This window comes from Rossellomorea oryzaecorticis (genome assembly GCF_045897515.1).
Classification (GTDB): domain Bacteria; phylum Bacillota; class Bacilli; order Bacillales; family Bacillaceae_B; genus Rossellomorea; species Rossellomorea enclensis.
Genome location: NZ_JBJOSA010000004.1, coordinates 115,344 through 230,686 on the forward strand (window position 1 = coordinate 115,344; position 115,343 = coordinate 230,686).

Below are 115,343 nucleotides of genomic sequence, written 5' to 3' on the forward strand. Positions count from 1 at the left end.
TTCTTCCTGTTTATCAGTTCTTGAATTGCATATCCCATTCATCGAGCGGCCAGTATCTGAGGTCGACTTTCCCGACTACCTGCTCTTGATCGACGAACCCGAAGTATCTGCTGTCCATGCTGCCTCTGCGGTTGTCGCCGAGAACGAACACTTCCCCCTCAGGCACTGTCTTTTCACCGGTGATTTCTTCAATCGTGAAGTCCCCGGTCAATTTATTCCCTGCATATTCTTCCTTGAATTTATCAAGGTAAGGTTCCGGATAATATTCTCCGTTGACATATAATTTATCATCTTTATAGACTACTTTATCACCAGGCAGGCCGATGATTCTCTTTACGTAATCTTCTTTTTCGTTTGCATGGAAGACAACGACGTCGAACCGCTTCAGCTCACCAAGCTGATAGCCGATTTTGTTGACGACAAGCTTGTTTCCATCTTCCAATGTGGGCATCATCGATTCGCCTTCCACCACATAATTTGAGAAAAGAAAAGTTCGAATGACGATAAAAATAATTAATCCTATTCCCAGGGCTTTGATCCATTCAAGACCTTCTCTTTTTACCTCTTCTCTCAATTTGATTCCTCCTGCTTTTTCCGTTCAATCTTTTGATCGATATCGAGCTTTTTATTTAAACGAATTTCAATTTGTTTTCCAACCAGCCACAACACAAAGATGATGACGCCTACAATCACTGTGCGAACAGGCTGTTTCACTAAAGATATGATATCATATCCGATGAAACTTATGGTAAAAATCATCACCATTTTTCCCGTCAGGACAGCAAGCATATACTGTGCGATGCTGATGCTGGATAATCCAGCAACGACGTTTACAAGCGCTGAAGGGGTAAACGGGAAACATAAGAGCAGGAACAATGGTCCAAAACCATGTTTGTCCACCCAGCGGGTCAGCCTCTTCACTTGACGGTTGTTCCGCAGAAATTGAAACACCCGTGCCTCCCCATACCTCCTGACGAGCACAAACACTAGCAGGGCTCCCCCGGCTGCACCGGTCCAGGAGAAAAGGAATCCGAACCACAGGCCGAAAGCGTTGGCATTCGCCATCACAAACACAAACAGCGGCAGGAATGGGAGAAAGGCCTCCAGCATAGGCAGGAGAATTCCCGCGAATGGCCCCAGTGCTTTATACTGCTGAATCAATTCCATTATATTTTCGAGGGTAAACCACTCTTTTATTGCATTAATATCCATAGTATATGTTTCCCCTTATACGACGATGAACGATTCTCATTCGTTATCACATTGGCTTGCTCACTTTATCATATCATATCACTTTGAGATTTCCATACTCCGTACTTAAACCTTTGCCAAAATAAAGGAAATTTAAACAGGACCGCATTCTTTCTGGTGCCAGTGAATCCCATGCTGTTTCCTATCAAAAATAAACCGCCATTCCATAAAGAAATGGCGGTACGTACTTAATTACAGATACCTGTCAAACCAATCGATGATTTCCTGAAGCCTTGCTTCCCGCAAAGACGGTCTTCCGGTCCGGGACAGATTATGGTTCGATTCGGGGAATCGTACAAACCTTGACTGTTTCCCGTCCCTCTTTAAGGCTATGTACAATTGTTCAGCCTGTTCAATCGGGCAGCGGTAATCTTTTTCACTGTGGAGGATCAAGAGCGGAGTATGGATGTTCTTCACATAGGCAAGCGGAGAGTGCTTCCATAACGTCTCGATATCATGCAGTTCACACTTCATCTGCCATTCCGAGAAGTAATATCCGATATCGCTCACACCATAAAAACTGATCCAATTACTGATCGACCTCTGGGTAACGGCTGCTTTGAACCTGTCGGAATGAGAGATGATCCAATTGGTCATGAACCCGCCATAACTCCCTCCGGTAACCCCGAGCCTGGAATCGTCAATCCACTTATGTTCCTCAAGGACATAGTCCATTGCCGCCATGATATCGCGGTAGTCCCCTCCGCCATAGTCCCCCCTTACTGCATCAACAAAGGCCTGTCCATATCCATGGCTCCCACGCGGGTTTATGTATAAGACGCCATAGCCGCTGCCGGCGAGAAGCTGCAGTTCATGAAAGAAAGTATTGCCATACATGGTGTGGGGGCCGCCATGAATTTCTACGATCAAAGGATATTTATTTCCTTCACTGAAGTTTACAGGCTTCATGATCCACCCTTGAAGGGGCAGGCCATCCCCGCCGTCGATCATGAACATCTCCGGGGACGACAGCTGTCTGCCATTCAACCATCCTGCATTCACATCGGTCATTTTTTCTATCTTCCCTGTCGGAACGTGCAGCGTATAAAGCTCACCCGGTTGTTCCGGTTTACTCATGGCGAGGACCGCTTTCTGTCCTTCCGAGTGAAAGTCGAAACCATAAATATGCTGCTCTTCTTCAAACAGGGCAGGATAAACCGCACCCTCTATGTGAGCATAATAGAGGATTGTATTGCCGCGGTCGGATGCGATGAAATAAAAGCTTTCATTATCCTTCGACCAGACGATACCCGACTGCGAAGACCCTTGTATGCTGTCACTATTAAGATAGTCCCCCACCGGGAGATCCATCGCTTCGATAAGCGGCAGGGAGATACCCGATTCCATATTGTATAAATGAATCTTGTTCTGTGTGGCATTTTCATATTCCCGGTTATGACCTATGTAGGCAAGGTATCTTCCGTCAGGGGAAAAACTGGCCCCTCCATAATACCCCTCTTCTTCCGATACTCTTCTCGATGTCTTCGATTTTAAATCAAATAAGTAAAGGGCCGAAGTAAATGAAAAATCCTTATTCTCTTCAAAGTCAGCTGAATAGGCGATATTGCTGCCATGCCATGTATGAAGTGCATAATCATGTTCGTCATCCGTCAGCCTTTTCATCTCATTTTGTGCGAGATCGATCAACACAATCTGGGCATAACGATCATCATGAAATCCGCGGTCATCGGATTTATATTTCATGGAGGAAGCAACAAAAGGCTTAATCTTATCTTCTTTTTCCTCATTGTCCCCTTGAAGAGATTCGCCTTTTTCCAAACGGATCACACATGCGATTTTTGTTCCGCACGGCGACCAGACAGGATTGGAAATTCCCCTTCCTGCAGTTGTCACCTGCTCCGCTTCCCCGCCATTCCTGTTCATCACATAAAGCTCCGGGTTCCCGGTGCGGTTGGATATAAAGGCAATGCGTCCTCCATCCGGCGACCATCTTGGCGAAGACACTTTCTCCTTCCCGAAAGTCCATTGAGCCGTTTTGCCAGTGCCCGGCTCAAGACAGAATAAGCAAGAAAGATAATCATCCTTTTCTTCATCCATGACAGTCTGCACAAAAACCACCGCTTTTCCATCCGGCGATAACCGTGGATCTGAAAGAGCCTTTATCTGATATAAATCTTTTATGTTGATTGCATTGGAATTCATATTTACTAACTCCTTTTTTATTACGTCCTGAATATTTAGTTCGACAGTGAAAGTTTATTTCCTTTAGCAGCTGGGCAGTTCCTCCCAGAGGCCCACCAGCCCCCCGCGGAAAGTGTAGACTTCACAAAAATCAGGCAGCAGTATTAAACGGATAGGAAAGGCTCTTCTCCTTCATACTAACAACAAATCCCCGATTCTCCATTTTTCGCTATTGAAAGTAAATCCATTTCAATTTAAAATAGAAACACGAACATAAGTTCGATAACAGAGAATGAAAAGAGGTCTTTTCATATGACACGAATCCCGGAGAATGACCGTAACATTTTAGAACAGGCCATTTACCTGCCCATGGTGCTGACAATTTTAAATCGAGACTTGCAAATTGTAGATAAAAGCCCGTTTAAACTCAAGCGCCCTTATCTTGAACTGATTGAAGAAACCATGAAAGTCATCCAGGGCGAGCTTGCATATGTGAAAAAGTATATGAGGGTAAATAAGATGAAGGTGGAAAGGCTCCAATCGGACGATGCATTCACTATGTATATGTTTTTATACAAAGGATACGAGGAGCATCACAATTACTTTAACCCGCGGCTCCGAAACAGAGTGGAAGAGTTATTGCGTCATTATTTATTCCGCCGGTTCCTGGAAACAAAAGCCCCTTCGGAAAAACCGGAGAGCCCCCGCCAGGCCTGACTTCCACTCAAATAAAAAAAGCGTGATCAAAGGCTTCTCACGCATTTGTTTTATTTTTCAGGTAGAATGATTTCATCGTGTATTTACTTTCCATCTCTGAAACCCGCTGGGAATAGGCGATTCGAAGGCTGGAAGTACGAAGCATTTGATTTTCAAATGAGCTGTATGAAATGGGGATCAGGTGGGATTCCCGATTTTGAAAGGTCACGGAGGTTTGACCGTTCTCGGCAGCAGCATAACTCATTACGTGGGAATGGGATATCCACATACAATCACTCTTCACAGGAGAAACCGTCGGAAAGAAAAACATCGACATATGAGGATTTAACATGATTGGAGCCTTATATGAAATACCAATCAGCTCTTTCGTGCCGTCCTTCCTTCCCTGGTACGAAGAACCGAAGAATTCACAGCTTTTCTTCAAAATGTCCATCGGCTTAAACGGAGAAAGTATGACCTCCTCCATTTCAATGATTTCAGTAAATGTCTTGGCACCATATTCTACAGGCTTTAACATCAAAGTATGAGGATTCACTTCATATTCTTCCAAAATTCGCGATTTACCCTTCATATTTTCTCCTCCTTTTACATATTTCTCCAAAATAATACCACAAATACCAACAGGTGTCTCCATTATTTTTAAAAAATTCAGATATTATTTCATTGAGCCTGGCCCCCTCGATAAAAATTATCAGAATATTTAATATTTTAGTTGAATTTTTGTCTCTCCTTCCATATACTAATAAAAAGAATTCAGAGGTGGTCGTATTGGAAAATAAAAAGTCCTATACAGAAATGATGAAAGCTTCTGCGATGACCCGGAAACGAAATGGCGAAAAAAATGTCATGGAAATCTACGTTGATATGCTGCTTAACGAAATCGTTCTCACGTCCCAAAAGACTAAGTTGTTAGAAGACATCGATGCAGCCCTGGATCATAGAGATGAATCGTTATTTTTAAAACTCACCGAAGAATTAAAGGAAATCAATATTCGATACGGATCATAAAAGAAAGGCCGGCTCTCACGAACGAGCCGGCCTTCCTTTTTGCCTGAAGAATGACTTTGACCATAAAAGTAAAAGCTAAACGCAAAACCTTTACATGGAGCGATCGCCATGATTTTCATCAAGATACTTATCCTTTATTTAGTCACCATCGCGGCCATGAGGCTCATGGGGAAATCGACCATCGTCCAGATGACGCCCTATGATCTCGTCGCCATCATCATTGTAGGGACAATCGCTTCAGAGCCGTTAATCAGTACAGAGTTCTGGCCGACCTTCACCGCACTGGTCATATTGGTGGCCCTTCATGTCCTTTTTTCACATCTTACGTTATGGCAATGGGGAAACAAATTCTTCTTGGGTGAGCCGACACTCCTGATTAAAAACGGAGAAATTCTTGAAGACAATCTGGAAAAATCAAAGATTTCCCTAATCCAGCTTGCTTCCATCCTGAGGGCAAACGGCTATCCGAAAATCTCCGACGTGGATTATGCCATGCTGGAGCCGATCGGGGAAGTCAGCGTCATCCCCAAGGTAGAAAACACACCTGTCACGGTTCAGCACCTGAATTTAAAGATTGATGACGAAGGCCTCCCCATCTCGGTCATTGTCGATGGGAAAATCCAAAAACGCAACTTGCACCTGCTCGGGAAAAACAGGGATTGGCTGATGGCTCAATTAACTGAGGAAGGTCTCCACCCTAAAGACGTCATTTATGCGTATATGACAGAGAAGAAGAAAAATCTCGTCATCAGTAAAAGGGAAAAAGCCTAGTCAATCGACCAGGCTTTTTTACTTTATTCCTTCTCTTCTTGTTCATATTGCTCAAGCATGATTAAACGCTCCATCATCGTCGGGTGCCCGTATCTGAAAATTTTCACCAGGATCGGAGGGTTCACCTGCGAGAGGCCGACCTTGGAAAGCTTCTGAAACGAAGTAATGGCTGCCTGTTTATCATCTGTCATCTCGATTGCATACCGGTCCGCACGTGTTTCCTGATATCGGGAAATCCAGTTCGAAAACGGACTGACCGCAAACATCAGCATGCTTGTGAGCAGGAGGAATAAAGGCAGGGAGCTGAGACTCGAGACACTCGAAACCTTGATATCGTCCTTATAATTGGCCACGATCCCCCTCATCAGCTTCGAAGCCAGGAACAAACCGAAGAATGAAAGCACCAGATAAATCGCAATTCCGATATAGATATGTTTTTCTACATAGTGAGCCATTTCATGAGCCATGACAAACAGAATTTCTTTGTCTGTCAGTTGCTCCAGTGTCGTATCCCAAAGAACGATCCGGGAATTCGACCCCACCCCATTCACATAGGCATTGAGCGAATTTGTCTTTTCGGACATATCCACCTCGAACACATGATCAGCAGGGATTTCCGCTTTATCCGCCAGCGTCAGGATCTTTTGTTCAAGGGCTTTATCCTTAAGAGGATAGAAATCATTATACAAAGGATCGATCACAACCGGCTGGATGAACATCATGAAAATCGTAAACGGAACGGACAATGCCCATGCCGCCAGCCACCATCGGTTCTTAAACTTCTTCATAAGACCATACAGGACAGAAACAATGATGAACATAATCAAATAGTTCACCCAGAAATCCGTCAATTCATCCTTCATCCACATCGAAAAATTCTGTGTGGAAATATTATACGTCCTTGAAATTTTATAAGAGATGAACTGCAAAGGGAAAATGGCAATGAATGAAGCAAGCGACAACCAGAACAAGTAAACCGCCGTCTGGATGAATCGGTTTTTCGCCGTGCCCCTCGCCCATTTTTCAAACCCTCTTGATACACCTAAAATCAGGATCAGGAAATAAAACAACCACTCATAAGGAGTCGACAGGAAAAACAGCAGATTCTTGATTTTCGAAAATTCCTCACTCAGCATGATCTCCCTGGCATTCATGAATGTGGCAGGATCTGCACTGCTCCCTTTAAAGCTGTCAGGCAGCGAGGAATCCGCCAGAATAAATAAATACACATATAAAAATAATCCCAGCAGCAAATAACCAAGCACCGCCCGGAAAGCCCACTTTCTTACCAAATTACCTTCCTCCCTTCCTACCTCTCTTACTATATGTAATATCTTGTCCTTTTAAATAGAACAAGAAAAGTGGAGGCGGCTCGTTTAGAGGCGACAAGCATAAGGCAGGGCAGCCATAAAGGCGCTCTTTGTCTTTTTGGATGGCATGACTTATGTCTCGAGCCTCTAGCCGCCGGAACTGGACAACATAAAAGCGAAAGGGCTTTGGTCAGAGACGGGGGGCATAAGACGAATAGAACATGAAGGCGATTTTTGATTTTTGCCTTCTTGGCCGGTTTGGCTTATGACAAGGGCCTCTAAGCCCTGCAGCTGGACAAAAGAAAAGTGGAGGCGGCCCGTTTATAGGCGACAAGCATAATATCCAGCCGGTCCCCGGAATGTCCAAACAAAAAAGCCACGGGAACACGTGACTTTTTTCCTTACATTAAGAATACCGAATAAAGAGATAAAATGGAAATTGCACCGATGACGACCACAATCACATTCGCTCCGAGGAAAGCAAGGAGGAAGGCAGCGGCTGTCCCGACAAGGCCGAATAAAAGATTGCCCTCTTGAATCAATAAAATGCTGGGGAATATCAATGCACCCAAAACCGCAAACGGTACATTTTTCAAGACACCCTGCAAAAAAGGAGGAAGCTCTTTTCCTTTAAAAACGATAAAAGGGAGCATCCTCGGAATATAGGTGACCACTGCCATCCCGATGATCATCCAGATCACAGCATTATTCATCCCCGACTCCTCCCCCTTTCCGTTTCAATACGACAACCGCCTCCACAAGGATGGCTGAAACAATCGTTGCCAGTACAATAGACCAGCCGTTCGATAAATTCGTGGTAAATAGGAGTACACTGTTCATAGCCCCCGCGGTCAATGCCAGAAAAGTCACCTTGACGCTTTTTTTCATTGACGGGACAAGGAGGCCGACGAACATGGCATAAAGGGCGATGGTCATACTTGCCTGCAGGAACCCGGGAAGGATCTCGCCTATAAAGTATCCGATCCCTGAGTTGACCACCCAGCTGCCATACGAAATCAAAATGACACCGAAGGCGAAACCCGTCTTTACTCTTCCCTCTTTCACACTGATGACTGTGAATGTCTCATCAGTGATCCCGAATGCGTAGCCCAGTTTTTTATACAGCACATCATCATCCAGCTTCTCACTCAGCGATGCAGACATCAAGAAGTGCCGGATATTCACGATGAACGTCGTAAGGATGATTTCAAGGATTCCCGTCCCGACTGCAATCAAACTCAGCGATATGTATTGAGCGGCCCCTGCAAATACAAGCATACTCATCAAAACGGTCTCGGTGACAGTCAGGCCGGTAGTCTTTGCCAGTAACCCAAATGTAAGTGCGACAGGCATATATCCGATGGCTATGCTGACCCCGCCCTGAAGTCCCTGACGAAAATCACTTGCTTTTTTTGTAGAAAGCAGTGCCTCCATCTCTTCACTTCCTTTATAATAAAGATAATAAACTATTTTAATAATTTGATAATTTATTATATTATACATACAGACGTTATAGTATACAAGAGAGGTTTTTGATTATGGAAAATTTCCCGATTCAAATTGGTGAGAATATACGAAAGATCCGCAGGGAGCGCGGATTTAGCCTGGAGCAGATGGCAGAGGCGACCGGTGTGAGTAAAGCCATGATCGGCCAGATCGAACGCGGTGATTCGAATCCGACTGTGGCCATCCTGTGGAAAATCGCGAATGGATTAAAAGTCTCATTTTCATCACTTATAGAAAAACCCCGGCACCAGGTGTCCATCACTCATTACAAGGATGTACAGCCCGTTCTCGAAGATGATGGGAATTACATTGTTTATCCGATATTCCCTTTTGACCCTTTTAAAAAATGGGAAAGCTACCGTGTCGAGATGAAGCCGGGCTGCTCCTATAAAAATGACGGTCATCCCCCGGGTGTGGAGGAATATATCTCTGTAATCTCAGGGAAGATCGCCCTGCAGATCGCAGACGAAACCTATGAATTACAAGAAGGCAGTTCCATCCGCTTTGCCGCGGATTCGGGGCACCAATATGTAAATTCATCTGACGGACAGGCCGTCTGCCATATGGTGATTTACTATGGAAATGAATAAAAAAACTCCTGCCGTTTTAGGGCAGGAGTTTTTATGTGATCTAACAGAATGTGTCCTTAGGCTTTGGTACGGACAAACCAAACATCGGTCTGAGGAAAAGAGCCAGGAATGTACCCGCCAATGCAAGAATCCCCCAGAGGTAGCCATGAAGGCTGAATGAAGCGATGCCTCCGAAGTAAGCACCGATATTACATCCGAATGCCAGCCGCGCACCATACCCCATCAGCAGACCGCCGATGACCGATGCCGCTGCGTTTTTGCCGGTGACCTTGTTAAAACGGAACAGTCCGCCCGCTGCTGAAGCAAGGAACGCCCCAAGTATGACGCCAAAGTTCAGGATCGTTGTGGAATCTGCAAAAATGGAAGCCTGCAGAGCTTCAGCATTCGCTCCTGACCAGTATCCCCAGCTTGCCACATCCACACCGAAGACTGCCGCGGTTTTTGAACCCCACAGCGCAAAAGCGGAAGTGATTCCCCAAGGATTTCCCCTCGTCATCAGAGTCAGTGCATTCAAAACCGCAAGGACAACCGCAGCTGCCAGCATCGGCCAGGAGCCTCGCAAAATCCTTTTCCACCCTTTTGTTGACGGAAGCGGCGCCATTCTTGGCGGGTTTTTCTTTTTCTCAATTCTTAGCGTGAGCCACGCAATGAAGCCAAAGAATGCAATGGAAACAGCCCACGCCCCGAAATAACCGAGACCGGTAGAAGTTGCAAGTGAAATCGGTTCAAATGATGGCAATTCTTCTGTCCAGAATGGAAGATGAGCCGCGCCGATTGTCGCTCCAACGATGAAGAACAACAGGGTGATGAACATAACTGAGCGTCCGCCGCCGATTGCGTACAGCGTACCGGAAGCACATCCGCCGCCAAGCTGCATACCGACTCCGAACATAAAGGCACCAACAATCAAGCTCACACCGACCGGTGACACATAACCTGCTGCCTCACCGCCAAAAAAGGTATAACCGGTTGCCAAGATCGGTGCAAACAGCGTGACAGCAACAGCCAGCATGAGCATATGCGCTCTAAGCGCCTGGCCATTCCCCACTGACATCACCCTGCGGAACGCCGAAGTGAAGCCGAAACGTGCGTGAAATAATGTATATCCCAAAAGCAAACCAAGCACAAGAAGTACCGTTTGCGAAATGTCCTGCGTAAATAATAAATAGATACCGAGAATCGCCGCAACCACCGAGCCCCCGGCCACCAATGATGTCTGGGGCGGGTTCAAATCAGTGCTGCCCTTCTTGGGACCTTTTGTTTCATCTATAGGTTGAACATAGCTTCCCATGCCAAACCCTCCTTAATCTGATTGATTTAGTTGGAATTCATTTTCATATAGTAATTGATTTGGAGGTGGATGTCAAAGGAATGGTTTGGCAGTGTGGGTTTGTGTTTTTTGGTAGGGATTGGGCCGGGGTTGGGGCAGGCGGTTGGATCATTGGATTGGGACGGTTGCGGTTGCAGTTGCGGTTGGGTTCGGGATGAGGGTATGCTGGGCGGAGGATTATTAGGGGCTGAATGTTGGTTAGTGGAATTCTTTGTGGTAGATGGTGCCTTTGGTGGAGCCTGTGGTTTTTAGGTTGAGAGAGGCTAATATTTTTTCTGCTGTTTTTCGTGAGTCTATGTCAAGAAATCCCCTCAATTCTTTGTTAGTTATAAAAGGTTTTATCAATAAAAAGTAATCTTCAATTTTTTGCTCATGTGCCGTCTTTGAGTAAAACTTACAGTAATTGCAGTACCAACTTCCGAACACCCGCTCCATTTTCCCCGCACAGATCTCACAGTAAATACCTTTTAATATCTCATCCTCACTGATTTTATAATTGGTTAAAATACTCTTAAATATATTTGAATGCTTATTGAGTAGAACTCTCTTAATTTTTCTCATCTCATTTTTACTAACTTTCTCTTCTTTGTATATACTGTTCAATTTACTGACTTCGCTAAGTAGATTTTGTGAGTGAATAATCTTATCGTAAGGGGGCTTTCTATCCTGACCGTTGGCCATTCTAAGAATTGTACCGGGATTACTTATCACAACGAGGTATTCAATAGGAGGAATAGTAAGTTTGTGGTCAAGGAAGAATTGCTGAAGGAAAAGTATTAGACGCTTCACTTGCATGACAGGGTCCTGAAATCCGCTTTCAATCCCGTTGTAACTCCTAATCAGCTGATTAAAATCGGAATCGATTGTCAGAGTGCCTAGTATGTTCTTTATCTCAAGAATTAGTGTGTAGTAAGGGGTGAAAAGCAAGGAATCTATTTGGAAGTGGTCAGGGGCTAATGGGAGTTTTAAATCATTAAATACCATATATTTTTTATCTTTTAAAAAACTCAATTGATAATCTACTGCCTTTTCTCCATTATATCCGGCTTTTCTTTTCTTAAGATCTGGCTCGATGAGAGGAATCTTTGAATGGTTTTTGTTCAATCCCCTCAAAAGGGCTTCTAACTGGTCAATTTTTATTGGTTTGCCTCTTTCTTTTGCTAACAAATGATCACTCCTTTTAATTTGGTAATAACTGTTTCGGTAAAACACATAAAAAATCCTGCTTCCACCCCTGAATATTAATATATTAATATTCTTAGAACTTCATCAATTATTATTGCGCCAGTTTAAGAATTATTGCGCATCTTTTCGAATATTTGCGCCACTTTTTTAATAATTGCGCAAAAATCCAAATTATTGCGCCACTTGTCTAATTTCCTTCATCGCTCCCCACCCCCCAGTCCCTAATTTGTCAAAACCAATTCTTCAAACTAAACCCCTCACCTCCCACAAAACCTCCCCACAAAAAAGAACCCGCCCTCCCCAAGCGGGTCCTCCTCAACAAAATAAAAACCTATCTCCCCTTAAACTCCGGCTTCCGCTTCTCACTGAATGCCAGCAGTGCTTCGACGCGGTCCTCGGTCGGGATGGTGATTTCGTATGCTTTTCGTTCGATTTGCAGGCCGGTTTGGAGGTCGACGTTCATGCCGTTCTTCACGGCGAATTTTGCCTGCTGCAGGGCGACCGGTCCGTTTGAAAGCATAGGCTCAACAAAGGCATGCACTTCTTCAAGGAAGTTGTCTTTACTCACGACCTTTGTCACCATGCCGATTTCATGGGCTTCCTCCGAAGTCAGCCGTTTGGCTGTAAGGATCAGTTCAAGGGCCTTGGATTCCCCAACCAGACGCGGCAGGCGCTGGGTGCCTCCTGCTCCCGGGATGATGGCAAGGCTCGTTTCGGTGAGGCCCATGGATGTGCCTGCTGCCGCCAGTCTGAAATCGCAGGCAAGGGCAAGCTCCATCCCGCCGCCGAATGCGTAGCCGTTCATCGCAGCAATCGTCGGCTGCGGAAGTGTGGCAACTGATTGAAAGACTTCGCCGATTTTATACACATTGCGGAGCACCTGGGCTTCAGTCAATGTTTTGCGCTCCTTCAAGTCAGCCCCGACGCTGAAGGCTTTTTCGCCGCTCCCTGTGAATATCACGACACGGATGTCAGGGTTCAGGCGGAGTGAATCCACTACCTGCTGCAATTCGTTCAGCGTATCATAATTAAAGGCGTTCATTGCCTCAGGCCGGTTGATCGTGACCAGGGCAGCGTGTCCTTTTTGTTCTAAAAGAATCGATTCCAAGATGGTTCCCCCTTTGTTTGTGTATAGTTTCTCAATAAGTATCATTCGACAAATACCGTGAAAACCCTTCCAACAATTAAAAAAGATGCCCAGTGAACCCCACTGGACACCAGAAAATCAAGACTGCAGGACTTGCTCTTTCAATGCGCGTCTCAGTATTTTCCCTGTTGTATTCTTTGGCAGCTCCTCCAGGAATTCGATATGAGAAGGAAGCTTATATTTGGCCAGGTGTTTTTTACAATACTCTTTTACTGCATCCTCCGTGAGTGCTGGATCATTTTTGACCACATAACAGCTCACCGCTTCGCCCATTTCGGGGTCAGGCACGCCGATGACGGCAGCTTCAATGATTTGAGGGTGATTATAGAGCACTTCTTCCACTTCACGCGGATACACATTGTAGCCGCCGACGATAATCAATTCTTTTTTGCGGTCTACGATAAAAAAGTAGCCCTCTTCATCCATTCTTGCAAGATCCCCTGTATACAGCCAGCCGTCACGGATGGCTGCCGCTGTTTCTTCTTCCATTTTGTAATAGCCCTTCATGACATTCGGTCCCCTGACGATGAGTTCCCCTACCTGTCCGACAGGAACCTCATCTCCAAGCTCATCGACTACTTTATTCTCGATATTCATGATGGAAGTTCCGATCGAACCGGGTTTTCTTGGACGGTCAAGCGGGTTGAAACACGTGACAGGTGATGCTTCGGATAAACCGTATCCTTCTGAAATCATGACGTTGAACTTCTTTTCGAAGTTTTTCAAGAGGGCAACCGGTAAGGAGGCACCACCTGAGATACAAAGGCGCAGTGAAGATAAATCTTCCGGATTTCCTTCCGGATACTGATAGAGAAAATTGTACATCGTCGGCACGCCCGCAAACACAGTCGGCTGAAATTCTTTTGACAAGGTAAAAATCTCCTTCGGACTGAAGCGCGGGACGATCAAGAGCGTCGCACCGGTTAGCAATGGCGCATTCAGTACGACGGTCAGGCAGAAAACATGGAACATCGGAAGCGCGGTGATGACCCTGTCCTCTTCGTTCATCTTTAAGTAGCTGCCGACATCATGTGCGTTCGAGTAAATATTCTTATGGGTCAGCATCGCTCCTTTCGGTTTTCCGGTGGTCCCTGATGTGTAAAGGATGATGGCGACTTCTTCTTCATCGATTTCCGGACCGCTGAAGTTCACCTCCCCTTTCGTCAAAACCCCTGTAAACGATTTCAATTTTGGGTTTGCCTCAGCGAGTTTTTCTACATTTACCCCTTTTGCCCGCTCGTCACCTGATTCACAAAGAATGAAATGCTGCACATCAGGCAGTAAGTGGTGCATCTTTTCAATCAACGGAAGAAGCAGGTCCAGTGTAACAATTGCCTTTACATCCCCGTTCCGCAGGATGTAGCCGATTTCGTCTGGTGTATAAATCGGATTCACCGGGATGACCTTCAATCCAAGGCGCATTGCCCCGTATAATCCAATGATGAAATGCGGTGAATTTCCCAGAACGAGTGCGATATGATCCCCTTTTTTCAATCCAAGCTGTTCTAATCCACTGGCAAATTTAGAGACGGCACCATTCAACTCTCCATATGTACTCGATTGATCCAGGAAATGATAGGCTGTCTTACCTGCTTTTTCAGAAGCGATTTGCTCCAGCCGCTTTGAAATATTCATTGAAATCCCTCCCCTTTGTAAAATGAATGAATGGTCATTCATCTAACTATTAAAAGTATTCAAAATATATTTTATATAAAGAATAGTATTAATACAAGTCCCCCGCTTCAGAAAAACGTTTGATAGAATAAGAGAAAGACTGCCCTTATCGAGGGCAGTCTTTCTTTTTATCGTAATCATTTTGATCCGGCAAAAATGGCGTTTGAGATCAGTCTGAACAGATAATCCGTGTGATCCCGGAAGGTGGGTTCCAATCCAATGAACAAGATATTCCCGTCCTTCACCATGACCGGTTTCCCCTGTGCCTGTCCCCTATCTTTCCAGTGACCGGCCATAAAGAAATCTTCACTATTTTTATAGCTTGATAATACTTCCTTGTTTTCGGTATTGAAGTACCAGGCCGGCTGGTAGACAAATCCGATATCCGCGGCGTCATAACCGGCTGTATAAGGGGAATCACCGTGTGCCACCTGGACGATTCCGTTGCTGTTTGAGCCGCCCGTTTTCACTTCTACGTCACTCAGGCCGAGTTTGACCGATGCCTGGGAAGCACCAGCACCGATGGCCAGATAGTTTCCGCCTTCTTCAATAAAGCTTTTCACGTTTGCCTTAAACGCTTCATATTGAGCGGAGTCCTGCAGTCCGAACTCCTTATTTGCCGTACTGTTTTCATAAGAAATCAAGTTTGATCTTCCATTATAGATGAATACATCACTTTCTCCCAATCCTTCTTCGGCTACCTGTACTGGAGTTTTCTCAACAACTTGGAACCCCAGGCGCTCCAACGCCAATTTTGTTCCGGAATGAGATTGAGCTTTATTGATTCCGCCATCTTTTAGTATTGTCACTTTTTGGGAGGATAGTTGTTTTGCCTCCTCAGGGATGGATTCAGTAGTAATGGTTACAGCTGAATCTTTTACAAGGGTTTGAAGTTCAGACTTAGCTGAACTGTTGGCATAAAATGTACCATCACTCCCCCTGTACAGGGTGTGGCCTTCATTTATCAGCTGATTTGCCAAAAAGACAGATTCCACTGAAGTATTCGGGATGGCATAAGGCCCGTCACCAATCACTTCTCCTTTCGAATCAAGCATCCGCACTTCATTGGATTTGACATTCAGATGGTCTTCGCTGCTTACCTCAACGGCTTCGAATCCCCATAATTCCGGAAGGTTCCATGCGGAAATGTCATACATGCTCGGCGTGTCTTCCGTTATGTCTTCACCATCCCAAAGCATCGTATTGGCAAGCCCCGCTTTTGCCTGATCCAAAGGTACAATATAGGTGCCTTTCGGATACGTCACTCCCTCATAAGTAAATTCTTTTTTAGCTTCTTCCACGGTAATATCATTATCTTGAAGGTGTGCGACAGCTTTTTGAGTGGCAGTCTGATCTTGGTCGTCACGCGGTATAATATACGCTGACGGGAAATGGCTTTCTGTATGGAATGGATGATCGAATTGAACGCCGCGTTTGAACACTTCAATTTGATCTTTCACCATTTCCGTTTTGTTTTCACTGGCAAAATTCAACGCTCCCATTACAGCATCATAGGTCCACTTGACACCATCCCAGTCATTCGTCGGTGCTTCAAGCGTATAGCCGTATGCCCCGTGATACATTGCATACATCGGTGTAAAGATCGGCGGATAATCGTCCCATCCTGCTGAATCATCACGCTGCGGGATATATGTACCCTCCATATTTTGATAATCCACCTTGGACGTTTCTGTATTCGTATTTTCATAATCAGCCTTATTGCTTACAATGCTTGCTTCCATTGCCTCGGCTTGACTCATGGCCCACTTGGAATACAAATCGTATTCATAGTTTGGGTTATGAGGAGGAGTGCATGGTTCAATGAGTCCAGGTTTTGAAGGACCGCCGTACCCCTTCACATATCCATGAAGATCAAGAAACACCATCGGATTCCATTCAGTGATCAAATCTACCATATGTTCAGTTTCAGGCTGCGATTGAGTGATGAAGTCACGATTGAGATCGATTCCGTTGCCATTGAATCGGGTTGCACCAATACGCCCATCCGGGTTCGCTGTAACGTTAAAAATTAATATGTGGTCTTCTAAAATGGTTTTTGTCTGTTCGTCATTGTCGGTTGCAAATCGTTCTATTAATTGAAGAACGGCGTCCGTTCCAACAAATTCGGTACCGTGTATCGAACCATTTATCATGACCGGTACTTTTAAATCAGGGTGCTTTTCAATGAAATCCTGGGCTTTCTCGGGAGATTTGATCATCTTTTTGCGGAGACCCTTATAATATCCAAACTTTCCTTTTGCAGAAGGATCGGACACTGTCACGACATACATGTCCTGTCCGAGGGCAGACTTCTTATCACTCTTCTCAACGGAAATCCGGCTGCTTTCTTTAGCAAGGGCATTCAGTTTCCCTTCTATTTGTGAGTACTTCACAAAATCATAGTGCTCACTATTGAATAAGCTCTTCTCCTTTTCCTCTAATTGAGTGTTTTGGGAAACCAATTGAGGAGAATCGGCCAATACGTTGAGAGGGGTGGAAGCAAGCAGTGTGAAACTGGCAATTCCTGCAAGTAACTTGTTTTTCATGTATGTACCTCCAAATTATGTAATACTATAATGATAGAATAATAATTCATAATGGTACATAAATATTTAGTTCTAAATTCATACTGGTAGAATACTACCAAATACTGCATCTGAGCGGGACGGCAGGTCGTACAAAAATCCTGCACATAAGAAAACACTCCCAAAATACGGGAGTGCTCCTTTATATGCATCAATACACCAAATCAACAAATTCTTCTTTTGTAATCTTGCCAAAATAATGCTGTATCTCTATACCTTCCAATGCCTGTGCAATCTCTTTTCTTTCATAGCGGGTGCCGGTGAGCTTCTCCTCTACGTCCTCTACATTGCCGACGCCGAAGAAGTCTCCGTATATCTTGCAGTTTTCAATGACCCCTTTATTCACTTCCAATCGAACATCGATCCCGCCGACCGGGAATCTGTGCGAGTGCTGGAGATTGAATTTCGGGGATTTCCCGTAATTCCAGTCCCAGTTCTGATAACGCTCTTTGGATAGCTCGTTAATGTTTTTCCAGTCCTCTTCAGTCAGAACATATTCTTCAACGTCGCTTCCATCAAAAATATAGTCCAGAAGTGTGGATCGGAATTCCTCGATCGTCATTTTTTCAGAGAGGAATTCAGATATGTTTGCGACGCGGCTGCGGATGGATTTGATTCCCTTTGATTCAATCTTGTCCTTCTTCACTTTAAGGGCTGAAACGACATTTTCCATTTCAGAATCGAACAATAATGTACCGTGGCTGAACATGCGTCCTTTTGTGGAGAACTGAGCATTACCCGAGATTTTTCTTCCTTCTGCCATCAAGTCATTACGCCCGCTAAGTTCAGCATTGACACCAAGCTTGTTCAGGGCTTTGACGACGGGTTCAGTGAATTTCTTGAAGTTATGAAAACTTTCGCCGTCGTCCTTTGTGATGAAACTGAAGTTCAGGTTTCCCAGGTCGTGGTAAACCGCCCCGCCCCCTGAAAGACGCCTTACGACGTGAAGGCCTTCTTTTTCAACATATTCTGTATTGATTTCTTCTATTGTATTTTGATTCTTTCCGATAATGATGGATGGTTCATTGATATAGAACAGTAAATAACTTTCGTTGATGTCCAGATTCTTCAATGCATATTCTTCGATTGCCAGGTTGATCCTTGGATCTGTGATCCCTTTATTATCAATAAATAACATCGTGTTCCTCCTAAATGATGATTTCCATTCCCTGTCTTGCAAGCTCCGTTTCTCCTTTAAAGAAAGTGTTTGCTTCAGAAACCAGCTGGTCAAGATTGCCAAAATGAGGGAGATGGGTGAGTATCAGTTTCTTTGCTCCCGTTCCTTCCGCAAGCCTCCCAGCATCCAGGCTTGTCATATGCCCGGCTCCCGATGCATCCATGTCCCCATAGAAATTGCATTCACAAAGCAGCAGGTCTGCATCTTTCCCAAACGGCACAAAAGATTCTTTGTAGGCTGAATCCGCTGTGTAAAATATGGATTTCCCATCGGCTTCAATCCTCATTCCGTAACACGGAACCGGATGCTTTGTCTTTACAAAAGTAACCGAAAATGGACCGATTGTTAATTTGGACTGCTCGTTGTAAGCATGAGCTTTCATTAAGTCCTTATATGTAAGCGATTTGAAACCATGTGTATCTTCGTTATGGGCATAAACCGGCAGAGTCCCTTTTGAGTTTCCTAAGAAATACTGTATTAATAAAGCATGCTGCAGCACCCCGACGTCAGCAATATGATCTGGATGGTAATGGGAAATTAGTACGGCGTCCAATTCAGTGGGATCACTATATTTTTGTAATTGGGAGAGGACCCCGCTCCCGCAATCCACTAATAATTTAAAGCCATTGTGTTCCAGCAGATAACCTGTACTGGCTTCGCCTGCCTTAGGGTATCCACCCCAATGACCGATGATGGTCAGCTTCATATTGAACCTCCCCGTGAAAATGTATGATTACAACCTTACTATACTTCATTCTGCCTATTTTTTCATTTTTTGAGCCTAATTTTGAATAAATCGTTGACGAACTCCATACTGTTATAATACAATAAAATAAATTAACACACCAGTTATATAACACGAACAAATGACGGGTGAAATTAAAATTACGGAGGGTGATGAACATGGTAAAAAATATTATGGAATTCTTTCGAAATTTGCCGCCTAAGTCTTGTGCACAATGTGGGGAAGTCATTGAAGAGCAGCATGAATGCTACGGTATCTATTGCGAAAAATGTACGACTGATCATGAATATTAATGGGTTCATTAAGGGGTAATAAAAAGGATGCTCTCTATTTAAACTGAGAGCATCCTTTTTTATATTATTCGACTTCCACTGTCTGCATCGTGTGTTCGTGGATTTCTTCCCCTTTGGTGACATGCACCTGGACGTTATATGAACCTTTCTCCGGGAAGGCGTATGTTACACTGTATTCACCAGGTTCGCCGGGTGTCATATCCACCCATTCGTGCTTTTCCTGGCCTTCTTTGTAGATTTCCAGCCGCAGCTCGGCGCCTTCAAGTGCTTCACCTTCATTTTCCACGTGAACCTTCCAATCGGCTTTTTCTTCCGCTTTTACAGTATCAGGCTTCTTCAGATGAATGGAGACTGTACTTTCATGATGTCCTTGATGGTCATTTCCGTCGTCTCCCCCGTGATCCTGATCCTCTCCTTCTGTATTGCCGACTGCAATTTCAGCTTTGGGCATCGTATGCATGTCCCGTGCTGTCACATGGACCTGTACGGTGTATATCCCGTCTTTATCAAAAGTCTTTTCTGCTGTATACACGCCGTCTTTCTCATGTTTTGCCTCGATCATTTCACTTTCGTCTTTGTGGCCGTTTTTCCATATTTCATATTTCACTTCATCTGCATCATCAACGTTTTCGTCACCTTGAGTAACTTTTGTGGACAGCGCCACGGCTTGTCCTTTACCACTCTTTTCTGGTACATCAAGCTTTGCTTCGATCGGTTCCATGTTGTTGTCTTTTTCAGCTGGCTCATCACCGTTTGAATTTCCGCAAGCCGAGATAAATAGTGCAATTATGCCCATTGTTAAAAATAACAGAGTCTTTTTCATTACCATTCTCCTTCAATCTCCTGATTACTAACCATTATGAACTTCTCACCACATAGTATACACCCTCTCACCCTATAATGGTTTGTCCAATTTATGAATGAAAACAATCTCGGGACAAAACTTAAAAACTATTCCTTTAAAGACGAAAAACTTGGGGTAGAGACAAATCACCGCTATTGATTTCCGTGCAAGACTTCTCTTTCCGCGGGTAGCCCGTGAGCCTCCTCGAAGCTGCGCTCCTGCGGGGTCTCACATGTCCAGCTGCAGGGCTTAGAGGCACATGTCATAAGTCAAACCGGCCAAGAAGGCAAAGAACGCCTTCGTGGCCGATTCGTCTTATGCCACACGCCTCTCTTCAAAGCCCTTCCGCTTTTCTTATAAGCTACTCTTCCCGCAGGAGTCTTCATCTTGCACTCCAATCAACCGCTGGAAAAAGCTAAAACTTATTATCAGTACCATATAATAAAATACCCGAACTAATTTGCATTTAATAACACAAATTAGTTCGGGTTAATTCAAACAAAAATCCTAATGTTATAGCCTTTCTTCTATCAAGCTGCTTCTGCTGTTTTTGAATATTGCTTCTTGAACAGCCCCACAAAGAAAATGGATGTGAGGACGATGAATACAAGGAAATATCCCAGCAGGATGAATAGATTCTGCCACATGAAACCGAAGTCTCCGCTTGAGATGACCGCTTTGAAAGCTGATACTGAGTATGTCATCGGCAGCAGGGCGCTGATCGGCTGCAGGGCACTCGGAATCAATTCCAGCGGGAATGTACCCGCACTTGTTGTCAGCTGCAGGATCAAGATGATGATGGCAACGAATCGTCCAGGATCACCAAGGATCGTAACGAGCATTTGAATCAATGCAAGGAACGTGAGACTGGTGATGATGGTTGAAAGCAGGAATAATGGTACACTTTCCACCTCTAGTCCCAATCCGAACAGCAGGATCGCTGCTGCGATGAGGGATTGAATGATCCCCACTGTTGTCAGTACTGCGAATTTACCCATGAACCAGCTCATTCCGCTGGACGGGCGATCTGCAGGTTCTTTTAGCGGGTAGACGATTGAAATCAACAGTGCACCCACGAACAATCCAAGGGACAGGAAGTACGGGGCAAACCCGGTTCCGTAGTTCGGCACATGGTTGATTTTCTCATTCTTCACGTCGACCGGACCGGCCATCATATCATATGTTTCGTCATTTGGCTCCACACTGTTTGCTTCTTTTGCTGCATCCTTTAACTTCTGCTCATATTCGGTTGTTCCATCAGCCAGTTTTGTGGAACCATCAGCTAATTGGACTGAACCGTCTGCAAGCTTCTTGGATCCGTCCGTCAATTGAGCCGATCCGTCATACACTTTGTTGAGGCCTGAATTTAATTCACCGGCCCCTGATGCTAGGCGGACCGTTCCTTGATGGACTTCCCCCATTTTTTCAGTTAACAGGCCGAAGTTTTTGACGATTTCAGCCTGGCCAGCCTGGAGCTTATTGGATCCTTCGTCAAGCTGGACTGAACCGGCAACAAGCTGGTCGACACCGCCCTGCAGTTTTTTCTGGCCCTCATTCAATTGGCCGATACCTCCGGCCAGTGTACCGGCGCCTTTCTGCAGTTCTCCTGCACCGGCACTCAGCGAGCCTGTGCCTGTCTCAAGGCCTGATGCTCCTTGCTTGATCTGATTGATGGCGGCCTGCAGCTGTGCCTGCTTTTCTTCAGGAAGACTGCCCATGAACGGCGCCAGTTGTTCTTCCAGTTCAGCGGCTCCGCTTCCAATCGCTTTGGCCCCGGCCTGGGTACGATCTGCCCCAGCCTGAAGCTCTCCGATTTTCTCTGCAAGTGTTTGAGAACCGGCGTACAATTTAGCTGTATTGTCAACAGCACTGTCAAGCCCTGCATCGACTTCTTCAAGGCCAGCCCTGCTTTTGTCAATCCCTCCGGCAAGGGCGTCCACACCTGATTGAACATCTTGTGTGCCTTTATACAATTGGTTTGTTTTATCCGTCATGACGCCTACACCGTCAGAGAGTTCCTTAGAACCGGATGCCAGTTCCGCGGCACCGGCTTTCGTTTTCGCAACGCCGTCTGTCATTTCAACATTTTTCTCCGCGAGGACTGTTAAGTTATCTTTCAGTGTCTTAGCCCCTTTGGATAAGTCAAGGGCTCCATTGTTGATTTCCCCGGCTTTTTCACTTGCTGTCTCATAGCCGTCACCCATTTCCTGGATTTTATCGAACATCGTTTCGGCATATGTTTCTGAGACTGATTTAGAAAGGCTTGACTTGATTTCTTTCATGGCAGTGTCACCAATCTGTGCCGACAGGAAGTTGAAACTTTCATTCGGCACATATTTCAATGCAAGCTTTTTCGGGTGTTCCGCAAGAAGGGTTGTGCCGTTTTCCGAGAAATCCTCTGGAATCTCGACCAGCATATAATAGTCCTGCTTCTCAAGGTTCTTATACCCTTCTTCCTTGTCTACAAAGTGAAAGTCGAATTGTTCGCTTTCTTTCAGCTTTTCCACGAGTTCGTCCCCTATGTGGAGATTATCTCCGTCAAACTCCGCTCCCTGGTCACTGTTTACAACCGCCACTGGTAAATCGGAAAGCTGTTCATAAGGGTCCCAGAACGCCCAAAGAAACATTCCGCTGTATAATACAGGGATGAAAAGAACAGCAAGGATCGGAATAAGTAGTTTTTTATTTCGGAAAATCGCTTTGAATTCTGAACCTGTAATTGATTTCTTCATATTATCCTCCTACGTTAGATTGCTTGTTGCAGAATAATTGACCAAATATCTCAATTGCTCAATAACCTTCAAAAAATAAATGACCATTTTGTTCTATTGGTCATTCTCGGCCAAAAATGAAGGACTATCCGGCAGATAACCCTTTAATAAGATAGAGCTCGAACAAATTGGCAATCTCATCTTTTTCCAATGGACCGTGAAGACGTTCCCAATCAAAAATCAATGAGACATAAAGCTTCAGCATGATAAAAGCAGTCATTTCCGGGTTGCATGGCTTGATTGCGCCAGAAGCAATCGCTTTTTCAATGCGGTGACTTAAAAATTCGACGACCACTTTTTCCATACGGTCGATTACTTCCGAAACAGCAGGCGTTCCCATTTCCCTTGCCTCTTGATAGAGCTTGATTGTCAGCTGATGCTCTTTCCGGAATTCAAGCAGGCGGAACAGGGCCCGATGAACATTTGTTGAAAAAGATTCCTGGGGGTCAATCACTTCCTCAGCTTCCTTTTTCATTTCATTAAGCAAGGAAGTGACAATTTCATCAAATAGTTCTTCTTTGTTTTTAAAGAACGTATAAATCGTCCCTTTTCCTACATTCGCAAGCTTTGCGACCTGGTCCATGGTGGTGGCTTTATATCCAAATAAAGAAAATGACTTGGAGGCCGCCTCCACGATTTGTTGTTTCCGATTAACCGCCATTGCCTCACTCCTCTCTTGACTGAATGACCGAAAATGAATTTTAGTCAAAATCACATTTATTAATTTATCATATCCATAAAAAATAAACAACTCTTTTCTTTTTACATGCTGTTTTCTAAAAGATTGCTGCTTATCGCAAAGCGCTTGCAGCTTGAAAAAAGCTTGTAGCCGTGCTCTTTTCGAACTCCAGTTCATATAACAAAAGGACGGACAAGCCGAAAATACCCAAGTTCCGGTATTTTCTTGCGTGCAAAGCAACAAAATTTGCGAAAAGAGCTTACATATTAGATAAGCCCTGAAGAATAAGCTATATAGAACACCCTGACAAGGAGGTGCCCAATGAATATCTATGTTGTCAAAAGCGGGGATACGCTTTGGTCGATATCTAAGCAATTCTTTGTTGACATGTCTCAGATCTCTTATGCAAATCAGTTGAAAAATAATGACATACTCATTATCGGACAGAGTCTCCTCATCCCTGAGTCGAATAAAGAATATATCGTACAGCCGGGTGATACACTCAATACAATCAGCACCAAGGTCAATGTCAGTCTGCGCGAACTGATTGACTTCAACCAGATATCAAACCCTTCCCAGCTTTACATCGGCCAATTGATCGTCCTCCCCTCATTCATTCATACAGTAAAAGCAGGGGATACTTTATACACCATTTCCTATAACTATAAAGTGGCTTTACAGGATATTTTAAATGCAAACCAAATACCCAACCCTTCTCTCATTTATCCAGGCCAGAAGATCCTCATCCCAAACAAAAGAAAGACCACAGAAATTAATGCCTATATCACACAAACCGGAAGCGAAGGGGTTGGAGAAGTAAGGGGACTCGGGAATTACTTTACTTATTTGTCTCCGTTTACTTATTCCATCACAAAAGAAGGAACTCTCACGTCCCTGAATGACGAAGGGTTGATAGCTGCTGCTTATGATACAAACGTCGACCCTCTGCTGGTCTTGACGAACTATTCAGGCTCAATGTTTGATTCTGATCTGGCAGCTGATCTTCTGCGGAATGAAACACTTCAAAATAAGCTTATTTCAAACCTGACAAATACGATGGCAACCAAAGGATACAAGGGTGTGAATTTCGACTTCGAATATGTGTACCCGGAAGACCGGGAAAATTATAATCAGTTTCTACGGAAAGTAACCTCGGAATTAAAGCCAAAGGGTTATTCAGTGTCCACTGCGCTGGCACCTAAAATAAAGGGCGACCAAAAAGGATTGTTGTACGAGGCCCATGATTATAAAGCACACGGGGAGATAGTCGATTTTGTTGTGATCATGACCTATGAATGGGGCTGGGCAGGCGGAAGACCATGGGCGATCGCCCCAGTCAATGAAGTAAAAAAAGTGCTCGATTATGCAGTTACAGTTATACCCCGCAGCAAAATTATCATGGGTGTGCCTCTTTACGGCCGGGACTGGAAAATACCTTGGGAGGAAGGGACTTTCGCAAAGACCGTTTCACCAGTTGCTGCAGTGGAATTAGCAGGAAGATACGGAGTCCGGATCCAGTATAACAATGAATATCAGGCTCCCTTTTTCAAATATTGGGATGAATCCGGTCAGCAGCACGAAGTCTGGTTTGAGGATGCCAGAAGCATACTGGCCAAACAGACTGTATTGGATGATTATAAACTGAGAGGAATGAGTTATTGGGTGCTCGGGAGCGCCTTTCCTCAAAATTGGGTCTTGCAGCACGCCAGATACCGAGTCGAGAAATAGAAGAAGGACCCCTTTTTTCAGGAGGTCCTTTCTTCATCTTTTACATATTCAAGAGTTTTTTTAACCACTTTTTCACCCTGCTCTATGCATTCGGGAATTCCGAGGCCTTCATATGAACTGCCCGCGACAAACACCCCTGGGAGCCTCTCTTCCAGGTTACGGTAAAGAGTTTCTGTCCGCTTCTTATGCCCCACTGTATATTGTGGCATTGAATCCTTATAGCGGGTAACGACTGTGAATTCCGGTTTGCCTTCAAGCTCAACGATTTTTTCCAGGTCTTCGAGCACAATCTGTTCAATCTGATCATCGGATAAATCCACAATCGTTTCATCACCTGATTTACCCAGGTAAACACGCATCAGCACCTTGCCTTCCGGGGCACTGTGAGGCCACTTTTTATGAGTCCATGTACATGCGGTTATTGAATAATCGCTGTTTCTCGAGACGATAAATTCATTGCCGTCCACATTTTTCTTTATTGCTGACTGATCAAAGCCCATAGCGACGGTAGCGACTGAAGTGGCAGGCATCTCTTTTAAATAATCCATGAATGAATGGGAGGGGAACATGGATTGAAGGGAGTGGTGCGGCGTAGTGATAACGATACTGTCGGCATCCAGCACATTTCCGTTTGTAAACTCAATCGTATAACCCCGGCCGGCTTCTTTATTGATCCGTGAAACCTTCATCCCTTTATGGATGGTTTCGGGTTCCAAGGCGGCCTCCACTCCGTCGACAAGCGTTTGTAGTCCCTTGGTAAACGTCATGAATCTGCCATTCTTTTGTTCACCTTCTGTCTCGGCAGCGGCTTTTTTGATGCCGGCGATGAGACTGCGGTGTTTTTGTTCAATTTGATGCAGTTCAGGGAAGGTCGACATGAGACTCATTTGATCGATGTCCCCCGCATAAATCCCAGTCAATAATGGTTCAATGAGGTTATCCACTACTTCATCCCCCATCCTTCTCCTGAAAAATCTGCCGAGTGATTGATCATCTGTGACAGCTGAACGTGGAAGGATGAAGTCGGCCGCCGCCCTCATTTTACCGGTGATTGAAAATAAGTTCGTGGTAATGAAAGGAGCAATCTGAGTCGGAATACCGATTATGGAGCCCCCAGGCATGGGATATAATTCTCCGCCGGCAATGACATATGATTTCCCCCAAGTACTGCTGACAAGCTTACCATCGATTCCGATTTCTTTTGCCAGATTGAGAGGCCCTGCCTTACGCGGTACAAAAGAATCAGGGCCTCTTTCAATGACATACCCGTCTTTAATGAGCGTTTGGATTTTGCCGCCCATGCGGTGGGATCCCTCTGCTAATGTCAATTGAATGGGAAGGTTCTTTTCTTTGATTTCTTTTTGCAAGTAGTAAGCGGCGGTGAGACCAGTAATCCCCCCGCCGATGACCACAACCTTTTTAACTTGCTGTCCCCTCATAAACATCGCCTTCTTTGTCTAAATAGTATCCTCTTCTATTTCCACAGTTTGCTTATTATTCAGAAAAATGATCATGCACCATGTCATCCCGTTTCAATAAATAGAAGGACTGAGCTCCTGAGTTGCCCTCATCAGCTGCAGTCCTTCACATCCCTGACAAACGACAGCAGGGATGATTTACTTATTCAAATGCTTTAAAATGACATCCGCCATTGCGTCAATGAATTCAGGCTTGGCATTCGGCATTTCAGGACGATAATAGCTTGCACCAATTTCGTCCGTGACTACTTTACATTCATAGTCATTATCATATAATACCTCCAAATGATCAGCAACAAAACCTACAGGAGTGTAGACAAATGTTGTATAACCTTTCTTCTCATGGAGTTCCCGTGTCAGGTCCTGTACGTCGGGACCAAGCCATGGATCCGGGGTGTTCCCTTCACTTTGCCAGCCGACTGCATAATGCTCTACGTCTGCACCTTCCGCGATCATCTTTGCGGTTTCTTCAAGCTGCTGAGGATAAGGATCTCCATACTGAAGAATCCGCTCAGGAAGACTATGGGCAGAAACGATGAGGACAGCATTTTTGCGTTCTTCTTCACTCATGCGTACAAATGTATCTTTTACTTTTTCAACCCAGTAATTGATGAATTTAGGTTCCTCATACCAGCTTTCCACTGATGTAATCGCCGGTCCGCCCAATTTCTCGGCAGTTTCTTTCGCCCGTCCATTATAGGATTTAACACTGAACGTCGAGAAGTGAGGGGCGAGGACGATGGAAACCGCTTCTTCTATACCATCTTTGTGCATTTGTTCCACTGCATCTTCTACGAATGGTTCAATATGCTTCAATCCCAGGTACATATGAAATTCAATTTCATCCTGAATGGAATTCAGATGCTCTTCCAGGCTCTTTGCCTGATCCATCGTAATCTTGGCAAGCGGTGAAATGCCTCCGATTGCTTCATACCTTCCCCGAAGGTCTTCAAGCATTTCCTCGGAAGGTGTTCTGCCATGACGGATATGAGTATAGTATCGTTCGATATCTTCTTCTTTATATGGGGTCCCGTAAGCCATGACCAACAGACCCATCTTCTTTTTAGTCATTCTATTCACCTCTTATAGTGGTCGGTTATGTTACACCGTGTATTCATTACTTCGCACTGTATTCATGAACAAAAGCAGTCAAGCGTTTAAGGGTGTCGGGATTGACTGACGGAAAGACACCGTGTCCCAGGTTAAAGATATAGCCAGGCAGTTCCATGCCCTGATCCAGTATGGCTTTCGCTCTTTCCTCGATCACTTCCCAAGGTGCCAGAAGGATAGCGGGATCAAGATTCCCCATAACCGTTTTCGAGATTCCCATTGCACGTGCTTCATTAATCTGCAGACGCCAGTCGAGACCCACTACATCAAGTGGAAGTTCATGCCATTCTTTCGCCAGATGGCTCGCCCCCACACCAAACATGATCAAGGGTACATTCTCTTCCTTGAGTTCAGTAAAGATTTTTTCCATTACCGGTTTAATGAACGTTCTGTAATCCTGTACATTCAATGCTCCAACCCAGGAGTCAAAAATCTGGAATGCAGAAGCACCGGCTTTGATCTGGGCTTTCCCGTACGTGATGGTCATATCGGCAAGCTTATCCATCAATGCAAACCAGGCTTTCGGTTCTGAATACATGAATGATTTTGTTTTGTTATAGTTCTTGGAAGGTCCTCCCTCGATCATATAGCTTGCCATTGTGAAAGGAGCTCCTGCAAACCCGATCAGCGGCACTGTAAGCTGTTCCTGTGTGAGGAGTTTAATCGTATCCAGAACATACGGAACGTCGCTTTCAGGATCGATCTCCCCGAGCTTTTCAACGTCTGCCGCAGATCGGATCGGGTTATCGATTACAGGACCGATGCCGGACTTGATCTCCACGTCCACTCCGATTGACGGCAGTGGCGACATAATATCTTTATAAAGGATCGCTGCATCCACGTCATATTGTTCGACCGGAAGTCTTGTTACATACGCACAGAGTTCAGGCTGGTGCGTAATTTCGAACAGGGAATACTTTTCCTTGATCTTTCTATATTCAGGCTGTGAACGGCCGGCCTGTCTCATAAACCATACCGGTGTATAATCAGTCTTTTCACCTCTCGCAGCTCTTAAAAATGTATCATTTAATTGTTTCATACCTAACGGCCACCTTTCACTCATCCATTGGTTCTATTGTATTATAAAAGAATAAAATTCTAAAATTGTTTAACCGTACAAACTGTAACCCTTATAAACTATAGACTTTTATGGATAAAATGTATAGTTATCAACAGTAAATGTCATAAATTTGCCGAAAATCAGGTTACAGAAGTACATAAACAGGGAAGATAACATATAGATTACTTTTACGAGGTGAATAAGATGAAGATGTATATGACAACAGGCACTCTTGAATTCCTGAAGAAGATCGAAAAACAGCACCCTGATGAAAAGATGGTACTCATGCATGAAGGGGATGCTCTTCTCGTCCATGAGACTGAAGGTGAAACAGTGTTCGAATCACCAAGGAGCTATGAAATTGTCGACCAATCGGGCTCACTGGAGAAGAAAGGATATGCCGTTTTCAACAATATCCCCGTTTCCGATGAAGGGCGCCCATTATTCGAATACCGTTTCAAAAATCGTGCCGGCCTGATTGAAGAAGTCCCCGGCTTTATCGCCATCCGCGTGCTGCGCCCGCTGGACAGTGATACATATGTAATCATGACTATCTGGGAGGACCGTAAAAGCTTTTTAGGCTGGCAGGACTCCAAACAATATCAAAAAGCCCACGAAAAACGGGGAACAGAAGAAGGAATCGATGCCAAGAAAGATCTGTTCCCCCGTGCATCCTATGTAACAGAATATATGGTGAGTGAAGAATAAGTCTTCTCCACTCGGAAGTGGAGGTACGACCTCCAATGCAGATGAGATAAAAGCAAGGAAATTCAAATAACCCCCGCACACTCTGGAAACAGATGTCAGTGCGGGGGTTATTAATTTTTATAGAACTCAACAATTATTGTGTACCGGCTCTTTTCCGCGCTACCCTTTCTTATACACAATCCCGTTCCGGTTTGCATAAATCGCCGCCTGTGTCCGGTCAGCCACTCCCAATTTACTCAGGATATTACTGACATGCGTCTTCACCGTTTTGATCCCTATGAATAAAGTATCCGATATTTCCTGGTTGGTCATCCCTTCTCCGAGGCATTCCAATACTTCTAATTCCCGTACCGTCAAATCTTCATGGGGTTTTCTCTCCTGCGGCCTGAATCGTGTCATCATTTTATCAGCAACCTTGGAGGCGATGACGGATTCCCCTTTTGCAGCTTTATAAATAGCAGAAGTGACTTCCTCTGCACTAGCTGTTTTGAGCAGATAACTGTGTGCGCCGGCCTCTATGGCCGGGAAAACTTTCTCATCATCATAATAGCTTGTGAGAATGATGATTTTGCATCCATTTAGGTAGGTTAATATTTTTTCTGTCGCTTCGATTCCGTTGCCATCCTCCATCAACAGGTCCATTAAAATCACGTCAGGCTGATAGATTTTAGCAAGACGGACTGCTTCATTTCCGCTCTTTGCCTCCCCAAGGAAATCGATTCGTTCTTCCATGAGCAGATAGGTTTTCATCCCTAACCTGACCATCTCGTGGTCATCGACAATCATTACTTTAATTTTTTCCACCATGCTCTCCCCCTTCATCAGACCGGGATTCTCAAATTGATATATGTACCTTCGCTTTCTTTCGACCTGATTTGAAAGTGTCCCCCTATTTCTTCAGCTCTTTCTTTCATCGTTTGTAGTCCATAAGAAGTCATTTTACTTTCTACAGGATTGAACCCTATACCGTTATCACTTATATAAAGCGTCAGGAAGCCCTCTTTTTTCTCCGTCGTGATTACAACCCTGGTTGCTTTTGAGTGCCTTAGGATATTTGAAAGGCTTTCTTGGATGATCCTGAACAGATGTGTTTCTGTCCCTTTTGTGAGATTTTCCATTCCCTCGAATCTTGATTCGATTTCAAGCTGCGTCTTTTCCTTCAATTCCCTGATGAGAGTGATTAAAGCTTCACGAATATCTTCACCCTTTAAGTCCACCGGTCTTAAATGAAGAAGCAGCGCCCTCATTTCTCCCTGTGCCTTGGAAGCAATTTCTGCCACCTGCTTCATGATCCCTTCCGCTTTGCCTGAATCGTGCGCAATGCTTTTAAGGGCTGCGGAGGAAAGCATATTGAGTGCAAACAGCTGCTGACTGACCGAATCATGTAAATCCCTGGCCAGTCTCTGGCGTTCTTCCATGACGGCTGCCCCGTGAGCTTTTTCGGCCAGCTCGGATTTTTCATCTGCCAGGCGCTGCAAAGACTTCACTTGTTCCTGAATATAGGTGGCAAGATGATTCATTTCTTCTGCAAGCACCCCAAGCTCATCACGTTCATCCGATTTCACCCTTGCGGAGAGCTTTCCGCTTCTAAGCAGCGTGACAAACGTAGACAGATCATCAATCCGTCCTTTAAGTGAATAGCTTGTACGAAATCCGAAATACACACTCAGCAACAGGAGGATCAGCAACAATGCAAGAGTCAGGTAAATTGAAAGACTTAATGAAACCCCGTCATTATGTGATAAAAACAAATAGACTTGAAGGGAGACAAAAGAAATCAGGCTTGCCATGACAGCCATCATAAAAAAACTTTTAATGATCATATTTCTGATAGCAGAAGTATGGTCCAATCTTCCCACTCCCTTCTAAATGCACGAACCCATCTCTTATACTTCACTCACTCTGATCGAAGCCACTTTAACGTCAATAAGCAGTTTAATTTTCTTACTTGATTCTTCATATCCCGGAGACCGGTAATAGAAATCAGATCTGATTTCAGCAGACTTTTGATCAAACAGTTTCACTTCTCCGACTTTCACATCAATCTCGATGTCGACCGGAATATCTTCCGGAATGATGACTTTTACATCTCCAACCCAACCCTTAATGACAATCGGGGTTTCACCTTCCGGGATAAATGCCTTACTGAAATCGAAATAATAATCGCCTACCACGTTTTGAAAATTCATCGGTTCCAACGGCCAATTCGGTTCAGAGTATTTGATTTCCCCTATGATGAAATTTTTCCTATGGTTTTTTTTGAGGGTTTTTGAACCGCCTTCCTTCCGTCCCTTCAAAGCCGTATCTTCAACACTATCTGAAGAGCGGTCAACCGTAACAGTCAGATTCATAGACTTATTCATTGCCACACGAATGGCCATTGCAATGATGAATAACGGCCAAAGCTTCCACCATTCCCCATAGTCAAAGTTCACTTTATTCCATTTATCAAGAAGGATAAGTGAGCCGTAGACAAGACTGAACAAGCCGAAGAGCAATTTACCGAAACTTTTATTCGAAACGCTGTCAACCAGCCATTTCAGTCCGACCAGAACCAGCAATATTGGGATGATATTGACAAAATCCATCGTTATTTCCAAGGAAATGACACCAAGATTCAACAGTAACAGCACAACGCCGGTTATTAATAACAATAGCGAGAAAAACCATCGCTTTCTTCCTCTGCTGCTCACTTCTCCACCACCTTCACCACTATATAGTTTCTAGAAAAGGATAAAATATCCTGTTCCTGACTACATATTAATCCTAATTGACGGTGAAGAAGAGCCGCATCCGCCCGATTCCTTCTCCGTCTCAAGACCGAAAAATGCGGTTTCACACCTTTATTCATTTTTCATAATCTATAGTACAGATTGGGGCTTTCACCCAATTTGAGAAAGGATATGCGAAGGGGGTAATCTTTTGGGGATCGACTTAACGGCTCTTCATTGGATCTACTTGGTGTTTATTGGATTGATTATATTATTTATGGTTTTCAGGAAGGATACTACAATTGTATGTATAATCGGGATCTTCAGTATTGCTCTGACTGCGACCGGTTCATTGAGCGGATCGATAAGCTCGGTTTTTAACAGTTTCATATTTGCCATAACTGAATTACTGTCGACAATCCTTGTCATTTCGATCATAGTGGCCATGAGCAAGGGACTGACTGCAACAGGGGTCAATGATGTCATGATCCGGCCATTCACGAAATTCATTAAGACTCCCGCACTTGCGTATTGGACGATCGGTATTGTCATGATGCTTATCTCTTGGTTTTTCTGGCCGTCGCCTGCAGTGGCACTGCTTGGGGCTGTCCTGGTTCCTGTGGCACTAAGGGTCGGGCTTCCGGCACTTGGGATTGCAATGGCAATGAACCTTTTCGGACACGGAATTGCCCTATCAGGGGATTATGTCATCCAGGCAGCACCCAAACTTACCGCTGATGCTGCGGGGATTCCGGTGGGGGATGTAATCGCAGCGAGTGTCCCGCTGGTTATCGTCATGGGGATTGTCACGACAATCACTGCTTTTATCTTTATTAAAAGAGATATGAAAAGAGGAATCTTAAAGGTAGAGCAATCAACTTATCTTGAGGATGAACCCTCGCCATCAGAGAAAAACCTGCTATCTGCCGGATGGAGAAATGGTATTGCCCTTCTGATTCCCCTATTATTCGCACTGAACATTGCGGCAATGGTTTCGTTTGACCTTCAGGGCGGTGATGCGACAGCTTTAATCGGTGGAACATCCATTTTTATATTGTTGATCATTTCCCTGGCTGCTTATAAAGGTAAAGGATTGGAGCGTTCCACCAGTTTTCTGATAGACGGATTTCAATTCGGATTTAAGGTTTTCGGTCCAGTCATTCCGATTGCCGCCTTCTTCTACTTGGGGGATGCCGGGTTCGGGACCATCATCGGGGATTTTCTCCCGGAAACGTCCCACGGGATCGTCAATGACCTTGGCGCATCCCTTGCTGCAGTCGTTCCGCTTTCGAAGGCAGTAGGGGCTGTTACGCTGACGGTTGTCGGTGCCATAACCGGACTTGATGGTTCAGGATTCTCAGGTATTTCACTTGCCGGTTCGGTGGCAAATTTATTTGCCCAAAGTATAGGCACGGGTGTCGCAACTCTTACAGCACTTGGCCAGATTGCAGGTATATGGGTTGGTGGCGGAACCCTTGTACCATGGGCCATCATTCCTGTAGCTGCCATCTGTAATGTAGATCCGTTCGAGCTAGCCAGGAGGAATATGCTGCCGGTCGTCATCGGACTGACCGTCACGACCATAGTGGCCATTTTTATCCTGTAAAAAGAAAAGGGCCCATCCTCAGTGCGTTTATGCACCTGAAGGACGGACCTTTTTATATGGATTTTTTTCGTAAAGGAAGGTGGTCAAGGTAAAGATGGAATAGCCTATGAGAAAGCCCGCAAGAACGTCCGAAGGGTAATGGGCCTGTTCCACCACCCTGCTCATCCCTGCCAGGAAAGCTGTTGCCGATGCAAGGATGTATATGCCCCATTTCACTTTGATTGAGGAAAACTCCCTGCTGATAAAATAAGAAGCCGTCAGCAAGAACACGATCCCGACCATAGCATGCCCGCTCGGGAAACTGAAACTCTCTTCCCCATGCGGAAACGGCGGCCTGTCTCTTTCCATTAAATTCTTTATGCTTTTATTCAATACATTGCTGCCTGCAACGGCGACCACTACGGTTAAAATGCCCGGAAAATCTTTTTTGGCCCACCATAAGTACAAGATAAGCAAAATGGCACCTCCCCCGATAGCGAGTTCAGTCCCCATTACCGAAAAGATCTCAATGAATCGCATATGATTCATGTTTTCCAGCAAATAGGGATCCCATGGAATGGACAAATCATAATAAACAAAATGCGCAATCGTCATAAAAAGAATGAACGTAATGATTCCGGTTATGTAAAATCCCTTTTTCATCTAATCCCTCCTTTCATTAGGATAGTCTAAGATTAAGTTATTTTTCACTCCCATTTAATGTTATAATATTCTAAATCTTCAACATTATAAGGGGGGCTTTAACTTGCTGAGTGAATTATATCAGAAATTGGAACAGCGATGGGGGGAAATGGTAGAAATAAGAAGGCATCTCCATAAACATCCTGAACTTTCTTTCCAGGAAAAAAACACGGCCAAATATATCGCGGAATATTACCGTGACATAGGAATCGATGTCCGGGAAAACGTAGGCGGCAACGGTTTAGTCGCAACGATCAAAGGCCGCCTCCCGGGAAAAACGGTCGGGCTGCGCGCCGATTTTGATGCACTTCCCATCCAGGATGAAAAAGATGTGGAATACAAGTCGACCGTACCCGGAGTGATGCATGCATGCGGACACGATGGCCACACCGCTACTCTCCTCGTTCTGGGGAAGACATTGAATGAATACCGCAATCAACTTCAGGGAACGATCAAACTCATTCATCAGCATGCTGAGGAATATGCTCCGGGCGGCGCCAAGCCGATGATAGAGGACGGCTGCCTGGAAGGCATCGATGTAATCTTCGGCACTCATTTGTGGGCAACGGAAAAGCTCGGGAAGATCCTGTTCAGGACAGGTCCGATCATGGCCGCAGCCGATCGATTCGAAGTCGTGATAAAAGGCTCCGGAGGTCATGGTGCACAGCCTCATAAAACAAAAGACGCAATTGTCGCGGGTGCCCAGCTGATAACCGATTTGCAGCAGATTGTAAGCAGGCGGGTAAATCCGATTGATCCGGCTGTTGTCACAGTAGGGTCATTTGTTGCTGATAATGCATTCAACGTGATTGCAGACAGCGCTAAACTGATCGGTACCGTCCGAACGTTCAATCCGGAAGTAAGGGATTTCATCGAAACGGAGATCGAGCAGATCATAAAAGGGGTTGCCCTCTCATTCGGCTGTGAATACGAGTATCGTTTTGAAAGGGGCTACCCTGCGGTGGTGAATCATTCAGAGGAAACTCAGCTTCTCATTGAATCTGCCGCAGAAATCGATGAAGTACACAGTGTGGAAGAGATTGAACTTCAAATGGGAGGAGAAGACTTCGCTTATTATCTCGAAAGGGTGAAAGGGACATTCTTCTTCACGGGTGCGGCCCCTGAAAACGCCGATACACTTTATCCCCATCACCACCCTAGGTTCGACATCAATGAGAAAGCGCTGCTGATTGCCGCCAAGACTCTGGCCTCCGCCACCCTGCACTATCAGAAAAAACATGCCGAGCCCGGAATCACTGCCAGGAGGTAATACAAAAAGATCGGCCGAGGCCGATCTTTTTCATTTTCCACTTTCATTAAAATACCTGATCCGATACGCATATTTCGCCGTTTCTCCCAACTGGTCCAAAAGCTGATAATTTGCGTAGGCACCCACTACCGCCCCTACTCCGGGAATGAGCTGGAACATCTTTACGAAATCAATATAATCACGGTACTCCTGTTGGAAAGTTCGCCAGTCCATGTCCTTCAGTTCTTCCTTTTTCTCATTCCAGTTTTCGATCACCATCAACGTTTCTTTTTTGTGCTCATCGCTTGAGAATGCAAGTTGAAACACATATAGGAGAAACAGCCTTTCTTCATATTTCTTTACATCCAGGCCGTGGATGGCGGAGCATTCACTCAGGAAATTCATCTTGATGGAAAGCAGTAAAGGGAAATCCGCAAGCCCGAGAAAAATACCTCCTGCCCCTGTCCCTGCTCCTTCGATGACAGCAGCTTTACGGTGGGCTTCCAACCTTTCCTCCATCTGCGCTTCTCTTTCTTCCAGAGAAAGATGAACCTCCGCTTTGGACGAATTCGACCACTCACTGCCCTTCAAGGTGACTTCAACCATTTTCTTTATGCTTTCCGTGATTATCTTATGGGCTTTTTCAGGAATGAATTGATTTATCTTCTTTTGAGCCTGCTTTGAAACACGTTGAAATACCGAGGAGCGTTTAACTATTTTACGTTTCCAGGATTCCAGTTCTTCTCTTTCCTTATTCATTCTCCATCCCGCCTTTTGGTTTTGTCTACCCTATATACGCAAGCAACAGTCCGGGGTTTCAAAGATACATACTTTCATCCATTTTTCTGAGCCTCTGATCCACATAATATTGACTGAATAATAAAGAGAAAATAAATCCAGCCAGGAGAATGATGACTCCTTCGACCCACATACCTTTCATTAGGAGCGGAAGGGAAAAGATGAATGACTGGATCATCATCGACTGATTTAATACTTTCTTAAACGACGACTTTTTCAATTGAGTCGAAACCGGATAGATAAGTACCCAAATTTTGTAGTCAAACCGATTATAGAGCGGCACGAGCTGAAATCCTGTCAGATACAGGAATAACAGAGCGGTCAGGATATTGACTATAAAAGACTGATTTGTATAGATCAAGATGGCACCGATCAATGTAAGCCGGATGTATAATCCCGAGAATTCACTCGTCCGGACCAAGGAGCGGAGGTACAGATTCCTAAAGGTCGATGATTGGGAGAATTCCGTTTTGACTAAGAAATCCAGCCACTTCCTTCTATGCACCTTCCCTTTTAATTTTGGTACATCCGTGAACATATTCGCGATCCGGTAAAACATCAGCATCCTCTGCTGCTCAAGATGAATCAGCAGATCCCATTTCAAATTTTTCTTTTTTGCTGCATTGAAAAAATAAAATAAATACCCGGCCATGATCACGGCCACTGCCAGTATTAAAACAATGGATGATCCGGATAACACAAGCAGCATCAAGGAACCGGACAGCAGGAATCGGATGATGCTGTCGATCCAGTGAGCTTCTCTTTCCTGAAACCTGAGAAGGAACCACCTTACATAAAGATTCCATACCTTTATGGCGAGTACGAGTGCAAGCAGCGGAAAGAAGCTATTAAAACCATTTCCTGTTACCGCTACATACATAGGCATCATGGCCGCAAGGATGAGGAGCTGGATATATGACTGGAACATGAAGCTGATCCAGATGCATTTCCTGAAATAGGAACCCAGTCTGTTTTCGAGCGGTAGAAGGAATACCGCATCCGCTTCCTTCAAAAAGGTGTATACCGGACTCCAGGCAAGGACCAGCCCCAAAATGACTGCCATAATATAGGCTGCCGGAAACGTGGGATCAAGAGTCTTCACCCACTGGTTATATGTAAAGGCAGCACCGCCCAACGCAAAAATCAAAACAAAGAGCAGATGATCGTTGAACATGTACTTGAGATATTTCTGAAGTTCCTGATTGTATTCCAGAACACGTTTCTTCCAGATACTCTCCACGTTATTCATCATCGGATTCTTCCTTTGTCAACTGGATGTATATATCATCAAGGGTGGCGCCTCTCATGGAGAATTCTGTTTGCAGTTCTTTTAATGTGCCCTTTGCCCTGATCCTGCCTTCATGAAGGATGATGAACGAATCACAGTACCTCTCAGCTGTCGCGAGGATGTGTGTCGACATTAAAATGCCGGCACCGCTCTTTTTCATTTCTTCCATCCAATCCAATAATGACTGGATGGCGAGCGGGTCCAGACCAACAAACGGCTCATCGATAATATACAGGCTCGGTTCGATAAGAAAGGCACACATGATCATCACTTTCTGTTTCATTCCCTTGGAGAAATGGGCAGGGAACCAGCCCAGCTTCTTCTCCATCCGGAACGTCTTCAGCAGCCTCCCTACCCTCAGATTATATTCGTCTTCAGTGAGGCCGTATGCCATCGCCGTCAGCTTAAGATGTTCCTCGAGAGTCAATTCATCATAGAGAATGGGTGTTTCCGGTATGTATGAGAACTGTTTCCGATATTGATCGGCATCTTTCTTCAATGTATGCCCGTTAATGGCAACTTTCCCCTGCTTCGGCTCCATCAACCCGATGATATGCTTGATCGTCGTACTTTTACCGGCACCATTCAAGCCGATAAGCCCGACAATCTCATTCGAATTGATTGAAAAACTGATATCTTTCAGAACAGGCTTTCGGGTGTAGCCTCCAACAAGATGATCTATTTCTAATAACGCCATGGGCAGCAACGTCCTTTCTCTTCTACATGGTTTGACTCTATTTTAGCAAAATTCCGTCCTAAAGGCATCGTGATTTAGTCAGCTATTCCAATAATTAGTATTCATATATATGGCCGCTTCTGCACATTCTAATCTTTGAAGGGGCCAGCAATAAGTAAAACGGGGTGGTTGTTAAAGACCAGTTTACCGATTTCACTATTGTTTGCGGCTTAAAGGATAGTCGTCTTCCATAGTGAATGACACACTCACCAATTCATTTCATCACAAACTTGATAAATGAGGTGTTTGTTAAAGAACATTTTGACTAAAATCAATTATCTTGTACAGCTTTTCAGCTAGAAAAGATAAGGGGATGGTCACTTTGAACAAAGTCATTCATTTTCCAGATTGCACAAATCATGCTTAAAGCTAAATGAGGTGTTTGTCGCAGACCACATACAGTTTCTATTGTCTTAAGCCTACCAGCTGAAAGAATAGGGGATGGTCGCATTGCAAAAAGTTCATTCTTTAAACGGATGGATTCTCTGATTACGCTGACAAGCAAATGAGGTGTTTATCAAAGAAAGGAAACTTGACGTATAAACCTTTAGAAGTACCCCTTCAAAGAGAGGCAGGAAAACCGTTCCTGTCTCTTCTTTTCTTTTCTTTCTTTTTCCATTCGTGATAAAATAAACTCAACAAATCACATGATTGAAAGGTGGAAATATTGTGAGCGATTGTATTTTTTGCAAAATCATCAATGGCGATATCCCTTCAATGAAAGTATATGAAGATGATCATGTCCTGGCATTTTTGGATATCAGCCAGGTTACAAAGGGACATACCCTGCTGATCCCAAAAGTACATAAAGAAAATATTTACGAACTGTCAGCTGAAACAGCAAGTCATCTGTTCTCCGTTGCACCGAAGATCGCAAATGCCCTTAAAGCGGAATTTGAACCGGTCGGATTCAATTTATTGAATAACACCGGAGAGCAGGCCGGCCAATCCGTCTTCCATTTCCACATGCATTTCATCCCCCGCTACGGCCAGGGAGACGGCTTCGGAGCCATCTGGAAGACACACAACGATGACTACAGCACAGATGATTTAAAAGGAATTGCAGAGTCCATTTCAAAACATATTTCATAATTAGCTGAAAAACATCCGGGAACATTTCTACGGATGTTTTGTGCTTTTTGGTAAGAACCGTGTATGAATTATTATTGGTTAATGTTTGTTGCCAGCGGTTGATTGGAGTGCAAGACGAAGACTCCTGCGGGAAGAGTAGCTTATAAGAAAAGCGGAAGGGCTTTGTTCAGAGGCGGGTGGCATAAGACGAATCGGCCACGAAGGCGTTCTTTGCCTTCTTGGTCGCTTTGGCTTATGACATGTGCCTCTAAGCCCTGCAGCTAGACAAGTGAGACCCCGCATCACGGGCTACCCGCGGAAAGCGTAGTCTTGCACGGAAATCAATAGCGGTAATAAGAAAGTTAAACAAATTAATTCTTTTACACAATATCCACCTGTGTTATAATGTACATATCTTTTCGCTGATGGCAATGAGTGCACATCAGGAGGGGACAAAAGTTAGATTAGTTGAGGAGAGATGAGAAATGAATACAAAAACATTAGTATCCCTATCATTATTAGTGGGGATCGGAGCCGTCCTGCATACGGTCATCCCTGGATTCTTCCTTGGAATGAAACCTGATATGATGCTTACCATGATGTTCTTGGGGATCATCCTGTTCCCAGCCAAAAAGAATGTATTACTGCTTGGAGTGCTGACAGGAGTAATCTCAGGATTGACGACCCAATTTCCAGGCGGATTCCTACCAAACCTGATTGATAAACCAATCACAGCCTTTGTGTTCTACGGATTATTCCTGGCTACCCAAAAGGTCACTCGTTCAGTCATAGGTGCTTCCGTACTGACTGCGGCCGGTACCCTTGTATCCGGAAGTATATTCCTTCTTTCGGCATATGTAATCGTAGGACTTCCAGGAGCATTCTTTGCATTGTTTGCAGCAGTCGTATTGCCTGCAACACTTGTGAATGCCGGGGCCATGTTTATCGTTTATCCAATCATTCATTCCATTTTGCAACGATCAAACCTGAAAGAAGTAAGAACTTCTGAACAACTTTCATGAAATAAAAAGCCTGTGTTGCATCTGCAATACAGGCATTTTTTTTATTATACCCCGAATCTTAGCCCTGTCTCGGCTGAACCGGCCGCTTCCGCTTATCTTTTGTCCAGCTCCAGGGCTTAGAGGCACATGTCATAAGCCAAACCGGCCAAGAAGGCAAAGGTCGCCTTCCCGTCCAGTCCGTCTTATGCCACCCGCCTCTGAGCAAAGCCCTTCTGCTTTTCTTTTAAGCAGCAAACCAAAATAAGATGCCGATCAAGAAAGAAATCACCCCGCCCGATCCAAGCATCGCTGCTCTCCTTTTCAACATATTCTTAGGGGGATACATACCGGGCCTCTGAATTCCGATGAAATTATAAACCATACTTAAAAACAGTACACCGCTAAGTGCAAAAAAACCGAAAATGATCCCGTCCATTTCCTCACCCCTCCTCTGCTCCGCCTCTTAACATTCATTTTATGCGGCATGGAATAGGGATATGAAATTACTTGTTTCCTTTCCTTTTCATTAGGGAAAAGGATTATACATGTTTTTTGTAGAAGGTAGTATTATAGAATAACGAGGTGATTCTAATGAAAGTAAAATCTCTTACTTATGGATTAATTATCGGCGGTGTGGTCGGAAGTGTCGCTTCACTCCTTTCAACCCCATCTTCCGGGCGTGAACTGAGAAGTCAGATCAAAAGCAAGAAAGAAGACTGGGGCGAGGTTTTTGAAGAAATGAAAGTGCATCTGGGAGACCTTAAGGATTCCATAAGCAGCCTTTCCCAGGAAGGCAAAGAAACCGTCCAGCAGATTTCAAAAGATCTGCAGGCATCCGTCAAACAATGGCAGGCATCAACCGAACCAAACAACCAGAAACTCCAACAGGAAATCCAGCTCATCCAAACTAAAATCGAAGAACTAGAAAACTCACTAAACAACACCAACAAAAACTAAACCGCAATATAACCCAAAGAAAGAAGACCTTCAACACTGCATGAAAAACCAATGCATCCAGGGTCTTCTTTCTCATTACATAACAAAATATTAGGATTAAAGAAAAAAATCCTTGCAGGAGATAGGCACAAACTATAAATTGCAAATATGTTTTTTACCGGATCCAGCGGTTGATTGGAGTGCAGGACGAAGACTCCTGCGGGATGAGTAGCTTATGTGAGACTTGTCTAGCTGCGGGGCTTAGAGGCACATGTCATAAGCCAAACCGACCAAGAAGGCAAAGTACGCCTTCGTGGCCGATCCGTCTTATGCCACACGCCTCTGAGCAAAGCCCCTCCGCTTTTCTTCCCGCAGGCTTGCCGAGGAGGCTCACGGGCTACCCGCGGAAAGCGTAGTCCTGCACGGAAATCAATAGCGGTATTAAAGGATCAATAACAAAGAAAAACACATACTTCAAAAAATTTTGTCAATTTATCCTTTATTAATTTTTATTTTATTGGCATAATAATATAAAAGCGCTTTCTTATAATCGGTAGCTGTTAAAGTAAGAATAAGGGGCATGCGCAAACAAAGAAAAAGATTTTCTAACAAAGTGGGTGTAAGGGATGGAAGAAAGAGAATATTCATTGAAAGAGGCGATCATCTTCAGTCAACGCATGGCACAGCTGAGCAAAGCTCTGTGGAAAGCCATTGAAAAAGACTGGCAGCAATGGATCAAGCCTTATGATTTAAATATCAACGAACACCATATCCTTTGGATTGCTTATCATCTTAAGGGTGCATCGATTTCAGATGTAGCAAAATTCGGGGTCATGCATGTATCAACAGCATTCAACTTTTCAAAAAAACTCGAGGAACGGGAACTGCTCCAATTCTCCAAGCGGGATAATGACAAAAGGAACACATACATCCAGCTTACGGGTAAAGGGGAAAAAATCCTGCTCGAACTTATGAAAAACTATAAACCGGAGACACATTCAATCTTTCAGGGAGTTGCCCCATTGAAAGAACTATATGGTAAATTCCCTGAAATGATAGAAATGATGTCTGTTGTCCGTAATATTTACGGTAATGATTTTATGGAGATTTTCGAAAAATCATTTCATAACATCGACAGTGAATTTGGTGAGGATAATTCAAAGCTGAATGAACTATTTGAAAATAACGAAGAACTTGCTTAATTTTACGCCTGTTGTCTATCAGATATTAGATGCACACCAGTAATTGATTGATTCCCAGGGCCATGCAGCTATCCAACTTCCAGAGCCCCTGCAAAAAGATTAATCAGTCTGAACATTTCAACAAAAAGCGGAGTACATATAAAAATCCATCCGCTTTTTTGCTTTTCTCCGACTTTGTTCAACATATCACATAAATACTTTACTCCCTCCTTTATATTTCCTTAAAAAAATCTCAAATTATGTGTTGATTTTTTTCCATAATCGTAATAAAGTATGTAAAGCGTTCATATTAAACACAAAACCATCGTCTATGGAGGCGATTTTTTTATGCACTGTTGGAAATCAATCAATTTAGAGAGACAATTTGGCTTTTACCGAGTCTTTTTACTTTCATCAATAATCATGATGATGGTATTCTCATTTATATACGTACCTATTACATTAATGTACTCGAGTTCGTTTTATGATAATCATTTGCCCGGTTTTCTATTGGGACTGATCAGCATATATCCATTGCATAAACTCATTCACTTGGTGCCAATATTCCCTTATGTGAAATTGATGAGGTGGAGATGGGACCGTAAGCTGGTCTTTCTTCCGATCGTGACCCTGAGAGTCAATCGGCCGATTTCAAAATATCTGTATATGGCGGCCCTGTTTGCACCATTCCTGGTCATTAACGGCCTCCTGCTTTACGGATGTATCATTTTCCCGCATTACTCTCATTATTTTGCAATATTATTGGCATTTCACTCTGGCATTTGTGCCATTGATTTCATTTATGCAAAACAACTGCTGGACTCACCGCGGAATGCTTTGATCGAAGAGAATGAAGACGGATATGAAATTCTCATTTATCAGTAAGGATGATAATAGTCCCTTGCCTGACTGGCAAGGGCTTATGATCATCCTTCTCCTTTACTGATTAAACATGCTGGACCTATCTGAAGAAACCAGCAGAAATGCTCTGCATGTTCACTCATTACCAATATTTCGGCAATACTCGCTCTACCATTCTGTTTCATATTTTGGTATCGTATAGTTTATAGGAGATAACGGGGAGGGGTTAGAATGATCTCCATGTTTTTAGTCTTTGCGGTGTTTATCTTGTTCTATATAAACAAGATGACAAACGCATTATGCCTGCAGAAAGAAATACCTGAAGATCGCCAGCCAAAGGTATTTAGAACCATCAACATTCTAATCACCATACTATTGGTATCTTCATACGTAGAAATACTTTATACATAATCTGAAATGCGGAAGGGCTTTGCCCAGAGGCGACAAGCATAAGATGAGCCAGCCAAAAAGGCGTTTTTTGCCTTATTGGCTGGCTTAGCTTATGTCTCGAGCCTCTAAGCCCTGCAGCTGGACAATCTGAAATGCGGAAGGGCTTCGCCCAGAGGCGGGTGGCATAAGACGAACCGGTCGGGAAGGCGTTCTTTGCCTTCATGACCGGTTTGGCTTATGACATGTGCCTCTAAGCCCTGCAGCCGGACAATAAAAAATGCGGAGGCGGCTCGCTCAGCCACTGCACACTAAAAAACCAGCCCGATTTCAAACCGGGCTGGTTTTTACATTTATAGATTGATTAGCAAACGTACGCTGCGCCGATGATAATCAACAAAATAAATAACACAACAAGTAAAGCAAATCCTCCGCCGTAAGCACCAGACATAATGTGCTCCTCCTTTCATTTATGGAAAGCACCGGTGAAAAGAATTAGGAAAAGGGGCTTCCTTCCTAAAAGTACGCCCCTCCTATTTGTTCTTATCCGGTGTAACACTGCACTATCCCGAGGCTAAATTATAGCCAAGCTGCACCTACAATGATTAACAAGATGAATAGTACAACAATTAACGCGAAACCTCCGCCGTATGCGTTACCCATAACTTTCCACCTCCTTTGAAGCGCTAATTTATCTTATTCAAGTTAGTCGCCTTTTGTTTTAGGCTTTTGTCATATTTCTAATTTTTTTTAATATAGATACGCGGCACCAACGATGATTAATAAGATGAACAGCACTACGATCAAAGCGAATCCTGAATTGTATCCACAGCTCATATTTATTACCTCCTTTTCTCTATTCGTTTTTATCATATGAATGAACCTGGGAAATGGGTGTGTAAAATGCCCATTTTTATCATCTTAAGTTTGGAAAATATTTTTTTTCATGGAAAAAGTGTGATATAGTATGGGTTGTAGAATTTTGACAAGTCGTAACAATCTATATACTAGGAGATGTTCAGCATGAAAAAATGGATTATTTCAGTGACCCTTGCAACCGGGATGATCGGCCTTGCAGGCTGCAGCGGAGACAGTGCAGACAAAAGTGACGTGGTTGCAACGACTAAAGCCGGAGATGTGACCAAGGATGAATTATACAAATCAATGAAGCAAAAATTCACTCCACAAATGGAGCAGGCGCTTCAGGAACTTGTTTACACAAAGGTCCTGTCTGATAAATACAAAGTCAGCGACAAAGAAGTGGATGAGAAATTGAATGAAGCGAAAGACCAGCTCGGGCCTCAATTCGATATGTTCCTTCAGCAGTACAATCTTAATGAAAAGTCATTTAAAGAATACTTGAAGCTTCAACTTCTTCAGGAAAAAGCGGCTACCTCTGATGTGAAAGTCTCTGAAAAAGAACTCAAGGAATATTATGAGAAGTGGAAACCTGAAATTGAAGTCCGCCACATCCTTGTAGATGATGAAAAAACTGCCAAGGAAGTAAAACAAAAACTGGCGGACGGCGGTAACTTCGAAGAACTTGCTAAGGAGTATTCAAAAGATCCCGGTTCTGCCGAAAAGGGCGGAAGCCTTGGATGGGTAGATTATGCGGGACGTCAGAATTTTGTGCCTGAATTCTCAAAAGCACTTGATACATTAGAAAAAGGGAAAGTCAGCGAGCCGATCAAAACTGAATACGGCTACCATATCATCGAAGTCACTGATAAGAATGAAAAGAAATCATTCGATGAAATGAAAAAGGAACTTGAGAAAGAACTAAAACTTTCTAAAGTAGATCCTCAAAAAATCCAGGAAGCAATGAAGCGCGAGATAGAAAAAGCTGACCTGAATATCAAAGACAAAGATTTGAAAAAATCATTTGACCAAGTATTGAATCCGCCGGCTGCACCAGAAAACGGGGAAACACCTGTCCCGGAGAGTGAAGAAAAGCCAGCTGCTGAATAATAAAGATAAATAAAAGAAGCCTGAAGGAGAAAGTAACTCCTTCAGGCTTCTTTTTATATTTCAAGAAAATTGACGTCTCCGTTCTTTCTCATCCTGCATCCGGGAGATGTACACTTCCCCTTCTTTTTCAATCCATTCATCTTCCACCTGTTTTTCTTCCTTTGCTGATTTGATTGTCATAAAGGCGCTAGCAAAGATTCCTGCCACAACGAAGTACATCCAAATTGGTAGAGTCATTTATTTCATCTCCTTATAGTTTGTCCTCTTATTGATACTATATGAGATGCCTGTCGGAAACATAACCTAATATTGAAGATTCATTTAAAGGGATTTAATTGTTGCTGGTTATATATTTTGAAGTCTATCAATACCGCAAATGATTTCCGTACAAGACTTCGTTTTCCGCGGGTGACCTGTGAGCCTCCTCTCTTAGTAAGGAGAGTTAACTGTCCAGCTGCAGGGCTTAGAGGCACATGTCATAAGCCAAACCGACCAAGAAGGCAAAGAACGCCTTCCTGGCCGATTCGTCTTATGCCACACGCCTCTGAGCAAAGCCCTTCCGCTTTTCTGATAGGAGTCTTCGTCTTGCACTCCGATCAACCGCTGGAAAGAACTAAAATCTAAATGTACTTGGTTGAACAAATAAAAAACCCGAACTGATTTGCCTTATCACATGCAAATCAGTTTGGGTTTTCTTCAGAAAACTTTTTCAATCAACAACTTTATTATTTATGAAATGTCGGTTTGTAGAAAGAACGATTATCCAGCGGGAAGATTCTTTCGGTGTATTCACCCGGTTTAACGCGTTCAAGTGCACGGTCGAGCATATTCATCTTTGCATCGACGTTATCGATATAATGAAGGATTTCCGCTTCACGGATCATCGGCGGTTTCGGGCTTCCCCACTCCGCTTTTCCGTGGTGGCTCAATACCATATGCTGAAGGATCATCACTTCTTCTCCTTCGATTCCTAACTCTTCAGCTGTTTTCCCGATTTCATTGACCATAATGGAAATATGCCCCAGAAGATTCCCTTCTATCGTGTAGGTAGTGGAAGTGGCTCCTGACAGTTCCATGACCTTCCCCAGATCGTGAAGGATGACCCCTGCATACAACAGGTCAGTATCAAGTGACGGATAAAGGCTTGCAATTGCCTTTGATAAGTCAAGCATCGATACGACATGATATGCAAGTCCCGATACGAATTCATGATGATTTTTTGTGGCCGCGGGATACTCAAGGAACGGCTTTTGATATTTCTTAAGCAGATGCCTCGTGATGCGCTGTATATTTGGATTTCTCATTTCGAAGATATATTGTGTGATTTTACTCGTCATCTCATCGATCGACAACGGTGCAGTTTGGAGAAAATCTGAAATTTTATGTCCATCTGCCGGTGATGCAGGACGGATCTGCTTTATTTTCAGTTGATTTTTCCCCCGGTAGTTATGGACATCCCCAATTACTTTTACAATGGTTTCAGGCTGGAATGCTTTTTCATCCTGCTCCGAGGCGTCCCAAAGCTTCGCCTCCATTTCTCCGCTTTTATCCTGGAGAATGAGCGTCAAAAATGGCTTTCCGGCATTTGTTGTCCCTTTGGTCATCTGTTTTATAAGCAGATGCAGATCGACCGTTTCCCCTGCATTGAATGTCATGATTCCTGTCATCGTAATCCTCCGTCCTCTTTTTAATCAGTTTCAGTATAACATATATGATAGACTCATTGTTTTCCGTGCTTTTCCTTGCTTAAACCATTACGGCTTTTTCTAATAGAATCACTTCATTTTCTTTATAGTAACTTCTGATATGAGGGTGGCATGTAAAAAGGATGATTTGATGTTCTTTTTCCATTGTTCTCAACAGTTTCTGAAATGCATTCGTTCTATCACGGTCAAAATTCACCGCTCCATCATCGATCAGCAGCGGAAGTTTATATATGTCCCTGAAAGATCGAACCAGTGCAAACCTGATGGAAATATAAAGCTGCTCCTTCGTTCCCTGACTCAGCTCGACAGCCTGGAACCGCACGCCATCCTTTCGCTCGACTTCTATTGTTTCATTGCTCACACGAATGGTGTGATAAATCCCCTCGGTCAATACAGAGAAATTCTCCTCAGCCAGCGCAATCACATTCGGCATCTTTGTTTGCTGATAATGATCAATGGTTTTCTTGAGACTTTCCCGGGCCAGTGTAAACTTGGACCATTTCATCACATATTCACGCAAATCAGCCTTTTTCTCTTGAAACTCCTGCAGAAGCCTCGAATAGCCTGTGCCCTCTTCCAGCAAATTGATTTCATGCTCGACTGATGCCAGCCTCTTCCTGCACGATGACACTTCTTTTATCAGTTCATTTAGCCTTTGTCCCAATTCACTTAGCCTTTTGGTTACGTCTTCTTTGAATTCGAATTCAGTAAAGATGTCCAACGTTTGCTGATTGACTCTTGTCTTCATTCCTTCAAAGCTTGCAAGCAGCACTTTCCTCTCCTCAGACTTCAGTGAAAGTGCGCGGAATTCCTCCTCGTCCCTGCATCCCGCCTCTTCCAACAAGGAATGGATCTCATCATCGATTTTTCTCACCTGTGATAGGGATTGCTCTCTTTCCAGACGCAGCGATTCTAAGTCACCCTGAATTTGTTCGTGAATCAATTTATTTCTTTCAATATCCTGAATTATGCTTTTCATTTTCGTGAATGCTTCTTCCACCGTTGTAAATGTGATCGAATGCCGGATGAACCATTCTTCACATCCTGTGGAGAAGTCATCAATCTTCTCTTGAAGAATCTTTTCCTCCTCCATTAATCGCCGCAACTTTTCATACGAATTCACCAGTTCTTTCAGTTTTCCGAATGCGTCCCTCAGCCACTCAGCAGGAAATTCAGCCGGGAGATATAATTCCGCTTTCACTTTTTCAATTGATTGAAAATCAGCGGTCAATCTGGACTGGATGGATTCTGCCTGCTTATTCAATTTTTCTATTTTCGCACTTTGTTCTTCCATTTGAAGGATTCGCTGCTTCCATTCACTTCGAATCTCCAATTGTTCTTTTAAGACTTTTTCTGAAGTTTCAAGAGGAGCCTCTTCGTCCATTATTTTGCTGCTTCCCCCCGAGAATTCACGGAGTTTCCCTCTCAAATTTGCAAGATGGGTCAGCTTTTCATTTACATACTGTCTTGTTTTCCATAGATTAACGGCAAGCAGGGCAATGATCATAATACTGAAGGTCCACATAGAAGAATCATTTATGATGGCCCAGACACTGAAACCCGTCAATAGGATAATTATGATGGAGCTGTATAAGAGCTGATTGGAAAAAGATTTGCGTTTTTCCTTCACTTCTTTCTCTCCATCTTCAAGCTGGTTTTGGACCCATATTTTCCGATGTTGGGAAACCTGGCTGTAAGAATGTTGTTTCACTTTTCTCTGCAATGCCTGATACTCTTCTTCCTCCATAAGAAGCTCTTCAAGTTCATCACACTTCCGTTCAATGATGATCAAGGCTTCTTTTTCTTCTTGCAACTGGTTTAATAGGGTTTCCTGTTCATTTTGGCATTTTGTTTTTTCCCGCAATGCCTTTTCGATTCGATCTCCCATCAGCATCCCGGTATTGATGGAAGAAATATCTTTTTCCTCAGCATTCAAATCAAGTTCTCTCATCGCTTCCCTTATTCCGCTTTGCAATGCCCTGATTTCCCGGTTCATCTCTCTCAGGTCATCCCTCCACTTCATGTAGACAGGCTGCTGTGCCAGCATGGATTCGACTTGCTGGCTTTCTGAAATGAATTGAGAAGCCTGCTGTGTATCTTCAAGCTTTTCAGAGAGCTTCCTTTGTTTCGAATCGAGGGTTTCCAGATAAGAGGAAACCTGCCTCCACTCTGCTTTCAAAGCATTCAGTCGTTCTGCCCCCTGAGGAGGGAAATAAACATCTTCGAATGCCTCCAATTTAGTGGAGGTGGCAACAAATTCAGTAAGAGGCTCCCATTGTTCTTCAATTACTTGCAAACCTTCTTTTTCTTTTGAAAGGGCTTCTTTTTCTTCTTCCAGAGTAGAAATGGCAGACTCCAATAACTGCTTTTCCTCCTGGAGCGGTCCATATTGTTTATTTTTTTCCCTGGCTTCCGCGATGTTCTTTTCCAACGCCTTCAATTCGCCCAGTTTTGTATTGATTACCGGCTTTCTTCCCGACCTTTTAAATAATTGTTCCCGTTCTTTTTGCCAATTTTGTTCCATTTGCAGCAGCAGGTCGGTGCCGGTAGAACCTGCACTGAATAAATAACGATTCAGTTCTTCTTTTTTCAATTTATGTATATCCTGCAGCCCATCAAGATTAAAGGAAAAGATATTCCGATAAGTCGTCTTGTCCACACTTCCCAACAAATCCAGCAGTGCTTCTTCCCCTCCTGAGGATCCATCTTCAAATTGAACGGTAACATCACCCGCTGCTTTTCCTCTAATCCGTTCAATGCTGACCTTCCCATGCTTCTCAGAGACACAAAGGACCTTTCCGCCATATTCCGTGGATTCCTTCGGTTCATAACGAAGCTCGGATTGCTGCCTGGTTGGGAACCCAAACAGGATACTATGGATGAAAGACATGATGGTAGATTTCCCTGCCTCATTTTCTCCATAGAATAGTTGAAGGTCCTCTATAGAGTAAACCTTATTTATCAGCTTTCCATAACCGTAAATATGTAACTGGGTGATTTTCATCACGGCACCTCTTTTCTTACTGCACCCGCTTTGGGTATAGGATTAATTCTACTGCTTCCTGAACCAAATCTGACATTTCCTCTTCTCCCAAAGGGTCCAGGAACCGATACAGGCCAGGATGCTCAATTAGTTCAGCTAAAGCCTTCCTGCCATCTTCGGCATCCATTTTTTTAAGGGTTTGCAAGACATCCTTGATGAATGGATCTTTACTATCGATGTCCGTTTCAGAAGGGACTGACTTAATGGAGTGGATCCAACGGACGGTCTCTCCTTCGGCTGAATCCTCCTGCAGCGCTTGAAGGAGATCACCGTTTTCGACTGCCGCCAGTACATCCGGGGATAAGCCGTTCACATCTCTGATATGTATTTGAAGCAAACAGTCAACCTGTGTTTCATACTCCTCAGCTGCCCTTTTGATATGTTGATAAATTTCACCGAACCGCTCAAACCCGGCCAGTGACACTTCCACTTCCCCCCAAATCATTTCCTGTGTCGGGATGAATGTAAGAAAGGAATCGTGTTTATCTAACTCGACAAGGTAGCATCCCTTTTCACCCGTCTCTTTACGATGTCTCCCTTGAATATTGCCCGGGTAGACAATAGGGGGGTCCGGGTTCAGGACCTGCCGCTGGTGAATATGACCCAGTGCCCAATAATGGTAGTTCTTCTCTTTTAGTTCACTGATTGAGAAAGGGGCATAATTTTCGTGTTCGGAGTGAAGACTCCCCTCACTTCCGTGCAGCAGTCCGATGACATAATCGGCCTCAAGCTGCTTTGGATATTCTGAGATTCGCCGGTCACGGATATGCCTGGTGTCATAGCTGAATCCTGTTAATTTAACAACAGCACCTTTTTTGGTGATCAGTTCCTTCACTTCCGTTTCATTATTAAATACATGAATATTATCTGGCATATCAAGCTTCAACCGGAATCCGCCCAGATAGTCATGATTTCCGTGAATGACATAGACTGGAATTTCATTCTTATATAACAAGTTAAATTGATTCAGCAATCTGGCCTGCGCCCGGATACTTCGATCTTCCTCATCAAACAGATCACCGCTTATGACAATGAAGTCAACCTGCTCATGTATCGCTCTTTTTACCAGCTTTTCAAATGAGGCAAATGTGCTGTTCTGAATGCGTGCAAATAACTCTGCCGGCAAATGCTGCAGACCTCTGAACGGGCTGTCCAGATGCAGGTCGGCACAATGAATAAATCGTATTTTCTCCATTCGGCCCCTCCTCACTTACGAATGTACGTTCTGTATTTTCATTATATCCTAAAAGCAGCCGTTATTTCAGCCTGTATCAGAAAAAGTATAAGAAAAAATATAAAAACTGCCCCCTCTTCAGGAGACAGTCCACAAATTATTTATTATTTGTAAGATCAATCGCTTTCTTGATGTCCTTATACGAATTTGATTTCCCGTAAAGCAGCACACCACCGCGATATACACGCGCGCCAAAGACTCCCAGCAAAATAATCGTTGCTACCAGGATCAAGATGCCAATGATTGGTTCATAAACAGGTAAATCCAGCATTCCGGCCCGCAGGAACATGACCATCGGGGTAAAGAATGGAATATAGGATGTAACAGTGATGAAACTTGATTCAGGATTGCCAAGACCGAACATGGAGATAAAGAAACCGATCATGATGAGGAACGTCATCGGCATGATCATCTGCTGAACATCTTCGATCCTGCTGACTAGCGAACCCAGGAGAGCCGCAAGCGTAGCATAAAGGAAATAACCAAGTAAAAAGTAAACGACTGCAAACAAGATCACACTTACTGACAAGGATTCAAATCCGAATGATTCAAAGAATCCCCCTGCAAAATCATCTTTCCTGTTAACCAGCGTAACATAACCCACTGCAAGGATGACTGCCAGCTGAGTCAATCCGACAAGCCCGATCCCGATTATCTTTGCAAACATTTGCTTTACAGGTGACACACTGGAGATCAGGATCTCCATCACGCGTGAACTTTTCTCAGTTGCCACTTCCATTGCCGTCATATTGGCATAAGCGATAACGGAAAAGTAGATGAAGAATAATAGTACATATACAATCCCTCTTGCCTGACTTAATTCTTCTTCAGATTTAGCCCCTTCAGACAGAGCTTCCTTTTCGAATGTGACAGGTCCGCTCAATCCAGCCAATTCCTCACTCGAAAGCTCAAGCTTATTTGCAGCAAGGGAAGATTTTATGTTTTGAAGTGCCAGCTGCAGATCAGACGTCACCGTGGAATCAGATAAGGAGGCTGATTTGTAAAGTGCGCTCGGCAGACCGTCTTTCCCCTCTGTCAATATAAGCTGGCCCTCGATGTCTTCGTCTTCTATTTTCTTTTCTATTTCTTCATTTGTATCATCAGAAGGAGATAACTTAATGTCTTTATTTAGAACGGTTACCTGTGCCTTCAGCATGGAATAAAGATATCCCGTTTCATCCTGTACCACAATTTTCTCTTCATCATCCCCGCCGAAACTCGACAGGATTTGATCGAAATTCGTCAACAATACGAGTGCGCCTGCAATGATGATGGTTGAGATGATGAACGATTTCGCTTTAAGCTTGGAAAAGTAGGAATGCGCAAGCATGATAAAAAATTTATTCATAAGAAGTCCCCACCTTTTCTATGAAGATATCATTCAATGACGGGTCTTCCAGTTCAAATTTGCGCAGGAATCCTTTTCGGGCTGCATGATGGAAGATTTCTTCCGCAGTTTTCTCCGATTCTACCTGCAGCAGGATCCCTTCTGTCGTTTCCCTGAATTTGGTCACACCATTGAAACTTTGCAGCTCAGCTAAATCTACATCAGAATTAATGGCCACATTCTTTTTACCGAAGGAACGCTTGATGTCCTTCAGACCCCCGTGTACGACAGGACGTCCATGGTGCATGATGCATAAGCTCTCACACAATTCTTCGACATGTTCCATACGGTGGCTTGAGAACACAATGGTAGTCCCTTCCCTTTTCATATCCCTGACTGCCTCTTTCAGCAATTCAACATTTACTGGATCAAGTCCGCTGAACGGTTCGTCAAGGATCAACAGCTTAGGCTTATGTATGACTGAAGAGATGAATTGAATTTTTTGCTGGTTCCCTTTCGAAAGCTCTTCTACTTTTTTATCTGCATATTGCGGTATATTGAATCGCTCCAGCCAGTAAGTTAATTCTTTTACAATTTCCTTTTTGTCCATCCCCCGGAGCCTCGCCAGATACACGATTTGATCCTTCACTTTCATCTTGGGATAAAGACCTCTTTCTTCAGGAAGATATCCAATTTCCCCGCTTGTAGAATAATCAATCTTTCTTCCATCCCATGTTATTTCCCCTGCAGTCGGATCCAAGAGACCAAGTGTCATCCTGAACGTGGTCGTCTTGCCGGCTCCATTCGCACCCAGGAATCCGAACATTTCTCCAGTATCAATGGTAAGGGACAAGTTGTCCACTGCCGTAAAGCTGCCAAACTTCTTGGTGACATGCCCAATAGATAAACCCATTTGAAGTTTCCCCTCTCATCTTTTCCTTTTCTCATTACTTTACGATTCTGTCAGAAAAAGGTTTCATTTTTCAGGCTTTTAATTATTTTAACTAAATACTTTTAATTTTTTCAATAGTATGGAAAAATAATAAGAGTGAAAGATTTCTAGACAAAGGGGTATAAATCATGAAAACGTATAAGCTCACGGTCTTTGAAAAAGACGGTAAAAAGATTCTTGATGAAACATTTGAAGCATCGACTGACAACGAGGCAAAGAAAACAGGGGAATCATTATTGGAGGAAAAGGGATACCTTGACCACACTCACCGATGCACTTCCCCGCTTGGCAAGCTCGTATTATTCCATGCCTAAAAAAATGACCGGCATCCCTGAAACTAGTTGCTCAGGGATGCCGGCTGTTTTATTCCAGTAGATCCAGCCTCTCTTGAATGTTTTTCTTTTGAATTTCAATTTCTGCAAGTGCATGAGCCAGATTTCTCCTGTAAACGCTCAAAATACTCTGCCCGTAAGTGGTTCCGGGGACTGCCCATTTTCCATTTAATTGAGTCCAGTAGCCCGCACTCCCCCTGTTGACGAGTGAGAACCTCGGGTCAACAAGGGGATGCGACGGCGGCAGCTTTTCCTTGGACGCGTAGGCATACAGGTGCTGGATATGGGCAAGGACGCCTTCTTCAGGCGATTTAAAGGAAGCACCATCGACGCCGGGTCCTGTGGTCCCGAGCCCCGCAAAATTGTTCTGTTCCGGCTTGACCTGACCGGTGAACCTGAAGTAATTGGTTTCATGAATCGCTTGTCCAAATGCTATATCTCCGCGAATTCCGTATTCCTTTCCATACCTAATATAATACTCTCCAAGCAATGGGGCTCCATTGTTGATCGTTTTGACGAATTCATTCAGCTGATGCGCCTTCAATAGAGATTCTCCCAGGATGGTCACGTCTTTTGCAGGCGGTTCTGGAGGTGGCGCAGTTCCATTCCCTGTCCCTTCCGTTAAAATAAATGCCTCTATCTTTTCTTTATTTAGCTCCGCTATTAACTTCTCGGCACGGGCCTTATCGGTAAACGCACCTGCCTGTACTCTGTAATATGTCTTACCAGAGATCACCACCGTAGTGATGAACGCATCATAGGATTTTTGCTTCAAGAGGGCAGCCCGGTCTTCGGCATTTTTCCGGTCATTGAATGAGCCGGCTATTACCTTGAATAGCTGTCCCCCTGGAGATTCCTTTTTCTCAGGAAGTGATAACGCTTTGGCGACTCCCTCAGCTATGAGCATTGCGGTGTCGTTCCTGAATCCTGTATTGTTTAGGAGCGACAAGTCTTTATCATTATCGATGAATAAGATTTCCACCAGCAATGAAGGCATTTTGGTTTCCCTCAATACGTGGAAATTCGCTCTTTTCTTTCCCCTGTCAATGACAGGATATTTCTTTTTAATTTCATTTGTGAATCCATTATGAATGACAGTTTGGTATGTGAGGGTTGCGGCAGGAACGCTGCCGTTAAACGTATAACTCTCGAATCCTGTACCGCCTCCTGCATTGTGGTGAATGGATAAATAGAAATCGGCATTTGTGCTGTTGGCATAATTGCTTCGTTCCGTCAGTGACATGGTTTTATTCTCGCTCCTGGTCATGAGTATGCGTACTTCATACTTGTCGATTAAATATTCCCTGACTTTCAGGGCAGTCAGCAAGTTAAACGTTTTTTCTTCATTCCCTTTATAAGCTGCACCGGGATCACTTCCTCCGTGCCCGGGATCTAATATAATCGTCTTCATAGTATTCCCCCTTTATAGGATATTAATAGTTTATGCATCGAGAATATAGATTGTCTGGACAAATTTCTCTTAACTCTAGTAAATTCTCTATTTATTAGGCTTCGCCTTGAGTTATTCCCTTACCCCAAAGCTCTGATTTGTAACTGTCAAAATAAGAAAAGGTTCATTACAGCCGATGGCAGCTGTAACGAACCTTTTAATAGTACGGTAATCTATGAGTTTAGTTTCCTTTAAATTCAGGTCTTCTTTTTTCGACGAATGCCCGGACGCCTTCTTGGTGATCACCTGTCTGGCGCATGAGCCATTGTCCTTCTTTTTCCAGATCAAGTGCGTGCTGCAATCTTTCTTTATTCAGTGACACGTACACTTCCTTTGTCTTGAGCATCGCTCTTGTCGGTGCGGCCAGGCATTGTTTGATATAGCGTTCTATGCCATCCTCCAGCTTTCCGGATGGGAGTGCCTCATCGACGAGCCCTTTCATCAAAGCTTCCTGCCCCTCGAACACTTTTCCGTTCCAAATCAGCCTTTTTGCTTTATGGGTTCCCAGTCTTTCTTGTAACAGGAAGTGGCTGCCCCCATCAGGGATCAAGCCGATTCCGATGAAGTTCATCGCAAGCTTGCTGTCTTCTTCACATAAAATATAATCGGATGCAAGCGCCAAACTGAATCCAAGACCAGCAGCAGCCCCGTGAATGCCGGTTACCACCACTTTCGGCATCGAATACAGAGTCATGACCAGTTCACTGATTGTATCCATGATCCCTGAGAATTGTTCTTCTCCGCTCAGCATGAGCATCGATTTGATATCCCCTCCCGAAGAGAATCCCTTTCCTTCCCCTGTCAGGACCAGGATGGAAACTTCAGGATCTGCTTTGACTTCCTTTAATGCACCAAGAAGATCTTTCATAAGTCCTGCATCAAGAGCATTCAGAGATTTCGGGCGGTTCAGCTGGAGCCTTGCCACCCTTCCTTCTTTATGTAGCTTGACCGTTTCATAATGGTTTGACACTGTCAATGTAATCCCTCCCCTTCATTCTAGGATACCTCATAAAAAATGAATAGTGAATCATTTTTTGAATAGTTTTACTACTCGATAAGTAAACTTCTTGCCGCCGTTGTTGATTTACCTATATATATTTACTTCAATTGATTTAGCAATTAAAAAAGAGGTCAACCTATCGAGCGGCTGACCTCACTAAATTCACACCTGTTTGATTTTATCCTGCACTTGATCCCTGAGTGTCCGTTTCAGGAATTTACCGACGGATGTTTTCGGGATTTCATTAATGAAGAGGACATCGTCTGGGATCCACCATTTTGCGAACTGGGGTTTGAGGAAGTCGAGTATATCCTCTTTTATCACTTTCCCCTGGGAAGATTCCTTTAAGACGACACATGCGACCGGGCGCTCCTGCCATTGCTCATGTGGGACTGCAACAACGGCTGCTTCGAAGATATCTTCATGGGCCATGAGTGCATTTTCCAAATCGACTGAAGAAATCCATTCACCGCCGGATTTAATCAAATCTTTTGTACGGTCAACAATCTTTATATAACCCTCTTCATCGATGGTCACGACGTCACCGGTATAGAGCCATCCGTCACGGAATGCATCCTGGCTCCGTTCGTCCTGATAATATTCGGAAGCGATCCATGGACCTCTCAGGGCAAGCTCTCCCATTTCCTTCCCGTCCCAGGCTGCTTCTCCGTCTTTTCCGATAATTTTCATTTCAAGCCCGGGAACAAGGATCCCCTGCTTTGCTTTTAAGTCCAGCTTTTCATCGGCAGACAAATCAGCGTGATAGCTTTTCGAAGCAGCGATGACGGCCAGAGGACTTGTCTCTGTCATACCGTATGCGTGCATGAAAGGGATTCCGAATCTTTCTTCAAATGCTTTGATCATCCCCCTCGGTGCTGCAGATCCCCCGCATAAAATAGAACGCAGACTGGATAAGTCGTATTCATTCTGTTCAATCTCATTGAGGAGCCCGAGCCAGATTGTAGGGACTCCGGCCGTGATGGTCACCTTCTCATCCTGCATCAGCTTTGCAAGGATACCCGGTGTAAAATAAGGACCAGGAAGGACCTGCTTCGTACCAAACCATACCGAAGCAAAAGGAAGACCCCATGCGTTCACGTGGAACATCGGTACAACCGGAAGTGCCGTATCCTTTTCACATACTCCCGTGGTATCAGCAAGACCGAGTGCCATGGCGTGAAGCACGATTCCGCGGTGGGAATAAATGACGCCTTTAGGATTTCCGGTCGTCGCAGACGTATAACACATCCCGGCAGGAGCATTCTCATCAAGGTCCGTACGGAAAGAAAATGACGGATCCCCGTTGCTCAATAATTCTTCATAATGATAGACGTTTTCGAGCGAGGTTTTCGGGACTTCTCCATCCGTCATGACGATGAAGGCTTCGACACCCTGGATGCTGTCTTTGATCTTTTCGATGAGCGGCAGGATATCAGCATCGATAAGCAGTACTTTGTCCCCGGCATGATTGATGATATAGCTTATGTGCTGGGGGGACAGGCGTATGTTGATAGTATGCAGGACCGCTCCGCTGCATGGAATCGCAAAATAGGCTTCAAGATGGCGGTGATGATTCCAGGCGAGTGTACCTACCTTGTCTCCTTCTCTCACTCCCAATTTATGGAGTGCACTTGCAAGGCGCCTTGTCCGTGCGCCCCATTGTTTATAGGTGAAGCGCTGGATCCCTGATTCTGTGCGGGACACGATTTCTTTCTTTGGAAAGTATTTTTCAGCTCGTTCTATCATTTGTGTCAAAAGCAGAGGTGTTTGCATCATATTCGATCTCTCCCCTCAATTAGTGAAGCGCTTTCATTTTCTATCTATTAGTACTATTCTCCTCAACGGCTGCATTCTCCTTTAAGTAAATTCACACTACCCAGAATCATGATTAATCCCCGCTTTTGATTTCCGTGCAAATTTTGCTTTTCGCGGGCAGCCCGTTAGCCCGTGAGCCTCCAGGCATTCTCGCGGCAAAGTTTGTCCAGCTGCAGGGCTTTTCTTATAGGAGTGTTCATCGGGCACTCCAATCAACCGCTGGAAAGTCCCAACACCTAAAATGGACATTCAAACTAAAAAACCCGTACTGAATTGACTTCTGGCAGGCAATTCAGTACGGGTGGTAATTTAACTGAGACACTTTTGTCCCAGCCTTTTTGTTAGGAGAAGAGTTCATCCAATATCTTGATTTTCTTCTCGGTGTATTCTTTGAATGCAAGGTTATATGCGTTTGGTTCTTTTGGATTTGCAAAGTGGGTGATTTTCCCTGTCTTCGGGTCGATGAATTTGCTTGCTGCGCCGCAGCCGATTCCGATTATGGTCTGAACCTCTTCCATGATCATGATGTTATAGATGCTGTCCTGTCCGGGAAGTGCATACCCGACGTTCTCGAGGTTCCCAAGGATATTTTTCTGGCGGTAGAGATAGTATGGTTCGTATCCGTGCGCGCTGGTCCACTCCTCAGCAAGATTCATCATCCGTTCAATCTCAAGCCTGTCGGCTACCTTATACTTTTCTTTATTTTTGGTCATTTCCGATGCACGTTTGAATGACAAGGTGTGGACCGTCAACGATTCAGGCATGAGCTTTTCCGTTTCATCCAATGAATGTTGAAGTTCTAGTACCTCTTCATTTGGAAGTCCGATGATCAAGTCCATATTGATATTGTTCATTCCCATTTGACGGGCAAGATGGAACTTGTCGATTGTTTCTTCCACTGTATGATGACGCCCGATCGCCTTTAGGGTTTCCTGTGTATAAGACTGCGGGTTGATGGATATCCGGTCGATATTCCACTTATTCAACACTTCCAGTTTCTCCACTGAAATCGTATCCGGACGGCCCGCTTCCACCGTCACTTCCCTTACCTTGTCCACATCGGGGAAGGATCGGTACATTTCTTCGTATAAGGCATCCATCTCTACGGCAGTAATCGACGTAGGTGTCCCGCCGCCGTAATAAATGGTGGTGATTTTGATCCCTTTTTCTTTCAGCCATCGTCCCATTTCCTGAATTTCATAATGCAAACCGGCAAGGAACGAGTCGACGCGGCCCTGTTTTCCGAGGATCGCATAGGCCGGAAATGTACAATACGCACATTTTGTCGGGCAGAATGGTATCCCGATATAAATGCTCACTTCATTCTGGACATCGTAGAGATCCGGAACGACGGAGAGCTGGCGGTCGACGATGTTCTGCATCAGCTCTATTTTTCCGTCCGTGATCAGATATTCTTCCTTCAGCTTTGCATGGACTTCTTCCCTTGGCGTGCCAATCTGGTTTTGTTTATGGATAAGCTTGGTTGGGCGGATACCTGTGAGGATACCCCATTTTTGCCTGATTCCGGTGAGGTCCTGCAGTACATTCAAATAGACATGGGAAAGGGCAGTCTTCACCTGCCTGAACCCTTCTTTCTCCGTTTCAAAGGGTCTCCATTCCTTCGAATACTCAGAACAGATTTCCTTTCCGCTTTCCGGGTCCTCAAGAGCCGCTTTTGCCTCAATTCTATTTTCAGTATTTATGTCTATATGGACTTTTAAATCAACGGAATCGCACTCATTAAAATAAATGCTTGTCTCTTCAAAAAATAAATTGGCTATCAATCGCAGAGGCCGTTCAAAACGTTCATCCGCCACTCCTGTTATTAAAATATTCACCTTTATAATCACCTTTCAATAAAACTAGCTTTTTCTAGTGTACAGAAAGGGATGAAAATGGTCAATGAACCCGGGAACGGCCTGTTTGATGATCAAATTACCTACTGTAAAAGCGAACGGGCCGATAAGGCAGCATTCCGCCTAATCGGCCCGTTGGGGTTCATGATCTGATGATGTTCATTTTCTTAAGAAATGGAATCGGGTGCTGCTTCCTGAAGAGTTCTGTGATGAAGTAAGGGAGCCCTTTCAGGTCCTGACTTCTAGTAACCCAGTCTGCATGTGCTTTTACCTCCCGTGGCGCCTCTCCCATCGCGACCCCGAGTCCGCAGCATCTGATGGCGTCGACATCATCTATACCCGCACCTACCATGACAATCTGCTCTTTTCTGATGCCGAGCCTTTCAGACAGGTACAACAGCCCCCTTAGTTTCGAGACCCCTTTAGGAAGAATATCAAGGGTATGTTCGGAAGTAGGGATCGCATCCACTTCCTCGTACATTCCTTTCAGTGAAGCAGCAATATCCCAAACATCTTCTTTATGTTCCAGCAGCACAGAAATTTTCGGAACAGCAAGAGGATTTTCAAGCAGGTGGTCGCTCACCACATTCACGTATTGCTTGCTGTATAAAAATCGTGAATCCCTATCCCAGGACAGAGTGGATGTCAGTTTGGACTGATTATTCGCTTTGCCTACAATGCTTTGTTTTTCATGTGAAAGCTGAACCTGTCCGGGGAAGCCTTCGAGGAATTGTGTGATCTCATAAGTGAGTGCCTCAGAAATTTTCCTCACATACAGCGGCCGATCCCGTTCAGCAGCTATATAAGCCCCGCCGTGGGTGATGATTGGACCGTCTATCTTCAAGGCTTTTGCAACCTTTCTGGCAGAAGCAAAGTTTCTGCTTGTGATAAGAGTGACCTGCACTCCTTTATTTTGGACGTACTCAATCGCTTCCTTTGTTTCTTTTGCGATTTTTCCGTTTTCATTAACAACAGAGCCGTCGATATTAAGTGCCATCATTCTATAAATCATTGGTGTCCCCCCTAAGTGTTGTCTACTTCCTTTCTTTAGTTTTATGAAGAAATATAGACAAATATGACAAGAGGGTGGTTTTAGTGAATGAGACGAACACACTAGAGTAGTCGTTAACCAACTCTAATAATTTCCGTTCAAGACTCCAATCAATCGCTTGAATGAGCTAAACTAAAGATGTTACTAAAATTAAAAACCCGAACCAATTTACATCCTGGAATGCAAATTGGTTCGGGTTTTCCTAGACTAAAACACTTTGTCCCAGCCTCACTTTTAGTGAAAAAGATTATTTCTGCATAGAACCATAAAGCTCTTCAAGTGGCTTCATGATGACTTTGTTCAAGTCCTGGATGACCATGCTCATGCGTTGTTCAGCTTCCATCAGCTTGCCGATTTTTTCGTGCTGCTGCACAAGCTGTGCTGTTTTTTGAGCCTGTTCCACTTCTTCCTGTGTGATTTCTTCACCGTTCATCTGTTTTTGCTGAAGTGTCATTTGAATGTTTCTGAAGTTTTCAAACATCTTGTTTGCTGATTCGTCGCTGTTTACTTCGTCATACATTTTTTTAAGTTCCAAGAATTCGTCGCTTTGTCTAAGCGCACTTTCCAGTTCATTTGCCTGATCGTATAAGTTAATTGCCAAAATACGTACCTCCTAATATTTTCACTCTTTGTTTCCTCCACCACTATAACAAACTATGAGGGAGAATTCTAGGAAGTTCCCTTTTGCCCTTTTTCAGAAAATGAATCCTCCAAAAGGACGACTAAGAAAATACCATGACAAATATACTTTGGATCAACCCTATGATCCCTCCAAGCAGGGCACCGAGATAAGTGATCATCTTGAATTCACGCCTTGAAATGCCAAGCACTAATTCTTCGAGTCTGGCAACCGAGAAAGATTCCACCTGCTCCTGGACGATTTTCTGAAGATGCAGCTTTGTCATCAGATTCGGGATCTTTGCCGCTAAGAGGTCAGTGCCTTTTTCAATCCATCCGGGCAGCAACGTATCCGTAAACTTATGCTGATGAGGTGCAAACCAGTGAGACAATGGTTTTGAAAGATGCCCCTCGATATCGGCGATTCGGATCAATGAGGTGTGGAGCTGGGTCATGATGTCCTCTTCAGGAAGTTTATCGATCACTTCTCCGACTTGCATAAGTTTCAGTTTTCCCCATTCCTTCCGCAAAAGATTGTGAAGGATTTCCTGGGTCCCTTCATGTTTGATGAATTTGACGATTTCAGGCTGGACCTTATCAGCTACTGATGTATTTCCCAGGAACATCCCGAGCATGTTTCCAAGCATCCCCCGTTCTTTCAAGAAATCATCAATCATCACCTTCACTTTCGCTTTCCCTTCAGGGCTTGTGAAGTAGTTTTCAGCACGATCTGCAATCATGTCGACCAGTTTCGGGATCGCATCTTCGATTTTCTCCTGCCATTTTTCCGGGAGAGCTTCTGCAACGCTCTTTGTGCTGTATTCCAGTTTTGATCGGGTAACCTTGTCTTCCACCCAATCTTTCAGCCACTGGTTCAAAACATCGGATGAAACCGGGATTTGAAGTATCTCCAGCCATTCATTGACCGTCTTATCCGAGTGGAATACAGGGTCAGATTCCTCCTTCAGCCAATCAATGACGTCTCTTTGAAAGTCATCATTCATAATCTTTTTCTGAAGACTCTCAGGTGTAATTAAATGATCGACCACCATATTCCCGAGCTGTTCAGCAAGCTCCTCCCTCCTTTTCGGGATAAGGCCGGGTGTGAACGGAACTTTGAATCTTCCAATATAGTAAGCCTTGTAAGGCCTGAAAAGCATTTTGATGGCAAGTGAATTCGTGACGCCTCCAATAAGCGCTCCAATCACTACCATGAATCCAATGAGGATGAAAGCATCCAGCATAATGGCACCTTCCTTTTCTGCTTTGAACATTTTGCCTATCTTTACATACAATGCAATATGTGCATTAGCCCAATATATAATTATAGTGTTTTTCCATCTCTTTATGCAAATGAGGAATGTATGATGATGTTTAAAAGTCCCTTCTTCAGTTTAGAGAATCATAGAGAAGAAAATGAATTGATATTACCCCATGCCATCTACAATAAATTTGACTTTGCAGGAAAGTGGAAATTGAAAGCAGGAGCTGCCTCTCTTCACATAGAGTGCTTTCCTTCGGGTTCGAGTGCTCCTGGTGTTACATTGAGAAGCAGCGACCCGTTATTCTCTTCGCTTCCCAGGATGGAACATGCACTTGTAGATGTAGACCGTGAACGTAAATTGATCTCAATCGGGCCGATTACCGCTCTATTAATTGATAATCTTCAAGAAGAAAAGTTATACAAACACTCTTTAAAGGAATATTTTACAGAGTGTCAGCGGTGGTTTCAACAACAAGGCGGGCTTTTTTTCCTCATGACGGTTTCTTCATTCGTAAAGGATGAGGGAGAAGGATATTTGTTCGAGCAAGGAGAATGGCAGAAACGAATCTTTCCATTCCCTGATGTAATCTATAACCGGAGTCACTCACGCAAGATTGAAAGCCAAAAACAATTTCTGACTGCTTTGACCAGGACCGGAGATCGATCCATACACCTTTTCAACTCTACTTTCTTATCCAAGGATTCAGCTTATGCCCATCTTAAAACACATTCCGAGGTGCTGCCCCATCTTCCCGAAACCGCTACTGGACTAGAACAGTTGGAAGAGATGTTATCCATATATAACGATGTCTTCGTAAAAACAGTTAATGGGAGTAAAGGCCGCTACATTATCCGGATTCAAAAAAGGGAAAAAGATTATCTTGTCTCCCAAAATTCCTTTTCTTCTAAACCTACTCACATATTACGGACTTATTCATCCCTTTACAGACAGCTTCAATCCTGGTGCCGTCATTCCCAATACATCGTTCAGGAGACCATCCCTTTCTTGACATTCAATGGGCAGACGATGGACTTTCGGTTTTTGTGTCATAAGAACCACAGGGGAAGCTGGTCCGTCATTTCTGCTGCAGCCCGCATCGGTTCAGAAAATCAATTTGTTGCAAATATCGACCAGGGCGGACGGATGGAATCCCCTATTAAGATTTTAAGTGTCCTTTTTCCCGTGGACCACTCTGAAATCTATTCAAACATGAAAGAGGTATCACTGTCCTGCTCTTCTTACTTATCAGAACATTTGGAAGGAAACTTTGCTGAATTCGGCGTTGATATCGGGGTTGATTCAGCCGGGAAGCCCTGGATCATTGAAGTAAACTCCAAACCTTCCAAAAAGACGTTCATTGACAATGAGCGCATCAGGCCTTCTGTGAAAGCCTTATATGAATACAGCTACAATATCTGGAAGGGAAAAGGAGGAATATCATGAATTCAACACTTGGTATTATGACACTCAATCCCGCCCCTGATCATTCGTACTTCAGGGAAATCGGCATCCACTCTGCCCCTTATTCAATTGACCTTTGCCTATTCTCGCCTGCTGATATCTCCCCTGTCGATGAGACAGTGAAAGGGTTTGTTTTCAATAAAGAAAGCTGCGGATGGGAAGAGAATACCTTTGAGATTCCCGAATTCATTTATGACCGGACCTATTATGATGCCAGCCTGCCGTCCAGACAGGCGAAAGCGGTAGTTCAGTGGTTGAAAAATCAGCCCCATATCCGCTTTCTCGGATATGGACTCCCAAACAAGTTGAAAATTTACGAAAAACTGAAAGACTCCCCCCTTGCTTCCTATATCCCTGAAACATTCTTATTAAAGGACCATTTTCACTTATTTAATATCCTTATCAAACATAAAGATATCATTATCAAACCTGTTGACGGGGCACATGGGTTCGCTGTGTATCATTTAGTATTATCAAGAAACAGAGTGACTGTCCGCACGACCAAAAACCGGCAGATCGCCGAACAATCGTTCCAGTCGAAATCCACTTTTTTGAAATGGGCTGAGAGGCTTCTTGACCAATATACGTTCATTGCCCAGAGAAGGATTGATAACACAACCGACCAAGATACACCATATGACGTAAGGATCCTGTTGAATAAAGATGATTGCGGGGAATGGAGGGAGTTTCAGCGGGCCTTCAGGGAAGGGCCTCAAGGTGCGATTTTAACAAATATAAGCAGGGGGGGATCTTACTTTAAACAAGAAGACTGGGAAAGCAGATATCCAAAAGCTGCCTGGGATTTTATCAAAGCCGAGATGAATGAATTTCTGGATCAACTCCCCCATCTTTTGGAGGATTATTTTTCTCCTTTATTTGAACTCGGGATTGATATTCTTCTTGCTCGGGACAATTCGCTGTGGATCCTCGATATCAACTCAAAACCGGGCCACAAGATCGTTGAGACACTTGCCGCAGAAAAACAGCACCACTTATACCGCGCCCCCCTTGAATATTGTAAATATTTAAACACCCGATCTCTCCCATCCTTAAGGCGAGGTGAATATTAAATGTTAAAAACGTATAAATTGGAACAATTCAGAGCGAATGAACAAATCCTTTATCTTCCTTCGGGCTGGAACCCGGAAAAGAATGAGTTACCGAAGACCGCTATTCTAGGGACCAACAGACAGTCTATCGCATGTAAGCGGCATCCGAATGGAAGGAATGTGATCGGTATCAGTACAGCCCTTGCCCGCAGCCTTAATCTGCCAAAAAAGGTGACTGCACTGTCACTTTTCATGAAAGAAGACAGTATATATCTTGGGGTGCTGATAGGGGTATTCACTGCAGGATTCACAAATTTCAAACTAAGTCCTGTGGGGGAGCGCTCTTATTTCTTCAGGAAACTATTATCTGTCCAGTCTTCCCTGGGCGTGATTCCATTTGTATTTGGAGAGAAACATATTGATTGGGAAAACGGACTCGTGACAGGGTATTTTCATTTTGGGGAAGGGTGGGAAGTGGAAACAGTTCCTTTTCCTAATGTCATTTACGACCGGCTCCCAAATCGGCGCAGCGAAAATAGAAAAACATATAAAGAAATCAAAGAGAGGCTGCAAAGGGAGTACGGGATTCCGTGGTACAATCCAGGATTCTTCAATAAACTTGATCTGTTCGAACGACTGGAATCAGTTGATTCCGTCAGCCAATACCTTCCGGAGACTCATGCCTTTCAATCATTTGAAGAGATCGAGCGGATGCTCTCCCTCTATCATTCAGTTTATATTAAACCGCGAAACGGAAGCCTGGGCAACGGCATACACAAACTCACATACGACCGGCAGGCACAGGATTACTACTGCAGGTTCCGAGATCCGGGCGGGAAAAACAGGCTGGTAAGATTCTCATCCCTCGAACGGCTGATGAATTCCATCTTTAAAAACCGCAGCCTTGATTCATTTCTTGTCCAGCAGGGCATATCCCTTCTGTCGGAAGACAGCCGTCCTATTGATTTCCGCGTCCATACGAACAAAGACGAAGAAGGAAGATGGCATGTAAGTGCAATAGCAGGAAAAGTCTCAGGGATCGGCAGTGTCACCTCCCATGCAAACAATGGCGGAGTTGTAAAAAGTCTCAAAGAATTGTTTCCAAACACTTCCAGTAAAACTGAGGCAGAACAATCATTGAAAGATGCAGCACTTAAGCTTTCACATGCGATTGAGCAAAATATGGAAGGATATATCGGCGAAATCGGATTTGATCTGGGCATTGATGAAGACGGCAGGGTCTGGATGTTCGAAGCAAATTCAAAACCCGGGAGAGCCATTTTCTCTCATCCACACTTAAGAAGTTTTGACAAATTGACGAGGAAGCTTGCCTTATCTTTCGGGGTCTTCTTATCACAGCAAGCCCTCCAACACCCTGAGGAAATGATGCCATGAACATCTTTTATGACTTATCACGAAAGTGTTTTTTTCATAAGGAGGAAGCTCTCACCGCAGTGCCATTTGCAAAAGGGTCCTTCCTTCTCTCCTCCCACAAACACCAGGAAGCATATCATTTCAAGATACATTCAAAAAAGGAAATCCGTTCAGTCCCCCTAATCGGCATCGTCGCAAGTAAAGAAGAAAATAGATATAGAGGAAATTTTGAATTGTTCAGGTCGATACAAGAGGAACTGGAGGAGCAAGGAGCCCTTTGCTTCGTTTTCTCCCCTGAGGATGTTGATGGAAAGACCATAAACGGGATCATCTTCAACAAACAATTGAATAAATGGGTGAAGTGCATCTTCCCGGTACCCAGCGTGATTTATAACAGAATCCCTTCAAGGGACGCTGAACAGCATCAGGAATACAAAGCATTGCAAACGTTTATTAAGACATTCAATATCCCCTATTTCAATCCTCATTTCTTCAATAAGTGGGAAGTTCATCAGATTCTGTCTCAATGCAGCGATTTAAAAGACTACCTGCCTCCCACTGAAAAGTTGGAAAGTGAAGCAGGCTTTACGGACTTTTTAGAACGGTATAAAAGAATTTACGTGAAGCCATCTTTTGCCTCACAGGGAAAAGGCATCAGGCTGATAGAAAAGGAAGTAAACGGCACGATCATATGCAAAAGTATCAAGAAGATTGAAAAGTATACATCCCTGTCCCGTTTCCTCTCCACTTATGGGGAATGGTTTCACCCCGGGCAGAATCTGATTATACAGAAAGCGGTCCCTTGCAAAACCTTAAAAGACCACCGTTATGATTATCGGATCCTGGCAGTCCATACCGGAATGGAATTCAGACTGATAGGGATCGGCGTGCGTATTTCTCAGCGACAGGAAGTGACCACCCATGTTCCTGCAGGCGGAAAAATAATTTCAATTGAAGAAGTTTCAGCTCCCAGGACAAAGAAAGAAATCCTGGACATAGTGAAGACTTGCGGAAGGGAACTTGTGGCAGCTTTCGGTTACGTAGGTGAATTTTCACTGGATCTGGCCCCCCGTGAAGAAGGAGGTTATGTACTTTTTGAAATCAACTCAAAGCCAATGACCTTTGACGAAGAAGACATTGAACAGAATAGGCGGCAGCAGCTTGTCCGCACGTTTCTTATTCTTTCCGAACACAAAGAAGGTTGACCGTTTGTACACTTACAGTGGTCAACCCTTCTATTATCGAAGTGAATTATAAATCGTTGAAAAACGGGTGGCATGTTCCATTTCATCTGTCATGGCGATGAATAATGGATTGTAAGCCTGCTTGTTTGGCATTTCTAGTAATAGATTCCTGTAGAACTCTGCAGCCTCGAGCTCATTTTTCAATGCGCGCAGAATCCCTTCCTTGAAGGTTGTGTATTCAATCTTCTCTTTCTTGTGTTCATAATACTCACCTGTAAATAGATAATGAAGATACTGGAACATTTCATAATGTTCTTTCTCATCTTTTTTTGCATGCTCGATGAATTCTACGTATAAAGGATTATTAGTCCTCTGCTTTAAATCTTTATAAAAGTAATAGGCTGTCCACTCATCACTGATCGCTTTCTCCAAATCGCGAATAAAGTAATTCATGCTTTGTCCCTCCTAAAATCTCTTCAATAAATTCTATTTATTAAAAAAGAAAATTATGATTGGATAAGACTCTTTTCGCATACCTGCCTGTATTATACGAATGAAATTTCAATGGATAGCATGAACTCCTACACAGCAGGCGGTGAAACGTTTACAATATAGTTGAGGTGATTGAATTGATACAGCATTTCCAGTATAAAAGCATGTATGATAACAAACAGCTTCCGGGTTGGACCTTTTCGTTCTACTTCAGTGGAAAGAAATACGAAGGGAATTATCATAAAAACGGGAGTATTGAATGGACAAGCCACGAGCCTCCTGCAGTCAAACAAGAGGATCTGAAAAAACAACTGCATGAACTAATGTTGTTCCATGTGTATGAATAAATTCGTTCACACTTTCCATTACCCAGAAAAAAGCTGAATGAACCTCAGCCTCTTTTCAAAAACTAAACTCAGGAGGCTGATAAGAATGGAAAAAGATAAAAAAGACTATCAATTTCTTCCGGATACCAACTACGAGGGAAAAGGAAGTCTTTTCCTTGATGTTGACAGGATTATCAACGAGGGATTATCAGGGGGCTCCGTTCATATGAGGGGTGATTCCACAAACATCGGCGAAACGACTCTCATCACTGATTATGAGGAACCCCCGGCTCATTCTTAATGTCTTCAGGCGGGAGGCCTCACATGCAGGCCTCCCTTTCCCTTGTCATTACTGCTTACGAAGAGAAAAAGCTGCCCGAACGGCAGCTTTCCTTAATTTATCGGCTTTTCACCAGCATGTTAACGGCTTCCTTGATTGCATCTTCTGCACTGCCGCCTTCATCCGATTCACGGATGCATGCTTCCAGGTTTTTCGCAACGATCAAACCGATTGTACGGTCTACAGCAGTCCGCACTGCTGAAAGCTGTGTAACAACATCCTTACAATGTTTTTCTTCTTCCATCATCTTAAGGACGCCGCGGACTTGTCCTTCTAAGCGTTTCAAACGGTTTGTTACTTCTTTATTGTATTCCATATTGGACACCTCATAATGATTTATTCCTTATCCCATAGTAGTAGAATCAGGAAGAATTTGCAATCCGGGACCCTTTGATTCACTCATTTTTTTCAGTACAATGGATAATATACATAAATAATTGATAACCGAGGGATGAAATGTTAACTTCTTTACTTTTGAAATACCCAAATGCAGCCATTCAGAAACACTACCCGACAGTACATACGTCTAAAAAAATCTGGTTTACCGATGAGCATGAAAATGAATTCATCGGAATTGATGCAAGCGATTTATCAAGAGAAGAAACAGAATTGCTGAGATGTCTCTTTAAAGAACTGCCAAGTGGAAATAAGAGATTGAATGAGTCACCGCTTGCGAATGAGTGGGTTGATTTTTTATTTGAGAATGGACCTCTTCCTTCACTTCGTTCAATTGAGTATAGAGTGATTCAATTCACCATTCATGAAGAAACGGATATGCATTTATTGAAAGAGGCGTTCAGTCATTTACTGCCCCATCATACAATGCTGGTCATGCTGAATGAATATGAAGGGCTGATTATTGAGGAAAGTAATGAGATTCAAATAGATGCAGAGCAGCTTCGGTCCATTTCACACGTCATTGAATCTGATTTCTTTGCGAGCATATCTTTTTTTATCGGCCAGTTCCAGCAGGTCGACCCCGGTTTCAGTAAATCATTCAACTACGAGCGTATCATGAATAAATATTCCAAATCATCCATCCGTGCTAATTCTATCGAATCTGTTGTGACAGCCCTGCCATCCTATATGCTGAAGCATCTGCCGATAGAATGGAAAGAATATATCTTCAGTAAAACCTCACAAGTATTCTCAGAAGACAAGGAACTGATTCAGACCGTCAAGGCATTTCTGGAAAATCAGTCCAATATCAGTCAAACAGCAAAAACGTTATATATGCACCGGAACAGTGTGCAGTACCGAATCGAGAAATTCATTGAAAAAACCATGATTGATATCAAGACATTTGAAGGCGCGCTGCTTGCTTACCTCGCCGTTCTCGAATACGAATCTGACAACCTGCCTAAAAAATGAGGGGGAAGTTTGTGCAAGTTTACCATACCGTTCTGAATCCGCTTTCTTTAAAATGAATGCATAGAATAAAACGTTTTCATTACAGGAGGAGAATCGGAAATGGCTGAATTAAAATTAGATAATATTTATAAAATCTATGACAATAAAGTGACTGCAGTAAATGATTTCAATCTTCATATCAACGATAAGGAATTCATCGTATTCGTCGGTCCATCAGGATGCGGTAAGTCAACGACACTCCGTATGATCGCGGGGCTTGAGGAAATCTCAAAGGGTGACTTCTCCATCGATGGAAAACGCGTGAACGATGTAGCCCCTAAAGACCGCGATATTGCCATGGTGTTCCAGAACTATGCCCTTTATCCGCATATGAGTGTGTATGACAATATGGCATTCGGTCTTAAACTTCGTAAATTTGATAAAAAAGAAATCGACCGACGTGTACAGGAAGCTGCTAAAATCCTTGGTCTGGAAGCACTATTGGACCGTAAACCGAAAGCATTATCAGGCGGACAGCGCCAGCGTGTTGCATTAGGACGAGCGATCGTACGTGATGCAAAGGTCTTCCTGATGGACGAACCTTTGTCCAACCTTGATGCAAAACTGCGTGTGCAGATGCGTGCAGAAATCGCCAAGCTTCATCAGCGTCTTCAAACTACAACCATTTATGTAACGCATGATCAAACTGAAGCGATGACAATGGCTACCCGGATTGTTGTCATGAAAGACGGTGTCATCCAGCAGGTCGGGTCACCTAAAGAAGTATATGATAAGCCTGAAAACGTATTTGTCGGAGGCTTCATCGGCAGTCCGGCTATGAACTTCTTCCACGGTAAAGTTGAAGAAGGATCCTTTGTGATCGGTTCTTCAAAGGTTGCTGTACCGGAAGGAAAAATGAAAGTGCTTCGCGACCAGGGTTATGTTGGAAATGACATCATCCTGGGGGTAAGACCGGAAGATATTCATGATGAGCCTATTTTCATCGATACAGCACAAGGTGCCAAGATCAAAGCAAAAATTGAAGTATCTGAGTTAACAGGTGCGGAGACCATGCTTTACTCTCAAATCGAAGGCCAGGAGTTCGTGGCCCGTGTCGATTCCCGTACAGACATCAACGCAGGACAGACAATCGAACTTGCATTTGATATGAACAAAGCACATTTCTTCGATTCTGAATCAGAAACAAGAATCCGTTAATAAATGATAAAAACCACACTCCGGCCGGAGTGTGGTTTTTATATTGGTTAGAATTCAGTCAAATTGATGCTTTTTCCTTCTTCTTCCCCGCATCTAATACAGGTGAATAAATGCAGGCATGTATCCGTACAGCTGCTATTCGGTATGCCGTCTGCCAGCTGCACATGTTTTATATCCATATAGGCACTATATTCATCATAATAATCGTAATATCTTCCTTGATCCAAAGTGGAATCGCCGCATTTCGGGCACAGACCCTTATATTCAACAATCCCGTTGCATAATGCACATGCTTTCATGCGTGTCACCATTCTTTCAACTTAAGTGTTTAAACATATCCTTTTATGATTGACACTGTTTTATGTAGAGAAAATACAGGGAAAGAAACAGGAATAAATTCCCTTGTTTTTCCCCCGCATATAATTTCATGGACGAACCATAATACTTAGTAACAACACATAAAGCAACTCATAACCTTGGGTCATACCATTACAGATGGTCGCTAATGGAATGCGTGCCGGTGCAACTCCGGTTGACCCAACCAAAAAACAACCTATATTTAAGGAGATGAAAGATTATGCAACAACAACAATCTCGCAGCAATTCATCTAACCAATTGGTAGCTCCAGGAGCTCAACAAGCTATCGACCAAATGAAGTACGAAATCGCTTCTGAGTTTGGCGTACAATTAGGGCCAGACGCTACATCACGCGCTAACGGTTCTGTTGGTGGAGAAATCACTAAGCGTCTTGTTCAAATGGCTGAACAACAAATCGGCGGCGGACAATACTAATCCGCAGCAAAAATGAATATGTATGGATAAACCCCTGGCAGATGCCAGGGGTTTTTTATTTTTGAGGACCGCTTTATATAACGCTATTGATTTCCGTGCAAGACTACGCTTTCCGCGGGCAGCCCGTGAGCCTCCTCGTCGCTGCGCTCCTGCGGGGTCTCACATAAGCTACTCTTTCCGCAGGAGTCTCCGTCTTGCACTCCAATCAACCGCTGGAAACAGTTAAATTGTTCCTCTTACATACAAAGACTATGCTCTAACTACAACTATCTCCCTAGTTCATTAGTTGTTAACCATGTTAGCCGGTTTGATCCATTCATCGTATTGCTCTTCTGTAAGATAACCGGATTTAATGGCTGCTTCTTTTAGGGTCGAGCCGCTTTTGTGTGCATTTTTTGCAATTTCCGCTGCTTTTTCATAGCCGATGTGAGGATTCAATGCTGTTACAAGCATCAATGAACGCTGGACGAAATCCTCTATAACATCCTCATTGGCTTCCAGGCCTTTCACACATTTATCGTTGAATGAACGGATACCGTCTGTCAGCAGTCGTACAGATTGGAGCATATTATAGATGATCACAGGCTTGAAGACATTCAGCTCGAAATTGCCCTGGCTTGCTGCAAATCCGATACTGGCATCGTTCCCGAAAACCTGGGTGGCGACCATGGTGACAGCCTCACTTTGTGTAGGATTGACCTTCCCCGGCATGATCGAACTTCCAGGTTCGTTTGCAGGGATCGTGATTTCACCGATCCCGCTGCGTGGACCGCTTGACAGCCAGCGGACATCATTTGCCACTTTCATCAGGTCTGCAGCCAGCGCCTTTAACGCACCGTGCACATAAACAATTTCATCATGGGAAGTGAGCGCATGGAATTTATTGTCGGATGAAACAAATGGGATGCCGGTCTGTTCTTCAAGCTGCTCGGCGACTTTCCCTCCAAATGACGGATGGGCATTGATCCCTGTCCCCACTGCAGTACCGCCTATTGCCAGGTGGACAAGCTGTCCCATGCTTTCTTCAATTATATGACGGGATTTTTCCATCATTGCTCTCCAGCCGCTCACCTCCTGACCAAGTGTCAGAGGCGTGGCATCCTGCAGGTGTGTACGCCCGATTTTAATGATATCCTGAAACTTCCCTTCTTTTTCCCGCAGGGTTTCAATGAACTCATCGATTACCGGCAGAAGTTTAGATGATATCTCCTTATATGCAGCAATATGCATTGCAGTAGGGAAAGTGTCGTTCGAGCTTTGCGACATATTGACGTCATCATTCGGGTGAATCTTTTCATCACTGCCTGCCGTTTTTAAAAGTTCATTGGCACGATAGGCAACAACCTCATTTACATTCATATTTGATTGCGTGCCGCTTCCCGTCTGCCAGACCACCAATGGAAAATGTTCATCCCATTTAGCCTCCAGAATCTCGTCGCATGCTCCGCTGATTGCTTTCATTTTCCCTTCAGAAAGTTTTCCTAACGAATGATTCGCCATTGCCGCCGCCTTTTTCAGCTGCGCGAAAGCATATGTAACTTCCAGCGGCATTCTTTCTGTACCGATTTTGAAATTCTCTTTGCTTCTCTGTGTCTGTGCACCCCAGTATTTTTCCTTGGGCACTTTCATTTCACCTATTGTATCCCGTTCAATTCGGTAATCCATTTCTCTTCCTCCCTCAAATAATAGTCACATTACCATATTTCCACTATTTGACCTGTACTAACCACTTTCGGACAGGTTTTGTATCAAAATGTCAGCCGGGGTAGGTTCGGTGCTTTTCAAGGGTGAACTTCCCCTCCTCGGTTGTTCCACCCGAAGAATGAGGATTTGCCTTTTCATCTCTTACATCCTTTCGTCTTATTACTGCCGTTTCTCCCATTATCAATGCTTGAAGGGACGAAGCCATCATATTAAAAGCAAGGACAGTAAGGGAAAGAGCAGCAAGCGGGGAAAAAATGATCCATGGGCCCGTCATCATCTCGATCCGTGAATTACCTATGTTCCCGGCCCACTCATTGGAAAGGGAAAAGATTCGGGATTCTCCTACCATTATTTCCTTTTCCACCTGTCCCCCCAGCATTACCCCTAAAATCCCAAGATGAGCAAACAAAATCAGCACGCTCACATTGCGCTGGAAGAATAACAGAAAGAGGCGGGGCAGCAGATTCTTAAGAACATGACGGCGGTATAGGTACCATCCCCGCGCCCCCAGGGTCCTGGCGCTCAATATATATTCTTCCTGCATCGTCTTTTGGATCTCTTTGGAAAGCACTACAACGATCTGCGGCATCCCTATCAGAGTCAGCAGGAAGATTTGAATGCTGAGAAATTTTATTGGTTCAACTTCCGCATCCACCACAAAACGGAGCGGAAAGAGAAGCATAAAAGCGATGACGGCCATTGGAACATAAATCATGGATTCCACTGCTTCTTCAAATACAGTCAAGAATCTTTTAGACAATCCCGTAAAAGCAATAGAAAAAAACAGGGAAAGAACCAGCTGTAAAAAACTGATGAGCAGGCCGAGCAGAATAGTGAATTTTGCCCCTTGGATGATATAAGTCCAGAGAGGGATTCCCAGCCTGTCTGATCCCAATGGGGGCAGCTCTGCGGGAGTGAAAGGGGGACCCGCCATCCCCCCATCCAGGTGCAGGAAGCTGATGCTTTCAACTCCTTTTTCGAAAAATGGTTCATAAAGGAAACTAACCAGTAAAAGTACAGTGAGAAAGATGAACCCAGTCAAGAACTTCGGCTTTTTCAACAGCTGCTTAAGCATACGTCCCGTCCTCCTTCATGCCGATGCTTTTTTTCATGCGCTGCTCGATCAAAGTAAAGAGAAGGAAGAACGGCAGAAAAATCAGTGTACTGATAATGACGAAGGTGTATCCCGTCGACCACATCAAAAGTCCCATCACACCGCGCATATTAAATAATTGTTCAAGGATGAAGAGGTTCGAAAGCATAAAGGAAAAGACCAGTTTCATTTGATAAAATAAACTGTACAGCACATTCCTGAAACTGTGGACCACCAAAATATGAACAGAACTCAGCCCTTTACCCCGGGCAAGTTCAACATAAGCCTTCTTTTCCTCTTCTTTCAAAAGCAATACGATCGTCTTGACTAAAAAAACGGCAGGAACCACAGTCAAACAAGTGACAGGAAGTAAATAGATTTCTTCACCAGTCATGGCGATATCCCCGATCAACACACCCGTCTCCCTGAAGTACATAACAACGAGCAGCTGCACGCCGATGATGATAAAGATATCCGGCAGCGACTCTATCACATTTACAACAGATAGCAGAAAGCGTTTAATGGTTCCGGATGCGAGTGAAATCATCATGCTCACAAGAAAAGCGATGATGACAGCCAGCAAGAGTGAAATAAAGAAAACTTTCATCGAATACGCAACCCTTTCAAAAAGAACATCAATAAGGGCATATTCCTTTCCCATGACAACAATTGACCATTGATCCGGCCTTGCCAAATAAAGAAAAACATCATAAATTGCACTGAGATATGCGTACGGATATAAACCAAATGAGCCGCTTTCTCCATTCAAATAGACATATTGAAAATCTGCATTAAAGAACAGATTTGGCAGTGCACTGATAAAAACCAATCCTGAAAAGATAAGTAGTAATCTTCTGAATATCTTCATTGAATCCCCCATTTCCGCTATATTACCTTTTCTTTCCATAATGGAGAAATCCCTGCTTTTTCTCCTGTTTTACACAAAAAAAAGATGAATGGTGAGGGCCCATTCATCTTTTCCTTTCATCTTATCAAGTTTAAAAATTGACGTGTGCGGCCGTGCTTAGGGTTCTCGAATACTTCCTGAGGAGTTCCTTCTTCCAGGATGTAACCGCCGTCCATGAAGATCACCTTATCTGCGGCTTCTTTTGCGAATCTCATTTCGTGGGTGACGACGACCATCGTCATCCCTTCTTCTGCAAGATCCTTCATGACTTTGAGTACTTCTCCAACCAGCTCGGGATCGAGTGCGGATGTCGGTTCATCAAACAGCATCACCTGCGGTTCGATTGCAAGGGCCCTTGCGATGCCGACCCTCTGCTGCTGTCCTCCGGAAAGCTGAAACGGATAATAATCGATTTTGTCGCCTAGGCCCACTTTTTCAAGGAGCCGGATGGCATTTTTCCGGACATCGGCTTTTTTCTTGCCCTGTACGACGACCGGGCCTTCCATGACATTCTCAAGAGCCGTCATATGCGGGAAGAGGTTATAAGTCTGAAAGACCATGCCGGTCCTTCTTCTGAATTTCAAAAGCTCGGCAGTTGATACTTTTTCAGAAAAATCGACTGTCATTTCTCCGATCGATACGGTGCCTTCATTAGGTGTTTCGAGTGCATTCAAGCATCTGAGAAACGTTGTTTTACCGGATCCGGAGGGACCGATCAGAACGATCACTTCCCCTTTTTTGACTTCCACATCCATGCCTTTTAACACTTCCAGGTCATCAAAGCGCTTCTTCAGTCCTTTTATCGAAATCATCTTTACCCTCCTTTATTTAGCGATATATCGATCAAGTCGTGCTTCCACTCTTCCTTGTATGATCGATAGAATGAAACAAATGATCCAATATAATAATGCCGCTTCCATGTACATTAGAAGGAATTCATAGTTGGTTGCCGCAATTTCCTGTGCTTTCCTGAACATTTCTGTCACGAAAATCAGTGAAGCAAGCGACGTATCTTTTACCAGGCTTATAAATGAATTGGACAATGGAGGGATGGACACCCTTGTCGCCTGCGGCAGGATGATTCTCTTCAGCGTCTGTGAATAACTCATCCCGATGGAGTATCCTGCTTCCCACTGACCCTTGGGAATGGACTGAATGGCAGCCCTCACAATTTCTGAAGAGTATGCCCCCATGTTCAATGAGAACGCAATGACGGCTGCAGGAAATGGTTCCAGCTTAAGGAATTCGATGCCGAGGGAACCGAGTCCAAAGAATATGATGAACAGCTGTACCAATAGGGGAGTTCCCCTGATAGCCGATACATATACTCTCGCAATTCCCCGTAAAACGGAAAATTTCGACAGTCTGGCAAGAGCAGTGAAAACAGCAATGATTAATCCTAAAGTAAACGATATGAGCGTTAGAGGGATAGAATAATACAAAGCTCCCTTGATCATCGGAAGCAGGGAGCTTTGTAAAATATCGAACATTTCTTCAGGATTTTGAAAAATACTACTTAGGAGATACATTCTCGCCAAACCATTTGTTGGAGATCTCTTCGTAAGTTCCGTCTTCCATCATTTCCTCTAACGCTTTATTGACTTCTTCCACTAACTTGTCATTACCCTTACGGAACATCAAGCCGCTTTGTCCTGCATCTTCAGCTTCGGCAGCGATTTTGATATTGGAATTCTTTTGTTTATTCATATAGTCGAGGATAGAAATCTTATCATTGACTGTCACATCCACACGGCCCTGTTCAAGCAGCTGAATCGATTGGGCGAGCCCGTCGACTCCCTGGATGACAGCACCATTTTCTTCGGCAATATCTCTGTAATTACTTGTCAGTGATTGAGCAGAAGTCAGCCCTTTAATATCTTCAAATGATTTCACATCGTTGTTATCTTTCGAAACGACTACCACTGCACTTGATTCAATATAAGGCTTTGAAAAGTCATACTTCTTCTGTCTGTCTTCACGGATCCCCACCTGGTTGGCAATCATATCGAAGCGGTTGGAATTCAACCCTTCGAACATCGCGTCCCATTGTGTTTCCTTGAAATCAGCTTCAACACCGAGCCGTTTAGCCACTTCTCGTGCGATTTCAACGTCAAATCCAGTTAGCTTGCCTGATTCATCATGAAATGTGAAAGGAGGATATGTTCCTTCTGTTCCCACTAGCAGCTTTCCTTCTTCTTTCACTTTATCGTAAAGAGACTGTTTCGAATCCCCGCTTGACCCTTCATTATCTTTAGATTGTCCGCATGCTGAAAGCACCATTGAAAGAACCAGCAGCATAACAGCTGAAATTTTCCACTTTTTCATCATCAAACCCCCACTAATCTTATCGGAATTATTAACTACGAATGTCATCATAAAACGATACCTGTAAAAAGTCAATGAGAAAATCTTAATTTCAAGATTAATTTTTCTCAGATGCACACTCCTTTGGTATACTTTTAATCTAACCTATTGAATGAACACAAAGTTTTTTTAAGGAGGGGTATCCATGAAAATCGCTCTCTTTGGCAGTACCGGCAGGGTCGGTGCTGTTGTATATGAAAATGCACGAAACGATCATACGATTCACCGATTGACGAGAAAGATTGTTCAAGAAAAAAGTCTTCAGGAAATTGCAGTGACAGGCGATGTACTCAATGAGGAAGATGTATTCAATACGATTTTCGGCTGCGATGCAGTCGTCAGCTGTCTGAATACAGACAAGGAAGATGTGTTGTCGAGGAGCATGCCCATTATCTTAAAAGCGATGAGGCAAAACGGCATCACCCGCATCATCACATGCGGCACGGCCGGGATACTGAATTCAAGGACGGAACCTCATTTATACCGTTTCCAATCGAATGAATCAAAGAGAAGGAGCTCCACCGCTGCGGAAGATCATCTCAGGGCCTTCCTGATGCTTCAGGCTTCAGGACTCCAATGGACGGTCGTTTGTCCGACGTATCTTCCTGACGGGGAACGAATAGGAGAATACCGCATAGAAAGAGACACCCTCCCTGAAGATGGCAAGAGTATCTCCATTTATGATACAGGTGATTTTATTTATCATGAGTTGATGAACCCGCAATTTATCCGAAAGAGGGTAGGGATATGTTATTAGAGCAAAAGGTGCCGTTTTATGCGGGCTGGAGCTTTGCGGTGCCTGGCTCGTTTGCGGCGGTATGAGCCTGGCGCGGCTTTGAGGCCTTTTAGGCGGATTAACGTTTCATCTGTGTGCGAAACTTGTCTGTTTTTGAAGAATTGTCGGTAAGTGCAGAGAAATTGTTGGTATCCTTGAATTTTCGTTGGTAAATCCAAATTTTTGTTGATACACCCTCAAAAAACGTTGATATCTTCCCAGCCCCGTTGCCCTCTGGGACAATTTTCTTCTTTTGGTACTGTAACAACCAGTCTTCTTGTTCCCAAATCCATGCACCAGTCTTCCCCAAATGCTGGATTTCCTCCACACTGCAATAAAAGAGAGCCAAAAACAGTGAAAAATGTTTTTGGCTCTCTTCTTTTTTAAAACTCGCCTCACCCATAGACATGCTGGACTCCTTCTGATCATCCCGCTAGGTCTGAAGATCCCTGCTGAAGCTCATACATTTGATAATAACGGCCGCCCGCTTTCATGAGTTCGTCGTGATTTCCCTTTTCAACGATTTCTCCCCGATCCAGTACAAGGATCTGGTCGGCGTTCTTGATTGTGGAAAGTCGATGAGCGATGATGAAGGTCGTTCTCCCCTTCTTCAATACTTCCATCGCTTCCTGGATCACGGCTTCGGTTTCAGTATCGATGCTTGAGGTTGCTTCATCGAGTATCAGGATTGCCGGGTTAAAGGCAAGCGCCCGGGCAAATGAAATCAGCTGACGCTGTCCGGATGAAAGGGTGCTTCCTTTTTCAATGACCGGTTCGTCATAGCCTTTTTCAAGGTTTTTGAATACTCTCTCCGCACCTACAGCTTTCAGTGCGGCTTCCACTGTTTCCCTTGAAATTTTCGTATCATCAAGGCTCACATTGGATGCAATCGTACCCGTGAACAAGTACGGGTCCTGCAGGACGATGCCCATGTGCTCACGTATGGTCTGATATGGAATATCCTTGATGTCCTGTCCGTCAATCATGATTTTCCCTTCGTTTGCATCATAAAAACGGAATAACAGATTCATGATCGAACTTTTGCCTGATCCTGTGTGTCCGACAAGTGCCACGGTTTCTCCTTGATTTGCTTCAAATGTGATGTCCTTCAGCACATATTCATTCTCTTTGTAGCCAAAGAACACGTGCTCAAAGCTGACGTTCCCTTGGTAGCGGGCCATCTTATCATCGATTACTTTCGTTCCATCCTCATCAAGAAGACTGAATACGCGTTCGCCTGCCACAAGGGCCTGTTCCAGGTTGGCAAGCTGATTGACGATTCCGGTCACAGGCTGGAATAATCGGTTGATGTAGTCAACGAAAGCATAGAGAACACCCAGAGTCACGACAGACCCTACCCCGATCGAGCCTCCACCGAAATACCAGATGAATGCCACAAACGTGATATTCCTCAATACCCCTACAAGATTATGTGAGGTCATGGAGTTCAAGCTCAAAAGCTTATTCTGATATTTATAATGGGTGCCGTTCAATTCTTCGAATTCGCTGCTTGTTTGTGTTTCCCTGCTGAACGCCTGGATAATATTCATCCCTTGGATCGACTCATTGATCATCGCGTTGATGTCACTTACTTTCGAACGGATGATATGATTGTATTTAGACGCATAGATCCTGTACAAATAAGTCCAGATGACAAGGATTGGAATCAGAATCAAACAGATTGCCGCAAGCTTTACATCGAGTATGAACAACGCGATATAGATTCCAAGAATATAAATCGTGCTTGTAAAAAACGTAGACAAAACGGTTACATATAAATCCCGGATCGCTTCCGTGTCATTTGTAATCCGGGCAACGACCTTTCCAGCCGGCAGATTATCAAAATATCGTATCGGCAGCTTCTGGATATGCTGAAAGATATCGTTCCGCATCTTCTGGATGACTCTATTGGCCGCCTTCTGCAGGTAGAAGCGCTGTCCGTATTGAAAGAACGAAGCCACTACAAGGAGCCCGAAATAAAAGGCAATCAATTTCATGATTCTTGGAATTTCAGGGCTGTAAAAATCCAACAGCTCATCTCCGCCTAATTTTTGTGCAGGATATGATTTGGATTCTTTCCCTTTCGTAATCATCATTTCTTTGCCCTTCACTCTGCGTTCTCCATCGAACGAAATGGCTGCAGGGACAAAGTAAAATTCCCTCCCGATTTGAAGGATCCGTACCTCTTTCCCTTTTTGTTCACCATCATTGAAATATTGCTCTCTTTTATACCATTCTCCTTTATAGGAAACAGCATCCTTTCCTTTATCCGTTTCGTACCATGCCTCTTCGATTCCAAGAATATGGTCATCGATCATTTTCTTGGCGATGAACGGGCCGGCAAGCTCTGCCGCTACTGAAAAAGTCAGCATCAGCAAAGCGGCTATAATGATTTTTTTATACAAAAGCGCATAATCTACAAGTCTTTTTCCGACTTTCATACGCCCACCTCCTCTTGTGAGGAATCTTCAACCTGCTGACGGTCGAATTGCTCTTTATACCAGCCGTCATTTTCAAGAAGTGTCCCGTGAACCCCTTCTTCCACCACTTTCCCATCCTCCATTACAATGATCCAGTCCGCATGCTGGACAGCAGACAGGCGATGGGTCGTGATGATCGTTGTTTTTCCTTCACGCTCATTTCGAATATTGTCAATGATCTTTGCTTCCGTTTTGGCATCGACCGCCGAAAGCGAATCATCTAAAATTAGAATCTCAGGATTTTTGATAAGCGCCCTCGCAATCGAAATCCGTTGTTTTTGACCTCCTGATAAAGCGACTCCCTTTTCTCCGACAAGGGTTGACAGACCATCCGGAAGCATTTCCAGATCTTTTTTGAAATCGGCAAGCTCGATTGCTTTTTCCAGGTCATTCTCGTCTGCATCCTCGCGTCCGAACATGATGTTTTCTTTTACACTTCTTGAGAACAACACATGATCCTGCGGGACGTATCCGATCCAGCTTCTTAACTGCTCGAGTGTGAGGTCATTGATTTCGATCCCGGAAAGCGACAATGCACCTTCTCCTGCCGGGTATTCCCTCAGAAGCTGTTTGATGAAGGTCGTCTTCCCGCTTCCGGTTTTCCCTGCCACTCCGAGAGTATCCCCCCTGCTTAATTTCAGGTTTAGATTAATCAGATTTTCCACCTGTGAAGAAGGATATTTGAAATTCACACCGTCGAATGCAATATTTTCTGGCCTGCCGACCGTTCGAGGATTCTCCGGATCTTTTACATCCTGCACGTAATCCAGCGTTTCCTGCACTCGATCAAGGGATGCATTCCCCCGCTGCATGATATTGATCAGTTCACCGATAGCGAACATCGGCCAGATCAGCATTCCAAGATACACATTGAATGACACAAGCTCCCCCAGTGTGATTGAACGATGGAATACAAGATAGGCGCCGTACCCAAGCCCGATCAGATAACTTAAACCGACCAGCACTTTAATGGTTGGATCGAAAAGCGAGTCGATTTTCGCTACTTCGATATTCTTTTTGTACACATCCTCTGTCATGGCAGAAAAACGGCCCTCATCCGCTCTTTCCTGGACATAAGCCCTTATGACCCTGACACCCGCAACCGACTCCAGAACTTTATCATTAAGGTCGCCGAAAGAGTCCTGTGCTTCAGTAAAACGTTTATGGATCCTTGCCCCATACACTTTCATCAATAGAGCCATGACCGGTAATGGGAGAATGGCCGCAAGGGTTAATTTCCAACTGATTAAAAACCCCATGGTGAATAAGATTGTGAGCATGAAAACACTTGAGTCGATCAGCGTCAGCACACCGAAGCCGGCAGTGATTGAAATCGCCTTCAAATCATTCGTTGCCCTGGCCATCAAATCCCCTGTCCGGTTCTTTTCAAAGAAAGTCGGGGTCATCTTTAGTAAATGCCCCATGAAGTTTGACCTGAGCTTCCGTTCAACAAGGAAAGCTCCTCCAAATAATTGATACATCCATATATAAGTCAACGAGTATGAAATGATCGTGATTCCGGCTAACAGCCAAATATATTTACTCAACACATCCCAGGACAACGATCCGAGATGAATATCATCAATTGCGTTCCCCACAAGCTTTGGAGGGATCACATCGAGGATCCCCACGATCGTCAACAGGATGATTGCAACCGTGTACCTCTTCCAATTTTCTTTAAAAAACCATGATAATTTCTTAAAAATACTAAACATCGTTTATACCTCCTCATTCTTTCATTCGTTTACTATCCGCCTTCTGTCTCCACAATTGTCATCATTTTTTTCTTTTGTACTTTCAGCATCTTTTTTTCCTCCTAAAGTTTTTTTATTTATGTGAACAGGTGCTTTACCTGAGAACAGCGGTTTTAATGCCGTTACTTAGTTCCGTGCAAGACTTCGCTTTCCGCGGGCGGTTGGTGACCCTTTCATCGGGGAACCGTTCAACTGCAATCAACCTCTGAAGCCGTCCGGAATCCACAAAACACATTTACATATTCACCCAAAATAAAAAAGGCGCTAATAAGGCTCTACGAGCAGGGCTGATTTGCATCAGCGGGCCTGCGGGTGCCTTGTTAACGCCCGGAAATTGGACATAAAAAAGCACAGGTTAGTGTACATAACCTGTGCCTGTTATTCATTTGGGTTTGAATAAGAAGTTACTGGTTATGTGATGATATGAAATTAGGGAAAAATGCTCTTCCTCCGCCTTGGACTGTATATAACTTGATCATCACAAACCCTCCATTTCTTCAATCGTTTTTATTCCATCATTAACCATACTACAGGTTTTGAATTGTGTCAATTTTATTTTTATTACTAATTTTCTATACACTATGAGTCTGCTTCTATCCGTGTCCACCCAATTCACTATATGTGCCGCTATTGTGTATTATTCCACCGTCACAGCGGTACCGTAGGCGATGATTTCGGAGGCATTCTGCATCACGGCGGACGTTTCCAATCTCACCGCGATCACTGCATTTGCCCCTTTTTGGACTGCGTCTTTTTTCATTCTTTCGATTGCCTGATGCCGCGCTTCCTCCATCAATTCACTGTACTCGCTGATTTCACCACCTAAAATGGTCTTTAAGCCGGCAACGATATCTTTACCTATATGCTTCGCCTGGACAGTACTTCCCCTGACGAATCCTTTTAGTTCTTTTACTTCTTTTCCCGGTACATAGTCTGTCGTTACAATGATCATTCCACTCTCTCCCTTTTCTTTAACTTCTTCCATATTTTCTTCGCGAACATCAGATAAAAAATAAGTGGCATAGGCGTCTGAATCAATCCCCATAATCCCCAGAACCAATAAAGATGACCATTCTTTCTCGCGTCGAGAAATAAATAGATACTCTGCGCAAGAAGAATCGGTATAATAAACAGCAGCAAATACATTTCTTCTTTCGTCATATCTTCTTCACCTGCTTGAAAAACACAAGACTGGCAAAAGCAGCCCCTCCAATAAACACTGCACCCTGAAGCAAAAGGAACAGCATAGGTTGTTTCAGAAGTGTGAGAGAAAGGAGCAGAAGCAGACAGCCTGCTATCAACAGAAAAAGAATGAGCTCCCGCTTCAACCCGGCCTTTATATCTTTCTGCTGTTGAAGGACGAACTGCTGAAACCATTCTTCTGAAGGTGTGGTATCTTCGACTTCTTTATCCATCGGTTCCATTCCGGCTTTTAGGATGTGGTCCAGTTCGTTTTCTTTAGTTGGCTGATGTTCGTTGTTCATCCAGTTTCAGCTCCTTTCTAATCCTGAGAATGCCGTGATGCACTCTTGATTTTACTGTACCTGCCGGCAGTCCGATCATATCTGATATTTCATCGTAAGAATATCCATAATAATGTTTAAGAATGACAGGTATCCTAACCCCATTCTCTAAGACCGACAATGCCTTAAGTACATCATTCCACTCTTCATTTCTTGATTCCAGACTCCATTTAAGACTGCGGTAGTTGGCCTCTTCTTTCTGCCAGTCCTTCTCTTTTCCGTTTTTCCGCTGGATATCGATATATCGATTGGTCGCAATCGTGATCAGCCAGGAAGAAAATTTTGATTTTCCATTGTAGAGATGGATCTTTTCAACGATTTTTGCCATCGTATCCTGTGCGAGTTCTTCTGCCTGATCTTTATTCATTGTCACTTTTATTAAATATTTCACTAAAAAAGGATAGTTCTGTCTGAATAAGGAAGCGAAGGCTTCGTGGTCCCCTTTTTTTGCACGTTTGATTAATTCTCTCTCTTCCATCGCATGTATCCCTTCCATCGCCTGTGCGTTCATTGATAATACGAATGATATGTAAAAACGTTCAAAATTATTTTGTTCTTTTTATAAAAAACTTTTCCCTTTCAATACCGCTAATGATTTCCGCGCAAGACTTCGCTTTCCGCGGGTAGCCCGTGAGCCTCCTCAGGATGGATAACTGTCCAGCTGCAGGGCTTAGAGGCACATATCATAAGCCAAACCGACCAAGAAGGCAAAGAACGCCTTCCTGGCCGATTCGTCTTATGCCACACGCCTCTGAACAAAGCCCTTCCGCTTTTCGGTTGAGTCTACGTCTTGCACTCCAATCAACCGCTGGAAAGTACTAAAACCAAATAAATTATCCTAGACGCACAAAAAAACCGAACTAATTGATTCCAAGGATTCATAATATAGTTCGGTCTTAACAAAAGCAGATATATAATTTTTCTTATCCTTTTTTAATTACCCGTTCACTGCTGCCGGCTGGATGTTTTCCTGGTTTGTGAATTTAGGCAGGATGATTGTGTAGAACGCCGCTACGATGATGAGGCAGCCTCCGACGAGCCAGTATAGCATTTCGACCGTTACCACCGACGGGAATGTAAGGGCGATGGCTCCAAGTGTGATGGATTGTGACAACATCATAAGGGGATTAATCCATCCTTGTACGCGCCCCATCATCTTGGGATCTATAATACTTGGCATCCAGCCACCGATTGCAATGTTTACAAGCGGAAGGCCCAATGCAGCGATGAATACAATCACCATAAATATCCATGTGCTGGGAGCAAATGAGGCTGCTATGATAAAGGTTCCTGAAATGACCAGACCGGCAACGATCAATTGATGGAATTTGAATTTCTGGGTGAGCATGGAAGAAACAACGCTTCCGATCAATACCCCGGAACCGAATGCAATCCCAAGTATGATTGAATATTCTTCATATGTTTCCGGGGCCAGTTTATACTTCAGGATGAAGATTGGAATGACCGAGAAACCTCCGTTGACGATTCCAAAGACGACAAATCCCCCGATCAATGAAAGCAGCAGTTTATGGTGCAGGATATAGACAAGCCCGGACTTGAAATCTTTCATGACGAAAGACACATTAAGGTCCTTCCAGGTATGTTTCCCATTAGGCTGCCGTACATCTTCAGGAATGACACACTTCCTGATTAAGATGGCACTTAAAACAAATGTGACGAAATCCACAAGGAGTGCCCCATATATCCCTGCATTCCAATAAACAAAAATCGCGATGGCGTTGCCGAGCAGCATGAACAAACTCATGACCATCTGATTTAAACCGGCTGCCGTTGAGTAGTCATCCTTAGAAAGGACTCCCTGAAGGATTGCCTGTTCAGCCGGAAAGAAAAACTTCTGTACCCCGCTTCTTATGAAAAGGACAGCAAAAATTAAAGGAAGCCAGCCGATATAAATTGCCCCGACCAGGATAACGGTTAAAACTGCGCTGATCGTATCACAGTGATAAGCGATTTTCTGACGGTCCATCCGGTCTGCCAATACACCGACCAGGAAAAACACAACCAGAGTCGGAAGTGAATACATCATTTCCGTAATCGAAGCATACATCGGCTGGTCTGAAAAACGGTCCAAAAGGTAAAACATAAATGCCGTGAGTCCGACCACACTTCCCATATGAGAAGTCAAATTAGCCATGAACAGCTTCACAAAAATCGGATTCTTGAATATTTCCATCATTTTTTTCATTGTAACCCATCCCCACCATTTTCTAGTATATGTAAATCATACCCCAAGTCCGTTAGACCTTCCGAGCGACTATTGGTGGTTTTTTCCTCCGTCCAGAGTCTGATGAGGCTTCATCCTTTTACAAAACGCAAAGTAAGCTCATCTTCAATTTTTGTTAGGATGTCCCTCCATGATGCTTGATCCCTTTCTATATGCAGCCAATCCACACCTGCATCTTTCAATATAGACTTTTCCAATTCTATGCGATCCTCCAAAAATTTCACGACCCCATCTAAATCATTAGTGAGATTATGATTGATCCCATATTTTTGTTTCGTGTAGTAGTCCTTCACAAATGCAAACCAATGCTCTGAACGTTCTGCCATCACATGTTCCAATGCTTTTTTGATTTCTTTCGGCTCAAGGTAAACCACCAGCGGACGAAATTCCTTCACCAGCATGAGAAGGTCCTTCACAAATGTTTTAATGAGTTCCGCCGGCAAGTCATTCCTTGCACTCAGAAAGGTCAATGGATTCTGCAGCAGGCTGCAATCCAGAACATATACCTCATCCGCGCCGGCAAGTAACTTTTTAAACACCCCCCATTTATGTTTTATCACCATCATGTATATATCTGGATCAGTATTATAAATATCAAACTGCTCAAGTTCTTTTATGAATGATTTTGAGAATGCTTCGCTTCCATCCATTCTTGCATAATGAACCAGCATCCCGCGTTCCAAGATTTCACAATAAGGCCTGACACTTCCAGCATCGATACCATATTCTACTTCCATGGTCTTTAACTGATCTTCAGTCAAAAAAGCGGCACCTTCGTAATCTGCGGGCTGCTCAAGGTTTCCTTCCACAACTTCTTTTACAGGAATATCCTTGCCCTTTAAAAAATGCGAAATCTTCTGAACCGTGGATGTCTTTCCAGCACCGGGGATACCCTCGACAAATATGACCCTTCCACTCATCTTCATCACTCCTCTAACCAATATCATCCATTTTACCATGTGAAATTATCTTTCAACTATATAAATAAACAGGAAAAATAAACATAATTTTTCTTAAAAGGCTCACACTAACTACATGTAACGAATTTCCCGAAGATACGAAACGACTGAAGTTATTCACAAGGAATTCTGCCTACCAGCGGGTGACCTGTAATAACTTGGATGTTTCGAGTGAAAAGCAACCGGGTAACAATACACTAGCCGGTTGAAAATGAAATTTAAAATTACATTATTAGAACAATAAGTCGAGGTGAATCTCATGTTACGTACAATCTTAATGGTCATTGGTGCAATTGTAGTAATTGGCTGGATCATCAGCATGCTATAAGATCAAAATTAATCAGCAATTATAAGTTTATAAAAAAATCAAAAGAGCAGGATAGACTTCCCCCTATCCTGCTCTTTCCTTTTCCGAATAAAAATGATTATGAATTCAAAAAACGGGGTAAATAACGCATATACTACAAACGAGGTGATCATATGTATAAGCACTTAGTTGTTGCTTATGATGAGTCTGATGGAAGCAAGAAAGCACTTGATGAAGCACTGAAATTAACGAAATTATCACCACAAACAAAGCTTACAGTTCTGTATGTTTCTAATGATAAAGGTATCGGAACGGGTGCAACACAGGATAATTATACTCCGACCCACGCACTTGCTGATACAGCGCCGGGATTAGATAATCAATACGTGGGAAATTTATCTGCCTCACGCGATGAAAAACTAAATTCAAACCAGACTGTTGAAAATGAACATGGAATTTCTGCACCGTCGTCTACTCATTCCGTGTTGAAAAACGTAAAAGAAAAATTAAAACCTTACCAGCTCGACATTGAATACATCAATCTATCAGGTTCTGAAGCAAAACGGATCTGCGAATATGCTAAAGATCATAATGCAGACCTTGTACTGGTAGGTCATTCAGGAAAATCAAACCTTAAAAAATGGATGCTGGGAAGTGTCAGTGAAAAGATTGCCCATGATTGTGAAACAAGCGTACTGCTTGTTAAATAAAAATTAGTTAAGGGGAGGAAGATTGAGACTCAATCTTCCTCCCCTTGTATTTCATTAAAACGGTTTTCTGATTCTTCTTCATTAAAACTGCTGTAAATCCGGTAGTGATCTCTATCCAGGATTCTATAATGTTTGCTGAATAAATTCTGCTGAAGTACGTACTCATCACTCTTCTTGATTTCCTTCCACCATACTTTACCTCCGAGTGTTTTCTCTTTCCTGAAGTCCACTCCTTCACGGGCAAGGGTCTCGATGACTTCAAGCGGCTCTCCCCCCAGACTTGATACTAAGGTTTCACTGTCCCTGAATAAGGCACATACAGCAATCACGGCTGTCCAGCTTGCATCGACCCTTCTTTTCTCGATCTGTACGAGGGTTTTTTTGGAGATCCCAATCACATTAGCCATTTTATCTTGTGTATAGCCTGCTTCCGTTCTGATCAACCTCAATTTATCAGATATGATGGTGATGACTTCTTCCTTCTTCATTGGAACACCTGCTTTTCTTAACTTAGTGTAATTTTACACCATGCTAATACTTCACGCAAACAGGGATAACCGGCTCTCATTCTAATCAACCGCCTGAAAGAGATATACCTCCACCTTCTGCTTCAAACAAAAACCCGAACTGGTTTGCCTTTATAACGGCAAACCAGTTCGGGTTTTACTTAGTCTGGAACACTTATGTCCCGGCCTTATCTTCTTTCTATGTTAAACGTTCCCTCTTTGTTCCCTGATGGTACGTTTTTTCTCACTTTCTGAAACAAACAGGGCACATGCTGCATCCCCTGAGATGTTGACAGCAGTCCTTGCCATATCAAGCAATCGGTCAATACCAAGGATCAACCCGATTCCTTCTACAGGCAGACCAACGGAACTCAATACCATCGCAAGAAGGATCAATCCCACTCCGGGAACTCCTGCTGTACCGATACTTGCAAGAACGGCCGTAAGCACGACTGTGACCAGCTGTTCAAGGGTAAGATCAATGCCGTACACCTGTGCAATGAAGATTGTAGCGACACCCTGCATGATGGCCGTACCATCCATATTGATGGTAGCCCCCAGAGGCTGTACGAATGAGCTCACAGGTTTGGAGACATTCAATCTCTCCTGGGCCACTTCCATAGAAAGCGGCAGCGTGGCATTACTGCTGGAAGTACTGAATCCAACACTCATTGCCGGACTGAAATTCTTGAAGAACCATAGCGGGTTTTTCTTGGCAAGCAGCAGTACGGTGCTTCCGTAAGTGATGATTGCATGGATGATCAATGCAGCCAAGACAACGACGAAATACAGCCACATTGCCTTCAGTGCACTCATCCCCTGACTCCCGATGGCAGAAGCGATCAATCCGAATGTACCATATGGAGCGAACTTCATGACCAGTGTCACCAGATACATCATCAATTCATTTCCCTGTTCGACCAATTTCAATATCCCTTTTGTCTTCTCACCTAGGGCTGTGAGTCCAAGACCGATGAAAATGGCGAAGGCAATGATCTGAAGCATATTCCCCTCCGTCATAGCGGTCAAAGGATTTTTCGGAATAATATTCATGATTGTCTCACCGACCGGAGGAGCCTTCTCTGATTTAAATTCTTCTGCCTGCGTGCGGTCGATTCCTTCAACCATTCCAGGATCGATGATGTTCGCAAGTGCCAGCCCGATGACGATGGCTATACATGTCGTCACCAGGAAGTAAACAATCGTCTTCAAGCCGATTCTTCCAAGTTTCTTCGGATCCCCGAGGCCAGCTGACCCAAGGACGATGGATAAGAATACAATCGGTACGACCAGCATGCTGATCAGATTCAAGAATATCTTACCTAACGGAGTAAACAGGTAAGGATCCAATATATCGAACACGTCTTTAGCGAATATATTCAGGGCCAGTCCCACCAGAGCCCCCAATATCAAGGCAAGGATAATCTTTGTTGTTAAGTTGAATTTCATAGATGAACCTCCTTATATAAATGAATTCTTAATAGCGAAAATTACGCAAAATAATTTACAGATGTTTACCCTTTCATATAAATTCTAAACATGATATTCACTTTCACATTATGAACACCCGCAAAAAATTTTCCCTTTACCATTATACTGATTTATTTAAAAATTAAATTAGTTCTTTAATAATTTCAATCTTTTCTACTAGATAAAGAAAGTTTCATTACATAAAATAAGGGATTTGTTAATCAATATTTCCTAGTAGCGCATTTCCATAAACTTTCAATAACCGTTCTGATTATATTACGGTTTATTGGGTAAATAGTATGTACATCATGAATTCAGAAAGGAACATCGCAATGGATAAAACGGTATATTTTCTTTCTACCAGCCATCAGCGGAGTCTGATAGCCTTGGGCTGGGCCAAAAAACTTTCTGTTCAAGACTGGTCATTCAAAAGTGCGGGATGGCAGGAAACGGCCGATCGGGATCTCTCTGTTCTTGCCATGAAGGAGCTATGTATTGATATTAGTTCTTTTCCCCGGGGCCAGGCAGAGCTTCCCTGCTTAAAGCAAGCTTCTGTCATCGTAAAGATTCAAGATACTGAATTTGATGAAGACATCCTTCTGCCTTCCGAACTTGAGGATAAAGTAATTTGCTGGGATCTTCCCAATCCGCGAAAACGTTCAAGAGACAAGCTGGAAGAGTGGGCAAGATATCAGGAAATCTGTGATGAAATAGCCATGAAAGTAAAAAGCCTTAACACGTTTCTTACAGGGTTCAACTGAGAGGACTGATGATCATGATTTCAATTGACATCAGTCCCTTTTTTTATATCACGTAAAATATTCAAGCTTCGCTTCAGGAAAAAATTCCTCCATATATGAGTAAAGACGGTCCTTCAGTTCCTGTTCTTCATCCTTTTGATAGATGTACTTCCCGATTCCATACTTTCCCCATTTATAACGGCGTTCTTCTTCATTTAGTTCAAGCTTTGTCATAGGGTAGTTTTTTTCAATGACCCGTTTCGCAGGTTTAGTGAAACGGTGCTGAATGAATTCGAAGGTCAAATCTTCCTTTGCCTCCGGAGGCAGATGTTGATTCAGATGTTCAAACATCTTCCTGTACCCTTCCTCCCATCCTTCATGGATGTAGATCGGGGCGACAATGAAACCCAAAGGATACCCTGCCCTTGCGACTTTCCCCGCAGCTTCCAATCGTTTATCAAGCGGGGATGTACCCGGCTCGAAGTTCTTTATGACATAGTCGGCATTGATGCTGAACCTGAATCTCGTCTTCCCGTTATGCTTTGCATCCAGCAAATGATCGACATGGTGAAACTTTGTCACAAATCTTAACTTTCCATGTTCCGACTCACCAAAATGCTCGATTGCACGTTTAAGCGTGTGAGTGAGATGATCGACACCTACGATATCTGACGTGCAGGCTGCTTCGAACCTGGTCATCTCAGGCGCTCTTTCGGCTATATAATGATCCGCTGCTTCAAGTATTTCGTCCACATTCACATACGTACGGATATACGGTTTGCTTCCCATTGTCGTCTGCAGGTAGCAATAATGACAATGCCCCATACATCCCGTTGCGAAGGGGATTGCATATTCTGCAGATGGTTTGGACGTATCGAATTTCAATGTTTTCCGGACCCCCACAACAAGGGTCGACTTCGCTATCCTGTACTTCTGGAAATGATTGTCCCCTGGAAGATTCCTCACCTGGTTATGAGACGTGGTATAGCGTATTTCAATATCCATTTTTTCGAATTTATCTTTAAGCTCTTTCCCTAAAGGATATTCAAGAGCACCAGGTTCAAAGTATACGAGCTGCGGGATGAAAGGCTTAACCATGCCGGATCACCTAAAGCTCTCCAAATGATTGGTTATATACCTGTTCTGCTTCTGCTTCAGAAGAGTATACTGCCAGATCATCTGTTAAGGGATAATATGTTTCATATAAAAACAAAGCCAATTCCTCAGGGTTTTCAGGGTTTTTCACCACAGCCGCTTCCTGGACATTTGCAACAGACTGGGTATGAGGATTTCGGTATATGACATATACCACATCTCCTGAGTTATAGTTGGGAGTATGACTATTCAGATCCATGTTCTTCACCTTCTCATTCCTTATTTGGCTTTAAATCTCTGCATGATTCAGTGTAAACTTTACTAAAAGCATTTTTGCTTACAAGACCAATGCTTTCATTTTCTCTCATAATCGGTAAAATTATGATGGTAAATGATGTTTTAGGACATTGAGATGTTAATGCACGGTTAGTGCTTCTAAATACTCCTTATCGCTTATCAGATATTCGACGCTATTTTTATGAAAAATGGATGCCTTGACGAACCCCAGTTGTGAATAATACAGGGTATATTGCAGGAGAAAAAGAATGACCAGATGCGGAAGAAGCACGGATTCCTCATCACTGAACCCCTGATTGTACGTATATCCCCTGATCAACTCTTTCATCTGGCTGTGGAGGTGATGAAAATCCATTGGTGAGTTGCTGTTCCTCAGCAAACTCGTGATGATATATGCAAGATCTCCTATACGGGGGGCCAGCCTGATCCGCTCAAAGTCCACAAGCCCGATGCTTCCATCCTTCCTCCACAAAAAATTTCTTACATGTACATCACTGTGGACAAGCTGCAGGGGAAGCTGTTTATAAATCAATTCATAGGTTGAGATCTCTCCGTACACTTCCGCTGCCCACATACTCAATTCAGGAGCTGCTTCTGATAACCAGCTTTTCGAATAGTTAAACACATCCCATACTCTTGTGCTTTGTTCAAACGGGCATTTACCCAATGCAAGATGGAATCTTGAAAGATATTCCCCGATCCTGATGAATTGCCCGCAACATGCCTCTTTACATACCTGAAGCGGATTCCCTTCCAGGGATGCATATAAAGAATAAAAATTCCCATCCCCTTTTACGTACGGTTCCCCGCTGATATTCAAAAGCGGTGTTTCTACATTAATCCCATTCCTGATTAAATACTGGGTGATCCGGTATTCTTCCGTGCGCTCCCAGGATGAGGTCCCCTTTCTTTCTTTTAAAAAGAACGTGCTTCCTTCAAAAATGAATTTCTTTATATTCTTACGATGTTCCAACAATTGAACATTGCCTATGTTCCAATGAGTTAAAAGACCTTTCATTTTCAATTCATTCCCCGTCATAATAAGATACAATTTAGTATAGGAAATCGTCAGCAGCAGCATACCAACTAGAAAAGAAAAGGGGTTATATAATTGGAAAGAATCAAAATGAATGACGAATTATCATTTTCAAGAATCATCCACGGATTATGGAGACTTTCAGATTGGGAGCAAACAAAAGAGGAAACATTATCTTTGATTCAATTCAATCTGGAACAGGGGATCACGACATTTGACCATGCCGATATATATGGTTCTTACACTTGTGAAGAAAAATTCGGAGAGGCCCTATCCCTGAAACCGTCTATCAGGGAAGAAATGGAGATTGTGACCAAGTGCGGGATCGTCCTCCCGTCAAAAAATCGCCCTGACCACAGAACTCATCACTATAATACGAGTAGACAACACATTTTATCTTCAGTGGAACAGTCCCTGAAAAACCTTGGTACCGATTATATTGATGCACTGCTCATCCACCGTCCAGATCCTTTTATGGATGGAGAGGAAGTGGCTGAAGCCTTCACTCAGTTGAAGGATCAAGGAAAAGTGCGTCATTTCGGAGTGTCTAATTTTAAGGACCATCAATGGAATATGCTGCAATCATACCTGCCATTCCCGTTGGTTACCAACCAGATTGAGCTTTCAGCCTATCATCTGGAGAACTTCGAAGACGGCACCCTGAACCTTTGCCAGGAAAAACGGATTGCACCTATGGCCTGGTCCCCGCTTGCCGGAGGGAACATATTCACCGGCGGGGATGCGAAGGATGTACGCCTTCGTGACACTTTGACAAAAATCCAGGGTGAGACAGGTGCTGAAGGAATCGATTCCATTCTCTACGCATGGCTGTTGAACCACCCTGCCCGTATCATGCCGATTGTAGGTTCTGGTAAAAAGGAACGCATTCAAAGAGCGATCGATTCGTTAAAGCTCCAATTGGACCATGATCAGTGGTTTGAAATACTGCAAAGTTCAATGGGGCATGATGTACCTTAAATAGAAACATAAAAAAGACGATCCTTTTCGAAAGGGTCGTCTTTTTAACTGATAAGATTATGGTCGCTTACATAATACTCGATGTAAACATCCTGAAGTTCACTCATCGATAGTTCATAGAGTTGTTTACCAAAATATTTATATACGCCAATCCTTAATAGTTGTTGAATATAAAAGTCTTTCTTCAATTCAGGTGAATTCAAATGATTTGTTTTACTTTCCTGGTGTAACATATTCATCCCTCCACTCCGAGATATACCCAATTAAGGGACAATGCTAAACCAGAAAACTATTTTTTCCATCATTTACAATTGATTGTAAAAATAAAAATGCCCCGGTCCATTATACCTGAGCATTTTCTCCCTCGCTCCGCTGCAGCTGCTTTTTCTTATCACGCTTGATGAAGAAATCGAGCCCTGCCCAGAAAACGACTGATATGATTGCAAAATATGCTATGGCGAAATAAATGTCTTCCGTTTTCCATTCAAGTCTCGGAATCATCAAACCCAATCCGCCGGAAACGACATAATAAACCCCGATTAATTGCAGAAATACCTTTCTTGGTGATTCTATATTCTCCAGATACCCTTTCCCTGCTTTTCCAAAGAAGATTGCGATCCCTCTTAAAATAATGTAAGCAGAAAAGGCTATGATGATTGCAACAACAAACTCCTGATTAAATACGTCAGCCATACTTTTTCTCCTTTCCGACTTTCCGTGGATCCTTATGTACAGAATGATCCTTTTTAAAGGATAAACCCATTGAAGAGGTATTTCAAGTAAAAATACCGGACTTATTTTTCAGTTTCTTTCTCCACTCCCACATAAAGCCGTTCACTATAGGGAGAATAGTAACCAAACAATCTTTCCGAGGTGAATTATGACTAGCATTATTATTGGCTTGATTCTTCTTATGTTATTGGCTTATTTAGGCTGGTCCATCATTTGGATCGCACCGCTGGTCGCAGGGCTTGTTGCGCTCATGAGCGGCCTCGACCTGCTTCCGGCATACACCGAGACTTACATGACGGGATTTGTGGACTTTGCTAAAGAATGGTTTCCGGTCTTCCTTTTCGGTGCAATCTTCGGAAAGCTGATGGAAGATGTCGGCGCAGCGCAATCTGTCGCTTATAAAATAACAAGCATCATCGGAAAGGACCGTGCGATACTCGGCGTGCTCATCGCTGCAGCGGTCCTTACATATGGCGGTGTCAGTTTGTTCGTGGTGGTCTTTGCAATCTATCCATTGGCGATTGCCATGTTCAGGGAAGCGGATATCACGAGAAAGCTGCTCCCTCCAGTATTTGTACTGGGGGCATTCACCTTCACGATGACGGCTATCCCCGGCACCCCCCAGATCCAGAATTTGATTCCAATGGATTACTTCAAGACCTCTCCGACAGCTGCCCCCATCATCGGGATTACAGGCGGATTGGTGATGGCTGCAGGCGGTTATTTTTATCTGAGGTGGCGCCAGAGCATTTTCACTAAACGGGGAGATACGTTTACTGAACCGAATGAAGGCAACGAAGTGAAAGAAATCAATAAAGATGAACTGCCCAATTTCTATTTGTCTTTCTTACCTTTAGTGATTGTCGTCGTTACGCTGAATGTGTTTGACTGGAATATCCTGACTGCACTATTAGTGGGGATCCTTGCGATACTTCTGATCAATATCAAGCATTTCAAGAAATTCATCCCTTCCATCAACGGAGGGGCAAAAGGGTCTGTCATGGCTGTCATCAATACGAGTGCCGCCGTGGGATTCGGAGCGGTCGTAACCGCTGCCCCCGGGTTCAAAACCCTGACAAATCTGATCCTGGGTATAAAAGGAAACCCTGTCATTTCGGAAGCAATTGCCGTACAGGTGCTTGCAGCAATCACTGGTTCAGCCTCCGGCGGGATGGGAATCGCCCTGGAAGCGCTTGGGGATAAATATTATGAGCTCTCCCAGACTTCCGGAATCAGTGCAGAAGCATTTCACCGGATTGCTTCGATCTCCTCAGGGGCTTCCATCCTCCCTCACAACGGCGCTCTACTGACGCTATTCGCCGTTACAGGGTTGACGCATAAAGATTCTTATCTGGATGTAGCCGTCGTCGGGTTATTAATCCCGACTATAGCTGAAATTGTGTCTATCATTTTAGCAAATATGGGTATTTATTAAAACAGCAGCAAAATCACTATTATAAATGGAGGGAATTCATTATGGTAAATGAAAAAGTAGTATTCATTACAGGAGCTGCACGCGGGATTGGATTTGAAATCGGTGAGCACTTTGCCATGAACGGTGCAAAGGTGGTATTATCGGATATCAATCAGGAAGGTCTGGATGAGGCAGTCGATGAACTCAAAGACAGAGGATTCGACGCAATCGGCATCAAATGTGATGTGACAAGCGAAGAAGAAGTCAAAGCTGGAATCGACAAAACTGTGGAGCATTTTGGACGGATTGATGTGTTGATCAACAATGCAGGAATTCAGCATGTAGCCCCGATCGAAGAGTTCCCAATCGAAAAGTTTGAACTTCTCATCAAAATTATGCTGACTGCACCATTTATCGCTACTAACTTTGCTTTTCCGCATATGAAAAAGCAAAAGTTCGGCCGCATCATCAATATGGCTTCCATCAACGGTCTCATCGGGTTTGCCGGGAAAGCCGCATACAACAGTGCAAAGCATGGTGTCATCGGATTGACGAAGGTTTCTGCACTTGAAGGTGCTGAACACGGCATAACCGTGAACGCAATGTGCCCGGGTTATGTTGACACCCCTCTTGTGCGGAACCAGCTTCAGGATATTTCATCTACAAGGGGAGTGCCTCTGGAGAAAGTGCTCGAAGAGGTCATTTATCCACTTGTCCCTCAGAAGCGCCTGCTCTCTGTTGAAGAGATTGCGGATTACACGATGTTCCTCGCCAGCGACAAAGCAAAAGGAGTCACCGGCCAGGCAGTCGTCCTCGATGGCGGTTATACGGCTCAATAAGCCAGCAGTCAAAAAAACACAGGATTTCGCAGCTGGAAAAAAAGAATTTTAGACAAAATAAAACTCGAACTAATTTGCAGTGGGAAAGGCAAACTAGTTCGGGTTTTTAGTTTTTGCCTGGAGGCTCGCGGGGCTACCCGCGGAAAAGAAGTCTTCCACGAAATCAATAGCTGTAATTAGAACCTGTTACAGAATGCTCTCCATTTGGATAAAACAGTGAAAACTGATTGTTTCTACATAATTGATTCAGGTGTAAAATATTGTATAGTGAGATTGTTTTATTGAAAAGGAGAAGCTATGAAAATCTATTGGCAATTGGGTTATTTTATCATTGGATTACTCATTTTCAGCTACGGCATCAGTATGTCCATCAAAGTACAATACTTAGGGATCCACCCCTGGGATGTATTGAATATCGCCCTGTTCGAAAAAATCGGACTTACAATCGGGACATGGAATATCATCATAGGTGCGGCCATGATTCTCGGCACCCTTCTCTTAAAAGGGAAGTACGTCCGTCTCGGGACGATCATCAATGGAGTCATGGTGGGCGTGCTTGTGGATTTCTTTCTGCATTTCAATCTACTACCTCCGCAGACAAATGCTGCTGCAGATGTTTTCTTGCTCCTTGCAGCAATTGTGCTGATGGGGATCGGGGGAGGATTATACTCAGCAGCGCAGCTCGGGACGGGACCGCGAGATGGGTTCATGCTGACAATTTCAGACTGGACCGGTTTCTCGATCAGTACAGTGCGGATCCTATGCGAATGCTCGGTCTTGATTATCGGACTGCTGCTTGGAGGTCCCGTCTTTATCTTTACATTCATCTATACATTCATCCAGAGTCCCATTTTCCAGAAAACCTTTCTCTCCTTCACTTCCGTCCTGGACAAAAAGTTTCATGAACCCACCCGAAGAAAGGCTGGGTGACGAACAATATCAGCATAGGTTCTTTATACCGCTAATGATTTCCGTGCAAGACTTCGCTTTCCGCGGGTAGCCCGTGAGCCTCCGGGGTCTCACTTGTCCAGCTCCGGCGGCTAGAGACTCGAGACATAAGCCATGCCATCCAAAAAGGCAAAACCCGCCTTTCCGGATGCCCTGTCTTATGCTTGTCATCTCTGAACGAGCCGCCTCCGCTTTTCTAGCTGTCCAGCTGCAGGGCTTAGAGGCACATGTCATAAGTCAAACCGACCAAGAAGGCAAAGAGCGCCTTCGTGGCCGATTCGCCTTATGCCACCCGCCTCTCTTCAAAGCCCTTCCGCTTTTCTTATAAGCTACTCTTCCCGCAGGAGTCTTCGTCTTGCACTCCAATCAACCGCTAGAAACAATTAAATATAAATCTTCATTAAACAAATTTAAAACCGAACTAATTTGCCTTATCGTAGGCAAATTAATTCGGGTTTTACTATGACTAAAACACTTTTGTCCCAGCCTCTTTTTGATTCTATGTCATTTCACATGCCACCAAACCGTATTGTCGGTAAGGATCCAACTGTTTGACGAACTCAAACAGCCCCTGTACCTTGGGATCATCCATATCCCTTTTATAATAATCCTCAAGTAGGCAAAGAATTTCATTCGGATACATCGGGCACGTGTGGCTCCCCCAGTCAGTCTGCCTGCCTTCGACCCGGTTATAGTAAATATCATCAAGCACCGAAAAGAACAACTCATACCCTTTCGGAAAGAATTCACTTATCCGCTTTGGGTAATTATGATTCCAGTCCCCGCCTTCATAATGGAAAGTCCCGTCAGAAAGATCCCCAATGAATACTTCCACGTCTGCCATATCGATTCCCCCTTACCCAGAATTGGTTTATTACTATATATAGGGCTGTCCACTTGATTTAGAACCGAAAAAACCGATTCCCGGGGGAGGAATCGGTTTTCATCCGGCTCAGAGATATTTCCTCTGAACGCTCCTTCCGTCATAAGTGAACAGCATATCCCGGTTCTCCACATGAGTTTCGATATGGACAGGTCTGCCCCAAAGGCGGTGGATATAAGGAAGCACTTTCTCAAGGTATTTAATATCAAGCTCAACATCCTCAAACCAGTGTTTAAGATAAAGTTCCCCGCTCTTCATGTAATCACCGTCGGTCACGGTAATATACGGAAAACCACCGTTTACTCTCATACTTACAAGCTGATCCCTCACCGCGGTCCACTCTTTATCAACGATCTTATAATCCTTACCCTGCTTCTGGAATAGATACATATCTTCTCTCATCACTAGATCTTTCGTTAAATAATTGCGTAAGAAGGAGATATCCGATTCGATTTCCCTCACTTCGAACATTTTATCCCGTCCGGATCCTGGTTTTACACCCCGTTTTATCATTTCCTCGGTCGGATTATCATAGCGCTCTTCGATATCTTCAAAAATTTTCAATCCCAGGTAGTATGGATTTATTCCCGTCCGCGATGGCTGTACCACCCCTGCATTCAGCTTGGCAAATTCAATCGCCTCTCCGCTTGTCAGGTCCATTTCCCTGATAATCCGCTGATGCCAATAAGAAGCCCAGCCTTCATTCATGATCTTTGTTTCAAGCTGAGGCCAGAAATAGAGCATTTCTTCTCTCATCATCGTGAGGATGTCCCTTTGCCAATCCGACAGTTCCCGGCTGTATTGCTCGATGAAAAGAAGGATATCCTTCTCCGGCTGGGGCGGAAACTTCTTTTTCACTTTTTTGGTTTGACGCTTTTTCGGTTTCTCGTCAAGCGACCACAGGTCATCATATGGTGTGACCGGATTGACTTCTTCTTCCACCCATTCCACATCGTCCATGGTCCAAGTAAGCTTGGGCCTCATAAGGGAAGGATCGATATGTTCATCTATTGCAAGGACGGCATCGAGGAAGTTTTCCACTTCCTGTTTCCCATGTTCGATTTCGTATCTTCGTACACGCTCGGCTGTCGCCGACATGCTTTCCACCATATCACGTTTTGTATTTTGAAATCTCACATTATTTTTAAAGAAATCACAATGTGCGAGTACATGGGCCACGATCAACTTGTTCTGAATCAATGAGTTTGAATCTAGCAGGAAAGCGTAGCATGGATCTGAATTGATGACCAGTTCATAAATTTTGCTGAGTCCGAGATCGTATTGAAGCTTCATTTTATGAAATTGCTTTCCGAAGCTCCAATGGGAGAAGCGGGTCGGCATTCCATACGCACCAAATGTATAAATGATTTCAGCGGGACAGATTTCATATCTCATCGGATAAAAGTCGAGTCCGAATCCGGCAGCTATTTCGGTTATTTCGCCAATTGCGTTCTGCAATTGCTTTTGTTCCTCTAGGTTCATGGTCATCCCCCTCTTTTTACTCTTATCACAATGTATGAGAGGGGAGAGTGATTCATGAGTCTGTTCTCATTAAGATAGAAGTCAATTTTATTTTGAGTCCTCATAATACCGCAATTGATTTCCGTGGAAGACTACGCTTTCCGCGGGTGACTCGTGAGCCTCCTTAATGAAGGAGAAACTGTCCAGCTGCAGGGATTAGAGGCACATGTCATAAGCCAAACCTACCAAGAAGGCAAAGAACGCCTTCAAGGCCGATTCGATTTATGCCACACGCCTCTGAACAAAGCCCTTCCGCATTTCTGATAGGAGTCTTCGTCTTCCACTCCAATCTATTGCTGGAACCAAGTATAACAAATAAGATGACCTCGTAAAAAAAGCTGCATCCGTTTTCAATAATCGAATGCAGCCCTCTCCTTATTTATGCTTTTTTTAGAGATACTATCGGGATCAGGGTCATCATCAGCAGTAGTGCCGAGATGGTGAAAATGATCTGGACGGTAGTGACCTCAAGGAGCAATCCGACTCCCAAGGATGAGAGACCGAATATCAGTGTCGTCAATGCACCTTGTGCAGCGTAAACTTTTCCTATTTCCTCATGGGACGCAGTTTCCTGCAAGCAGGTTTGCAGGATGATGGTTTTCACTTGATCGAATGCACCGAAAATCACCGACAGGATCAGTGCAAACAAGGCAGACTGGTTCCAGGCGAAGATAAGCGTAACCAGCGAGGTCATGACCATGCATAAGGGCAGCCACACAGATCTCCTCCGTGAAAACAAGCCGTGCAGTTTAAACACTAAATAAGATGCAATCACAAGTCCTGCGAAAAAGCTGCTGTTGATGAATCCCCACCAAGATTCATTACGACTGAGGACAATGTCAACATACAGATAAAGTACTGCGGCTATCCACACCGTTCCGGCCGCCGATTCCAAACCGTAAATGAAGAATATGCTCCTTAGCCTGCCATTCCGCTTCACCTCAGACCAGCCTTCCCCGATTTGTTTCCACCAATGTTTCTTTTGCTTTAGTGTAGTACCCGGAATGACGGGCAGCTTCAGCATATAAAGCGTACTGATCAGAAACAGAAGGATGACCAGCACGAACAAAAGGCTTTCATTTAAGAGGGTTAACAGGAGTCCCCCGATAGCCCAGCTCGAAAATTGAATGGATTGATCAACAGTCGATAAAAAACCATTGGCCCCCATCAATTCTTCGCGTTTAACAATGAATGGGACATAGGCGTTCCTTGCGGGAAGTGCCCAGCCGTCCAAAAAGGAAATCATGCTTGCAACACCCAGATATACCCACACATTGCCGATCGAAAATAAAACGCATAGCAAAAAAAGAATAAGCAGCACCGTCTTCGCAAGCTGTGAATACGCAATCAAGGATTTCATTTGTGTCCGGTTCATTAAAAGCGGAGCCGCCACACTGCTGATGAATCTGGAAAACGTGATGACCAGCGGCACCGCAGTCAGAAATAAAGGTGACCCGGTTATCTTATGAATCAGGGAGATCAATGCCACAATGTATACGATATCCCCTATATTCGCAAGTGCCTGGCCTACCCAGAGATGCCGAAAAGATTTAGAAGCCATGTCTTTTCCTCCTTCTATTCAATTAGTGTAAAGGTAAAAGACAAATCACATTGGATAATGGCTCCCTTCTTTTTTAATTACATTTATTTTATCAAATAATTCTGACGGGGGACACTGAATCAGCGGATAATTTTTACTTACCGGCGAAAACGCCCCAACAAATAAAAAACTGACTCAAGCCGAGTCAGTCATCTGTTCATCTGTTCATTCATTTTTTCTCTTCTACAGCAATATTCAACGTCTTTTCATTAGCCAGGTCATGAATCACCTTGACGATGACCGTTTTTTCCTGATTGTTTTCCTGGACAGTGAATTCAAAGTAATCGGCAAGTCTTTTTTCATCAATTTTTTGACGCCCTTGATATTGGTAGTCCTTCAATGGCTGTCCTGGATAATCTTCCTTCATGACTGCTGTGGCTATTCGGCCGAACTTCGCATAATCGGAAGGCTGCGGCTGCTGTGCATGGACATTGGTTGAAAAGAAAAGAAAGAATACAGGAACCAGCATCATCAACAACTTTTTCATATCATCACCTCTAATAATTTCTTACATTTCTTAGGATGATGTAAAAATTCAAAACTCATTCACCCAATAGAAGGAAAGTCAGTGAAGCAGGGAGTGCCAAGTTTTTCAGCGGAATTAATCCGAGTTTCGTCACACAATAAGATTACCCCCTTCAGAAGGAGGGATATCAAAGTGAATAAAGTCGATTACGACCGGGCCCTGTACTACACACACCGCTCAGAATGGGACAACCTGCTCATCCTGATGGTAAGGACGAAAGATGACCTTCTTTCGAAGAGGATCGAACAATTCCTGCACGCCTATCACTTTTCAAAGGACTATACCGTTGTTGAACGGAGCCTTTACACATTACTGCGATATATTGAACATGCAAATTATACCTTCAGTGTCGAGCAACCACTTGAGGAAACATTTGCAGAGATGTAAACGAGAATTCCACCTAACCGCGCTGATTCAGCATTGCTGAATCAGCTTTTAGTATTTGGTTGAAGAAGCGGAATTATGCCATAAAAAAGAAACCGGCGCTGCCGGTTTCCATCACTCCTATCGTTCCGCTGCAGTTTCAGACTTTACAATCTCCGCTGCTTTCACATAAATTTTCAATTCCCTTACCATATCATCCACCAGTTTTGCCGGATCATCCAGAAGGCCGTCATTGTCATAATCAAAACAATGAGGATCCAGTACCAGCTGTTTAGGGATGACATTGGCATAAACGCCCCTTGCGACAATTCGCAGGTTATTCAGGCAGTTGATTCCGCCTTTCCCACCCCCGGCACATGAGAGCAGGGCCACCGGCTTATGCGCAAATTGTTCGCTGCTGAGAAAATCCAAGGCGTTCTTTAATGCTCCACTTATACCGCTGTGATATTCAGGGGAAGCTAAAATGACAGCATCTGCTCTTTTCACTTTTTGTTTCAAGTTCTGTACGGATTGAAGTTCAGCCTGGTCCTGTTCCCCCGTATAAAGAGGCAGCGTGCCGTCACTGAGATCAATCACCTCTGCGCCGTATGTCCTCCCGATATGGCGGGATGCAATTCCGGTGCGCCCCTTTTTCCTGGGACTTCCGTTGATAATCACGATGTCCATGTTCAAACCGTCCTTTCTTTTCAAGCAAGATTATGTTTCACAGCATAAAGTGCCGCTTGTGTTCGATCGGATACTTCAAGTTTCGAGAATATGTTGGAGATATGGGTCTTAACCGTTTTCTCCGTAATGAACAGGCTTGAAGCAATTTCCTTATTACTTTTCCCCTTTGTCAACTCGGCCAAAACATCTTTTTCCCTTTTTGTAAGAGCATGGATTTTATGAGGAGGATCCTGTTTCGAAATCCTTGTCAGCAAATGATTGGTTGCTTTCGGATGAAGGGAGTTTTCCCCCGACAACAGCTTCCGGATACTTGCGACGAGCTCATCAGGTTCGATATCCTTCAACTGATAACCGGCGGCTCCGGCTTCGATTGCCGGTATCACATGATTTTGATCTGAAAAACTCGTAAGCATCAGGATTTGGATAGCGTCCCCATGCTTCTTTTTGATTTCCTTCGTCGCTTCGATTCCATCCATGACCGGCATCATGAGATCCATCAAGATCAGGTCTGGCTTCAGCTTTTCTGCCAATTGAACGGCTTCAGCGCCATTTTTTGCTTCCCCTGCGATTTCTATATCCTTTTGTGTTTTTAAAAAGAAGACAAGTCCCCTTCTCACTACATGATGATCATCTGCAATCAAAATCCGAATCGTCATACCCGGTCCTCCTAGTACGGAATTTCCACCGTTAATTTTGTACCTTTCCCGAGGGCGCTTTTCATTAGAAACGTCCCGCCCAGGCTTTTCACCCGCTCTTTCATGCTTTCGATCCCGATGGAAGGGAGCGGCTGTGCCTCATCGTACTGAAACCCGTCCCCCTTATCCTGGATCAAAAGGGAAACTTTTTTACCATCATCTTTTAGAAGATAGTGGATTGTATTTACGCCTGCATGCTTCTTACAGTTATTCAGTGCCTCCTGACTCACCCTCCAGAGGACCTCTTCCACTTTTGAACTTAAGGAAATGACGCCTTCCACTTTTGCTTCAAGAGTCAGGCCAAGCATATCGGAATATCCTTTTACTGCTTCCACCAGTCCGTTTTCAAGGCCGTGGGGCCGCAGCTGCCAGATCAGCGCCCTCATTTCAGATAATGCTTCCTGCGCAAGGGTCTGGACGGTTTGAAACGTTTCCTTCACTTGTTCCTCTGAGGTCATTTCCGCCCCGCCTCTAGCCGTAAGTGTAAGGGAGAATAATAACTGATTGACGGAATCATGAAGATCCCTCGCCAGCCTGTTCCGCTCGGCAAGCAATACGATTTCCTGTTCTTTTTTTGTCAGGGCGATCCGTTTGATTGCCGACCCTATCTGAAAAGCGACGGATTCCAGCAAGGCTAATTCATCCTTGGAAAAATGGGTCTTATTCGGTGCAGCAACATTCAGCAATCCGTAAGCCTCATCACCTGACGAAAGCGGGACGGTAGCGTGGTACGTGATACCGTCGGTTTCCCCCCTTTTTTCGTCGATGGCTTTTTCGATCCTTTGACATTCAATGATATTCGAAGCTTTTGTAAGCTTCCCTTGGCGGAAACGATTGACACACCAGCATCCGCCATTATGCATCAGTTCGCAGCCATTGTTCTCAAGAGATTCCGGAAGATCTTCATAAGAAGCAAGCTGATGCTTCCCGCCTTCCTCTATAAAAAAGATCCACCCCGTCGTAAAACTGGTGCCCTTGATCAATTTTTTCAAAGCCCCGTGGAGCATATCACACTGTTCCGTTTCATTATTCAAAAACTCGGCAATTTCTTTCAAAAGCTCGATGTTTGAAAGTGCCTCCTCATTCATCCCTGCATCGTCCTCCCTTGTCTCTTACTATCATTATACAGCTTTGTTCGGAATCCGATATTCTAAGAAAGAAGGAATTTTTGTACGACTTTTGAATGAAAACATCCGTTCGTTTCGTTTTCGGCTGTTTATGAGCCAAGGCGGGTGAGCCAGGGGGACAGGTACCGTGGCCCATTCACAAAATGGAATTGAGCAGGCTCTGATCACCGGTATCTGCCCTTTTTAGATGTATTTTTCTCGTTTACTGACAATATTTGATCGTTTTCGTCCGTTTTTTATCTTAGAGCCCGTATTTTAATGGTCGCTGACAGGCTTTTATTGATTGAACATGATGGCGGAAACCATATATGATCCATTTCAGGAATTTATGATCCATTCGACAAAAAATACGCGCCTGTTTCAGGATTTATGATCCATTCCGGAAAAATATGATCCATTTTCGAATTATATGATCTTTTGATAATCATTCTAATCTACAAAGGCATAGCTCCGGGCAATGTACCTGTCCCCTGATATTATTGGATTCAAGATAAAAAAGGAATTTCATCGGGCAAACAGCTGCTTTCATCAACATCTATGGAAAACCATTCAATCTCCATTACATGAAAAAAGAGGGGAGCAGCCGCCCCCCTTTTTTTCCCTGTTACGCTATTGGATAGTCCTGTGCAAATGGATGGATCTTGATTTCATCGATCAGCATATGTTTCGGTGCGGAAGCCATGTAAATGACCGACTTAGCGATGTCCTCCACCTTCAGCCAGTCTTCTTTCTCCGGAAGTCCCTGCTGCGAGTCTGCAAAGTACGTATCGACCATCCCCGGATTGATCGTTCCGACCCTGATTCCATATTCCCTCACCTCCTGGGCAAGCGAACCGCAGAAGCCCTGGACTGCATATTTAGTGGCCACATAGGCAGAACCATTTGGGATCGTATAGCGGGCAACATCGGAAGAGATGGTAATGATTGTGCCGAATTTTTGCTCCTTCATATGCGGAAGAACAGCTTTTGAGCAAAGGAAGACACCCTGTACGTTCACATCAAAAATGTTCTTCCATTCGGCTGCAGTCACTTCTTCAGTCGGCTTGAAGAACCCGACGCCTGCGTTATTGACTAGAATATCGATTCTTCCATATGCAGAAAGAGTTTCATCGACGATTTTTTTTACATCGTCTTCTTTCGACACATCCGCTTGAATGGATATCACATGTTCAAAACCGTTTTCTTTAAGCTCCCCAGCTGTTTTATGTATTTCTTCGGAACTTCCAACAAGCGAGAGCTTTGTATTTTCTTTTGAAAACTGCTGCGCGATTTCGCGCCCTATCCCTCTTGAAGCTCCTGTTATGATTGCAATTTGATCCTTTAACATCATGCATTCTCCTTTTAACTAAGTTATCAGCTGTCTATATACCCAGCATTTCTTCCCGCGGCAATTGTATACTCACCGCCGTGAAACAGGCCCGCCCCTCACTGCTTTCGGGCAGGAAGGAGCGGGCGAATTTATTATTGAACGAAGCTTTCTACTTTTTTCATAAGATCTTCTGTCAGGGAGGCTAATTTCTTATCGCTTTCCTCCTGGGTTTTCCCGATCACACTGAAGTAGAATTTGATTTTCGGTTCTGTCCCTGATGGGCGGAGGCAGACCCAGGAACCGTCTTCAAGGAAATATTTTAAGACATTGGAAGCCGGCAGGGTAATGGCTGTTTTTACACCTGTGGCCAATTCCACTTTTTGCTGTGTTTGATAATCTTCCGCCGATACCACTTTAAGACCCGCCACTTCATCAAGCGGCTCATCCCTGAACTTTTTCAGGATGCCCTGGATCTGCTCGGCGCCTTCTTTTCCTTTCAAAGTCAGACTCTTCAGTCCTTCTTGATAATAACCATGACGCTCATATAAATCATTTAGGACCTCGTATAAGGACTTGCCTTGTTTCTTATAATAAGCAGCCGCTTCTGCAGCCATCAATACGGCCTGGACCGCGTCCTTATCACGGGCGAAATCACCGATCAGATAGCCGTAGCTTTCTTCATATCCAAATAGGAATGTATATTCCCCGCTTTCTTCATACTGCTTGATCTTCTCACCGATAAATTTGAATCCAGTGAGGACATCTTCTACGGAAGCACCGTAGTGTTCGGCCACTTCTCTCCCCAGCTCGGAGGTAACAATTGTTTTGAACACACGTCCATTATCAGGGATCATGCCTTTTTCCTGTTTGCGGGAAAGGATGTAGTCCATGAGGACAGCCCCGGTCTGGTTCCCGGTCAGCAGCACGTAATCCCCGTCTTTTCCTTTGACGGCAACACCCAAACGATCGGCGTCAGGGTCCGTTGCAATCAGGATATCGGCATCGATTTCTTTACCGTCACGAATGGCCAGTTCGAATGCCTCTTTATCTTCCGGGTTGGGAGATTTAACCGTTGAAAACTCCGGATCGGGCTCAGCCTGTTCTTTGACGATATGGATGTGTTCATACCCAAGTGCAGTCAGCCCTCTTTCTGCCATCTTCAAGGCTGTCCCGTGTAGTGGGGAGAAAACTATCTTCAAATCGACTTCCTTACTGATCTGCGGTGTTTCAGAAATGGAAATCAGATGGTCAAGATACGACTGATGGATTTCCTCCCCGATCATCTTAATCAAGCCTTGGGACTTCAGTTCTTCTTCTGATTTCACGTCAATTTCGAGTTCATTTTGCACTTCATTTACTTTTCCGATCACGGCATCAGCGATATGAGGAGGAAGCTGAGCCCCATCTTCACCATACACCTTATAACCATTATATTCCGGCGGGTTGTGGCTTGCTGTCACGACGATACCGGAGAATGCGTTTAAATATCTGAGAGCAAAAGACAGCTCCGGTGTAGGAGCAAGTTCATCGAATACATAGGTTTGAATGCCGTGGGTCGCAAGCGTCTTCGCTGCCTCCATTGCAAACTCGGGTGATTTATGACGCGAATCATAGGCGATTGCCACACCTCTTCGTTTCGCGCCATCCCCTTCCTGTTCAATGAATCGTGCCAGGCCTTCAGAGGCTTTACGCACCGTATAGATATTCATGCGATTGGTCCCGGGGCCGATTTCCCCTCTCATTCCGCCAGTACCGAATTCAAGATTTTTATAGAAAGCATCTTCCAATGCCTTTTCATCATCCTTCAATGAACCTAATTGTTCGTTGATCTCTTGATCAATATGTACGTAGTCACTCCACTTTTTCCAAGCTGATTGCCAATTCATTGCGATCCCCTCCTAAAGCTGTATAATAAATAGTTCTACTAAGATACCCGGATTCCTTTTAAAACCTTCCGTCACAATCCGACAGAATGTAACCGTTCTTATTTTAGCATAATATCACTTTTGTGCATGCAGAAAAAAGAAGAGTCTGGAACAATCTTAAAATAATCTTTAAATTTATTTCCTTTACTCCGCTAATGATTTCCGTGCAAGACTCCGCTTTCCGCGTGTAGCCCGTGAGCCTCCTCGTCACATTCGTTCCTGCGGTAAGAAAAGCGGAAGGGCTTTGGTCAGAGGCGTGTGGCATAAGGCGAATCGGCCACGAAGGCGATCTTTGCCTTATTGGACGAGTTGACTTATGGTATATGCCTCTATGCCCTGAAGCTGGACAGGTCTCCCATTAGCTACACTTCCCGCTGGAGCCTTCACCTTGCACTCCAATCAACCGCTGGAAACATCTAATATTCAAAACAAAAAAACCCGAACTAATTTGCCAGCCAGAAGGCGAATTAATTCGGGTTTTACTTAGGCTAAAACACTTTTCCCTGCGATCATATACTATTACTTATAATTCACACCGTACACATCATGGCGGCGGTCTTTTAACTGTCTTACTGTGCCGGATTGGCGCTGGCGGCGGAGTACTTCCAGATCGACGTCCCCGATCATGACCATCTCGATGTTCGGGTTCGTCTCCCCGACGATTCCGTCCCGGGCAAATTCGAAGTCAGACGGTGCAAAGATTCCTGATTGGGCATATTGAATATCCATATTCTCCGTCTGCGGAAGATTTCCGACTGTACCGGAAATGACCGTGTAAATCTGGTTTTCAACCGCGCGTGCCTGAGCACAGTACCGTACGCGGAGATAGCCTTGACGGTCTTCCGTACAGAATGGCGTGAAGATGATTTTGGCTCCTTTGTCCGTTGCAATGCGGGCAAGCTCAGGGAATTCGATATCATAGCAAATCTGAATGGCAATCTTTCCGCAGTCGGTATCGAACACCCTCACTGAATCACCAGGGCTGATCCCCCACCATTTCCGCTCATTCGGTGTAATATGGATCTTATACTGCTTCTCGATTGTCCCGTCACGGCGGAACAGATAGGCGATATTATAGATCTCGTCATCCTCTTCTTTCACAAAATGTGATCCGCCGATGATATTGACATTGTATCGGACCGCCAAGTCTGTGAAGAGTTCGATGTACTCTTCCGTGAAATCAGTCAGCTTCCTCACCGCTAGGCTTGGTGATTTGATGTTTAAGAAAGACATGAGCTGAGTGGTGAAAATCTCAGGGAACACCACGAAATCTGACTTCGCATCCGAAGCTACGTCGGTAAAATACTCAACCTGATTCGCAAATTCTTCAAATGAGTTGATTTTCCTCATCATATATTGCACGACGCAAATCCGGACAGGGTAGCTCGTTTTGAAGTGACGCTTGCTTGATGGGCGGTAATCGACATTATTCCATTCCATCAATGTCGCATATTTTTGCGATCTCTTGTCATCAGGAAGGTAGTTCGGATTGATCCTCATCAAAGTGAATCCATTAAGCAGCTGGAAAGACAGGACAGGGTCATAAATTTTGTGGCGTCCTACCGCATCCACATATTCCCTCGGTGACATTTCGTCCGAGTGCTTATAGTAATTCGGGATCCTTCCTCCGATGATGATGCTCTTTAAATTCCATTGACGGGCAAGGTCCTTTCGGGCTTCATAGAGGCGGTGCCCGACTTTCATCCTCCTGTAATCCGGATGGACCATCACTTCGATTCCGTATAGATTGTAGCCGTCGGGATTATGGTTGGTTATGTACCCGTTGTCTGTAACATCATCCCATGTATGACGGTCATCATACTCATCAAAATTGATGATCAAACTTGAGCATGAGCCGATGATATCACCATCGAGTTCCGCCACAAGCTGGCCATCGGGAAATACTTCTAAATGACTTTCAAGGTGCGCAACCTTCCACGGCTCCATGCCGGGAAAACAGACTTCCTGCATCTTGATTATATGTTGAATGTCCTTATGCTCCATAGGACGTATGATCATTTTCTTCTCAAATTGGGATAAATCCAATTTTTCTGCCATATCAATCACTCCTTCAGTACGCTGTTGTTATACCCTTATCATGCGCGCGGGAAACGAAGTTCATGAGTCCCCGCAAACAAAGTTTGATTTTCATCCTTTTTCATTTTACCAAAAGGCAGAAAGAATATAATAGGATTTTGAATCATGGATGCGCAAAAGATTTGCTCCAAAAGACCATTCCACTTACTATATAATAGCGGGGAACTTGGAACCCTTAAAAATCCTCTAACAGGGATGAAGGATTAACCGTTATAATAAATAATGAAAATACGTTAAGAGAGAGGATATTTCTATGAATAAAAAAGCAGATTCCCTCCTTTTCACAGGATGGGCAGCCTCACTCGTCGCTGCGCTCGGCAGCTTGTTTTTTTCTGAAGTGATGAAATATGAGCCATGTGAGTTATGCTGGTATCAGCGGATTCTGATGTATCCGATGGTCATCCTTTTAGGGGTGGCGTATGTACGGAAGGACTTTAATGCAGCATTATATTCTTTGATTCTTTCCGGGATCGGACTTGCCGTATCCATTTATCATTATTCACTGCAAAAACTATCGTTCCTATCAGAAAACGCCCCGTCATGCGGCCGTGTACCATGTACAGGAGAATACATAAACTGGATGGGGTTCATCACGATTCCATTCCTCGCACTGACAGGGTTTATCATCATTTTCATCTCAAGCCTGTTAACGCTTAAAGCAATCAAGGAGGACCAGTAAATTGAAAAAAGTCATTATATTCCTGGCCATTGTCGTCGGTCTGTTCGCGGCAATCGCAATCGTGACCAACATTCAGAACAGTCAAAAAGCAGAAGGAAATAAATTTAAAAAAGATGACCTCGACCCTGCCACAGTAGATCTTCTGGATGACCCAAACTATCAGAATGTCATCCTTCCTGAAGAGCTTGAAGAGAAGCTCGGGGAGAAAGAAGATGTAACGGTGTACTTTTACAGTTCCACATGTCCGCACTGTAAGAAAACGACCCCTATGCTTGCTCCGCTCGCAGAAGATATGGGAGTTGATATGGTTCAATACAATGTACTTGAGTTCGAACAGGGCTGGACGGATTATCAAATCGAATACACCCCTACCCTTGTTCACTACGAAAAAGGAAAAGAAGTGGACCGCCTCGTCGGCAGCCAGCCTGAAGAAGTCTACAGAAACTTCTTTGATAAGAATGTAAAATAGTTCATTTACAGTCTTTCATCCTGGAACATTCCAGTGATGAAGGACTGTTTTTTTGAAAGAAGCAGATTTCAAACGGATCCTGCTGGTGGTTGGAGTGCAAGACGAAGACTCCTATCAGAAATGCGGAAGGGCTTTGTTCAGAGGCGTGTGGCATAAGTCGAATCGGCCTTGAAGGCGTTCTTTGCCTTCTTGGTCGGTTTGGCTTATGACATGTGCCTCTAAGCCCTGCAGCTGGACAGTTCCTCCATCATTAAGGAGGCTCACGAGTCACCCGCGGAAAGCGAAGTCTTGCACGGAAACCACCAGCAGAGTCTTAACCACAAAAAATAGGGACCGACGCCGCCGTCAGTCCCATCAATGAGGAGGAATTTCAAGAGAAGATACGCTGTATCCTCAATAAAATTAATTACTTGATATATTCCCCCCTCAACTGCAAATAAACCGCATATATCTAATTTTCCAAACAATCACTAAATTAAAAGCTGATTGGCCGCCTTTGAATACACACTTAATGAATGTCTGCACTCTGATTCGTCCGTGAATTGATCGAAGGACAATGGGAAGAAGAGCCCGAACCCTTGCAGGATCTGGACATTATGATAAAACATTTCCTCATAGACCTCATCCCTCACACCGCATTCAACAATTGAGATCAGTGTCTGTAGACAGGAAATCACCTGAAACGCTTCCTTCAATGTCCCGCAGTATTCAAAGTTTCTATTTGCCGTATGTAAGATTTCCATGTTTTCAAATTGCTCAATTTCTTCGTCTGTGAAATAATCAGGGAAAATAGTACAATACATATGATTGATTAATTCCTGGATTTTCGTATCTTGTTCATGTGTTGAAGCCAGTAAAACCTTCACCATCATAACCCACCTTTGTAATGCTTGTAATCTCTCTGTAATAGATACATCTAGGATAACATAGATAACTACCCTCAAGTGTGGTAATTATACCCATGAATTTGGTAAAACAGGTGATGAAATGGGATTAAATACCCACAAGCGTATAAGATTTTTGTCAGTTAAAGGAGCTTTTTGATGAAAACAATGAGAAAAGGTTCA

117 protein-coding genes (1 of these 117 only partly in view) are annotated in these 115,343 nt (G+C 43.9%); 37 read left to right on the forward strand and 80 right to left on the reverse strand.

Annotated features, from left to right (window positions below):
* Window positions 1-13 precede the first annotated feature (13 nt).
* The 3 genes from lepB to ACKA06_RS06620 all read right to left on the reverse strand — a co-directional run bounded on the left by lepB (window position 14) and on the right by ACKA06_RS06620 (window position 3,414).
* The gene (gene lepB / locus ACKA06_RS06610) at window positions 14-574 is read right to left on the reverse strand and encodes a signal peptidase I (RefSeq protein WP_032089234.1); all 561 of its coding nucleotides are present in this window, start codon (window positions 572-574) and stop codon (window positions 14-16) included.
* Window positions 571-1,212, reverse strand: coding sequence for a TVP38/TMEM64 family protein (locus tag ACKA06_RS06615; protein ID WP_411159312.1), 642 nt, complete (start codon window positions 1,210-1,212; stop codon window positions 571-573). Before ACKA06_RS06615 ends, lepB begins: the two co-directional genes overlap by 4 nt.
* Window positions 1,213-1,443: 231 nt before the next feature.
* On the reverse strand, window positions 1,444-3,414 hold the full coding sequence (locus tag ACKA06_RS06620; protein WP_411159313.1) for a S9 family peptidase: 1,971 nt from the start codon (window positions 3,412-3,414) through the stop codon (window positions 1,444-1,446).
* 291 nt (window positions 3,415-3,705) lie between these two features.
* Between ACKA06_RS06620 and ACKA06_RS06625 the strand changes: the two genes are divergently transcribed.
* Window positions 3,706-4,110, forward strand: a complete 405-nt coding sequence (locus ACKA06_RS06625; protein ID WP_032089238.1) for a hypothetical protein — start codon at window positions 3,706-3,708, stop codon at window positions 4,108-4,110.
* Between the two features lie 37 nt (window positions 4,111-4,147).
* On the opposite strand, the gene ACKA06_RS06630 is transcribed toward ACKA06_RS06625, so the two are convergent.
* On the reverse strand, window positions 4,148-4,681 hold the full coding sequence (locus ACKA06_RS06630) for a competence protein ComK (protein ID WP_411159314.1): 534 nt from the start codon (window positions 4,679-4,681) through the stop codon (window positions 4,148-4,150).
* A 197-nt stretch (window positions 4,682-4,878) separates the two neighbouring features.
* Between ACKA06_RS06630 and ACKA06_RS06635 the strand changes: the two genes are divergently transcribed.
* Window positions 4,879-5,118: an IDEAL domain-containing protein gene (locus ACKA06_RS06635; protein ID WP_411159315.1), complete on the forward strand. Its 240-nt coding sequence runs from the start codon at window positions 4,879-4,881 to the stop codon at window positions 5,116-5,118.
* Between the two features lie 108 nt (window positions 5,119-5,226).
* Window positions 5,227-5,889 (forward strand): DUF421 domain-containing protein, encoded by a 663-nt coding sequence (locus ACKA06_RS06640; protein WP_058298204.1) that lies wholly within the window; start codon window positions 5,227-5,229, stop codon window positions 5,887-5,889.
* A 23-nt stretch (window positions 5,890-5,912) separates the two neighbouring features.
* On the opposite strand, the gene ACKA06_RS06645 is transcribed toward ACKA06_RS06640, so the two are convergent.
* From ACKA06_RS06645 to ACKA06_RS06655, 3 genes are all read right to left on the reverse strand, one after another.
* On the reverse strand, window positions 5,913-7,181 hold the full coding sequence (locus tag ACKA06_RS06645; protein WP_198258306.1) for a M48 family metallopeptidase: 1,269 nt from the start codon (window positions 7,179-7,181) through the stop codon (window positions 5,913-5,915).
* 419 nt (window positions 7,182-7,600) lie between these two features.
* Complete coding sequence (locus tag ACKA06_RS06650) at window positions 7,601-7,912, reverse strand: AzlD domain-containing protein (protein WP_032089243.1); 312 nt, start codon at window positions 7,910-7,912, stop codon at window positions 7,601-7,603.
* A complete protein-coding gene (locus tag ACKA06_RS06655) occupies window positions 7,905-8,633 on the reverse strand; it encodes an AzlC family ABC transporter permease (RefSeq protein WP_197670642.1) in 729 nt (242 codons plus the stop codon). The genes ACKA06_RS06650 and ACKA06_RS06655 overlap by 8 nt, the downstream gene beginning before the upstream one ends.
* 104 nt (window positions 8,634-8,737) lie before the next feature.
* Here ACKA06_RS06655 and ACKA06_RS06660 point away from each other — a divergent pair, with 104 nt between their 5' ends.
* Window positions 8,738-9,295 (forward strand): helix-turn-helix domain-containing protein, encoded by a 558-nt coding sequence (locus tag ACKA06_RS06660; protein ID WP_032089245.1) that lies wholly within the window; start codon window positions 8,738-8,740, stop codon window positions 9,293-9,295.
* 40 nt (window positions 9,296-9,335) lie between these two features.
* On the opposite strand, the gene ACKA06_RS06665 is transcribed toward ACKA06_RS06660, so the two are convergent.
* The 7 genes from ACKA06_RS06665 to ACKA06_RS06695 form a co-directional block, all read right to left on the reverse strand.
* Window positions 9,336-10,586 (reverse strand): YeeE/YedE family protein, encoded by a 1,251-nt coding sequence (locus tag ACKA06_RS06665; RefSeq protein ID WP_032089246.1) that lies wholly within the window; start codon window positions 10,584-10,586, stop codon window positions 9,336-9,338.
* A 237-nt stretch (window positions 10,587-10,823) separates the two neighbouring features.
* Window positions 10,824-11,792 carry a nuclease-related domain-containing protein gene (locus tag ACKA06_RS06670; protein ID WP_411159316.1) on the reverse strand — a complete coding sequence of 323 codons (969 nt, stop codon included), beginning with the start codon at window positions 11,790-11,792 and terminating at the stop codon, window positions 10,824-10,826.
* Window positions 11,793-12,141: 349 nt separating this feature from the next.
* Window positions 12,142-12,918, reverse strand: a complete 777-nt coding sequence (locus ACKA06_RS06675; protein ID WP_411159317.1) for an enoyl-CoA hydratase-related protein — start codon at window positions 12,916-12,918, stop codon at window positions 12,142-12,144.
* A 117-nt stretch (window positions 12,919-13,035) separates the two neighbouring features.
* Complete coding sequence (locus ACKA06_RS06680; protein WP_411159318.1) at window positions 13,036-14,592, reverse strand: fatty acid--CoA ligase family protein; 1,557 nt, start codon at window positions 14,590-14,592, stop codon at window positions 13,036-13,038.
* Window positions 14,593-14,768: 176 nt separating this feature from the next.
* On the reverse strand, window positions 14,769-17,177 hold the full coding sequence (locus ACKA06_RS06685) for a M14 family zinc carboxypeptidase (protein WP_411159319.1): 2,409 nt from the start codon (window positions 17,175-17,177) through the stop codon (window positions 14,769-14,771).
* A gap of 190 nt (window positions 17,178-17,367) precedes the next feature.
* A complete protein-coding gene (locus tag ACKA06_RS06690; protein ID WP_032089251.1) occupies window positions 17,368-18,354 on the reverse strand; it encodes a lipoate--protein ligase in 987 nt (328 codons plus the stop codon).
* 10 nt (window positions 18,355-18,364) lie between these two features.
* Window positions 18,365-19,099: an MBL fold metallo-hydrolase gene (locus ACKA06_RS06695; RefSeq protein WP_411159320.1), complete on the reverse strand. Its 735-nt coding sequence runs from the start codon at window positions 19,097-19,099 to the stop codon at window positions 18,365-18,367.
* 197 nt (window positions 19,100-19,296) lie between these two features.
* Between ACKA06_RS06695 and yhfH the strand changes: the two genes are divergently transcribed.
* On the forward strand, window positions 19,297-19,431 hold the full coding sequence (gene yhfH, locus ACKA06_RS06700) for a protein YhfH (RefSeq protein WP_071616743.1): 135 nt from the start codon (window positions 19,297-19,299) through the stop codon (window positions 19,429-19,431).
* A 64-nt stretch (window positions 19,432-19,495) separates the two neighbouring features.
* Here the strand turns inward: yhfH and ACKA06_RS06705 are convergent, their stop codons facing one another.
* The 3 genes from ACKA06_RS06705 to ACKA06_RS06715 all read right to left on the reverse strand — a co-directional run bounded on the left by ACKA06_RS06705 (window position 19,496) and on the right by ACKA06_RS06715 (window position 23,707).
* Window positions 19,496-20,254, reverse strand: a complete 759-nt coding sequence (locus tag ACKA06_RS06705) for a FixH family protein (protein WP_197670634.1) — start codon at window positions 20,252-20,254, stop codon at window positions 19,496-19,498.
* A 551-nt stretch (window positions 20,255-20,805) separates the two neighbouring features.
* The gene (locus tag ACKA06_RS06710; protein WP_411159321.1) at window positions 20,806-23,007 is read right to left on the reverse strand and encodes a YhgE/Pip family protein; all 2,202 of its coding nucleotides are present in this window, start codon (window positions 23,005-23,007) and stop codon (window positions 20,806-20,808) included.
* 124 nt (window positions 23,008-23,131) lie between these two features.
* A complete protein-coding gene (locus ACKA06_RS06715) occupies window positions 23,132-23,707 on the reverse strand; it encodes a TetR/AcrR family transcriptional regulator (RefSeq protein ID WP_032089255.1) in 576 nt (191 codons plus the stop codon).
* Between the two features lie 339 nt (window positions 23,708-24,046).
* On the opposite strand from ACKA06_RS06715, the gene ACKA06_RS06720 reads away from it, so the two are divergent.
* Window positions 24,047-25,453, forward strand: coding sequence for a LysM peptidoglycan-binding domain-containing protein (locus ACKA06_RS06720; protein WP_214873856.1), 1,407 nt, complete (start codon window positions 24,047-24,049; stop codon window positions 25,451-25,453).
* Between the two features lie 17 nt (window positions 25,454-25,470).
* On the opposite strand, the gene hemY is transcribed toward ACKA06_RS06720, so the two are convergent.
* The 3 genes from hemY to hemE form a co-directional block, all read right to left on the reverse strand.
* Entirely contained in the window at window positions 25,471-26,892 is a 1,422-nt protein-coding gene (hemY, locus tag ACKA06_RS06725; protein ID WP_411159322.1) for a protoporphyrinogen oxidase, read from the reverse strand.
* A gap of 177 nt (window positions 26,893-27,069) precedes the next feature.
* On the reverse strand, window positions 27,070-28,002 hold the full coding sequence (gene hemH / locus ACKA06_RS06730; RefSeq protein WP_032089258.1) for a ferrochelatase: 933 nt from the start codon (window positions 28,000-28,002) through the stop codon (window positions 27,070-27,072).
* 46 nt (window positions 28,003-28,048) lie between these two features.
* Window positions 28,049-29,080: a uroporphyrinogen decarboxylase gene (hemE, locus tag ACKA06_RS06735; RefSeq protein ID WP_064565000.1), complete on the reverse strand. Its 1,032-nt coding sequence runs from the start codon at window positions 29,078-29,080 to the stop codon at window positions 28,049-28,051.
* A gap of 225 nt (window positions 29,081-29,305) precedes the next feature.
* On the opposite strand from hemE, the gene ACKA06_RS06740 reads away from it, so the two are divergent.
* Window positions 29,306-29,809, forward strand: coding sequence for an antibiotic biosynthesis monooxygenase family protein (locus ACKA06_RS06740; RefSeq protein ID WP_058298190.1), 504 nt, complete (start codon window positions 29,306-29,308; stop codon window positions 29,807-29,809).
* Window positions 29,810-29,968: 159 nt separating this feature from the next.
* Here the strand turns inward: ACKA06_RS06740 and ACKA06_RS06745 are convergent, their stop codons facing one another.
* From ACKA06_RS06745 to liaF, 3 genes are read right to left on the reverse strand one after another with little or no spacing between them, the layout of a single operon-like run.
* Window positions 29,969-30,613, reverse strand: a complete 645-nt coding sequence (locus ACKA06_RS06745; RefSeq protein ID WP_272867399.1) for a response regulator transcription factor — start codon at window positions 30,611-30,613, stop codon at window positions 29,969-29,971.
* Window positions 30,614-30,630: 17 nt separating this feature from the next.
* Complete coding sequence (locus ACKA06_RS06750; protein ID WP_231938026.1) at window positions 30,631-31,659, reverse strand: sensor histidine kinase; 1,029 nt, start codon at window positions 31,657-31,659, stop codon at window positions 30,631-30,633.
* A gap of 36 nt (window positions 31,660-31,695) precedes the next feature.
* Window positions 31,696-32,502 (reverse strand): cell wall-active antibiotics response protein LiaF, encoded by an 807-nt coding sequence (gene liaF, locus ACKA06_RS06755; RefSeq protein WP_058298188.1) that lies wholly within the window; start codon window positions 32,500-32,502, stop codon window positions 31,696-31,698.
* Window positions 32,503-32,731: 229 nt separating this feature from the next.
* Between liaF and ACKA06_RS06760 the strand changes: the two genes are divergently transcribed.
* Window positions 32,732-34,126, forward strand: coding sequence for a hypothetical protein (locus tag ACKA06_RS06760; RefSeq protein WP_032089263.1), 1,395 nt, complete (start codon window positions 32,732-32,734; stop codon window positions 34,124-34,126).
* Window positions 34,127-34,153: 27 nt separating this feature from the next.
* Here ACKA06_RS06760 and ACKA06_RS06765 read toward each other — a convergent pair whose 3' ends face one another.
* Entirely contained in the window at window positions 34,154-34,768 is a 615-nt protein-coding gene (locus ACKA06_RS06765) for a phosphatase PAP2 family protein (RefSeq protein WP_052011663.1), read from the reverse strand.
* A 103-nt stretch (window positions 34,769-34,871) separates the two neighbouring features.
* Between ACKA06_RS06765 and ACKA06_RS06770 the strand changes: the two genes are divergently transcribed.
* Window positions 34,872-36,077: a M20 metallopeptidase family protein gene (locus ACKA06_RS06770; RefSeq protein WP_411159323.1), complete on the forward strand. Its 1,206-nt coding sequence runs from the start codon at window positions 34,872-34,874 to the stop codon at window positions 36,075-36,077.
* A gap of 30 nt (window positions 36,078-36,107) precedes the next feature.
* Here ACKA06_RS06770 and ACKA06_RS06775 read toward each other — a convergent pair whose 3' ends face one another.
* From ACKA06_RS06775 to ACKA06_RS06785, 3 genes are read right to left on the reverse strand one after another with little or no spacing between them, the layout of a single operon-like run.
* Entirely contained in the window at window positions 36,108-36,815 is a 708-nt protein-coding gene (locus ACKA06_RS06775; protein WP_032089264.1) for an EcsC family protein, read from the reverse strand.
* 58 nt (window positions 36,816-36,873) lie between these two features.
* Complete coding sequence (locus ACKA06_RS06780) at window positions 36,874-38,106, reverse strand: ABC transporter permease (protein WP_411159324.1); 1,233 nt, start codon at window positions 38,104-38,106, stop codon at window positions 36,874-36,876.
* Window positions 38,096-38,839, reverse strand: coding sequence for an ABC transporter ATP-binding protein (locus tag ACKA06_RS06785; protein WP_032089265.1), 744 nt, complete (start codon window positions 38,837-38,839; stop codon window positions 38,096-38,098). The genes ACKA06_RS06780 and ACKA06_RS06785 overlap by 11 nt, the downstream gene beginning before the upstream one ends.
* Window positions 38,840-39,547: 708 nt before the next feature.
* Between ACKA06_RS06785 and ACKA06_RS06790 the strand changes: the two genes are divergently transcribed.
* Window positions 39,548-39,970, forward strand: coding sequence for an HIT family protein (locus ACKA06_RS06790; RefSeq protein WP_032089266.1), 423 nt, complete (start codon window positions 39,548-39,550; stop codon window positions 39,968-39,970).
* Between the two features lie 464 nt (window positions 39,971-40,434).
* Window positions 40,435-40,971 carry a tryptophan transporter gene (locus ACKA06_RS06795; RefSeq protein ID WP_411159325.1) on the forward strand — a complete coding sequence of 179 codons (537 nt, stop codon included), beginning with the start codon at window positions 40,435-40,437 and terminating at the stop codon, window positions 40,969-40,971.
* 223 nt (window positions 40,972-41,194) lie between these two features.
* On the opposite strand, the gene ACKA06_RS06800 is transcribed toward ACKA06_RS06795, so the two are convergent.
* The gene (locus tag ACKA06_RS06800; RefSeq protein ID WP_032089268.1) at window positions 41,195-41,386 is read right to left on the reverse strand and encodes a hypothetical protein; all 192 of its coding nucleotides are present in this window, start codon (window positions 41,384-41,386) and stop codon (window positions 41,195-41,197) included.
* 155 nt (window positions 41,387-41,541) lie between these two features.
* Between ACKA06_RS06800 and ACKA06_RS06805 the strand changes: the two genes are divergently transcribed.
* The 4 genes from ACKA06_RS06805 to ACKA06_RS06820 all read left to right on the forward strand — a co-directional run bounded on the left by ACKA06_RS06805 (window position 41,542) and on the right by ACKA06_RS06820 (window position 44,339).
* On the forward strand, window positions 41,542-41,907 hold the full coding sequence (locus ACKA06_RS06805) for a YtxH domain-containing protein (RefSeq protein WP_411159326.1): 366 nt from the start codon (window positions 41,542-41,544) through the stop codon (window positions 41,905-41,907).
* 605 nt (window positions 41,908-42,512) lie between these two features.
* Entirely contained in the window at window positions 42,513-43,088 is a 576-nt protein-coding gene (locus tag ACKA06_RS06810) for an HTH-type transcriptional regulator Hpr (protein WP_058298182.1), read from the forward strand.
* Between the two features lie 444 nt (window positions 43,089-43,532).
* Entirely contained in the window at window positions 43,533-43,952 is a 420-nt protein-coding gene (locus ACKA06_RS06815) for a DUF3267 domain-containing protein (RefSeq protein WP_232353812.1), read from the forward strand.
* A 207-nt stretch (window positions 43,953-44,159) separates the two neighbouring features.
* Window positions 44,160-44,339, forward strand: a complete 180-nt coding sequence (locus ACKA06_RS06820) for a hypothetical protein (protein ID WP_032089272.1) — start codon at window positions 44,160-44,162, stop codon at window positions 44,337-44,339.
* Between the two features lie 340 nt (window positions 44,340-44,679).
* Here the strand turns inward: ACKA06_RS06820 and ACKA06_RS06825 are convergent, their stop codons facing one another.
* The 3 genes from ACKA06_RS06825 to ACKA06_RS06835 all read right to left on the reverse strand — a co-directional run bounded on the left by ACKA06_RS06825 (window position 44,680) and on the right by ACKA06_RS06835 (window position 45,152).
* Window positions 44,680-44,766, reverse strand: coding sequence for a YjcZ family sporulation protein (locus ACKA06_RS06825; RefSeq protein WP_032089273.1), 87 nt, complete (start codon window positions 44,764-44,766; stop codon window positions 44,680-44,682).
* Between the two features lie 128 nt (window positions 44,767-44,894).
* Complete coding sequence (locus ACKA06_RS06830; RefSeq protein ID WP_032089274.1) at window positions 44,895-44,978, reverse strand: YjcZ family sporulation protein; 84 nt, start codon at window positions 44,976-44,978, stop codon at window positions 44,895-44,897.
* 87 nt (window positions 44,979-45,065) lie between these two features.
* Complete coding sequence (locus ACKA06_RS06835; protein ID WP_032089275.1) at window positions 45,066-45,152, reverse strand: YjcZ family sporulation protein; 87 nt, start codon at window positions 45,150-45,152, stop codon at window positions 45,066-45,068.
* 186 nt (window positions 45,153-45,338) lie between these two features.
* On the opposite strand from ACKA06_RS06835, the gene ACKA06_RS06840 reads away from it, so the two are divergent.
* Window positions 45,339-46,283 carry a peptidylprolyl isomerase gene (locus ACKA06_RS06840; protein WP_411159327.1) on the forward strand — a complete coding sequence of 315 codons (945 nt, stop codon included), beginning with the start codon at window positions 45,339-45,341 and terminating at the stop codon, window positions 46,281-46,283.
* A 60-nt stretch (window positions 46,284-46,343) separates the two neighbouring features.
* On the opposite strand, the gene ACKA06_RS06845 is transcribed toward ACKA06_RS06840, so the two are convergent.
* The 6 genes from ACKA06_RS06845 to ACKA06_RS06870 all read right to left on the reverse strand — a co-directional run bounded on the left by ACKA06_RS06845 (window position 46,344) and on the right by ACKA06_RS06870 (window position 54,506).
* A complete protein-coding gene (locus tag ACKA06_RS06845; protein WP_074439983.1) occupies window positions 46,344-46,520 on the reverse strand; it encodes a sporulation YhaL family protein in 177 nt (58 codons plus the stop codon).
* 488 nt (window positions 46,521-47,008) lie between these two features.
* Window positions 47,009-47,950 carry a 3'-5' exoribonuclease YhaM gene (gene yhaM / locus ACKA06_RS06850; protein WP_032089277.1) on the reverse strand — a complete coding sequence of 314 codons (942 nt, stop codon included), beginning with the start codon at window positions 47,948-47,950 and terminating at the stop codon, window positions 47,009-47,011.
* 79 nt (window positions 47,951-48,029) lie between these two features.
* Window positions 48,030-50,993 carry an ATP-binding protein gene (locus ACKA06_RS06855; protein ID WP_214873849.1) on the reverse strand — a complete coding sequence of 988 codons (2,964 nt, stop codon included), beginning with the start codon at window positions 50,991-50,993 and terminating at the stop codon, window positions 48,030-48,032.
* Between the two features lie 16 nt (window positions 50,994-51,009).
* Window positions 51,010-52,227, reverse strand: a complete 1,218-nt coding sequence (locus ACKA06_RS06860) for a metallophosphoesterase family protein (protein WP_411159328.1) — start codon at window positions 52,225-52,227, stop codon at window positions 51,010-51,012.
* Window positions 52,228-52,363: 136 nt separating this feature from the next.
* Entirely contained in the window at window positions 52,364-53,614 is a 1,251-nt protein-coding gene (locus ACKA06_RS06865; RefSeq protein ID WP_214873846.1) for an ABC transporter permease, read from the reverse strand.
* On the reverse strand, window positions 53,607-54,506 hold the full coding sequence (locus tag ACKA06_RS06870) for an ABC transporter ATP-binding protein (RefSeq protein ID WP_032089281.1): 900 nt from the start codon (window positions 54,504-54,506) through the stop codon (window positions 53,607-53,609). The genes ACKA06_RS06865 and ACKA06_RS06870 overlap by 8 nt, the downstream gene beginning before the upstream one ends.
* 167 nt (window positions 54,507-54,673) lie before the next feature.
* On the opposite strand from ACKA06_RS06870, the gene ACKA06_RS06875 reads away from it, so the two are divergent.
* A complete protein-coding gene (locus ACKA06_RS06875) occupies window positions 54,674-54,859 on the forward strand; it encodes a YhzD family protein (RefSeq protein ID WP_058298176.1) in 186 nt (61 codons plus the stop codon).
* A 49-nt stretch (window positions 54,860-54,908) separates the two neighbouring features.
* On the opposite strand, the gene ACKA06_RS06880 is transcribed toward ACKA06_RS06875, so the two are convergent.
* From ACKA06_RS06880 to ACKA06_RS06910, 7 genes are all read right to left on the reverse strand, one after another.
* Entirely contained in the window at window positions 54,909-56,288 is a 1,380-nt protein-coding gene (locus tag ACKA06_RS06880) for an N-acetylmuramoyl-L-alanine amidase (protein WP_198258329.1), read from the reverse strand.
* Window positions 56,289-56,508: 220 nt separating this feature from the next.
* Window positions 56,509-57,297, reverse strand: coding sequence for an enoyl-CoA hydratase (locus ACKA06_RS06885; RefSeq protein ID WP_318293703.1), 789 nt, complete (start codon window positions 57,295-57,297; stop codon window positions 56,509-56,511).
* A 192-nt stretch (window positions 57,298-57,489) separates the two neighbouring features.
* Window positions 57,490-59,103, reverse strand: a complete 1,614-nt coding sequence (locus ACKA06_RS06890; RefSeq protein ID WP_411159329.1) for a long-chain fatty acid--CoA ligase — start codon at window positions 59,101-59,103, stop codon at window positions 57,490-57,492.
* 380 nt (window positions 59,104-59,483) lie between these two features.
* The gene (locus tag ACKA06_RS06895) at window positions 59,484-60,980 is read right to left on the reverse strand and encodes a coproporphyrinogen III oxidase (protein WP_032089285.1); all 1,497 of its coding nucleotides are present in this window, start codon (window positions 60,978-60,980) and stop codon (window positions 59,484-59,486) included.
* A gap of 160 nt (window positions 60,981-61,140) precedes the next feature.
* Complete coding sequence (locus tag ACKA06_RS06900; protein ID WP_214873839.1) at window positions 61,141-62,010, reverse strand: HAD-IIB family hydrolase; 870 nt, start codon at window positions 62,008-62,010, stop codon at window positions 61,141-61,143.
* Window positions 62,011-62,296: 286 nt separating this feature from the next.
* Window positions 62,297-62,650 carry a YlbF family regulator gene (locus ACKA06_RS06905; RefSeq protein ID WP_032089287.1) on the reverse strand — a complete coding sequence of 118 codons (354 nt, stop codon included), beginning with the start codon at window positions 62,648-62,650 and terminating at the stop codon, window positions 62,297-62,299.
* Between the two features lie 121 nt (window positions 62,651-62,771).
* The gene (locus ACKA06_RS06910) at window positions 62,772-63,941 is read right to left on the reverse strand and encodes a DUF445 domain-containing protein (RefSeq protein ID WP_411159330.1); all 1,170 of its coding nucleotides are present in this window, start codon (window positions 63,939-63,941) and stop codon (window positions 62,772-62,774) included.
* A 93-nt stretch (window positions 63,942-64,034) separates the two neighbouring features.
* Here ACKA06_RS06910 and ACKA06_RS06915 point away from each other — a divergent pair, with 93 nt between their 5' ends.
* The 4 genes from ACKA06_RS06915 to ACKA06_RS06930 are packed head-to-tail and all read left to right on the forward strand — an operon-like array spanning window position 64,035 to window position 69,021.
* Window positions 64,035-65,375, forward strand: a complete 1,341-nt coding sequence (locus ACKA06_RS06915; RefSeq protein WP_411159331.1) for a YheC/YheD family endospore coat-associated protein — start codon at window positions 64,035-64,037, stop codon at window positions 65,373-65,375.
* Window positions 65,372-66,463 carry a YheC/YheD family endospore coat-associated protein gene (locus tag ACKA06_RS06920; protein ID WP_198258335.1) on the forward strand — a complete coding sequence of 364 codons (1,092 nt, stop codon included), beginning with the start codon at window positions 65,372-65,374 and terminating at the stop codon, window positions 66,461-66,463. Before ACKA06_RS06915 ends, ACKA06_RS06920 begins: the two co-directional genes overlap by 4 nt.
* Window positions 66,464-67,837, forward strand: a complete 1,374-nt coding sequence (locus ACKA06_RS06925) for a YheC/YheD family endospore coat-associated protein (RefSeq protein ID WP_411159332.1) — start codon at window positions 66,464-66,466, stop codon at window positions 67,835-67,837.
* Between the two features lie 59 nt (window positions 67,838-67,896).
* Window positions 67,897-69,021 carry a YheC/YheD family endospore coat-associated protein gene (locus tag ACKA06_RS06930; RefSeq protein ID WP_214873831.1) on the forward strand — a complete coding sequence of 375 codons (1,125 nt, stop codon included), beginning with the start codon at window positions 67,897-67,899 and terminating at the stop codon, window positions 69,019-69,021.
* 33 nt (window positions 69,022-69,054) lie between these two features.
* Here the strand turns inward: ACKA06_RS06930 and ACKA06_RS06935 are convergent, their stop codons facing one another.
* Window positions 69,055-69,453 (reverse strand): ferritin-like domain-containing protein, encoded by a 399-nt coding sequence (locus ACKA06_RS06935; RefSeq protein WP_214873830.1) that lies wholly within the window; start codon window positions 69,451-69,453, stop codon window positions 69,055-69,057.
* A gap of 176 nt (window positions 69,454-69,629) precedes the next feature.
* On the opposite strand from ACKA06_RS06935, the gene ACKA06_RS06940 reads away from it, so the two are divergent.
* A complete protein-coding gene (locus ACKA06_RS06940; protein ID WP_032089292.1) occupies window positions 69,630-69,839 on the forward strand; it encodes a YheE family protein in 210 nt (69 codons plus the stop codon).
* A gap of 85 nt (window positions 69,840-69,924) precedes the next feature.
* Entirely contained in the window at window positions 69,925-70,119 is a 195-nt protein-coding gene (locus ACKA06_RS06945; protein WP_032089293.1) for a hypothetical protein, read from the forward strand.
* 97 nt (window positions 70,120-70,216) lie between these two features.
* Here ACKA06_RS06945 and ACKA06_RS06950 read toward each other — a convergent pair whose 3' ends face one another.
* The gene (locus ACKA06_RS06950) at window positions 70,217-70,474 is read right to left on the reverse strand and encodes a metal-sensitive transcriptional regulator (RefSeq protein WP_214873828.1); all 258 of its coding nucleotides are present in this window, start codon (window positions 70,472-70,474) and stop codon (window positions 70,217-70,219) included.
* 140 nt (window positions 70,475-70,614) lie between these two features.
* Here ACKA06_RS06950 and ACKA06_RS06955 point away from each other — a divergent pair, with 140 nt between their 5' ends.
* Both ACKA06_RS06955 and ACKA06_RS06960 read left to right on the forward strand, forming a co-directional pair.
* Window positions 70,615-71,529 (forward strand): PucR family transcriptional regulator, encoded by a 915-nt coding sequence (locus ACKA06_RS06955; RefSeq protein ID WP_411159333.1) that lies wholly within the window; start codon window positions 70,615-70,617, stop codon window positions 71,527-71,529.
* Between the two features lie 99 nt (window positions 71,530-71,628).
* Entirely contained in the window at window positions 71,629-72,726 is a 1,098-nt protein-coding gene (locus tag ACKA06_RS06960) for an ABC transporter ATP-binding protein (RefSeq protein ID WP_198258338.1), read from the forward strand.
* Window positions 72,727-72,773: 47 nt separating this feature from the next.
* On the opposite strand, the gene ACKA06_RS06965 is transcribed toward ACKA06_RS06960, so the two are convergent.
* Entirely contained in the window at window positions 72,774-73,025 is a 252-nt protein-coding gene (locus tag ACKA06_RS06965; protein ID WP_032089297.1) for a hypothetical protein, read from the reverse strand.
* Window positions 73,026-73,303: 278 nt separating this feature from the next.
* Between ACKA06_RS06965 and ACKA06_RS06970 the strand changes: the two genes are divergently transcribed.
* Window positions 73,304-73,519 carry an alpha/beta-type small acid-soluble spore protein gene (locus tag ACKA06_RS06970; protein ID WP_032089298.1) on the forward strand — a complete coding sequence of 72 codons (216 nt, stop codon included), beginning with the start codon at window positions 73,304-73,306 and terminating at the stop codon, window positions 73,517-73,519.
* A 282-nt stretch (window positions 73,520-73,801) separates the two neighbouring features.
* Here the strand turns inward: ACKA06_RS06970 and fumC are convergent, their stop codons facing one another.
* The 6 genes from fumC to ACKA06_RS07000 all read right to left on the reverse strand — a co-directional run bounded on the left by fumC (window position 73,802) and on the right by ACKA06_RS07000 (window position 79,548).
* The gene (gene fumC / locus ACKA06_RS06975) at window positions 73,802-75,184 is read right to left on the reverse strand and encodes a class II fumarate hydratase (RefSeq protein WP_411159334.1); all 1,383 of its coding nucleotides are present in this window, start codon (window positions 75,182-75,184) and stop codon (window positions 73,802-73,804) included.
* Window positions 75,185-75,275: 91 nt separating this feature from the next.
* Window positions 75,276-76,298, reverse strand: coding sequence for an ABC transporter permease subunit (locus ACKA06_RS06980; RefSeq protein WP_058298164.1), 1,023 nt, complete (start codon window positions 76,296-76,298; stop codon window positions 75,276-75,278).
* Window positions 76,291-77,184 carry an ABC transporter permease subunit gene (locus tag ACKA06_RS06985; RefSeq protein ID WP_162266025.1) on the reverse strand — a complete coding sequence of 298 codons (894 nt, stop codon included), beginning with the start codon at window positions 77,182-77,184 and terminating at the stop codon, window positions 76,291-76,293. The genes ACKA06_RS06980 and ACKA06_RS06985 overlap by 8 nt, the downstream gene beginning before the upstream one ends.
* 116 nt (window positions 77,185-77,300) lie before the next feature.
* Window positions 77,301-78,035 (reverse strand): amino acid ABC transporter ATP-binding protein, encoded by a 735-nt coding sequence (locus ACKA06_RS06990; RefSeq protein ID WP_214873818.1) that lies wholly within the window; start codon window positions 78,033-78,035, stop codon window positions 77,301-77,303.
* 12 nt (window positions 78,036-78,047) lie between these two features.
* Window positions 78,048-78,752, reverse strand: coding sequence for an amino acid ABC transporter permease (locus ACKA06_RS06995; RefSeq protein ID WP_032089302.1), 705 nt, complete (start codon window positions 78,750-78,752; stop codon window positions 78,048-78,050).
* Window positions 78,736-79,548, reverse strand: a complete 813-nt coding sequence (locus ACKA06_RS07000) for an amino acid ABC transporter substrate-binding protein (protein ID WP_411159335.1) — start codon at window positions 79,546-79,548, stop codon at window positions 78,736-78,738. Before ACKA06_RS07000 ends, ACKA06_RS06995 begins: the two co-directional genes overlap by 17 nt.
* Window positions 79,549-79,732: 184 nt before the next feature.
* Here ACKA06_RS07000 and ACKA06_RS07005 point away from each other — a divergent pair, with 184 nt between their 5' ends.
* Window positions 79,733-80,344, forward strand: a complete 612-nt coding sequence (locus ACKA06_RS07005) for an NAD(P)-dependent oxidoreductase (protein ID WP_214873814.1) — start codon at window positions 79,733-79,735, stop codon at window positions 80,342-80,344.
* 97 nt (window positions 80,345-80,441) lie between these two features.
* Here ACKA06_RS07005 and ACKA06_RS07010 read toward each other — a convergent pair whose 3' ends face one another.
* The 9 genes from ACKA06_RS07010 to ACKA06_RS07050 all read right to left on the reverse strand — a co-directional run bounded on the left by ACKA06_RS07010 (window position 80,442) and on the right by ACKA06_RS07050 (window position 89,284).
* Window positions 80,442-80,771, reverse strand: coding sequence for a hypothetical protein (locus tag ACKA06_RS07010; RefSeq protein WP_411159336.1), 330 nt, complete (start codon window positions 80,769-80,771; stop codon window positions 80,442-80,444).
* A gap of 16 nt (window positions 80,772-80,787) precedes the next feature.
* Window positions 80,788-82,803, reverse strand: coding sequence for an ABC transporter ATP-binding protein (locus tag ACKA06_RS07015; RefSeq protein ID WP_411159337.1), 2,016 nt, complete (start codon window positions 82,801-82,803; stop codon window positions 80,788-80,790).
* A complete protein-coding gene (locus ACKA06_RS07020) occupies window positions 82,800-84,557 on the reverse strand; it encodes an ABC transporter ATP-binding protein (RefSeq protein ID WP_411159338.1) in 1,758 nt (585 codons plus the stop codon). Before ACKA06_RS07020 ends, ACKA06_RS07015 begins: the two co-directional genes overlap by 4 nt.
* 676 nt (window positions 84,558-85,233) lie before the next feature.
* Window positions 85,234-85,548 (reverse strand): YbjQ family protein, encoded by a 315-nt coding sequence (locus ACKA06_RS07025; RefSeq protein ID WP_032089308.1) that lies wholly within the window; start codon window positions 85,546-85,548, stop codon window positions 85,234-85,236.
* Window positions 85,545-85,757, reverse strand: coding sequence for a hypothetical protein (locus ACKA06_RS07030; RefSeq protein ID WP_032089309.1), 213 nt, complete (start codon window positions 85,755-85,757; stop codon window positions 85,545-85,547). The genes ACKA06_RS07025 and ACKA06_RS07030 overlap by 4 nt, the downstream gene beginning before the upstream one ends.
* Entirely contained in the window at window positions 85,754-86,080 is a 327-nt protein-coding gene (locus ACKA06_RS07035; protein WP_032089310.1) for a YxlC family protein, read from the reverse strand. Before ACKA06_RS07035 ends, ACKA06_RS07030 begins: the two co-directional genes overlap by 4 nt.
* A complete protein-coding gene (gene sigY, locus ACKA06_RS07040; protein WP_032089311.1) occupies window positions 86,055-86,597 on the reverse strand; it encodes an RNA polymerase sigma factor SigY in 543 nt (180 codons plus the stop codon). Before sigY ends, ACKA06_RS07035 begins: the two co-directional genes overlap by 26 nt.
* A gap of 459 nt (window positions 86,598-87,056) precedes the next feature.
* Entirely contained in the window at window positions 87,057-88,325 is a 1,269-nt protein-coding gene (locus tag ACKA06_RS07045) for an MFS transporter (RefSeq protein ID WP_064564933.1), read from the reverse strand.
* Between the two features lie 110 nt (window positions 88,326-88,435).
* Window positions 88,436-89,284: a P-loop NTPase family protein gene (locus tag ACKA06_RS07050; protein ID WP_411159339.1), complete on the reverse strand. Its 849-nt coding sequence runs from the start codon at window positions 89,282-89,284 to the stop codon at window positions 88,436-88,438.
* A gap of 519 nt (window positions 89,285-89,803) precedes the next feature.
* Between ACKA06_RS07050 and ACKA06_RS07055 the strand changes: the two genes are divergently transcribed.
* A complete protein-coding gene (locus ACKA06_RS07055; RefSeq protein WP_032089314.1) occupies window positions 89,804-90,340 on the forward strand; it encodes a universal stress protein in 537 nt (178 codons plus the stop codon).
* A gap of 29 nt (window positions 90,341-90,369) precedes the next feature.
* On the opposite strand, the gene ACKA06_RS07060 is transcribed toward ACKA06_RS07055, so the two are convergent.
* Window positions 90,370-90,828: a helix-turn-helix transcriptional regulator gene (locus tag ACKA06_RS07060; protein ID WP_058298149.1), complete on the reverse strand. Its 459-nt coding sequence runs from the start codon at window positions 90,826-90,828 to the stop codon at window positions 90,370-90,372.
* 222 nt (window positions 90,829-91,050) lie between these two features.
* A complete protein-coding gene (locus ACKA06_RS07065) occupies window positions 91,051-92,295 on the reverse strand; it encodes a dicarboxylate/amino acid:cation symporter (RefSeq protein ID WP_032089316.1) in 1,245 nt (414 codons plus the stop codon).
* Between the two features lie 353 nt (window positions 92,296-92,648).
* Between ACKA06_RS07065 and ACKA06_RS07070 the strand changes: the two genes are divergently transcribed.
* Window positions 92,649-93,077, forward strand: a complete 429-nt coding sequence (locus tag ACKA06_RS07070; RefSeq protein WP_198258353.1) for a low molecular weight phosphatase family protein — start codon at window positions 92,649-92,651, stop codon at window positions 93,075-93,077.
* Window positions 93,078-93,125: 48 nt separating this feature from the next.
* Here the strand turns inward: ACKA06_RS07070 and splB are convergent, their stop codons facing one another.
* The 3 genes from splB to ACKA06_RS07085 all read right to left on the reverse strand — a co-directional run bounded on the left by splB (window position 93,126) and on the right by ACKA06_RS07085 (window position 95,466).
* Window positions 93,126-94,154 carry a spore photoproduct lyase gene (gene splB, locus ACKA06_RS07075; protein WP_064564925.1) on the reverse strand — a complete coding sequence of 343 codons (1,029 nt, stop codon included), beginning with the start codon at window positions 94,152-94,154 and terminating at the stop codon, window positions 93,126-93,128.
* Window positions 94,155-94,164: 10 nt separating this feature from the next.
* Window positions 94,165-94,410 (reverse strand): transcriptional regulator SplA domain-containing protein, encoded by a 246-nt coding sequence (locus ACKA06_RS07080; protein WP_214873807.1) that lies wholly within the window; start codon window positions 94,408-94,410, stop codon window positions 94,165-94,167.
* Between the two features lie 156 nt (window positions 94,411-94,566).
* A complete protein-coding gene (locus tag ACKA06_RS07085) occupies window positions 94,567-95,466 on the reverse strand; it encodes a phosphotransferase enzyme family protein (RefSeq protein WP_411159340.1) in 900 nt (299 codons plus the stop codon).
* 93 nt (window positions 95,467-95,559) lie between these two features.
* Between ACKA06_RS07085 and ACKA06_RS07090 the strand changes: the two genes are divergently transcribed.
* Window positions 95,560-96,462: an aldo/keto reductase gene (locus ACKA06_RS07090; RefSeq protein WP_214873803.1), complete on the forward strand. Its 903-nt coding sequence runs from the start codon at window positions 95,560-95,562 to the stop codon at window positions 96,460-96,462.
* 44 nt (window positions 96,463-96,506) lie between these two features.
* Here ACKA06_RS07090 and ACKA06_RS07095 read toward each other — a convergent pair whose 3' ends face one another.
* Together ACKA06_RS07095 and ACKA06_RS07100 are read right to left on the reverse strand one after the other, a co-directional pair.
* Window positions 96,507-96,695 (reverse strand): Fur-regulated basic protein FbpA, encoded by a 189-nt coding sequence (locus tag ACKA06_RS07095; RefSeq protein ID WP_032089322.1) that lies wholly within the window; start codon window positions 96,693-96,695, stop codon window positions 96,507-96,509.
* Window positions 96,696-96,804: 109 nt separating this feature from the next.
* Window positions 96,805-97,155 (reverse strand): hypothetical protein, encoded by a 351-nt coding sequence (locus ACKA06_RS07100; protein WP_032089323.1) that lies wholly within the window; start codon window positions 97,153-97,155, stop codon window positions 96,805-96,807.
* Window positions 97,156-97,342: 187 nt separating this feature from the next.
* Here ACKA06_RS07100 and ACKA06_RS07105 point away from each other — a divergent pair, with 187 nt between their 5' ends.
* The 3 genes from ACKA06_RS07105 (at window position 97,343) to ACKA06_RS07115 (ending at window position 100,377) form a co-directional block, all read left to right on the forward strand.
* Complete coding sequence (locus ACKA06_RS07105; protein ID WP_032089324.1) at window positions 97,343-98,629, forward strand: GntP family permease; 1,287 nt, start codon at window positions 97,343-97,345, stop codon at window positions 98,627-98,629.
* 41 nt (window positions 98,630-98,670) lie between these two features.
* Window positions 98,671-99,447: a 3-hydroxybutyrate dehydrogenase gene (locus tag ACKA06_RS07110; RefSeq protein ID WP_411159341.1), complete on the forward strand. Its 777-nt coding sequence runs from the start codon at window positions 98,671-98,673 to the stop codon at window positions 99,445-99,447.
* Between the two features lie 297 nt (window positions 99,448-99,744).
* Window positions 99,745-100,377, forward strand: a complete 633-nt coding sequence (locus tag ACKA06_RS07115; RefSeq protein ID WP_064564916.1) for a YczE/YyaS/YitT family protein — start codon at window positions 99,745-99,747, stop codon at window positions 100,375-100,377.
* A gap of 517 nt (window positions 100,378-100,894) precedes the next feature.
* Here the strand turns inward: ACKA06_RS07115 and ACKA06_RS07120 are convergent.
* From ACKA06_RS07120 to ACKA06_RS07135, 4 genes are all read right to left on the reverse strand, one after another.
* Entirely contained in the window at window positions 100,895-101,239 is a 345-nt protein-coding gene (locus ACKA06_RS07120; protein WP_411159342.1) for a hypothetical protein, read from the reverse strand.
* A gap of 108 nt (window positions 101,240-101,347) precedes the next feature.
* On the reverse strand, window positions 101,348-102,760 hold the full coding sequence (locus ACKA06_RS07125) for a SpoVR family protein (RefSeq protein WP_032089328.1): 1,413 nt from the start codon (window positions 102,758-102,760) through the stop codon (window positions 101,348-101,350).
* A gap of 418 nt (window positions 102,761-103,178) precedes the next feature.
* Window positions 103,179-104,360, reverse strand: coding sequence for an MFS transporter (locus ACKA06_RS07130; protein ID WP_058298138.1), 1,182 nt, complete (start codon window positions 104,358-104,360; stop codon window positions 103,179-103,181).
* 208 nt (window positions 104,361-104,568) lie between these two features.
* On the reverse strand, window positions 104,569-104,886 hold the full coding sequence (locus ACKA06_RS07135) for a DUF3889 domain-containing protein (protein WP_032089329.1): 318 nt from the start codon (window positions 104,884-104,886) through the stop codon (window positions 104,569-104,571).
* 171 nt (window positions 104,887-105,057) lie between these two features.
* Between ACKA06_RS07135 and ACKA06_RS07140 the strand changes: the two genes are divergently transcribed.
* Complete coding sequence (locus ACKA06_RS07140; protein WP_032089330.1) at window positions 105,058-105,312, forward strand: YhdB family protein; 255 nt, start codon at window positions 105,058-105,060, stop codon at window positions 105,310-105,312.
* Window positions 105,313-105,429: 117 nt separating this feature from the next.
* On the opposite strand, the gene ACKA06_RS07145 is transcribed toward ACKA06_RS07140, so the two are convergent.
* The 6 genes from ACKA06_RS07145 to ACKA06_RS07170 all read right to left on the reverse strand — a co-directional run bounded on the left by ACKA06_RS07145 (window position 105,430) and on the right by ACKA06_RS07170 (window position 113,089).
* Window positions 105,430-105,975, reverse strand: a complete 546-nt coding sequence (locus ACKA06_RS07145) for an NADPH-dependent FMN reductase (RefSeq protein ID WP_411159343.1) — start codon at window positions 105,973-105,975, stop codon at window positions 105,430-105,432.
* A 20-nt stretch (window positions 105,976-105,995) separates the two neighbouring features.
* Window positions 105,996-106,631: a response regulator gene (locus tag ACKA06_RS07150; RefSeq protein ID WP_411159344.1), complete on the reverse strand. Its 636-nt coding sequence runs from the start codon at window positions 106,629-106,631 to the stop codon at window positions 105,996-105,998.
* Window positions 106,632-106,642: 11 nt separating this feature from the next.
* Window positions 106,643-107,758 (reverse strand): GAF domain-containing sensor histidine kinase, encoded by a 1,116-nt coding sequence (locus ACKA06_RS07155; protein WP_411159345.1) that lies wholly within the window; start codon window positions 107,756-107,758, stop codon window positions 106,643-106,645.
* Window positions 107,759-108,401: 643 nt separating this feature from the next.
* Window positions 108,402-109,124 carry an SDR family oxidoreductase gene (locus tag ACKA06_RS07160; RefSeq protein WP_214873794.1) on the reverse strand — a complete coding sequence of 241 codons (723 nt, stop codon included), beginning with the start codon at window positions 109,122-109,124 and terminating at the stop codon, window positions 108,402-108,404.
* Window positions 109,125-109,258: 134 nt separating this feature from the next.
* A complete protein-coding gene (locus ACKA06_RS07165) occupies window positions 109,259-110,992 on the reverse strand; it encodes a phospho-sugar mutase (protein ID WP_411159346.1) in 1,734 nt (577 codons plus the stop codon).
* Between the two features lie 558 nt (window positions 110,993-111,550).
* Window positions 111,551-113,089, reverse strand: a complete 1,539-nt coding sequence (locus ACKA06_RS07170; protein WP_411159347.1) for a GNAT family N-acetyltransferase — start codon at window positions 113,087-113,089, stop codon at window positions 111,551-111,553.
* A 292-nt stretch (window positions 113,090-113,381) separates the two neighbouring features.
* Between ACKA06_RS07170 and ACKA06_RS07175 the strand changes: the two genes are divergently transcribed.
* A complete protein-coding gene (locus ACKA06_RS07175) occupies window positions 113,382-113,807 on the forward strand; it encodes a disulfide oxidoreductase (RefSeq protein ID WP_032089339.1) in 426 nt (141 codons plus the stop codon).
* A gap of 1 nt (window position 113,808) precedes the next feature.
* Entirely contained in the window at window positions 113,809-114,276 is a 468-nt protein-coding gene (locus ACKA06_RS07180; RefSeq protein WP_411159348.1) for a thioredoxin family protein, read from the forward strand.
* Window positions 114,277-114,746: 470 nt separating this feature from the next.
* Here ACKA06_RS07180 and ACKA06_RS07185 read toward each other — a convergent pair whose 3' ends face one another.
* Window positions 114,747-115,145: a YhcU family protein gene (locus ACKA06_RS07185; RefSeq protein ID WP_231938024.1), complete on the reverse strand. Its 399-nt coding sequence runs from the start codon at window positions 115,143-115,145 to the stop codon at window positions 114,747-114,749.
* 174 nt (window positions 115,146-115,319) lie between these two features.
* Between ACKA06_RS07185 and ACKA06_RS07190 the strand changes: the two genes are divergently transcribed.
* Window positions 115,320-115,343, forward strand: partial view of an RluA family pseudouridine synthase gene (locus tag ACKA06_RS07190; protein WP_411159349.1) — the 5' portion only. 867 nt of this gene lie beyond the right edge of the window; 24 of the gene's 891 nt are visible here — the first part of the coding sequence; its start codon is at window positions 115,320-115,322; its stop codon lies beyond the right edge, outside the window.

Excerpts from the sequence above, each read along its gene's own strand:
- ACKA06_RS06615 (WP_411159312.1), bottom strand. The coding sequence starts at position 1,212 with ATGGATATTAATGCAATAAAAGAGTGGTTTACCCTCGAAAATATAATG.
- ACKA06_RS06620 (WP_411159313.1), bottom strand. The coding sequence starts at position 3,414 with ATGAATTCCAATGCAATCAACATAAAAGATTTATATCAGATAAAGGCT.
- ACKA06_RS06625 (WP_032089238.1), top strand. The coding sequence starts at position 3,706 with ATGACACGAATCCCGGAGAATGACCGTAACATTTTAGAACAGGCCATT.
- ACKA06_RS06630 (WP_411159314.1), bottom strand. The coding sequence starts at position 4,681 with ATGAAGGGTAAATCGCGAATTTTGGAAGAATATGAAGTGAATCCTCAT.
- ACKA06_RS06640 (WP_058298204.1), top strand. The coding sequence starts at position 5,227 with ATGATTTTCATCAAGATACTTATCCTTTATTTAGTCACCATCGCGGCC.
- ACKA06_RS06650 (WP_032089243.1), bottom strand. The coding sequence starts at position 7,912 with ATGAATAATGCTGTGATCTGGATGATCATCGGGATGGCAGTGGTCACC.
- ACKA06_RS06655 (WP_197670642.1), bottom strand. The coding sequence starts at position 8,633 with ATGGAGGCACTGCTTTCTACAAAAAAAGCAAGTGATTTTCGTCAGGGA.
- ACKA06_RS06660 (WP_032089245.1), top strand. The coding sequence starts at position 8,738 with ATGGAAAATTTCCCGATTCAAATTGGTGAGAATATACGAAAGATCCGC.
- ACKA06_RS06665 (WP_032089246.1), bottom strand. The coding sequence starts at position 10,586 with ATGGGAAGCTATGTTCAACCTATAGATGAAACAAAAGGTCCCAAGAAG.
- ACKA06_RS06680 (WP_411159318.1), bottom strand. The coding sequence starts at position 14,592 with ATGAATATTTCAAAGCGGCTGGAGCAAATCGCTTCTGAAAAAGCAGGT.
- ACKA06_RS06685 (WP_411159319.1), bottom strand. The coding sequence starts at position 17,177 with ATGAAAAACAAGTTACTTGCAGGAATTGCCAGTTTCACACTGCTTGCT.
- ACKA06_RS06690 (WP_032089251.1), bottom strand. The coding sequence starts at position 18,354 with ATGTTATTTATTGATAATAAAGGGATCACAGATCCAAGGATCAACCTG.
- ACKA06_RS06695 (WP_411159320.1), bottom strand. The coding sequence starts at position 19,099 with ATGAAGCTGACCATCATCGGTCATTGGGGTGGATACCCTAAGGCAGGC.
- yhfH (WP_071616743.1), top strand. The coding sequence starts at position 19,297 with ATGGTAAAAAATATTATGGAATTCTTTCGAAATTTGCCGCCTAAGTCT.
- ACKA06_RS06705 (WP_197670634.1), bottom strand. The coding sequence starts at position 20,254 with ATGAAAAAGACTCTGTTATTTTTAACAATGGGCATAATTGCACTATTT.
- ACKA06_RS06710 (WP_411159321.1), bottom strand. The coding sequence starts at position 23,007 with ATGAAGAAATCAATTACAGGTTCAGAATTCAAAGCGATTTTCCGAAAT.
- ACKA06_RS06715 (WP_032089255.1), bottom strand. The coding sequence starts at position 23,707 with ATGGCGGTTAATCGGAAACAACAAATCGTGGAGGCGGCCTCCAAGTCA.
- ACKA06_RS06720 (WP_214873856.1), top strand. The coding sequence starts at position 24,047 with ATGAATATCTATGTTGTCAAAAGCGGGGATACGCTTTGGTCGATATCT.
- hemY (WP_411159322.1), bottom strand. The coding sequence starts at position 26,892 with ATGAGGGGACAGCAAGTTAAAAAGGTTGTGGTCATCGGCGGGGGGATT.
- hemH (WP_032089258.1), bottom strand. The coding sequence starts at position 28,002 with ATGACTAAAAAGAAGATGGGTCTGTTGGTCATGGCTTACGGGACCCCA.
- hemE (WP_064565000.1), bottom strand. The coding sequence starts at position 29,080 with ATGAAACAATTAAATGATACATTTTTAAGAGCTGCGAGAGGTGAAAAG.
- ACKA06_RS06740 (WP_058298190.1), top strand. The coding sequence starts at position 29,306 with ATGAAGATGTATATGACAACAGGCACTCTTGAATTCCTGAAGAAGATC.
- ACKA06_RS06765 (WP_052011663.1), bottom strand. The coding sequence starts at position 34,768 with ATGAAAAAGGGATTTTACATAACCGGAATCATTACGTTCATTCTTTTT.
- ACKA06_RS06775 (WP_032089264.1), bottom strand. The coding sequence starts at position 36,815 with ATGAATAAGGAAAGAGAAGAACTGGAATCCTGGAAACGTAAAATAGTT.
- ACKA06_RS06780 (WP_411159324.1), bottom strand. The coding sequence starts at position 38,106 with ATGATGAATAACGTGGAGAGTATCTGGAAGAAACGTGTTCTGGAATAC.
- ACKA06_RS06785 (WP_032089265.1), bottom strand. The coding sequence starts at position 38,839 with ATGGCGTTATTAGAAATAGATCATCTTGTTGGAGGCTACACCCGAAAG.
- ACKA06_RS06795 (WP_411159325.1), top strand. The coding sequence starts at position 40,435 with ATGAATACAAAAACATTAGTATCCCTATCATTATTAGTGGGGATCGGA.
- ACKA06_RS06800 (WP_032089268.1), bottom strand. The coding sequence starts at position 41,386 with ATGGACGGGATCATTTTCGGTTTTTTTGCACTTAGCGGTGTACTGTTT.
- ACKA06_RS06805 (WP_411159326.1), top strand. The coding sequence starts at position 41,542 with ATGAAAGTAAAATCTCTTACTTATGGATTAATTATCGGCGGTGTGGTC.
- ACKA06_RS06810 (WP_058298182.1), top strand. The coding sequence starts at position 42,513 with ATGGAAGAAAGAGAATATTCATTGAAAGAGGCGATCATCTTCAGTCAA.
- ACKA06_RS06815 (WP_232353812.1), top strand. The coding sequence starts at position 43,533 with ATGTACTCGAGTTCGTTTTATGATAATCATTTGCCCGGTTTTCTATTG.
- ACKA06_RS06820 (WP_032089272.1), top strand. The coding sequence starts at position 44,160 with ATGATCTCCATGTTTTTAGTCTTTGCGGTGTTTATCTTGTTCTATATA.
- ACKA06_RS06825 (WP_032089273.1), bottom strand. The coding sequence starts at position 44,766 with ATGTCTGGTGCTTACGGCGGAGGATTTGCTTTACTTGTTGTGTTATTT.
- ACKA06_RS06830 (WP_032089274.1), bottom strand. The coding sequence starts at position 44,978 with ATGGGTAACGCATACGGCGGAGGTTTCGCGTTAATTGTTGTACTATTC.
- ACKA06_RS06835 (WP_032089275.1), bottom strand. The coding sequence starts at position 45,152 with ATGAGCTGTGGATACAATTCAGGATTCGCTTTGATCGTAGTGCTGTTC.
- ACKA06_RS06840 (WP_411159327.1), top strand. The coding sequence starts at position 45,339 with ATGAAAAAATGGATTATTTCAGTGACCCTTGCAACCGGGATGATCGGC.
- ACKA06_RS06845 (WP_074439983.1), bottom strand. The coding sequence starts at position 46,520 with ATGACTCTACCAATTTGGATGTACTTCGTTGTGGCAGGAATCTTTGCT.
- yhaM (WP_032089277.1), bottom strand. The coding sequence starts at position 47,950 with ATGACAGGAATCATGACATTCAATGCAGGGGAAACGGTCGATCTGCAT.
- ACKA06_RS06855 (WP_214873849.1), bottom strand. The coding sequence starts at position 50,993 with ATGAAAATCACCCAGTTACATATTTACGGTTATGGAAAGCTGATAAAT.
- ACKA06_RS06860 (WP_411159328.1), bottom strand. The coding sequence starts at position 52,227 with ATGGAGAAAATACGATTTATTCATTGTGCCGACCTGCATCTGGACAGC.
- ACKA06_RS06865 (WP_214873846.1), bottom strand. The coding sequence starts at position 53,614 with ATGAATAAATTTTTTATCATGCTTGCGCATTCCTACTTTTCCAAGCTT.
- ACKA06_RS06870 (WP_032089281.1), bottom strand. The coding sequence starts at position 54,506 with ATGGGTTTATCTATTGGGCATGTCACCAAGAAGTTTGGCAGCTTTACG.
- ACKA06_RS06875 (WP_058298176.1), top strand. The coding sequence starts at position 54,674 with ATGAAAACGTATAAGCTCACGGTCTTTGAAAAAGACGGTAAAAAGATT.
- ACKA06_RS06880 (WP_198258329.1), bottom strand. The coding sequence starts at position 56,288 with ATGAAGACGATTATATTAGATCCCGGGCACGGAGGAAGTGATCCCGGT.
- ACKA06_RS06890 (WP_411159329.1), bottom strand. The coding sequence starts at position 59,103 with ATGATGCAAACACCTCTGCTTTTGACACAAATGATAGAACGAGCTGAA.
- ACKA06_RS06900 (WP_214873839.1), bottom strand. The coding sequence starts at position 62,010 with ATGATTTATAGAATGATGGCACTTAATATCGACGGCTCTGTTGTTAAT.
- ACKA06_RS06910 (WP_411159330.1), bottom strand. The coding sequence starts at position 63,941 with ATGTTCAAAGCAGAAAAGGAAGGTGCCATTATGCTGGATGCTTTCATC.
- ACKA06_RS06915 (WP_411159331.1), top strand. The coding sequence starts at position 64,035 with ATGATGTTTAAAAGTCCCTTCTTCAGTTTAGAGAATCATAGAGAAGAA.
- ACKA06_RS06920 (WP_198258335.1), top strand. The coding sequence starts at position 65,372 with ATGAATTCAACACTTGGTATTATGACACTCAATCCCGCCCCTGATCAT.
- ACKA06_RS06925 (WP_411159332.1), top strand. The coding sequence starts at position 66,464 with ATGTTAAAAACGTATAAATTGGAACAATTCAGAGCGAATGAACAAATC.
- ACKA06_RS06935 (WP_214873830.1), bottom strand. The coding sequence starts at position 69,453 with ATGAATTACTTTATTCGCGATTTGGAGAAAGCGATCAGTGATGAGTGG.
- ACKA06_RS06945 (WP_032089293.1), top strand. The coding sequence starts at position 69,925 with ATGGAAAAAGATAAAAAAGACTATCAATTTCTTCCGGATACCAACTAC.
- ACKA06_RS06950 (WP_214873828.1), bottom strand. The coding sequence starts at position 70,474 with ATGGAATACAATAAAGAAGTAACAAACCGTTTGAAACGCTTAGAAGGA.
- ACKA06_RS06955 (WP_411159333.1), top strand. The coding sequence starts at position 70,615 with ATGTTAACTTCTTTACTTTTGAAATACCCAAATGCAGCCATTCAGAAA.
- ACKA06_RS06960 (WP_198258338.1), top strand. The coding sequence starts at position 71,629 with ATGGCTGAATTAAAATTAGATAATATTTATAAAATCTATGACAATAAA.
- ACKA06_RS06965 (WP_032089297.1), bottom strand. The coding sequence starts at position 73,025 with ATGAAAGCATGTGCATTATGCAACGGGATTGTTGAATATAAGGGTCTG.
- ACKA06_RS06970 (WP_032089298.1), top strand. The coding sequence starts at position 73,304 with ATGCAACAACAACAATCTCGCAGCAATTCATCTAACCAATTGGTAGCT.
- fumC (WP_411159334.1), bottom strand. The coding sequence starts at position 75,184 with ATGGATTACCGAATTGAACGGGATACAATAGGTGAAATGAAAGTGCCC.
- ACKA06_RS06980 (WP_058298164.1), bottom strand. The coding sequence starts at position 76,298 with ATGCTTAAGCAGCTGTTGAAAAAGCCGAAGTTCTTGACTGGGTTCATC.
- ACKA06_RS06985 (WP_162266025.1), bottom strand. The coding sequence starts at position 77,184 with ATGAAGATATTCAGAAGATTACTACTTATCTTTTCAGGATTGGTTTTT.
- ACKA06_RS06990 (WP_214873818.1), bottom strand. The coding sequence starts at position 78,035 with ATGATTTCGATAAAAGGACTGAAGAAGCGCTTTGATGACCTGGAAGTG.
- ACKA06_RS06995 (WP_032089302.1), bottom strand. The coding sequence starts at position 78,752 with ATGTATCTCCTAAGTAGTATTTTTCAAAATCCTGAAGAAATGTTCGAT.
- ACKA06_RS07000 (WP_411159335.1), bottom strand. The coding sequence starts at position 79,548 with ATGAAAAAGTGGAAAATTTCAGCTGTTATGCTGCTGGTTCTTTCAATG.
- ACKA06_RS07005 (WP_214873814.1), top strand. The coding sequence starts at position 79,733 with ATGAAAATCGCTCTCTTTGGCAGTACCGGCAGGGTCGGTGCTGTTGTA.
- ACKA06_RS07010 (WP_411159336.1), bottom strand. The coding sequence starts at position 80,771 with ATGTCTATGGGTGAGGCGAGTTTTAAAAAAGAAGAGAGCCAAAAACAT.
- ACKA06_RS07015 (WP_411159337.1), bottom strand. The coding sequence starts at position 82,803 with ATGAAAGTCGGAAAAAGACTTGTAGATTATGCGCTTTTGTATAAAAAA.
- ACKA06_RS07020 (WP_411159338.1), bottom strand. The coding sequence starts at position 84,557 with ATGTTTAGTATTTTTAAGAAATTATCATGGTTTTTTAAAGAAAATTGG.
- ACKA06_RS07025 (WP_032089308.1), bottom strand. The coding sequence starts at position 85,548 with ATGATCATTGTAACGACAGACTATGTACCGGGAAAAGAAGTAAAAGAA.
- ACKA06_RS07030 (WP_032089309.1), bottom strand. The coding sequence starts at position 85,757 with ATGACGAAAGAAGAAATGTATTTGCTGCTGTTTATTATACCGATTCTT.
- ACKA06_RS07035 (WP_032089310.1), bottom strand. The coding sequence starts at position 86,080 with ATGAACAACGAACATCAGCCAACTAAAGAAAACGAACTGGACCACATC.
- sigY (WP_032089311.1), bottom strand. The coding sequence starts at position 86,597 with ATGGAAGAGAGAGAATTAATCAAACGTGCAAAAAAAGGGGACCACGAA.
- ACKA06_RS07045 (WP_064564933.1), bottom strand. The coding sequence starts at position 88,325 with ATGAAAAAAATGATGGAAATATTCAAGAATCCGATTTTTGTGAAGCTG.
- ACKA06_RS07050 (WP_411159339.1), bottom strand. The coding sequence starts at position 89,284 with ATGAGTGGAAGGGTCATATTTGTCGAGGGTATCCCCGGTGCTGGAAAG.
- ACKA06_RS07055 (WP_032089314.1), top strand. The coding sequence starts at position 89,804 with ATGTATAAGCACTTAGTTGTTGCTTATGATGAGTCTGATGGAAGCAAG.
- ACKA06_RS07060 (WP_058298149.1), bottom strand. The coding sequence starts at position 90,828 with ATGAAGAAGGAAGAAGTCATCACCATCATATCTGATAAATTGAGGTTG.
- ACKA06_RS07065 (WP_032089316.1), bottom strand. The coding sequence starts at position 92,295 with ATGAAATTCAACTTAACAACAAAGATTATCCTTGCCTTGATATTGGGG.
- ACKA06_RS07070 (WP_198258353.1), top strand. The coding sequence starts at position 92,649 with ATGGATAAAACGGTATATTTTCTTTCTACCAGCCATCAGCGGAGTCTG.
- splB (WP_064564925.1), bottom strand. The coding sequence starts at position 94,154 with ATGGTTAAGCCTTTCATCCCGCAGCTCGTATACTTTGAACCTGGTGCT.
- ACKA06_RS07080 (WP_214873807.1), bottom strand. The coding sequence starts at position 94,410 with ATGGATCTGAATAGTCATACTCCCAACTATAACTCAGGAGATGTGGTA.
- ACKA06_RS07085 (WP_411159340.1), bottom strand. The coding sequence starts at position 95,466 with ATGAAAGGTCTTTTAACTCATTGGAACATAGGCAATGTTCAATTGTTG.
- ACKA06_RS07095 (WP_032089322.1), bottom strand. The coding sequence starts at position 96,695 with ATGTTACACCAGGAAAGTAAAACAAATCATTTGAATTCACCTGAATTG.
- ACKA06_RS07100 (WP_032089323.1), bottom strand. The coding sequence starts at position 97,155 with ATGGCTGACGTATTTAATCAGGAGTTTGTTGTTGCAATCATCATAGCC.
- ACKA06_RS07105 (WP_032089324.1), top strand. The coding sequence starts at position 97,343 with ATGACTAGCATTATTATTGGCTTGATTCTTCTTATGTTATTGGCTTAT.
- ACKA06_RS07110 (WP_411159341.1), top strand. The coding sequence starts at position 98,671 with ATGGTAAATGAAAAAGTAGTATTCATTACAGGAGCTGCACGCGGGATT.
- ACKA06_RS07115 (WP_064564916.1), top strand. The coding sequence starts at position 99,745 with ATGAAAATCTATTGGCAATTGGGTTATTTTATCATTGGATTACTCATT.
- ACKA06_RS07120 (WP_411159342.1), bottom strand. The coding sequence starts at position 101,239 with ATGGCAGACGTGGAAGTATTCATTGGGGATCTTTCTGACGGGACTTTC.
- ACKA06_RS07125 (WP_032089328.1), bottom strand. The coding sequence starts at position 102,760 with ATGAACCTAGAGGAACAAAAGCAATTGCAGAACGCAATTGGCGAAATA.
- ACKA06_RS07130 (WP_058298138.1), bottom strand. The coding sequence starts at position 104,360 with ATGGCTTCTAAATCTTTTCGGCATCTCTGGGTAGGCCAGGCACTTGCG.
- ACKA06_RS07135 (WP_032089329.1), bottom strand. The coding sequence starts at position 104,886 with ATGAAAAAGTTGTTGATGATGCTGGTTCCTGTATTCTTTCTTTTCTTT.
- ACKA06_RS07145 (WP_411159343.1), bottom strand. The coding sequence starts at position 105,975 with ATGGACATCGTGATTATCAACGGAAGTCCCAGGAAAAAGGGGCGCACC.
- ACKA06_RS07150 (WP_411159344.1), bottom strand. The coding sequence starts at position 106,631 with ATGACGATTCGGATTTTGATTGCAGATGATCATCATGTAGTGAGAAGG.
- ACKA06_RS07155 (WP_411159345.1), bottom strand. The coding sequence starts at position 107,758 with ATGAATGAGGAGGCACTTTCAAACATCGAGCTTTTGAAAGAAATTGCC.
- ACKA06_RS07160 (WP_214873794.1), bottom strand. The coding sequence starts at position 109,124 with ATGTTAAAGGATCAAATTGCAATCATAACAGGAGCTTCAAGAGGGATA.
- ACKA06_RS07165 (WP_411159346.1), bottom strand. The coding sequence starts at position 110,992 with ATGAATTGGCAATCAGCTTGGAAAAAGTGGAGTGACTACGTACATATT.
- ACKA06_RS07170 (WP_411159347.1), bottom strand. The coding sequence starts at position 113,089 with ATGGCAGAAAAATTGGATTTATCCCAATTTGAGAAGAAAATGATCATA.
- ACKA06_RS07175 (WP_032089339.1), top strand. The coding sequence starts at position 113,382 with ATGAATAAAAAAGCAGATTCCCTCCTTTTCACAGGATGGGCAGCCTCA.
- ACKA06_RS07185 (WP_231938024.1), bottom strand. The coding sequence starts at position 115,145 with ATGGTGAAGGTTTTACTGGCTTCAACACATGAACAAGATACGAAAATC.